Origin of the sequence: Microcystis ichthyoblabe FBCC-A1114, from assembly GCF_050500245.1 — a bacterium.
GTDB classification, from domain to species: domain Bacteria; phylum Cyanobacteriota; class Cyanobacteriia; order Cyanobacteriales; family Microcystaceae; genus Microcystis; species Microcystis ichthyoblabe_A.
Map to the genome: position 1 here is coordinate 1,559,776 of NZ_CP191408.1, position 115,343 is coordinate 1,675,118.

The 115,343-nt window shown below is 43.1% G+C and carries 96 protein-coding genes and 9 pseudogenes (2 of these 105 only partly in view); 37 read left to right on the forward strand and 68 right to left on the reverse strand.

What is annotated here, in order from left to right; translation table 11 throughout:
- A protein-coding gene (locus ACQY1Y_RS07620; protein ID WP_430014296.1) for a M10 family metallopeptidase C-terminal domain-containing protein crosses the window boundary here: on the reverse strand, nucleotides 1-782 show its beginning. It extends 6,808 nt beyond the left edge of the window; only the first 782 of its 7,590 coding nucleotides appear in the window; the start codon lies at nucleotides 780-782; its stop codon lies beyond the left edge, outside the window.
- A gap of 457 nt (nucleotides 783-1,239) precedes the next feature.
- On the opposite strand from ACQY1Y_RS07620, the gene ACQY1Y_RS07625 reads away from it, so the two are divergent.
- Together ACQY1Y_RS07625 and ACQY1Y_RS07630 are read left to right on the forward strand one after the other, a co-directional pair.
- The gene (locus ACQY1Y_RS07625) at nucleotides 1,240-1,410 is read left to right on the forward strand and encodes a hypothetical protein (RefSeq protein ID WP_256094050.1); all 171 of its coding nucleotides are present in this window, start codon (nucleotides 1,240-1,242) and stop codon (nucleotides 1,408-1,410) included.
- A 166-nt stretch (nucleotides 1,411-1,576) separates the two neighbouring features.
- Nucleotides 1,577-1,756, forward strand: a pseudogene (locus tag ACQY1Y_RS07630) (class I SAM-dependent methyltransferase); the annotation flags it as partial.
- Between the two features lie 125 nt (nucleotides 1,757-1,881).
- Here ACQY1Y_RS07630 and ACQY1Y_RS07635 read toward each other — a convergent pair.
- Complete coding sequence (locus tag ACQY1Y_RS07635) at nucleotides 1,882-2,880, reverse strand: IS630-like element ISMae24 family transposase (RefSeq protein WP_052275630.1); 999 nt, start codon at nucleotides 2,878-2,880, stop codon at nucleotides 1,882-1,884.
- Nucleotides 2,881-2,971: 91 nt separating this feature from the next.
- Between ACQY1Y_RS07635 and ACQY1Y_RS07640 the strand changes: the two genes are divergently transcribed.
- The gene (locus tag ACQY1Y_RS07640) at nucleotides 2,972-4,096 is read left to right on the forward strand and encodes an IS4 family transposase (protein WP_430014297.1); all 1,125 of its coding nucleotides are present in this window, start codon (nucleotides 2,972-2,974) and stop codon (nucleotides 4,094-4,096) included.
- A gap of 6 nt (nucleotides 4,097-4,102) precedes the next feature.
- Here ACQY1Y_RS07640 and ACQY1Y_RS07645 read toward each other — a convergent pair.
- Nucleotides 4,103-4,444 (reverse strand): annotated as a pseudogene (locus ACQY1Y_RS07645) (hypothetical protein); the annotation flags it as partial.
- Nucleotides 4,445-4,898: 454 nt separating this feature from the next.
- Between ACQY1Y_RS07645 and ACQY1Y_RS07650 the strand changes: the two are divergent.
- Nucleotides 4,899-5,822 (forward strand): AAA family ATPase, encoded by a 924-nt coding sequence (locus ACQY1Y_RS07650; protein ID WP_430014298.1) that lies wholly within the window; start codon nucleotides 4,899-4,901, stop codon nucleotides 5,820-5,822.
- Between the two features lie 150 nt (nucleotides 5,823-5,972).
- Here ACQY1Y_RS07650 and ACQY1Y_RS07655 read toward each other — a convergent pair.
- The 7 genes and pseudogenes from ACQY1Y_RS07655 to ACQY1Y_RS07685 form a co-directional block, all read right to left on the reverse strand.
- Nucleotides 5,973-7,663: pseudogene (locus tag ACQY1Y_RS07655) on the reverse strand (IS1634 family transposase).
- Nucleotides 7,664-7,812: 149 nt separating this feature from the next.
- A pseudogene (locus ACQY1Y_RS07660) lies at nucleotides 7,813-8,127 on the reverse strand (HNH endonuclease); the annotation flags it as partial.
- The gene (locus ACQY1Y_RS07665) at nucleotides 8,124-9,167 is read right to left on the reverse strand and encodes an IS630 family transposase (RefSeq protein ID WP_430014299.1); all 1,044 of its coding nucleotides are present in this window, start codon (nucleotides 9,165-9,167) and stop codon (nucleotides 8,124-8,126) included. The gene ACQY1Y_RS07665 and the pseudogene ACQY1Y_RS07660, both read right to left, overlap by 4 nt.
- 48 nt (nucleotides 9,168-9,215) lie before the next feature.
- A pseudogene (locus ACQY1Y_RS07670) lies at nucleotides 9,216-10,199 on the reverse strand (IS30-like element ISMae39 family transposase); the annotation flags it as partial.
- A gap of 33 nt (nucleotides 10,200-10,232) precedes the next feature.
- Nucleotides 10,233-10,565, reverse strand: a complete 333-nt coding sequence (locus ACQY1Y_RS07675; protein WP_430014300.1) for a hypothetical protein — start codon at nucleotides 10,563-10,565, stop codon at nucleotides 10,233-10,235.
- Between the two features lie 159 nt (nucleotides 10,566-10,724).
- Entirely contained in the window at nucleotides 10,725-11,639 is a 915-nt protein-coding gene (locus ACQY1Y_RS07680; RefSeq protein WP_069474853.1) for a C1 family peptidase, read from the reverse strand.
- 54 nt (nucleotides 11,640-11,693) lie between these two features.
- Nucleotides 11,694-12,089 (reverse strand): protease inhibitor I42 family protein, encoded by a 396-nt coding sequence (locus ACQY1Y_RS07685; RefSeq protein WP_223210755.1) that lies wholly within the window; start codon nucleotides 12,087-12,089, stop codon nucleotides 11,694-11,696.
- Nucleotides 12,090-12,102: 13 nt separating this feature from the next.
- On the opposite strand from ACQY1Y_RS07685, the gene ACQY1Y_RS07690 reads away from it, so the two are divergent.
- Nucleotides 12,103-12,240: a hypothetical protein gene (locus ACQY1Y_RS07690; RefSeq protein ID WP_216642671.1), complete on the forward strand. Its 138-nt coding sequence runs from the start codon at nucleotides 12,103-12,105 to the stop codon at nucleotides 12,238-12,240.
- A 164-nt stretch (nucleotides 12,241-12,404) separates the two neighbouring features.
- Here the strand turns inward: ACQY1Y_RS07690 and ACQY1Y_RS07695 are convergent, their stop codons facing one another.
- From ACQY1Y_RS07695 to ACQY1Y_RS07705, 3 genes are all read right to left on the reverse strand, one after another.
- Nucleotides 12,405-13,796 (reverse strand): IctB family putative bicarbonate transporter, encoded by a 1,392-nt coding sequence (locus ACQY1Y_RS07695; RefSeq protein WP_430014301.1) that lies wholly within the window; start codon nucleotides 13,794-13,796, stop codon nucleotides 12,405-12,407.
- A gap of 144 nt (nucleotides 13,797-13,940) precedes the next feature.
- Nucleotides 13,941-15,584 carry an alpha-keto acid decarboxylase family protein gene (locus ACQY1Y_RS07700; protein ID WP_430014302.1) on the reverse strand — a complete coding sequence of 548 codons (1,644 nt, stop codon included), beginning with the start codon at nucleotides 15,582-15,584 and terminating at the stop codon, nucleotides 13,941-13,943.
- Nucleotides 15,585-15,686: 102 nt separating this feature from the next.
- A complete protein-coding gene (locus ACQY1Y_RS07705; RefSeq protein ID WP_002739551.1) occupies nucleotides 15,687-16,838 on the reverse strand; it encodes an acyl-CoA dehydrogenase family protein in 1,152 nt (383 codons plus the stop codon).
- A 757-nt stretch (nucleotides 16,839-17,595) separates the two neighbouring features.
- Between ACQY1Y_RS07705 and ACQY1Y_RS07710 the strand changes: the two are divergent.
- A pseudogene (locus tag ACQY1Y_RS07710) lies at nucleotides 17,596-18,053 on the forward strand (ISL3 family transposase); the annotation flags it as partial.
- Between the two features lie 102 nt (nucleotides 18,054-18,155).
- On the opposite strand, the gene ACQY1Y_RS07715 reads toward ACQY1Y_RS07710, so the two are convergent.
- Both ACQY1Y_RS07715 and ACQY1Y_RS07720 read right to left on the reverse strand, forming a co-directional pair.
- A complete protein-coding gene (locus ACQY1Y_RS07715; protein ID WP_430014303.1) occupies nucleotides 18,156-19,031 on the reverse strand; it encodes a hypothetical protein in 876 nt (291 codons plus the stop codon).
- Between the two features lie 130 nt (nucleotides 19,032-19,161).
- The gene (locus ACQY1Y_RS07720; RefSeq protein WP_002740056.1) at nucleotides 19,162-19,437 is read right to left on the reverse strand and encodes a MoaD/ThiS family protein; all 276 of its coding nucleotides are present in this window, start codon (nucleotides 19,435-19,437) and stop codon (nucleotides 19,162-19,164) included.
- An 815-nt stretch (nucleotides 19,438-20,252) separates the two neighbouring features.
- Here ACQY1Y_RS07720 and ACQY1Y_RS07725 point away from each other — a divergent pair.
- The 4 genes from ACQY1Y_RS07725 to ACQY1Y_RS07740 all read left to right on the forward strand — a co-directional run bounded on the left by ACQY1Y_RS07725 (nucleotide 20,253) and on the right by ACQY1Y_RS07740 (nucleotide 25,448).
- Nucleotides 20,253-20,924: a hypothetical protein gene (locus ACQY1Y_RS07725; RefSeq protein WP_430014304.1), complete on the forward strand. Its 672-nt coding sequence runs from the start codon at nucleotides 20,253-20,255 to the stop codon at nucleotides 20,922-20,924.
- 89 nt (nucleotides 20,925-21,013) lie between these two features.
- Nucleotides 21,014-22,651 carry a vanadium-dependent haloperoxidase gene (locus tag ACQY1Y_RS07730; RefSeq protein WP_430014305.1) on the forward strand — a complete coding sequence of 546 codons (1,638 nt, stop codon included), beginning with the start codon at nucleotides 21,014-21,016 and terminating at the stop codon, nucleotides 22,649-22,651.
- 164 nt (nucleotides 22,652-22,815) lie between these two features.
- Nucleotides 22,816-24,801, forward strand: a complete 1,986-nt coding sequence (gene dndD, locus ACQY1Y_RS07735) for a DNA sulfur modification protein DndD (protein ID WP_430014306.1) — start codon at nucleotides 22,816-22,818, stop codon at nucleotides 24,799-24,801.
- Nucleotides 24,802-25,037: 236 nt separating this feature from the next.
- Entirely contained in the window at nucleotides 25,038-25,448 is a 411-nt protein-coding gene (locus ACQY1Y_RS07740) for a salt stress protein, Slr1339 family (protein ID WP_002739611.1), read from the forward strand.
- A gap of 6 nt (nucleotides 25,449-25,454) precedes the next feature.
- On the opposite strand, the gene ACQY1Y_RS07745 is transcribed toward ACQY1Y_RS07740, so the two are convergent.
- The 3 genes from ACQY1Y_RS07745 to ACQY1Y_RS07755 all read right to left on the reverse strand — a co-directional run bounded on the left by ACQY1Y_RS07745 (nucleotide 25,455) and on the right by ACQY1Y_RS07755 (nucleotide 30,263).
- A complete protein-coding gene (locus ACQY1Y_RS07745; protein WP_430014307.1) occupies nucleotides 25,455-26,684 on the reverse strand; it encodes a hypothetical protein in 1,230 nt (409 codons plus the stop codon).
- A gap of 163 nt (nucleotides 26,685-26,847) precedes the next feature.
- Entirely contained in the window at nucleotides 26,848-28,557 is a 1,710-nt protein-coding gene (gene menD / locus ACQY1Y_RS07750; protein ID WP_430014308.1) for a 2-succinyl-5-enolpyruvyl-6-hydroxy-3-cyclohexene-1-carboxylic-acid synthase, read from the reverse strand.
- A 365-nt stretch (nucleotides 28,558-28,922) separates the two neighbouring features.
- On the reverse strand, nucleotides 28,923-30,263 hold the full coding sequence (locus tag ACQY1Y_RS07755) for an ArnT family glycosyltransferase (RefSeq protein ID WP_016516257.1): 1,341 nt from the start codon (nucleotides 30,261-30,263) through the stop codon (nucleotides 28,923-28,925).
- 87 nt (nucleotides 30,264-30,350) lie between these two features.
- Here ACQY1Y_RS07755 and ACQY1Y_RS07760 point away from each other — a divergent pair, with 87 nt between their 5' ends.
- From ACQY1Y_RS07760 to ACQY1Y_RS07770, 3 genes are all read left to right on the forward strand, one after another.
- Nucleotides 30,351-31,346 (forward strand): formylglycine-generating enzyme family protein, encoded by a 996-nt coding sequence (locus ACQY1Y_RS07760; RefSeq protein ID WP_430014309.1) that lies wholly within the window; start codon nucleotides 30,351-30,353, stop codon nucleotides 31,344-31,346.
- A gap of 77 nt (nucleotides 31,347-31,423) precedes the next feature.
- On the forward strand, nucleotides 31,424-32,686 hold the full coding sequence (locus ACQY1Y_RS07765; RefSeq protein WP_130757706.1) for a glycosyltransferase: 1,263 nt from the start codon (nucleotides 31,424-31,426) through the stop codon (nucleotides 32,684-32,686).
- A gap of 87 nt (nucleotides 32,687-32,773) precedes the next feature.
- A complete protein-coding gene (locus tag ACQY1Y_RS07770; RefSeq protein ID WP_193977331.1) occupies nucleotides 32,774-33,196 on the forward strand; it encodes a Mov34/MPN/PAD-1 family protein in 423 nt (140 codons plus the stop codon).
- Here ACQY1Y_RS07770 and ACQY1Y_RS07775 read toward each other — a convergent pair.
- The 3 genes from ACQY1Y_RS07775 to ACQY1Y_RS07785 all read right to left on the reverse strand — a co-directional run bounded on the left by ACQY1Y_RS07775 (nucleotide 33,175) and on the right by ACQY1Y_RS07785 (nucleotide 35,219).
- A complete protein-coding gene (locus ACQY1Y_RS07775; protein WP_002740111.1) occupies nucleotides 33,175-33,738 on the reverse strand; it encodes a DUF4334 domain-containing protein in 564 nt (187 codons plus the stop codon). The genes ACQY1Y_RS07770 and ACQY1Y_RS07775 overlap by 22 nt on opposite strands.
- A gap of 120 nt (nucleotides 33,739-33,858) precedes the next feature.
- Complete coding sequence (locus ACQY1Y_RS07780; protein ID WP_002740193.1) at nucleotides 33,859-34,260, reverse strand: phage integrase SAM-like domain-containing protein; 402 nt, start codon at nucleotides 34,258-34,260, stop codon at nucleotides 33,859-33,861.
- A gap of 140 nt (nucleotides 34,261-34,400) precedes the next feature.
- A complete protein-coding gene (locus tag ACQY1Y_RS07785; RefSeq protein WP_004162327.1) occupies nucleotides 34,401-35,219 on the reverse strand; it encodes a hypothetical protein in 819 nt (272 codons plus the stop codon).
- A 245-nt stretch (nucleotides 35,220-35,464) separates the two neighbouring features.
- Between ACQY1Y_RS07785 and ACQY1Y_RS07790 the strand changes: the two genes are divergently transcribed.
- Complete coding sequence (locus tag ACQY1Y_RS07790) at nucleotides 35,465-36,628, forward strand: cysteine desulfurase family protein (RefSeq protein WP_430014310.1); 1,164 nt, start codon at nucleotides 35,465-35,467, stop codon at nucleotides 36,626-36,628.
- A gap of 62 nt (nucleotides 36,629-36,690) precedes the next feature.
- Here ACQY1Y_RS07790 and ACQY1Y_RS07795 read toward each other — a convergent pair whose 3' ends face one another.
- The 11 genes and pseudogenes from ACQY1Y_RS07795 to ACQY1Y_RS07845 form a co-directional block, all read right to left on the reverse strand.
- The gene (locus ACQY1Y_RS07795; protein ID WP_024970221.1) at nucleotides 36,691-38,163 is read right to left on the reverse strand and encodes an NADH-quinone oxidoreductase subunit M; all 1,473 of its coding nucleotides are present in this window, start codon (nucleotides 38,161-38,163) and stop codon (nucleotides 36,691-36,693) included.
- Nucleotides 38,164-38,407: 244 nt separating this feature from the next.
- A complete protein-coding gene (locus tag ACQY1Y_RS07800; RefSeq protein WP_430014311.1) occupies nucleotides 38,408-39,751 on the reverse strand; it encodes a 2-succinylbenzoate--CoA ligase in 1,344 nt (447 codons plus the stop codon).
- Nucleotides 39,727-40,692, reverse strand: a complete 966-nt coding sequence (locus ACQY1Y_RS07805) for an o-succinylbenzoate synthase (RefSeq protein ID WP_430014312.1) — start codon at nucleotides 40,690-40,692, stop codon at nucleotides 39,727-39,729. The genes ACQY1Y_RS07800 and ACQY1Y_RS07805 overlap by 25 nt, the downstream gene beginning before the upstream one ends.
- Before the next feature lie 190 nt (nucleotides 40,693-40,882).
- Nucleotides 40,883-44,626 (reverse strand): beta strand repeat-containing protein, encoded by a 3,744-nt coding sequence (locus ACQY1Y_RS07810; RefSeq protein ID WP_430014313.1) that lies wholly within the window; start codon nucleotides 44,624-44,626, stop codon nucleotides 40,883-40,885.
- A 154-nt stretch (nucleotides 44,627-44,780) separates the two neighbouring features.
- Nucleotides 44,781-45,278, reverse strand: coding sequence for a DUF3368 domain-containing protein (locus tag ACQY1Y_RS07815; RefSeq protein ID WP_002748339.1), 498 nt, complete (start codon nucleotides 45,276-45,278; stop codon nucleotides 44,781-44,783).
- Nucleotides 45,275-45,520 carry a UPF0175 family protein gene (locus tag ACQY1Y_RS07820; protein ID WP_002739258.1) on the reverse strand — a complete coding sequence of 82 codons (246 nt, stop codon included), beginning with the start codon at nucleotides 45,518-45,520 and terminating at the stop codon, nucleotides 45,275-45,277. The genes ACQY1Y_RS07815 and ACQY1Y_RS07820 overlap by 4 nt, the downstream gene beginning before the upstream one ends.
- A 168-nt stretch (nucleotides 45,521-45,688) precedes the next feature.
- Nucleotides 45,689-45,973 (reverse strand): annotated as a pseudogene (locus tag ACQY1Y_RS07825) (DUF4351 domain-containing protein); the annotation flags it as partial.
- 13 nt (nucleotides 45,974-45,986) lie between these two features.
- On the reverse strand, nucleotides 45,987-46,937 hold the full coding sequence (locus ACQY1Y_RS07830; RefSeq protein WP_430014314.1) for an Rpn family recombination-promoting nuclease/putative transposase: 951 nt from the start codon (nucleotides 46,935-46,937) through the stop codon (nucleotides 45,987-45,989).
- A gap of 603 nt (nucleotides 46,938-47,540) precedes the next feature.
- Complete coding sequence (locus tag ACQY1Y_RS07835) at nucleotides 47,541-47,798, reverse strand: hypothetical protein (protein ID WP_024970739.1); 258 nt, start codon at nucleotides 47,796-47,798, stop codon at nucleotides 47,541-47,543.
- A gap of 149 nt (nucleotides 47,799-47,947) precedes the next feature.
- On the reverse strand, nucleotides 47,948-49,489 hold the full coding sequence (locus ACQY1Y_RS07840; RefSeq protein WP_430014315.1) for an HMA2 domain-containing protein: 1,542 nt from the start codon (nucleotides 49,487-49,489) through the stop codon (nucleotides 47,948-47,950).
- 471 nt (nucleotides 49,490-49,960) lie between these two features.
- Nucleotides 49,961-52,183, reverse strand: coding sequence for a molybdopterin oxidoreductase family protein (locus ACQY1Y_RS07845; RefSeq protein ID WP_430014316.1), 2,223 nt, complete (start codon nucleotides 52,181-52,183; stop codon nucleotides 49,961-49,963).
- Between the two features lie 242 nt (nucleotides 52,184-52,425).
- On the opposite strand from ACQY1Y_RS07845, the gene ACQY1Y_RS07850 reads away from it, so the two are divergent.
- Together ACQY1Y_RS07850 and grxD are read left to right on the forward strand one after the other, a co-directional pair.
- Nucleotides 52,426-54,390 (forward strand): DNA polymerase III subunit gamma/tau, encoded by a 1,965-nt coding sequence (locus ACQY1Y_RS07850; RefSeq protein ID WP_430014317.1) that lies wholly within the window; start codon nucleotides 52,426-52,428, stop codon nucleotides 54,388-54,390.
- 87 nt (nucleotides 54,391-54,477) lie between these two features.
- A complete protein-coding gene (gene grxD / locus ACQY1Y_RS07855; RefSeq protein WP_002739803.1) occupies nucleotides 54,478-54,801 on the forward strand; it encodes a Grx4 family monothiol glutaredoxin in 324 nt (107 codons plus the stop codon).
- Nucleotides 54,802-55,264: 463 nt separating this feature from the next.
- Here the strand turns inward: grxD and ACQY1Y_RS07860 are convergent, their stop codons facing one another.
- A complete protein-coding gene (locus tag ACQY1Y_RS07860; RefSeq protein ID WP_430014655.1) occupies nucleotides 55,265-57,004 on the reverse strand; it encodes a mechanosensitive ion channel family protein in 1,740 nt (579 codons plus the stop codon).
- A gap of 182 nt (nucleotides 57,005-57,186) precedes the next feature.
- Here ACQY1Y_RS07860 and lipA point away from each other — a divergent pair, with 182 nt between their 5' ends.
- The 3 genes from lipA (at nucleotide 57,187) to ACQY1Y_RS07875 (ending at nucleotide 59,583) form a co-directional block, all read left to right on the forward strand.
- On the forward strand, nucleotides 57,187-58,086 hold the full coding sequence (gene lipA / locus ACQY1Y_RS07865; RefSeq protein WP_103111402.1) for a lipoyl synthase: 900 nt from the start codon (nucleotides 57,187-57,189) through the stop codon (nucleotides 58,084-58,086).
- Between the two features lie 55 nt (nucleotides 58,087-58,141).
- The gene (locus tag ACQY1Y_RS07870) at nucleotides 58,142-58,333 is read left to right on the forward strand and encodes a hypothetical protein (protein ID WP_159250034.1); all 192 of its coding nucleotides are present in this window, start codon (nucleotides 58,142-58,144) and stop codon (nucleotides 58,331-58,333) included.
- A 122-nt stretch (nucleotides 58,334-58,455) separates the two neighbouring features.
- Nucleotides 58,456-59,583 (forward strand): class I SAM-dependent methyltransferase, encoded by a 1,128-nt coding sequence (locus tag ACQY1Y_RS07875; RefSeq protein WP_069475370.1) that lies wholly within the window; start codon nucleotides 58,456-58,458, stop codon nucleotides 59,581-59,583.
- Nucleotides 59,584-59,630: 47 nt separating this feature from the next.
- Here ACQY1Y_RS07875 and bchB read toward each other — a convergent pair whose 3' ends face one another.
- Together bchB and ACQY1Y_RS07885 are read right to left on the reverse strand one after the other, a co-directional pair.
- Nucleotides 59,631-61,157, reverse strand: coding sequence for a ferredoxin:protochlorophyllide reductase (ATP-dependent) subunit B (bchB, locus tag ACQY1Y_RS07880; protein ID WP_430014318.1), 1,527 nt, complete (start codon nucleotides 61,155-61,157; stop codon nucleotides 59,631-59,633).
- Nucleotides 61,158-61,312: 155 nt separating this feature from the next.
- The gene (locus ACQY1Y_RS07885; RefSeq protein ID WP_002740297.1) at nucleotides 61,313-61,909 is read right to left on the reverse strand and encodes a ParA family protein; all 597 of its coding nucleotides are present in this window, start codon (nucleotides 61,907-61,909) and stop codon (nucleotides 61,313-61,315) included.
- Nucleotides 61,910-62,142: 233 nt separating this feature from the next.
- Between ACQY1Y_RS07885 and ACQY1Y_RS07890 the strand changes: the two genes are divergently transcribed.
- Nucleotides 62,143-62,499 carry a 4a-hydroxytetrahydrobiopterin dehydratase gene (locus ACQY1Y_RS07890; RefSeq protein ID WP_004162302.1) on the forward strand — a complete coding sequence of 119 codons (357 nt, stop codon included), beginning with the start codon at nucleotides 62,143-62,145 and terminating at the stop codon, nucleotides 62,497-62,499.
- A 13-nt stretch (nucleotides 62,500-62,512) separates the two neighbouring features.
- Here ACQY1Y_RS07890 and ACQY1Y_RS07895 read toward each other — a convergent pair whose 3' ends face one another.
- The 14 genes and pseudogenes from ACQY1Y_RS07895 to ACQY1Y_RS07960 all read right to left on the reverse strand — a co-directional run bounded on the left by ACQY1Y_RS07895 (nucleotide 62,513) and on the right by ACQY1Y_RS07960 (nucleotide 75,638).
- Nucleotides 62,513-63,100, reverse strand: coding sequence for a prepilin-type cleavage/methylation domain-containing protein (locus ACQY1Y_RS07895; protein ID WP_430014319.1), 588 nt, complete (start codon nucleotides 63,098-63,100; stop codon nucleotides 62,513-62,515).
- 225 nt (nucleotides 63,101-63,325) lie between these two features.
- On the reverse strand, nucleotides 63,326-63,799 hold the full coding sequence (locus tag ACQY1Y_RS07900) for a tRNA (cytidine(34)-2'-O)-methyltransferase (RefSeq protein ID WP_430014320.1): 474 nt from the start codon (nucleotides 63,797-63,799) through the stop codon (nucleotides 63,326-63,328).
- 167 nt (nucleotides 63,800-63,966) lie between these two features.
- Entirely contained in the window at nucleotides 63,967-64,308 is a 342-nt protein-coding gene (locus ACQY1Y_RS07905) for a hypothetical protein (RefSeq protein WP_103111406.1), read from the reverse strand.
- Nucleotides 64,309-64,680: 372 nt separating this feature from the next.
- Nucleotides 64,681-65,724, reverse strand: coding sequence for a DNA cytosine methyltransferase (locus ACQY1Y_RS07910; RefSeq protein WP_430014321.1), 1,044 nt, complete (start codon nucleotides 65,722-65,724; stop codon nucleotides 64,681-64,683).
- Nucleotides 65,725-65,879: 155 nt separating this feature from the next.
- Nucleotides 65,880-67,541: an NAD(P)H-quinone oxidoreductase subunit 4 gene (locus tag ACQY1Y_RS07915; protein ID WP_430014322.1), complete on the reverse strand. Its 1,662-nt coding sequence runs from the start codon at nucleotides 67,539-67,541 to the stop codon at nucleotides 65,880-65,882.
- 124 nt (nucleotides 67,542-67,665) lie between these two features.
- On the reverse strand, nucleotides 67,666-68,367 hold the full coding sequence (locus ACQY1Y_RS07920) for an ABC transporter ATP-binding protein (protein ID WP_130757844.1): 702 nt from the start codon (nucleotides 68,365-68,367) through the stop codon (nucleotides 67,666-67,668).
- Nucleotides 68,368-68,428: 61 nt separating this feature from the next.
- Nucleotides 68,429-69,166: a septal ring lytic transglycosylase RlpA family protein gene (locus tag ACQY1Y_RS07925; RefSeq protein WP_042791113.1), complete on the reverse strand. Its 738-nt coding sequence runs from the start codon at nucleotides 69,164-69,166 to the stop codon at nucleotides 68,429-68,431.
- A 756-nt stretch (nucleotides 69,167-69,922) separates the two neighbouring features.
- Nucleotides 69,923-70,132, reverse strand: a complete 210-nt coding sequence (locus ACQY1Y_RS07930) for a hypothetical protein (RefSeq protein WP_036397425.1) — start codon at nucleotides 70,130-70,132, stop codon at nucleotides 69,923-69,925.
- Nucleotides 70,133-70,303: 171 nt separating this feature from the next.
- Nucleotides 70,304-70,636, reverse strand: a complete 333-nt coding sequence (locus tag ACQY1Y_RS07935; protein WP_149978137.1) for a DUF5615 family PIN-like protein — start codon at nucleotides 70,634-70,636, stop codon at nucleotides 70,304-70,306.
- Entirely contained in the window at nucleotides 70,633-70,857 is a 225-nt protein-coding gene (locus ACQY1Y_RS07940; protein ID WP_002745983.1) for a DUF433 domain-containing protein, read from the reverse strand. The genes ACQY1Y_RS07935 and ACQY1Y_RS07940 overlap by 4 nt, the downstream gene beginning before the upstream one ends.
- 246 nt (nucleotides 70,858-71,103) lie before the next feature.
- Nucleotides 71,104-71,406: a DUF1257 domain-containing protein gene (locus tag ACQY1Y_RS07945; RefSeq protein ID WP_272103472.1), complete on the reverse strand. Its 303-nt coding sequence runs from the start codon at nucleotides 71,404-71,406 to the stop codon at nucleotides 71,104-71,106.
- 1,581 nt (nucleotides 71,407-72,987) lie between these two features.
- Nucleotides 72,988-74,271: pseudogene (locus tag ACQY1Y_RS07950) on the reverse strand (NACHT domain-containing protein); the annotation flags it as partial.
- A 61-nt stretch (nucleotides 74,272-74,332) separates the two neighbouring features.
- The gene (locus ACQY1Y_RS07955; protein WP_287234464.1) at nucleotides 74,333-74,764 is read right to left on the reverse strand and encodes a DUF29 domain-containing protein; all 432 of its coding nucleotides are present in this window, start codon (nucleotides 74,762-74,764) and stop codon (nucleotides 74,333-74,335) included.
- Nucleotides 74,765-74,930: 166 nt separating this feature from the next.
- The gene (locus ACQY1Y_RS07960; RefSeq protein ID WP_430014323.1) at nucleotides 74,931-75,638 is read right to left on the reverse strand and encodes a phosphate ABC transporter permease; all 708 of its coding nucleotides are present in this window, start codon (nucleotides 75,636-75,638) and stop codon (nucleotides 74,931-74,933) included.
- A gap of 371 nt (nucleotides 75,639-76,009) precedes the next feature.
- Between ACQY1Y_RS07960 and ACQY1Y_RS07965 the strand changes: the two genes are divergently transcribed.
- From ACQY1Y_RS07965 to corA, 5 genes are all read left to right on the forward strand, one after another.
- Nucleotides 76,010-76,738 (forward strand): Uma2 family endonuclease, encoded by a 729-nt coding sequence (locus ACQY1Y_RS07965; RefSeq protein ID WP_430014324.1) that lies wholly within the window; start codon nucleotides 76,010-76,012, stop codon nucleotides 76,736-76,738.
- Nucleotides 76,735-78,180, forward strand: coding sequence for a precorrin-3B C(17)-methyltransferase (cobJ, locus tag ACQY1Y_RS07970; protein WP_430014325.1), 1,446 nt, complete (start codon nucleotides 76,735-76,737; stop codon nucleotides 78,178-78,180). Before ACQY1Y_RS07965 ends, cobJ begins: the two co-directional genes overlap by 4 nt.
- 81 nt (nucleotides 78,181-78,261) lie before the next feature.
- The gene (locus ACQY1Y_RS07975) at nucleotides 78,262-79,377 is read left to right on the forward strand and encodes a universal stress protein (RefSeq protein ID WP_430014326.1); all 1,116 of its coding nucleotides are present in this window, start codon (nucleotides 78,262-78,264) and stop codon (nucleotides 79,375-79,377) included.
- Between the two features lie 415 nt (nucleotides 79,378-79,792).
- Complete coding sequence (locus ACQY1Y_RS07980; RefSeq protein WP_004162342.1) at nucleotides 79,793-81,070, forward strand: recombinase family protein; 1,278 nt, start codon at nucleotides 79,793-79,795, stop codon at nucleotides 81,068-81,070.
- A 91-nt stretch (nucleotides 81,071-81,161) separates the two neighbouring features.
- Nucleotides 81,162-82,322 (forward strand): magnesium/cobalt transporter CorA, encoded by a 1,161-nt coding sequence (gene corA, locus ACQY1Y_RS07985; RefSeq protein WP_002755845.1) that lies wholly within the window; start codon nucleotides 81,162-81,164, stop codon nucleotides 82,320-82,322.
- 59 nt (nucleotides 82,323-82,381) lie between these two features.
- On the opposite strand, the gene ACQY1Y_RS07990 is transcribed toward corA, so the two are convergent.
- Entirely contained in the window at nucleotides 82,382-82,558 is a 177-nt protein-coding gene (locus tag ACQY1Y_RS07990; protein WP_002739752.1) for a hypothetical protein, read from the reverse strand.
- A gap of 994 nt (nucleotides 82,559-83,552) precedes the next feature.
- Between ACQY1Y_RS07990 and ffh the strand changes: the two genes are divergently transcribed.
- A complete protein-coding gene (ffh, locus tag ACQY1Y_RS07995) occupies nucleotides 83,553-84,989 on the forward strand; it encodes a signal recognition particle protein (protein WP_271936380.1) in 1,437 nt (478 codons plus the stop codon).
- 3 nt (nucleotides 84,990-84,992) lie between these two features.
- Here ffh and thiL read toward each other — a convergent pair whose 3' ends face one another.
- A complete protein-coding gene (thiL, locus tag ACQY1Y_RS08000) occupies nucleotides 84,993-85,961 on the reverse strand; it encodes a thiamine-phosphate kinase (RefSeq protein ID WP_430014327.1) in 969 nt (322 codons plus the stop codon).
- Nucleotides 85,962-86,213: 252 nt separating this feature from the next.
- Entirely contained in the window at nucleotides 86,214-86,885 is a 672-nt protein-coding gene (locus ACQY1Y_RS08005) for an MBL fold metallo-hydrolase (protein WP_287234449.1), read from the reverse strand.
- A 104-nt stretch (nucleotides 86,886-86,989) separates the two neighbouring features.
- Between ACQY1Y_RS08005 and ACQY1Y_RS08010 the strand changes: the two genes are divergently transcribed.
- The 3 genes from ACQY1Y_RS08010 (at nucleotide 86,990) to cax (ending at nucleotide 90,380) form a co-directional block, all read left to right on the forward strand.
- Nucleotides 86,990-88,474 (forward strand): site-2 protease family protein, encoded by a 1,485-nt coding sequence (locus ACQY1Y_RS08010; RefSeq protein WP_430014328.1) that lies wholly within the window; start codon nucleotides 86,990-86,992, stop codon nucleotides 88,472-88,474.
- Between the two features lie 157 nt (nucleotides 88,475-88,631).
- Nucleotides 88,632-89,264, forward strand: coding sequence for a YdcF family protein (locus ACQY1Y_RS08015; protein WP_002740156.1), 633 nt, complete (start codon nucleotides 88,632-88,634; stop codon nucleotides 89,262-89,264).
- 27 nt (nucleotides 89,265-89,291) lie between these two features.
- Nucleotides 89,292-90,380, forward strand: coding sequence for a calcium/proton exchanger (gene cax / locus ACQY1Y_RS08020; RefSeq protein ID WP_430014329.1), 1,089 nt, complete (start codon nucleotides 89,292-89,294; stop codon nucleotides 90,378-90,380).
- A 2-nt stretch (nucleotides 90,381-90,382) separates the two neighbouring features.
- On the opposite strand, the gene rsmG is transcribed toward cax, so the two are convergent.
- The 8 genes and pseudogenes from rsmG to ACQY1Y_RS08060 form a co-directional block, all read right to left on the reverse strand.
- Nucleotides 90,383-91,060, reverse strand: coding sequence for a 16S rRNA (guanine(527)-N(7))-methyltransferase RsmG (gene rsmG, locus ACQY1Y_RS08025; RefSeq protein WP_430014330.1), 678 nt, complete (start codon nucleotides 91,058-91,060; stop codon nucleotides 90,383-90,385).
- Nucleotides 91,061-91,095: 35 nt separating this feature from the next.
- Nucleotides 91,096-92,064 (reverse strand): cysteine synthase A, encoded by a 969-nt coding sequence (locus ACQY1Y_RS08030; protein WP_002755861.1) that lies wholly within the window; start codon nucleotides 92,062-92,064, stop codon nucleotides 91,096-91,098.
- Between the two features lie 24 nt (nucleotides 92,065-92,088).
- A pseudogene (locus tag ACQY1Y_RS08035) lies at nucleotides 92,089-92,289 on the reverse strand (PhoH family protein); the annotation flags it as partial.
- Nucleotides 92,290-92,729: 440 nt separating this feature from the next.
- Nucleotides 92,730-93,527: a formylglycine-generating enzyme family protein gene (locus ACQY1Y_RS08040; protein WP_430014331.1), complete on the reverse strand. Its 798-nt coding sequence runs from the start codon at nucleotides 93,525-93,527 to the stop codon at nucleotides 92,730-92,732.
- Nucleotides 93,528-93,803: 276 nt separating this feature from the next.
- Nucleotides 93,804-94,055: a UPF0175 family protein gene (locus ACQY1Y_RS08045; RefSeq protein WP_002769612.1), complete on the reverse strand. Its 252-nt coding sequence runs from the start codon at nucleotides 94,053-94,055 to the stop codon at nucleotides 93,804-93,806.
- A 332-nt stretch (nucleotides 94,056-94,387) separates the two neighbouring features.
- Nucleotides 94,388-97,276, reverse strand: coding sequence for an SAV_2336 N-terminal domain-related protein (locus tag ACQY1Y_RS08050; RefSeq protein WP_430014332.1), 2,889 nt, complete (start codon nucleotides 97,274-97,276; stop codon nucleotides 94,388-94,390).
- Nucleotides 97,273-98,232 (reverse strand): AAA family ATPase, encoded by a 960-nt coding sequence (locus ACQY1Y_RS08055; protein ID WP_430014333.1) that lies wholly within the window; start codon nucleotides 98,230-98,232, stop codon nucleotides 97,273-97,275. Before ACQY1Y_RS08055 ends, ACQY1Y_RS08050 begins: the two co-directional genes overlap by 4 nt.
- 6 nt (nucleotides 98,233-98,238) lie before the next feature.
- Nucleotides 98,239-99,750, reverse strand: coding sequence for a hypothetical protein (locus ACQY1Y_RS08060; protein ID WP_430014334.1), 1,512 nt, complete (start codon nucleotides 99,748-99,750; stop codon nucleotides 98,239-98,241).
- Nucleotides 99,751-99,908: 158 nt separating this feature from the next.
- Between ACQY1Y_RS08060 and ACQY1Y_RS08065 the strand changes: the two genes are divergently transcribed.
- Complete coding sequence (locus ACQY1Y_RS08065) at nucleotides 99,909-100,091, forward strand: hypothetical protein (RefSeq protein ID WP_036400907.1); 183 nt, start codon at nucleotides 99,909-99,911, stop codon at nucleotides 100,089-100,091.
- A 63-nt stretch (nucleotides 100,092-100,154) separates the two neighbouring features.
- Nucleotides 100,155-101,270: a fatty acid desaturase gene (locus ACQY1Y_RS08070; protein WP_430014335.1), complete on the forward strand. Its 1,116-nt coding sequence runs from the start codon at nucleotides 100,155-100,157 to the stop codon at nucleotides 101,268-101,270.
- Nucleotides 101,271-101,450: 180 nt separating this feature from the next.
- On the opposite strand, the gene ACQY1Y_RS08075 is transcribed toward ACQY1Y_RS08070, so the two are convergent.
- The 3 genes from ACQY1Y_RS08075 to rpmI are packed head-to-tail and all read right to left on the reverse strand — an operon-like array spanning nucleotide 101,451 to nucleotide 103,003.
- Nucleotides 101,451-102,407: a PhoH family protein gene (locus tag ACQY1Y_RS08075; protein ID WP_430014336.1), complete on the reverse strand. Its 957-nt coding sequence runs from the start codon at nucleotides 102,405-102,407 to the stop codon at nucleotides 101,451-101,453.
- A gap of 13 nt (nucleotides 102,408-102,420) precedes the next feature.
- Nucleotides 102,421-102,768, reverse strand: coding sequence for a 50S ribosomal protein L20 (gene rplT, locus ACQY1Y_RS08080; RefSeq protein WP_002739593.1), 348 nt, complete (start codon nucleotides 102,766-102,768; stop codon nucleotides 102,421-102,423).
- Nucleotides 102,769-102,799: 31 nt separating this feature from the next.
- A complete protein-coding gene (gene rpmI / locus ACQY1Y_RS08085) occupies nucleotides 102,800-103,003 on the reverse strand; it encodes a 50S ribosomal protein L35 (RefSeq protein WP_002755041.1) in 204 nt (67 codons plus the stop codon).
- Nucleotides 103,004-103,213: 210 nt separating this feature from the next.
- Between rpmI and ACQY1Y_RS08090 the strand changes: the two genes are divergently transcribed.
- On the forward strand, nucleotides 103,214-104,389 hold the full coding sequence (locus tag ACQY1Y_RS08090) for a transaldolase (protein ID WP_430014337.1): 1,176 nt from the start codon (nucleotides 103,214-103,216) through the stop codon (nucleotides 104,387-104,389).
- Nucleotides 104,390-104,511: 122 nt separating this feature from the next.
- On the opposite strand, the gene prfA is transcribed toward ACQY1Y_RS08090, so the two are convergent.
- Complete coding sequence (gene prfA, locus ACQY1Y_RS08095; protein ID WP_287636724.1) at nucleotides 104,512-105,612, reverse strand: peptide chain release factor 1; 1,101 nt, start codon at nucleotides 105,610-105,612, stop codon at nucleotides 104,512-104,514.
- Nucleotides 105,573-105,770: a hypothetical protein gene (locus tag ACQY1Y_RS08100; protein ID WP_071590362.1), complete on the reverse strand. Its 198-nt coding sequence runs from the start codon at nucleotides 105,768-105,770 to the stop codon at nucleotides 105,573-105,575. The genes prfA and ACQY1Y_RS08100 overlap by 40 nt, the downstream gene beginning before the upstream one ends.
- 371 nt (nucleotides 105,771-106,141) lie before the next feature.
- Between ACQY1Y_RS08100 and ACQY1Y_RS08105 the strand changes: the two genes are divergently transcribed.
- On the forward strand, nucleotides 106,142-108,295 hold the full coding sequence (locus tag ACQY1Y_RS08105; protein WP_002755036.1) for a polyribonucleotide nucleotidyltransferase: 2,154 nt from the start codon (nucleotides 106,142-106,144) through the stop codon (nucleotides 108,293-108,295).
- Nucleotides 108,296-108,637: 342 nt separating this feature from the next.
- On the opposite strand, the gene rpsN is transcribed toward ACQY1Y_RS08105, so the two are convergent.
- Nucleotides 108,638-108,940, reverse strand: coding sequence for a 30S ribosomal protein S14 (rpsN, locus tag ACQY1Y_RS08110; protein ID WP_002740009.1), 303 nt, complete (start codon nucleotides 108,938-108,940; stop codon nucleotides 108,638-108,640).
- 120 nt (nucleotides 108,941-109,060) lie between these two features.
- Between rpsN and ACQY1Y_RS08115 the strand changes: the two genes are divergently transcribed.
- Nucleotides 109,061-109,600 carry an NUDIX hydrolase gene (locus ACQY1Y_RS08115; RefSeq protein WP_002743961.1) on the forward strand — a complete coding sequence of 180 codons (540 nt, stop codon included), beginning with the start codon at nucleotides 109,061-109,063 and terminating at the stop codon, nucleotides 109,598-109,600.
- Here ACQY1Y_RS08115 and ACQY1Y_RS08120 read toward each other — a convergent pair.
- A complete protein-coding gene (locus ACQY1Y_RS08120; RefSeq protein WP_002739991.1) occupies nucleotides 109,593-109,775 on the reverse strand; it encodes a hypothetical protein in 183 nt (60 codons plus the stop codon). The genes ACQY1Y_RS08115 and ACQY1Y_RS08120 overlap by 8 nt on opposite strands.
- A gap of 186 nt (nucleotides 109,776-109,961) precedes the next feature.
- Between ACQY1Y_RS08120 and ACQY1Y_RS08125 the strand changes: the two genes are divergently transcribed.
- Complete coding sequence (locus ACQY1Y_RS08125; RefSeq protein WP_430014338.1) at nucleotides 109,962-112,187, forward strand: glycosyltransferase; 2,226 nt, start codon at nucleotides 109,962-109,964, stop codon at nucleotides 112,185-112,187.
- Between the two features lie 288 nt (nucleotides 112,188-112,475).
- Nucleotides 112,476-113,966 carry a hypothetical protein gene (locus ACQY1Y_RS08130; protein WP_430014339.1) on the forward strand — a complete coding sequence of 497 codons (1,491 nt, stop codon included), beginning with the start codon at nucleotides 112,476-112,478 and terminating at the stop codon, nucleotides 113,964-113,966.
- A 6-nt stretch (nucleotides 113,967-113,972) separates the two neighbouring features.
- On the opposite strand, the gene ACQY1Y_RS08135 is transcribed toward ACQY1Y_RS08130, so the two are convergent.
- Complete coding sequence (locus tag ACQY1Y_RS08135; protein WP_149107991.1) at nucleotides 113,973-114,719, reverse strand: DUF4079 domain-containing protein; 747 nt, start codon at nucleotides 114,717-114,719, stop codon at nucleotides 113,973-113,975.
- Between the two features lie 185 nt (nucleotides 114,720-114,904).
- Here ACQY1Y_RS08135 and ACQY1Y_RS08140 point away from each other — a divergent pair, with 185 nt between their 5' ends.
- Nucleotides 114,905-115,343 carry the beginning of a UDP-N-acetylmuramoyl-L-alanyl-D-glutamate--2,6-diaminopimelate ligase gene (locus ACQY1Y_RS08140; protein ID WP_430014340.1) on the forward strand. Its footprint extends 1,052 nt past the window's final position, so only the first 439 of its 1,491 coding nucleotides appear in the window; it begins with the start codon at nucleotides 114,905-114,907; the stop codon falls past the right edge of the window.

Here is a 115,343-nt window from a genome sequence, read left to right on the forward strand (position 1 = left end):
TCTGTTGTGCCGTCATCATCCCCATGCAGAACAACAAAAGCGTTATAACGGGTGGCATCAGAGCGAATCCAATTGTTAATTTGTGCAATATCGCTTTCGGAAATTGAACCATCGGCGGCGAGATTGTAGGTGGTAATCGCTGTTTTTAATAAATCATTCAGTCCATTGGCAGCATCAGCACCGCCAGCAATTTCTTGCCAAGGTATATTTTGCGCTAAACCCTGATCTGCAATAATTAATTCCGTAATCCGATCAAATCCGGTATTAGTTGTTGCCCGATCCGTATAAAATTGGGTTAGCCAATCCGCCACCTGAGCAACCGTGGCATTTGCGTTCCCATCTTCATTGAGAAAAGTACCATTTTGAATGAGGAAACCAATGTGATAAATGCCATCAAAAACCGTATCAACTAAATTTTGGTTGCGATACTGTTGAGTCGCTCCGTCATTTTGGACTGAATGAAACCCTGTTTCTGTTGTACCGTCGTCATCACCGTGGAGAGCAGTAAATTCTGCTAAACGGTTAGCACGAATCCAGGCATTAATCGCGATTACGTCACTGACAGTAAAAATGCCGTTAATAGCAACTCCAGTCGCTTGTTTGGCTTCTAAGATTAACTGATTTAATCCATTAGCTGCCGTCATTCCACCCGTAATATTTGTGCCGAGATTAGCACCAGCAAGTCCTGGATCTCTGCCAATTCTTTCAACCGTTTGATCTAGTCCCGTTCCGGTTGTTCCGGTTGGGTAATTCTGCACCATCGAATAAGATTTGCTTGCCATAATTTTTAACTATAAAAAATAAGGTAGTTAGTGAAATAGCAACAATTTTTAGACAAGTAACGACAAAACCGCACTAAGACAGGTTTATCCTAAATCCAGTTAGCAAAACCCAGTTATCATCAGAGACCACTGAAGTGGTCACCAGGAACAAGAAGGCTTGTCCACTGCACTGGATCAGGGGGATTTGGTGTTAACCTGACAATTGCGGATCGATATCCTCACCTATACCAGAAGTCGATCCCAACGGTTGGACAGTCTCAGATAGTCAATAAGTTCTAACCGATTGTCTTGCCTCTGCTCAGACCATCGAACGAGGCTTTCCGATCTTGATAGTCCTGAGTCGGCGTTTGATAATCTAACCTTTGATGGAATCTTAGATTATCGTAGCACTTTATACAGATATTTGATCCCCGCTGCTTTTTCTCTCTTAGCGTTGCTTAAGTAAAAATACCTGATCTTGCGCGTAACTCAATTTAAACCTAGGCGATCGCTGCAAGCCTCCGATCAGATGGCTGACAACCGACTCGGTGCTATCTACTTTCACCAACTGGAGGTTGGGACGGTGGGTCAGGTGGGGAACAATTTGGGAAGTCGTCAGGACAATTTCCAGACTATCAAAGACAACTAATATAAAATAACTTTACATTTTTTTTTATCACTTTTGGAAAATGCTATGCTCGTAGATGGGAAAAAAGAGCTAAAAATCTGCATTGATGCCAAGTTGATAATTTAAGCGCATCTTATGATAGTCTAAATATTTTCTTAAAGATGGTAGTAGGAAAGAGCGATCAAGAATGATTAAGGATAAAAATCAGCAAACCTATAAAGACCCTAGTATTGTCGGTTATTATGCCCAATTAACCGCGCTACAGCCGGCAGAAAAGACAATTTTAACTCTGCTGCAACAGCGTTTATCAACCATGAAAATGCTTGATTTAGGGGTAGGTGCGGGACGGACTACGAAGTATTTTGCCTGACAGGGGGACAAGCAAGCTGAAAAGCTTATGTAGCATAAAATACAGACACAGACTCCAAAAAAAGATAAGTCATATTTACCATATATGACCTAAATAACGAAAATGATAAGTGAACTAAGTACCTAGGCAAAATTAATTACATACTCGCCTCCAAAATTGTCCAGCACTTTTTTAACGTAAGCGAGGAGGCTCTTTCGGTCTTTATAGGCGCTAAATTCAATCCATTCATATTTTAAAAATCTCCATAATATTTCAATTAAATTTAAATGAGGTGAATAAGTGGGCAACCAAAATATTTTCAAATTTTTCTTTTCCCATTCCTCAAGTTTCTCCATAAATGCCTCGCTGGTATGAATGGAAGCTTGGTCAATTATTATGACAGTTTTTTTCTGTATATTTTGGCAATATTTATCCAGAAAATTAATAACTATCTCGCTAGTAACCGTTCCGACCTGTGTCTCATAAAATAATTGATTATCTCGTTTCATTATTCCTAAAATATTTAGTCTTTTACCTTCAATTGGTGGTAACTTTATCGTGGTTTTTTCTTCTTGCCAAGCGTAAGGAATACAAGGCTTTGAATCCCATCCCATTTCATCCAAATATCCTATCTCAATCTCTCCTCTTTTTTCCTGTTTTTTTAGTTCTTCTAAAATAGGTAGTTTGACCTCAAGCTCCCACTCATCAGGGGTTTTGGCGACCCCTCTTCTCACCCTTTTCCACCTCATGTTGATTTTTTTTATGAGTCTTTTTATCGTGTCTTTGCTTACGGTTAATTTCCATTCTTCTACAATTTTTATCTGGATTTTTTTTAAGCTTTTCGGTTCTTCTTTTACCCAGTCAATAACTTGTTGACCTTGTGCTTCTGTCAATTTAGGTTTTCTCCCTCTTCCTCGACGATTATAAAAACCAATTAGTTTTCTATCTTCCCAGGCCGTCAACCAATTATAGATGGTCTTTCTCGTAACTCCAAATATTCCGCTCAATTCTTCTATCGTGGTTCCCTGAAAACTTAAGAGTATACATTTCGCTCGCTCTCTTACTTGATGATGTTTACTAGCTCGATAAATTCTCTCTAGCATTTTCTGGCTCTCGGGGTTTAGGTCTCTAATCAATCTCATTGTATTTTCCTGCTGCTTCGTTTTTTTATGTATTATACTTCTTAATTTTTTATTTGGGTAATTAATTTTGCATGACTACTTATACCAGAAAGTGTTAGAAAATGAACTGGGACGAGCCAGATATCTACTGTTGTTAATGATAGTTGGAACCTTGCAAATACTAAAGCAAGCTAAGTTAGAGATATTAGCAGAAGCACTGCCAATACCAATCCTGTTTGAGAGTCGGAGAAAAAAACTAAAAAGATTTTTAAAGCTGGAAATTCTGAATATTGAAAAAATCTGGTTTCTCTGCTTAAAAGAGATGTTAAAACAGCAGGAGAGATTCACAATAAAAGGATTAGTATATATTGCCATAGACCGAACGAGTTGGGGAGCAATAAATATCTTGATGGTGAGTCTAATTTATGACAAGAGAGCCATCCCAATCTATTGGGAGATATTGGATAAAAAAGGAAGTAGTAATCTCGAAGAACAGCAGCGAGTATTGGGGAAAATATTGACGGTGCTATCAGGTCATAAAATAGTGGTGCTAGGAGATAGAGAATTTTGCTCGGTCAGTCTTGGAAAGTGGCTTCAGAAGCAGAGTTTATACTTTTATTTAAGACAAAAACAAAGTACAAGTGTCAAGACAAAAGAAGGAATTTATCAAGAAATGAGAGAGTTAGGTTTAAGTCCAGGAACTCAACTATTTTTGAATGATGTCAATATTACAAAAGAGCAGGGATTTGTCCAGTTTAACTTAGCTGGTAAGTGGAAAAAAAACTATGGGGGTTTTCAAACAAAAGAACCCTGGTATATTCTGACAAATTTTGGAGATTTAGAGACGGCAATAATTGCCTATCAAAAAAGATTTGATATTGAGGAGATGTTCCGAGATTTTAAGTCGGGAGGCTATAGCTTAGAAGGTTCTCAATTAGCACCGCAATACTTATCAAAGCTGATAATTGTTATAGCTATCGCCTATACAAGTGCCACACTACAAGGTAAAAAAATTAAGGATATGGGAATCCAAAAATATGTCACAAGACCTGAAAAAAGATATAAAGGTCAACGCAGACACAGCAGTTTTTATGTGGGTCAACATCTCTATCATTGGCTCCAGCTACATCAAATGTTCCCAAAAAATATAGAAGAGCTAATGCAAATTAGCCGCTATCGGTTGAAGGATTACATCAAAGGACAAAGAGCGATATCGCTTGCCCTATCTACCTTCTAGCTCGCTTGTCCCCATCTCAGGAGGATTCCACTTTTGATCGAGGGCTAAATTTCTGATCACCTCCACATTGGTGGTATATTGATCCGTGGTCAGAAAACGACCTTTTTTGTAATTTTCGTCACTATAATAACGGAAAAAAGTCTGGGGTTTTTCTAGGGTAACTGCCTGACATTAACTATTGCGAAAAGTGACGGCAATATCTGGAGGGAGGGGACAGGAAGGTGCCTGATCTTGAGCCAGTATTTTCCGAGAATTGAAAGTCAAATTTTCGGGCAAACTATTGGTTAATGTACTGGCTGCGATGCCTAAAACAAGACTAAAAACGAGCGAACTGGCTTTTATCTTCATCGATTAGGAGAAATTCTTCTCGATTTTATCAGACTGAACCGACTTAAAATCTTGATTTCGCCCACTGGCAACAATTCTTAACTAGGGTTTGCGGCAAAAAGTTTTTCGTGGGGTGTGGGGTGTGGGGTGTGGGGTTTTACCGATTTTGAGGGGGTCAATTACCTAATTTTCAGGGAAAAAGTCCCGGGATTTTCCCCCGATCACTCCCATATCCGGTACTTTTTGATTGACAAAAGGTCTAAAAGTGTTACCCAACAAGGTTTTCAGATTTATTCAGCCAACCTTAACTAATTTTCTCCCTGCTTGCCACCCTAACCCTGATTAGCTCCCTAGGAGAAAATTTCCCGCCATTGTCTGTCAACTTTCCTCCCTAGTATGGGCAAATTGGGAAAAGAATCGTTAAGATCAAAAAAACTTAACATTAATCTTCTTGACAAAATACCCCATTTGTGCTATGAGAGACGCTATTGATATTTTGATGGAAAATTTGAGCCAGAGCATCGTCGGCAAAACCGAATCGATTCGCATGGTGCTGGTGGCTTTGCTCAGTGGTGGCCACGCTCTCCTCGAAGATGTCCCCGGAGTCGGCAAAACCCTGTTAGCTAAATCCTTAGCGCGTTCAATTAACGGTCGTTTCCAACGGGTACAATGCACCCCTGACCTCCTTCCTAGTGATATCACGGGAACGACGATTTGGAACCCCAACAGTCGCGAATTTGAATTTATCCCCGGCCCCGCTTTTGCTAACGTCCTGTTGGCCGATGAAATCAACCGGGCCACCCCGCGCACTCAATCGGCACTTCTAGAAGTCATGGAAGAAAAACAAGTTACCATCGATGGAGAAGCGCGGCCGATCCCCCAACCCTTCTTTGTGATCGCCACCCAAAATCCGATCGAATATCAAGGCACTTTTCCGCTTCCAGAAGCACAAATAGACCGTTTTGCCGTTTGCCTGAGTTTGGGTTATCCCAGCGCCACAGAAGAATTAAAAATGTTACAAAGACAGCATTCTCAAGAGACGGTTAAATCCCTAGAAGCTTGTATTTCCCTAGAACAGGTGGGAGAATTGCGAAGATTAGTCAGTCTGGTCAAGGTAGCTCCCACTTTACAGCAATATATCGTCGATTTAGTCCGCGCTACCCGTGATCACGAAGATATTAGTTTAGGAGTCAGTCCCCGGGGTTGTGTGGTTTTGCAAAAAGCAGTTCAAGCTTACGCTTTCCTCGAAGGTCGCGATTATGCCATTCCCGATGATGTTAAGTTTATTACTCCCTACGTCTTCTGCCATCGTCTGATTCCTAGTCACGGTCGTCAAGCTAAAGCGATCGTGGAAAGACTTCTACAATCGGTGGCGATCGAGGATCGCATCTGTGCTTAAATTTCAGTTATCGATGAATGGTAAGTTACAGGGTATTTCTAAATTCTGCCAAATTGGTAGAGCCGATCTATCAATATTACTGGACTTCCCCGTTGACAAAAGGCCATAACCTATGCTGTAGGAGGAATTAAGAGAATTTCCGCCGCCACGTTACTGGGTACAAATCAGGGAAACTCCCAATAAATCTAACGCTTTTTGTTGCAGTTGGGTCGGTCGAGTTATCTTAGAAAAACGATAACTTCCCTCCCTAATCGTACATTCCACTGTATTCAAGCAAATTGTCCCCAGGTCTTCCAACAAAGTCCGAAAGCTATGCACAGGGAGGTTCTCTTGATTCCGTTTTTTCTCTCTTTAGATTGAGCGGATTCTTCATCCTCAAATAATAAAGGAGCCAAGCACTGTTTTAAATGCCATTCCACATAATAAGCCAACATACATAAAAAGATATGAGCTTTGACTCTATCACCCTTATAATGATATATAGGACGTACCTTTAAATCAATTGACTTATAACAGCGAAATGCCTCCTCCACTTGAGACAAACTTTTATAAGCTTTAACCGTCGTCGCTGCATCCATCAAGGTTGACTCCAGAGAAGTTCTTAACACATACACACCATCCAAAGCCGTTTCTTGAGCGATTAATTCCCGCTGACGCTGATAAGAAAAGCCTTCCTCTGTTATCTCTAGGTTATAGTATTTATTGACCTTAAACTGATTAAGAACCTTGCCCACTCTCAAAGCTATCTTATCTTGACCCTTTAAAGCTCTTTTCTCCCTTTAAGTCGCCTGAACAATCAAATCTAGTTCCTTCTCTACCGCTTCTAATAATGCCTCTCTTTGTAGTTGATTTTTCTGGGCGATTAAGGGATTCCGACAAGCAATTAATCTTTCATCGGGATAATCTTCACTCTCAAATTCCACCAAGTTTACCTGATCAAATAATCCTAATTGAATCACTTCTACCTCAGCCAGTTTCCGAATTTGAGGCTTAGTTAAACCAGTAATATAGTCTAATCCTTCTATGGGTTTTACTAATTCGTTGATTTTCGAGTTGGTTAAAATTCCTCTATCGCTTACCCAGACAACATTCTCAATCCCCCAACCCTTTCTGACTTTCTCAATTTGTCCGCTTAAAGTAGCACCGTCTGAAGTGTTTCCTGCAAATACTTCTACCGCTATCGGACAACCCTTGGCTGAACAGAGCAGACCAAAAACTATCTGAGTTTTCCCTTTCTTTTTATCTCGGTTATAACCATATTTTCCCAGTTCACAACCATTTCCTTCTAGGTAGGTAGAAGTGACATCATACAAGACTAATGTTCCTGATTCTAAGTGTTTAATTGCTAGGTGCTTCTCAATTTTCTCTTGTTTTTCTAATAACCAATCTAAGGCGTTATATAATTCGTCTTCATCGGCTTTCTCTAAGTCTAACAATTGTCCTAAACTCTGACTACAAGTCTCGCTATTAAACCCTCTCGCTGTGGCTAGTTTCGATTTAGGATTGATGATTCTTGCCACAATCATCGCCACCACTAAGTTTCTGATTCGTGAGGATTTTTCACTGATTATTTTATCTAAACCTAATTTTTTAATCGTCTCTAAAATAGCCATTACATGACCATGAGGAAGACTTCTAATCACTTCAAAATGATTGGGAATGCCTTCAGTCATGGACAGTGTTGCGCCTTTAAGAGCCAGTTTCAGATTGTCGATAATATCATCGGGTAATTTTGAGAGATTGGCCAGGGTTCTTTTTTTGACTTGATCTCCTTCTCGGTAGGACTCCCGAAGAAGAACGGCGGGGGGGGAATTACGGTTAGGAACTTTTTCTATATACATGGCTATCATTCTAGCAAATAGAGAGAATTCTTGTCCATTAAGAAATGTTACAAATTACATGGGTACATCAAGAAAAGTTAAGGGGCGTATCCATTGATGGATAAGGGTTTTCGGCTATTATAGTATATATGTATGGGGGAAGTTCAGTTATATTCATCCTTTCCGCCTAAGCTTAGAGGGTGAATGTGGTCAACTTCAATTAAATCCGATGGTGTGAAATACTGCTCACATCGGCTACACTTGCCTTGTTGCTTCTTAAGTAGTTTGGCTACTCTTGTCGGTGTGTCGATTGCTTGTCCTCTTCTGGTCGCCCAGTAAGTCCAATTTCCGTCGAATGGTGATGCGTCGGAGCGTACTAGGGTATGTCTGACAATTGGTGTCCAATTATGTTTCCATAGATAGAGACTGTCTTTGGTTTGAAATAGCCAAGTTTCATGTCTTTCTTTCCCATTGCTATACTTTAGACGTTCATAATCTGAGATTTATTAAACTTCTGAAATCGTAGAGTCAGCAAGGAATCCAGTTCTTTTTTATGTTTCAGATGGGCATCATTCAGACATTCATAAATGGCTGAAGAAAAGTCAGAAAAGTTTTCATAATATTTACCATGTAAACATTTCTTTTTGACAAATTTCCACAGCCTTTCAATTAAATTTAGATTAGGCGAATAAGACGGCAGATAGAGTAGCTCTATTGACAAAGAAAGAGCCAATTCTTCAACAATTTTACATTTCTGATAGCGGGCATTATCTAAGACTAGAGTGATGGGAATCATTAGTCCTAAAGCAGCTATTTTTTCAAGAAGTTCACAGACTTGAGTTGCCGTAATATAAGTGTCATTAGTAACTAGAATAACTTCATGAGTTATTGCATTTAATGCTCCTAAAACATTGAAGCGTTTACGCCCGCTCGGTGACTTAACAAAAAGTCTCTCAAAACACCAAACAAAACCGAGAAATGCTCCCATGACGAAGTGAGCGGCATCAACAAAAAAAACAGCCCTTTTTCCTTCTTTAGCCTCATTTAGTCTGGGTTCTAGCTTTTTTTCTTTGTAGTCTTCTTGTTCATCTGGGTCAGCTTTAGAAGGAAGAGAACCTATTTTTAAACATTTCATTCCCAAGGATTTTAAGAATTTCCTCACTTGGGTAGGACTTCGTTTTATCCCTGTCAATTCTTCTATTCTATATACAGCTTCATTTATTGTGGCTGGTGGATTTTTCTCGAAATATTTTTTGAGTGTTTCTCTTTGAGACTCTAATTCACTTTTAGGGCGATAGAAGTTGATTTCTTTTGATTTTTCTATTCCGCCCTCTTGATAATCTCGAAGATAGGTTAATAAGGTATTTGGCGAGATTCCTGCTAACTGACAAATTTTTTTGTGCGGTATCTTTTGGCTTTTTAACCAGAGAACTTCCATCTTCAGTTGAACCCGGGGATGAGGATGATGAAATCTTTCATAATACAGTGAGTTCTTTTCTTCTTCCGTGAATTCTAGGTTAATCATGTTTTTAATGAGTGCTTTGCTTCTAATTATGACTCTTGAACGGCCAATTCAAGTCTGAATTGCATCACTGTCTGATCTACCTTTATAGAATACCTCATTCGGGGTACGATAGTCAAGACATTTTCGAGGACGATTGTTAATCAAGTTTACGGCTCTTTCCACCTCCTCTGGCTTAACGATTTTAAAATTCGTTCCCTTAGGGAAAAATTGTCTTAACAGTCCATTGGTATGCTCGTTTAATCCCCTCTCCCACGAATGATAAGGAGTAGCAAAATAAAAATCTGCTCCTAGTTTCTGACTCAACTCTTGATGTCCACAAAATTCTTTAACCTTGTCACAAGTAAAGGTTTTTCTTTTGTCAGGGTGAATCTCTTGAAAAAGTTTTTCTGTGACTCTATTGATTTCCGATGCGGTTTTGTTTTTGGCTAATCCTGCTACTAAAAATTTCGAGGCTTTATCTACATGAGTAACGAGAACTCCTAGATGATTGCCTCCAATCATTGTGTCACTTTCCCAATGACCGATTTCAGTTTTCTGGTCAGCAATTACTGGTCGCTCGCTGATATCTACACGCCCTGGAATCCCTCCACGCTTACTTTTTGCTCCGCCTCGACTCTTTCTTTGACAAAGCCCCCGGCGTAAATATTTCTGGTACTCTCCACATCCGTGATAGTTCTGATAGATCATTTGATAGATGGTTTCGTGACTGAGAGATTCTTGACTGGCTCTTTTCAGACGACCTGCTATTTGTTCGGGACTATGATAATCTTTCAATCCTTCTTTGACCAACTCTAAGGCTGACTCGCTGACATTTTTAAAGGGTTGTTTGGCATTTTTTCGCCTTGTCTCGCTTTCAGCTTGTGCTGTGTCAGGTAGATAGCAGCCAAGAGAACTTTGATTCCTTTTTAATTCCCGTGATATTGTGCTTTGATGACATCCGAGCCAGACGGCCATTTGCCGTTGAGATAAATTTCCCTCCTGACTAAGTTGGTAGAGCAAGTTTCTTTGTTCTATGTTAAGATGTTGAGGGCTTCGTTTTTGGGTCTGATTTGTTTTTGTTAATGATCAGACAGTACCTGATGAGCCTTTCTTTGTCAACTCTTGAGGTTGATGCGTTTCATTTTTGAATTGGCGTATAATGGTATTTTCTTTGGCTACCTGAGCATTAGGAATGGTTCGTCCATTGATTTCACCTACTAAATAAGGCATAAATTTTTCTACCGTTTCAACTCTCTTTATATCGAGTTCTTGTTGACGGAAATAATAATTGGTTAGACCTGTAAACGTTCCTCCTATAGCTCCTCCTATAGTTGTAAATAATAAAGTTACCACGATTTTACTAATATCCCAGAAATCCTTTTTATCTTTCTTATCGTTTTTATCTTTATTATTATTCATAATTCATACCCTCTAAGCTCTGGATAGCATCGATTTATGATCTAGTCTGCATACCCTAAAAAATTCAACAAACGGTGAGTTTTCCCAGCGTCCCCCCTATTCTGAAAAAACTCACCAGAAGCCTTTATTTTGCCCCTCACACCTTATCGAATCGGTCTCCTATCCGAACTGTCCCGTATCGATCCATTCACTCTTGATTAGCGACCACCAATCAGTTGCCAGACCATCGAGGACGTACTTGTAGGGCAGCCAGCCGTAGCCAGCGCTTCCCCAGCCAGTACCCCAGGAGTTGCGAATCAGCAAGGCACCGGTGGTTTCAATGCCACCGGGGTTAGTATTCTTAATCTTGAGGTTGTCGTCGTAACCGACTGCGTCAATGGCGTGACCGCCGAGAACTCTCTCGCCCGGAGTCGGATAAGGTATCTTACCGCCATTGGTGTTGGCCTGACTGATAGAACTGTAAACAGTAAAGCCAAACATTGAGGGCAGCCCATTTGCCAAGTAGGTTTTAATCTGAGTTAATAGGTTGCTCCGTGTCGTTCCTGGGGGGTCGAGGCGGTAGTAGGAAATCGCCTGATAGCTTTGGCCAAAAGCGTAGCAGAATGCCGACGGCTCTTTGTCAAAATCAGCGATATTGTAGGGATAGTACTCTTCTGGTGGTACGCCAAACAAGGTGAGGGCGTACATTGTTGAGCGCAAGAAGGCTCCCGTATCTCCCGTCCATTTGAGCAAGTTGCGCGTCACTTTGTAGAGGAAGAGTCTGGAAGCATCGAGGTGTTTGCCAAAAGCTCGCCGCTCAAAATACTCCACCAGTCCGACACCGGCGTGGGCCGTACAAGAACCGATAGTTTTTTGATCCTCGATGGGGGAACACCACGGCCTCAAGTCCACGCTGGTTGGCAGCGCTGCTGGGGCAGATGTCGTTGCTCCCACTTTGGCCAGCATTTGCTTGACAGATGGCTGTCCCAAAGCTTGCAGTTTGGACGGTACGCGTTCAGATTGAAAAGTGACATCACGAATATCGGGATAGTCGGGCAACCATCCCATTGCGGGAATTACAAATGTTTCACTCATTTTTCCTTTCCTCCTAAGTCGTTACTCACTAGCCCTTGACTATCTGAGAAGCCTTTACTCTCGGACTTGGAGCGTGACAGTAAATCGTTCGACAATTGACGGTTCTCCTTGCCACTCTCGCCAAAGCTTAAGCCTTAGTTGGCCTATCCCAGCCCGTTGCGCTTTAAAGGTCAGGACTCTCTGACCGCCCCCGCCGACTTTCGACTCCCTGGCAGGTAGATACTCAGAGGACTGCAGCTCCACTAAATCGCTCCCGCCACCATCGACCGCCCACTGAAAGCCAGTGGTGGGATTCTCGTCGAGGGACAGTAGCAGTAGGTCGTTGACCTGCATGGTGATGGATTTGCCGTTGTCAGTGCGAGTAAGGGTTAGCATTGTATCTTGACCGTTCCCTCCTTTCGGGTTCCACTTGGTTGCCCCACAGCCCTGGGAAAAGACCGGGGAAAGCACGAGGATTAGAGTTATGACAATCGCAACGGCCCACTTAAGAGAACGATCCATTATTTTCCTCCCTCGTCTCTATAACGGCCACAGGGATTTACTCTCGTTATTGCAGTTGGGAAATCGCGCCAAGCGCAGAAGAAACTGGGAAACGATCTAATTTAATTATCTCTTGCTTTGCCCACCGAGAGATGGTAGGATGGGGGGTTTGTGATTTTTCTTAATAATCCCCCTCGCCTGCGCCTACACGAGCTTAAAATACCCTTCAGAGCAGTCCTATCCGTAATTTGAAATAACTCCTCAATGCTCCCCCATTTCGCCCCCCTAGAGGAGGGAATTGCCACGCTCAAAATCCCTAGCGGGGGAATAACAACGACTAGCAATTAAACCCAAAACTAACCACCAGAGGGTACTAACTTGGGGACGATACCAAACCGTATCAAAAAAACCGTGGGCAAGAATTCCAGCCATAGCGGCAATTGCCCCGATTAACCAAAAGCCTTGACTATCCATTTTATCGCGTAAAAGTTTAATTTGATGGATGCCTTGGCCGATAGTTGTGACTAATAACCAGAGGAAACAGGTAAAACCAATGATTCCCGTTTCTACCATAATTTCTAATAGCACAGAATAGGCACTTAAAGCCGTGTATTTTGGCTTCATGAATAGGGGGTAAATTTTCTTAAAAGCATCATTACCCGGTCCGATGCCCAAAAGCGGATAAGTTTGAATCATGCGGATAACTGCATCCCAAACATTAATCCGAAAGTTATTACTACTATCTTCCCGGCCTGCGAAAATACTCATCACCCGAATTCGCAGCGGATCCACCAATAAAATCGCTCCTAAAACCACCACGGCTAAACCCCCTAAAATTAAGGGTAAAAGCCATATTTGCCAAAATAACGGTAGATAATTTTTGAACCAATAAAATAATAGCAATAAGAAGACAATTCCTAAGACCATCAAACCAATCCAACCGCCACGACTCTCGGTAAAAAATAAACAAGCGGCATTGGCTAAAGTTAATAAAGCCGCTAAAATTTTCGGTAGCCATCCCTGCCACACAAACAAGGCTGCACCGCTAAAAGCAATACCGGGTAATAAATAACTAGCTAATAAATTAGGATTACCTAGATAACTATAAACCCTAGTATCCCCCGCTAATTCTGAAGTGGGATCGTTCCAAGTTGCTAACTGTTCCGCACCAAAAATTTGCTGACGAATGCCGTAAACGCTCACTGCTAAGGCGGTTAAAACTAAAGTAGTCAGAATCCAATTTGTTAGGCGTGGTGAGCGCATAATTCGGGCAGTAAAGGCAAAAAAGATGAGATTGAGAGTTAATTTAATTAATCCTTCCAAAGCTGCGGTTTTAACGGGAGAAAAAGCCGTGGAAACCGTGGCAATTCCCCAGTATAAAAGCACTAAAATGTGAATCGGTGTCACCCCGATTTTGCCTTCATCCACAAGGGTTAAGAGTAGCCAATAACCCGCTATTGCTAACAATAAAAACCCGATTTGACTGGTGGAGAAAAACGGCGCAGTGGCGATAAGAAGAGAGATTAACAGCGCACCCATCAGTTCTGTCCACTCCACAAACCGGCTACCCTGTCGCCATTGACTAAAAAGGCCGACGAAACGATGCAGATAGCTATATTTTGACCAAGAAGCGGGGGAAAAGTTCAGTAGGGTGATTTGTTTCCAAAAAGCATTCATAGGGTTTTTAGTTGCGGTTGTCACCATCACACTTTGATTAAGATACCGATTGTATCTTAATTGTTGACTCTTGGGAGCGAAAAGAGTTTCAGTCTGGTGTCTTAGGGCAGCTTTACACAGTTAAAACCTAATAGTATAACCAGTCTAAACATGGGGTGAACGTACAGCTTGACCTAAACGAGTTAAGCCTGGGGAACAGTCAAAACGATCAAGATGTACTTCAATAAATGATAGGCGATCGATGTTACCCTGGGCAATCGATAAAGCCTTTTCTAATTCCCCTTCTGTCCTGACTTGACAACTCCAACTTTCCCCGTTAAATACTGCTGGTAATTGGTGATATTTCCACGGTTGTAGATCATTATAAATATTATCCTGAATTACCCGCTCGATCGTGTAACCGTCGTTATTAATTAAAAAGATAATTGGATTGAGATGGTGACGGATAATTGTCGAAAGTTCTTGGGCAGTCATTTGAAAAGCACCATCCCCCACAAAGACGATAGGACGAGTATTGGGTGCGGCAAAAGCTACTCCTAAACAGGCGGGTATTGAATAACCAATAGAGAGATAAAATGCTTGACCAATAAAGTCGGTTTTTTGGGGCATTAATAAATCAATCGTGGCAATAATTGCGTCCCCTGTATCGGAAATAACAAAAGATTCTTGAGCGATAAAATGATTCATTCGCTTATAAAAACGAGCATTAGTTAATTTTTGCTCCGGCACGGCGATGAATTCTAAATCCTTCAATTCGGCCGCGGGTTTAATCTCTAGTGTAGCCGCTTCTTTGTGACTTAGTTTATCAATTAAACCATCGATAAAATCCCCTAAGAATACTGGTTGGTAAAAGTGATGTTTAATTTTTACTTTCTCGGAATTGGCATTAATCAAATTATTGGGATTTAAATTAGCCGTAAATCCCCCTAAATTCATATCGGACATAATCGCTCCTAAACAGAGGACACAATCGGCATTTTCCACCCGTTGACTAACGTATTCGCGACTTAATGCTCCCACATAAGTGCCGATAAATTGCGGCTGCATTTCCGAAATTGACGACTTACCTAAGATAGTGGTAGCTAAGGGATAACCCGTTACTTCTAAAAGTTTCAGCAACTTATCTTGGAGTTTAAACCGATGGAATTCTACCCCCGCTAAAATAATTGGTTTTTCCGCTTTTTCTAATAAAAAAACCGCTTCTTCAATGGCTTCTTCTAAAGCGGCGGTATCCGTGAGATTATCGGTTAAATAAATTGGATTTTCTGAGGGGATACAGGGACGATAGACTAGATCCCGGGGAATTTCGATATACACGGGACGTTTGTGATGCAAACAAGCGGCTAAAGTTTGATCGATTTGACTAGCTGCTTGGGCGGAATTAGTGAGAATAACCGAGGCAACCGTGGCTTTTTCCATGATGGAAAATTGCAGATTATAATCGCCCGTGGTGTGGTGTAATAATAAATTATCCCGGCGAATCGAGCGATCGGAAGCTCCACTAATTACCACCAGGGGAACTCTTTCAGCGTAAGCACCGACCACAGCATTAACAAGGCTAAATCCCCCGACTCCGTAGGTGACACAGACAGCGCCCATACCTTTGACTCGCGCGTAGGCATCGGCGGCATAACCCGCGTTAAGCTCATTACAGGTGCAAACTAATTCGATCGGACTTTCCACCAAAACATCCATCAAATCGAGGACATAATCCCCCGGCACCCCAAAAATATGATTAACCCCTAAATTATGGAGACGCTGGAATAAATATTCGCCGATGGTGATCATAGCAATTTTCTCGCAAAGATGAGCAGGGTGTCGGTGCGGAATTTTCCTTACTCACTTTCAGCCAAAATGCCGACCGCTCTTGCTAGGAAAAGACCGACTAACTTACATATCATATTTACTAATGATAGCAACTCCCAGATCTACATCTAGAGTACCTTGAGCGCCACCTCCGGGGATTAAACCGCAGAAATCTCGCAAATAACGCTCGTAATGGTTAGTTTTCAGTTGTCCTGCCCCTCCTAACAAACGTTGGGCAATCAAAACTAATTCGATAGCACTGTCGGTAGCATAGGATTTAGCTAAGCTAGTAATCGGTTCCCAGAGAGGATCTACCTGACCAGAGGCCTCAGCTTCTAGGGATTGATAGACGATCGAGCGACTGGTTTCTAGCAGTTTATACATTTTACCGATCTCTGCCTGTACCGATTGCATAGCGGTTAAGGGTCGATTGTAACGGATGGAATGACTGAGACTTTTGACACAATCTTCCAAAATTGCCTCCATTCTGCCCAAAACGGGACTAACCAAGATAGAACGACGGGCGTTTAAAAATTCCTGCACATGACTTAACCCATCGGCCGCCACCATCACCGAGTCATGGGGAAGAAAAACATCATGAAAATGTACCGTTGAGATGCCAGCAGCGCGCCATCCTGCCATGGGTAAGGGAACAATTTCCACTCCGGGGAATTCTTTTTCCACCAAAAAAACCTTAAGATCGTCAAAACTATCCGTTTTATGACGGGCATAGGTCATAAACGTATCAGCATTGTAACCGCCAGTGGTGAAAAGTTTTTTGCCAGAAAGGATATATCCGCCTTGGGTTTCTCTGACGCAGGTGTTAAAGGAAAAAGGATCCGCACCGTCGGTATAGGCAAAAGCGGGTGCTCTTTTCCCCGCGATCATCGGTTTCAGGTAACGTTCGATCAAGTCCTGTCGTTTTGACTTGTAGATCATTCTCATCACCGAACCGCGCAGAGAAATCACGAAGGGAAAGGATAGATCTTGACAGAGATAACCGACTCGATCGAGCATCATTCCCCAGGATAGCTGATCAGCCCCTCCACCTCCTAATTCTTGAGTCACAGGATAGGGAGTCATCCCTAAACGACAAGCTTCGGCAAAAATCTCTTCTGGTATACAAGTACCATTGGCATCCCGTTCTAAAACTCCGGGGTTAATGCGTTTGCGAATAAAATTGCCAAAACGACTATCGACTTCTGCTGCTATTTTTTTGGCTAGGGTACGATTCATGATGTTTTTATCAACCTCTTGTCTCAATTTTTTCCGGATAAGGATTTTTTTGTCCCTATATACTTAGCAGGGCAATCGCACTTATTTTGTATAAATTGTACTTGACAAACAGACAGTTTAAGCGGTGGAGACCAGGGGCTAGACATGGCCGCTTGAATCGAGGACAGTATCTAGGGCTGGCTGAATAAATCTAAAAACCTTGTTGGGTAAGACTTTTAGACTTTTTGTCAATCAAAAAGTACGGCTTTTCGGTAATTTTTATGCAAATAATTAACTTAAAATAAAATTCGATGAGAGTGCCTACGCCTAAAAGTAGCTGAAATCTATACAGGGAGACACTTACGGCACAAATAAATTAATACCAAAAGATAGACAATCGAGTTAAAACTTGATATAATAGCCAAAAACCAGAGTATTTTACTTAGGGTTTGCTGAATAATGGTAAAACCTTTTTAAAATAAGGCTTTTGACCTGTTAAAATCCAATGTTCATGCTGCGAAAATCGGATTGGTATCCTCAAAAACCTTGCATTATCCTTGCTATAGTACATAAGCTAGTACGAAAGAGGGGCAACAAAGCCTGAAACTCCCGACTCCTGACTCCCGACTCCTGACTCCTAACCCCACCAACAAACTTTTTCAGCAAACCCTACTTATGATACTTGACAAATTTTTGAACCTAGAAGGAACCTCTATTCAAGGCTATCGACACCTAGAAAATATCGTTATAGTTTTCCGAATCGAAAAATAAAAAAGCAACGGCAGAAGCGCAGAAAAATAAAAAACAGAAAGCGGAAAAAGAAGCAAAGCTAGAAGTTTTAAAGCGAAGTAAATATAGCCTGTTAAAAAATGAAAAAGATTTAACGGAAACCCAAAAAATCAGGCTAGAAGCTATCAAAGGAAATTTTCCAAATTTGAAAAAGATGCAGGAATTAAAGGAAGAATTCAGAAAGATTTATGAAACCTCAGAGAATCCGACAGAAGGACTGCTATCTATCTCGGAATGGTTGGCAAAATCCTCCATTGTTTTTACCAAGAGTTGTCAAACAATCCGAAACTGGTTTGGAGAAATCATTAGTTATTTCGAGCGAAGGACAACGAATGGGGTGGTCGAGGGAATCAACAATAAACTGAAACTAATAAAACGGAGAGGCTATGGCTTTAGAAACGGAATTTTTGGGTTAGAAGTATGTTATCTAGGCATCTTGTCTGTTGATTTAGCATAAAGAGTAACGAAGAGCCATCTTTTTGCCGCAAACCCTACTCAGCGATCGGTACTCAATTGACCGATCGCTGTTTTTGGCGAGATTTTAGATGATTACTGGTCAAATTGTTCGATCGCCGTGGCGTAACTCTCTTCCACCCCCGTGCCGTAACCTAGTAAGCGATGGATAAAAACTACTCGGTGCTGCCAAAGATAGACTTTCGTGTCCACAACTCCTTCATCAAGGAGAAAATAGGGTTTGTGCAGTTCGATATCTATTTCTTGTAGGGGATGACTGAAACCCACTTTCAGAGCTGGTTGTTTGCTACCTTGGCCAAGAACCAGTTTTTCCCGACTAGCATTAATGTAGGCTGCCGCTTCCATAAAAGCCCATTGATCGGCAAAATCAAGAGCATAGCGGTGCAATTGGAAGGGATAACGACCTTCTGCGATTAATTCACCCTGTTTTTGTTCTTCAATTTGTTTAGTTAATTTTTGGACTGGACGTTCAAATTTTTTCGAGATTTCTTCTTCCGAGAATAAATTCATCACTTCCGCCGGCAATCGCCCCGGTTTTGCCCCTAAACTCACTTGATCGGTGATTGTTACTGGACGTAAACTGATTTTTACCTGTGCCACTTCTTGATTATCAGCCAAGATACTAGAGGGCATTTCTAATAATACTCCCCCCTTAATGCAACTGGCACGGGTGACGAGTTGAATCGTTTCGCAATCGTGAAAAGTGACATTTTTGATGTAGCGCAGATGGGCCATGGCAACTACCATACTGGTTTGGTAGTTTTCCACTAACTTTTGAATACTCATCAAGTGATCGCGCAACCATCCCGCCCAACCATTTAATCCTAAGCGCAAAAGTTCTCGCTGGTGCATCTGCAAGGGAGTGAATAAAGTCGGACAGGCGGCGAGAGTAAGTTCACTGGTTCTCGGTGGGGATGAAGTGGGAGTAGTTGCGGCAACTGTACTAACCATTTTGTCGTCCTCGGCTAAAGATTTTGTGGCAATAAAATAAGACTAGGGAAGTAAGTAGATAAACCTGCCCGACGAAACAGTTAATCTTCCCTGTTGATAGTTAAAGCTGGGAATTATTTAATATTTTTAATTAACCACCAGCAATTGCCGTTAAAATTTGCAAGCGATCATTTTCTTGAATACTGCGGTCTAATTCATTCGAGAAAAGCTGTTCCCCATTTAAAAAAAGTCGATGAACTTTGCGAACTTCGCCATTCGCATCGTAGAGAGAAGCCGTTAAAGAGGGATATTTTTCCGTGAGAGTCCGTAAAGCTTTGGAGATGGTTTCCGCTTCTAGGGAAACTTCTTTTTGGTAGTCCACAAATCGTAGGAGAGTTCCAGAAAATGCAATGTTTAAGGTGGTCATTGTGGTGTTCCTCTTGTCTTACTGATCAGGAATACAAGCTTTTTGAGATTTATTCCGTGAAAATTGATTTGCCAATTTGGACCTGAATTGGCAATTATCTTCATCTTGTGTCATGATACTGCCCTCTCCCTTATTACCTCCATTATGTGTACATTTCTTAACAAAAAGATAGAAAACTTAAAAGAGTCCGAAACGATTGATAGGTATAGTTTTGAAAAAAGTAATGGCTCTACCGAACCTGTCATGTAAAACTATCAATAACTCATGCTTGTAAAGTTTGTACACTAAGGCTTTGAGTTTTTGTTAGATTGATATTTATCAACTTTAGAGCCTTGCTGTGCAGAGAGGGAGCTTGAGGAATTTTCTACAGTGTAAGTTCGGAAGAACCAAAGTAATCTACTGAGGAGTCATCAAAAAAAGGGAAAATGGGCAGCCCAAGGATTATTTCTGTGGAAAACTTATCCAGCCAGTTTTGTCCATCGGAGCTTACTTGAGCCAGCAATTCTCATTTTAAGGTTTCATGACATTAAAACCCTTGCACCTAGAGGGGTTAATAATTCTTAACGAATCTCTAGATCGCTGAAACAACGCAAAATCCTTTCAAAATGAGAATCGCTGTACTTGAGCTTTTTTTAAGCTTTGCCTCCCCCTACAGTACGATGCAATCTTTTAAAAAAACTTAACTTGACGCTGGGCATAAATGCGCTTAGACTGAGCAGAAAAGTTAGTCATCTGTCTTTGGGAGTAGCCCCACTAATGCTTCCGCAAAAGTTCTGCTGCTAATCAACTGATATAGTACAAATTCAAAGCCCAAAATGATCAAAAAATTAACGGTTTCTACCATCGCTTTACTAGGGGCATTTGTCGCTACCTCCCCAGCGCAAGCGGCTTTAGTTCAAAACGTATCTCTTTTAGACTTGGTTAATAGCGGCACCGTTGCTGGTTCCACGGGAACCCTAACTAGAACGGCGACGGGAATTGCCAGTACCGTGTCCACTAGCAATTTATCCCCTGGGGCTGCCTATACCATGTGGTGGGTTATCTTCAATAACCCTGAGTTTTGCGTCGGGGGTTGTGGTGAAGACGACTTCTCCAATCCTACCGTCAATGCTTCGGCATTTTTTGCCGATGGAGAAGTAATTGGTTTAAATGGACTGGGTAATTTCTCTGCTCAAGTCGGTATCGGTCAACTGCCTAATCCTAATCAAGTGTTGTTTGGTAATGGGTTATTCAATCCCTTGACAGCAGAAGTGTGGAACGTAGTTCGCGACCATGGACCGGCTAGTAGCGACCCTGTACTGCTAAACGCACAGTTAACCACCTTTAATGGTGGCTGTACCCTTACCCCAGGGGATGGTCTTTTCCCCTGTCGTGATGAGCAGTTAGCGGTTTTTTCAACCCCTGTTCCTGAACCTTCCGTTTCTGTGGGGTTAGTTGTCTTGGGAACCCTGGGAATTTTATGGAGAGTCCAAAGACCCAAAAACTAAGCTGGCCTGAATTGAAATTATCTGAGGGATAATCCTTCTCTTGGTCTGTTTTTCCCCGCTTTCCGCCCATTTATTCCCATTTGCCGGTTATGTACAAAAAAATACTGTCTTTAACCCTTTTCCCTTTAGGGATTGCTTCCACTGCCTTGCTGCCAGTATCATCTGCTCAAGCGGTCACGGTGGCTAGTGGTTGGATTGGTGCAGCCACTCAAGGTGTTAGAAATCAACCCCAGGGACCAACGGTAGCTTCTCGGCTCTATGGCATCCTTAGCACTGCTATGTACGATGCTTGGTCAGCCTACGAAGCTACCCCCATTAGTACCGTTCTGGGAGATACTTTACAACGTCCTACGAGCGAAAATACTCAAGCCAATAAACAGGAAGCGATTAGTTTTGCCGCCTATCGGGTGTTAACGGAACTGCTACCCACACAAACGGCTAATTTGACTGCTCGGATGAATAGTCTTGGTTACAACCCCAACAATACCAGCACCGATACCACTACGGCAGCGGGAATCGGTAACACCATCGCCGCCACACTGATGAATGCCCGTCGTAATGACGGTTCCAATCAGTTAAACAACTACGTTGATACCATCGGTTACAGCACCCCCAACACTCCCACTCAAGTGGTCGATATCGAACTCTGGACTCCGGAGAGTGTTCCCATCGATTCTGGTTCAGCACTACAGAGATATCTCACCCCCCACTGGGGAACGGTGCAATCCTTCTCTTTAACCGATAATGCTCAATACCGTCCCCCCGAAATCATCCGTTTTCTGTTAGATTCCAACGCTTCGGCGGATTTACAGGCGGGAACGATCACCAGGGGTGATGGTACAGTGGTTCCTATTAGTGCAGCTTTGGTGGGAGTAGATATCAATCCCGCTTTCATCCAGCAGGCGGTTGATGTAGTGGAATTCAGCGCCAATCTCACAGACGAACAGAAACTAATCGCCGAATTTTGGGAAGATGGCCCTGGAACCCCTTTCCCTCCGGGTACATGGATGGAGTTCGGGCAAGATATCTCGCAGCGGGATAATAATACTCTTGACGAAGATGTGCAGTTATTCTTCGCCCTCGGTAATGCGGTTATGGACGCGGGGATTGCCACCTGGGAAGCGAAACTATCCTATAATTCTGCCCGTCCCGTGCGCGTGATTCGCGAGTTAGGTCGCTTGGGTTTAATCGGGACTGACAGTAACGGCGATGGAGTCTTTGAAATTAACGCTTGGGGCGGCCCCGGTTTAGGCACAATCACTATTCCCGCTACCCAATTTCTCACCTACCAGAATCCCTTTGGTCCTCCTTCGCCCCCCTTCGCCGAATATACCTCTGGCCATAGTGCCTTTAGTGCCGCTGGGGCGGAAATCCTGCGTCTTTTCACTGGTAGTGATGTTTTTGGTGGTTCTGTCACCTTTGCCCCCGGTACTTCAGCTTTTGAACCGGGCATCACTCCGGGTAGTTCGGTAACTCTCTTTTGGGATACTTTCTCAGAAGCGGCGGATGAAGCCGGTATTTCCCGTCGCTATGGCGGTATTCACTTCCTCGACGGCGATATTCAAGGCAGAATTTTAGGTCGCAGGGTGGGGGGCAGTGTTTGGAACCGCTCTCAATTCTTTATCAACGGTGGCGTTACTACTCCAGAAGCGGATAATGTTCTCGCCCTCTTGACCCTAGGCGGTATTTTCTCCCTAACACGCCTGATAAAAAGCAAAATTAAATAAAAATTAGACCTTTTGCTAAATTTCCTAGAGACGTTGCCCCCAACGTCTCTATTTTACTTTCTCCCTAACTGCCCATCCCACAAGCCGAAAATAGGGAGATTAGCTCCGATCGCTTGTTATACTTGTCTAGGATAGAAATTACCGCTCCTCACCCCTGACTGTTAATGATTTTTACTGAATTAGTTTTGCAAAATTTCGGACCCTACGCTGGTCGTCAAGTGATTAATTTACGTCCTGAAAAAGATAACAATCCCTGTCCGATTATCCTTTTGGGAGGCATGAATGGCGGCGGCAAAACTACTTTAATGGATGCGATTCGTTTGGCTTTGTATGGTGCGCGGGCAAAGTGTTCTACTCGCAATAATTTAAGTTATGCCGAGTTTCTCAGTCAAGCAGTTAATAATCAAGCTTCCCTCATCGATCAGGCTAGAATTGAACTGGCTTTTGAACATCTGGTTAATGAACAATGGCGACAATATCGTATCGTTAGATACTGGACAAAACAGCCTAAAGATGGTAAGGATACCCTCGGTATTTTAGATGAAGATTGGCCCGATCCTGCCTTAGCTAATACTTGGGATGAATATATTGAAACTTTATTACCTTTGGGTATTTCTAACCTGTTTTTATTTGATGGGGAACAGGTAAAAGAATTGGCAGAACAGGATGTACCTCCTGACAGTGTTAAAGATTCGATGCAGACTTTATTAGGGTTAGAATTAGCGGAAAGATTAGCCGTTGATCTCGATATTTTAGCTAGTCGCAAGCGCCGGTTATTAGCAGCAGAAAATGAACTAGCAACTATTGAAGCTATTGAGAAAAAATTAGCCCAGTACCAAGAAGATTTAGAATTGGCTAGGCAAGAGATGGAAACTCAACAAAAAAATTTAGATTTGGTTAGAAATGATTTTGATGCAGTCTCGGATAAATTTCGCATTGATGGCGGAAAAATTGCCGCCGAAAGAAGTCAATTAGAGAGCAGAAAAAAGGAGGTAGATAAAAAGTTAGATAAACAGAGAGAATATTTAGGTCAATTGGCGGGGGAATTATTACCATTAAAGTTAATTTTTCCTCTCCTAGAAGCTGCTAAAATTCAGGGAGAAAAAGAGCTAAAATTTCAATCTGCTCAAGTCGCTCAATCGGTTTTAGAATCTAGAGATAAAAAGTTACTTGCTTATTTAAAACAACTAAGTTTAACTTTAGAACAATTAGAGAATATTAGGGATTTTTTAGAGCAAGAAAATAAGTTTTTAGCTGAGGATAAGGATTCTTTGGTTACTTCTTACTTAGATTTAGACGAGGAGGCGATCGAGTTATTAAATCGAGTCTTAACCCATCAATTACCGGCACAAATTAACCTCGCTCATCAAGCAATAGAACAATTAAAAAATCTGGAAGCTGACTTAGATAATTTAGAGCGAGAATTAGCAGTAGCAGCCTCTCCCGAAGAATACGAAACCCTGAGTAATAACTTAAAAACCGCTCAGAAAAAGTATCTAAATGCTCAAGCAGAATACGAGCAAAGCCACAAAAATTATGAGGAAATCAAAAAGAAAATTGAGAAAACTAAAAAAGAATTATTTGCCTATAGTGAGAAAGCTTTAGAATCGCAAAGTAACGAACATATCGTTAATGCTATTGTCAAAGCACAGCAAACTTTAAAAGTATTTAAAGAACGCTTAACTTTAAAAAAATTAAATAGATTAGAGGGAGAAGTGGCGGAATGTTTTCGTTATTTATTGCATAAGTCCGATCTAGTTCAGAAAATAGCGATCGATGCTGATACTTTTGGTCTATCTCTCTTTGGTCCCGATGGACAAAATGTGCCTAAACACCGTCTTTCTGCCGGAGAAAAACAACTATTAGCGATCGCTTTTTTGTGGGGATTAGCGCGAGTTTCCGGACGAGATTTACCCATCGCTATCGATACACCCCTGGGACGTTTAGATTCTTCCCATCGCCATAATTTAGTTGAACGTTACTTTCCCGCTGCTTCCTCTCAAGTCATCCTCCTTTCTACCGATACAGAAATTGGACAAAATGAGCTACTCTTATTAGAAGAACAGGAAGTAATCGCCAGAAAATACCTGCTAGAATACAATTCCCAACAACGTCAAACCACTATTCACCCCGACCGCTACTTTTGGTAAAATTATGACTGAGATAAATTCCCCAAAAATCCTCCCCCGATTAACTTGAGACATCGGGTATTACTTTCGATTTTATCAGTCAATCCAAGCTTTTGGGGGGATCAGCACCCCCCTTATCAAGGGGAGATTAAGGGGGGTGCCATATTCAATTTAATTATAACTAGCTACTTAGTTATTAAGGCAGAGGCAATCAGAGCAATTATCTTTTTAACTTTTTACTTTCTAACTTGACCATTATGGGAGAAATAGAAGATTTACTGGCACAAATGAAGGCAGAATACCAGAAACGGGATCGGGAAAAACCGATGCCGTCCTCTTCTTCTCGCCAAGAAAAAGAGCGTTTCCCAGCCGAATTTAAGGTTAATTATGCCGGCGATTCTTCTACCGATGCGCTTTTAAAAGCTTTAGCCTTAGAAAACCAAGAAAGGGAACAACAGGAGGCAGCGGAAAAAGAAAAAGCGTCGGCATTAAAACAGCAGCGCAAGCGAGAAGCTTTAACTAGAAAGGCAAAGCAATGGTTAGATAAATTGGATGCCAAATCGGAGGAAGGACGCTGGTTTGAGGAGTTTTCCTATAGCTACGATTCTCCTTTAGAAGCGGCGATTACCTATCTAGAAGCTTTGGGAGAAGTGGATATTTCTAAATGATCAGGTCTAATTTAAAGTTGTGGGTAAATTGGCCGCATCAAAAACTCGATTATGCCACCAAATATTATCACCAGCTATAATATTTGTGCCGTAACGAGGGACGATACCATAAACAGTGCCGGGGTCATAATCCAAAGCTTCACTGATGAGATTGTAAAGACGTTGTAGATCAAAACCCCGGGGGTCACAATGGGGATATTTTCCTTGATTAATCAGAAAACTATCGACGGCAAAATGGCTGACAATTTGCGGTAGTTGTCCCGTTTGTAAGGCTGCGAGGAGATAATATTTCGCCGTTTGCTGGTATTGAAAATCGCTGTAACCGGGGAGGGTTTGCAAACGTCCTTTGGTCAAACAGTGGGATCCCGGCGCCTGTACCAGTTCAATGTTAACGCTGGAGATAACCCGACGATTTCTTTCGGCAAAAACCAGCTGCAAGCGATCGCAATTAGGGTGAGATAGCTGCTGACAAATCGCTTCTGTTGCCCATAATGCGGTAGTTTTTGCCCCATCAAAGTAATTTGTCGGATATTCTTTGACTAAACGCTTAAAGACGGCTTCTGAAGGCGTATTTAACCAAATTCTCGCCCTTTTTTCTAACTCAGGGGCCGATCGCGTACTCAAGGGAACACCCTCTAAAGCAATTGCAAAACCCTTGACGCGGATAGTTTCTGGGGTAAGTTGCCACAGTTGACGCACTAATTGATCTCTGGTGTCTGCGGGCAGCATTTCGGCTGCTTGTTCATAAAAAGTGGCTGTGGGACGGTGACGTTCAAAAAAAGGCCGGGCGATCGAGTCTAAAATATCTCTATCCTTGGAATTCTGTTTGCGGGGGATGTAAACATTGGGACCCAATTTCATCGGACCGCGAGCATATTTTTTCTGTTCTTCGATGTTACCCGCAGTCATACTCCAAGCTGTGTCGTGGAGAATAAACAAAGGGGTGCGATCGAGGGTTAAGAGGGTTTCTGGCGAGGTAATTTGCAAAAATTCGGCGATTTTCTGCTTTTCTAACTCATCTAGGCTCTTACCGGCCAAATTCTCCCCCACCGTGGAGGGATTTAAAATATCTATGGTGGCAGTGGAGAGACTAGAGGTATTCAGTTTTAAAATCAGTAGGGACAAGACTAAACTAATCACCAAAGAAGTCACTCCCCATCGCCATTGCTCCGGGGGAAAGATAGAATATCTGGGGGGAGAAAATTGTCTTGATTTTTGCCGTCTTTGTCGATTCATCGGACCTTTTTAACGCGCTTTCCACCCATTGTATTCACTTTCTCGAAAAAGGGAATTAATACTAAATCCGTTGAGTATATGCTACCTATCAGGATAGGCAATAGGCACTCTTGCAATAGGCAGCTTTATTCTCCCCACACCCCACACCCCACTTCCCCACACCCTACACATAATTACTGAGGAACCATTGGGTATTAAAAGCTCGATCGCAGGATATTTCTAGTAATCTTATGCCTGATTCCGGTAAAACTGCGATTTTTTGCTTAAAATCAGTCCAATCACTGATTAAATGGTAATCAATACCGTAGGTGTGACAGAGTTGGCAAAAGTCAATATTTTGGGGAGTGGCAAAAAATTCTTCAAAGGGAGGGTCAAATTTGGCGATCGGCAACATCTGGAAAATGCCTCCCCCCTTGTTATTGATTAAAATTATGGTCAAGGAGCCAACAAAATATTTTTTGATTAAAAAACCATTTGTGTCGTGTAATAGGGCTAAATCTCCCGTTAATAGCAGACTAGGGACATTTTTATAAGCTATTCCCATCGCAGTGGATAGGTTGCCGTCGATGCCATTGGCCCCGCGATTAAAATAGGGACGAATTTTGCGATCGCTAGGCGGGTTAAAAAATTCGGCATAGCGAACAGGCATACTATTAGAGATAAAGATCGGGGTGCGGGGGGGGAGGTATTGGGAGAGCAGCCAGGAGATTTTTCCTTCAATCAGTTTAGTTTCTGCTGCCAAAAGGCGATCAATTTTAAATCTAGCTTGCTGGTCGAATTTTTGCCATAATTCTCGATATTCTCGGTTATTATCGGGTTTTTCTGGGAATAGATGCCCTAATTGCTCGATATTTCCCCTGAGATGTCCGGTTTTTCCCTGTAGAGGATCGTAATTATCGGGATGGGGATCGATAATCCAGCGCGGACAGTCGATTTCTTCTAACCAGATCCGTAATTCTTTGCTGGTGGGTAATTCCCCAATTTGCAGGACAACATCGGGGGTTAATTGGGTTTTAATGGCAGCATTCCGCAATAATAAATCATAGGTAGTGATCAGATGGGGATTTAACCCTGCATAGTTTCGCAGAGGAGATAAAGCTTCTGCTAAGACGGGATATTGTTGCGATCGGGCTAAATTAGCGATCGCCTGACAGTAACTTTCGGGGTTTTGCGGGGAAGCTAATCCCGCGATGATAATTCCTTTGGAGGGTAAAGAAGGAATTTCGAGAATTGAGTGGTTAATGGGGATATTTTGCCGAGATATATGGCTAAAAAAAGCCTCTTGGTCAAAATTAGCCTCTAAATTGTTAATTTCTAGATCGGGAGTTGGTGCGAGGGGATCCCGAAATGGTAAGTTCAGATGCACCACTCCGGGGACAGGATCGAGACAGCGCAACCACCCATGGATGATAGTTTGACGGAGATAGCGTAAACGCTCGATATTGGCACTAGGACAGCTAATTTCCGCTTGCCAGTTGGGATAATTACCGTAGAGTTTGACTTGATCGATAGTCTGACCGGCATGAGCATGACGCAATTCTGGGGGGCGATCGGCGGTTAGAATTAATAAAGGGACATGACTTTCTTTTGCTTCAATGACTGCGGGATAAAAATTAGCCGTGGCAGTGCCGGAAGTGCAGACTAAAACCACCGGTTGATATAATTGTTTGGCTAATCCCAGGGCAAAAAAAGCGGCCGAGCGCTCGTCTAAGATGGGAATAGCTTCAATCTGAGGATGTCTTGCCAAGGCTACCGTTAAAGGAGTCGATCGCGATCCGGGAGAAACCACCCCTATCTTCAATCCCAAACGGGCCAATGTTTCGACTAAAATAGAACCCCAAAGTGTATTAAGATTGCGAAAATCGATCGACATTTATCAGTTCAGTGCAAAGGTTAGGGGACAATCGGTTAAAGAGTCTATACTGTTAACTATCTAAATTACTCGTTAAGACTGTCTATGAGCGGGGAAAAGGAGTTTGAGCATTTGTACTAAAATTCTCAATACGCAGTTTAAATGCAGTACAGTCTATTAATAAATTTAACATTGGCTGGAACTGGCCAAGAATAAGTTATTCCTGAGTCAGTCCCGATGAAAAAATTTTCACCCCCACAGATGAAAGAGGTTTCCTTTCCTACACCCCACACCCCACACCCTCTTTCAAGTCAGCGATCCGGGTTAAGTTTACTCTCGATTCCCGGGCCAATTTATCCCTTTTCGGGTTCCTTTCTTGCTAAGTTTTAACCAGAAAACTTATAGGTTAACACCACATTGATATTAGCTGCCAGCAGGGCCAAGAAGAGCAGAAAAGTAAAGCGATCAATCCAGAATTTTTTAAAGAGACCAAAGATATCCTTGAGATAGAATACTCCCAGAATTGCTGCCGTACCGATCATAAAATAATAGCGACCGTAGGGAGAAGCTAAGATCCAGGCTGTCAAATTGAGATGAATCGACCAAACTCCCAGAAAGATAAAAATAATTGAGGCAGTTAATCCGTCCGTTTCTTGGCGAAAATCATCGAGAAAGATGCCTAGAATAATAAACATAAACGGATAAAAAGGAATCATATACCAAGTAAAAAAGTGACTTTGCGCTCCCGTGGCAACTAAAATTAAGGTGTAGAGGATTACTGGTAAAGCGAGTAATCTAACTTGAGGACTAGCGGGATTCTTTCGGAGAAAGGGTAAGAGGGTTAACCAGCTAAAAATTAGCCAACCATCCTCGAAAAATACCGTGGGAGTGGTTAGATATTTGACAAAGTTAAAGTCCTCGAAGCGCAGGGATTGTTCTTGAAATATCTTCCGAAAGAAATCGTAGTCATAGATAGCACCGTAGAGAAAATAGAGAGAGAAAAAGAAAGCACCGATCGCAGTCACATAAATAGCCTCTCGTCCTTGCTTTTCGTAAATCAAGAGGACAATTAATAATACTACTAAATAAATAGCAGTTACTTTGACTAAACAGGCCAAACCAGCTAAACAAGCGGCGATATAGAGATATTTTTTCCGATGATTTTGATAGTATTGCCAATACAGTAAGACGATCAATAAGCACAAAACAATGATTAAATTTTCACTAATAGCTAACCGAGAGAGGAAAACTGTATTGGGATTGGTGGCATAAATTAAACTAGCGATTATAGCGATCGATAGATTACTCAACTTGAGAGCCAGTAAATAGACCAAAACTATCGCAGCAATACCTAAGAATAAAGAAGGGACTCTAATAATAGTTAAACTGCAATCAAAAAAAGTCTTTGCTCCTCCTAAAAGAGCAAATAAACCCACCAATAAACCAAATAAAGGAGGATGATCAAACCAGGGAGTCACCAAACGATAACGGATATTTTTCGCTTCCCAAACCACCGTAGGAAAATTATCCGTGGGACTCAACCAGGACCAACTGGTGGGGATACCCGTTTGTAATAAACTCATGCCACTCCAAGCAAAAGCATATTCGTCAGCAGTCCAATTATCTGGAGGCAAAGAATCATAATTATAGATTCGCAAAAAAGCACCTAAGCAGGTGATAATTGCTGCAATCAACCAATGTTTATGGACAGTCAAAAAGCTGGGCATCGATTATTAAGGATAGGTGGCAGTGACTAAATAAGAGTCAGAATTTCATGGTATAATGGATGGGGTGATAATGACAGAAAAATCGGGATGATTAAAGTAAACAGACGTAAATTTGGCCAGTGGATCAGTCTGATCGGTGCAGGAGTCGGACTGGCAGCGATTCTAGATAGAAAAAATATTTTTTCCCCCTCCACCGCTACAGCAATCATACCCCCGCAACCCCCCCAAAATTCCTCTTTTCCCCCCCGACAAAGCTTTTCCTTTGAAACCGTTACTCTCGATCCTAGCGGTTTCGTGATCGAGCGCAATTCCCGCAGTGCCGAATACTACAGCGAAACCCTTGCGGGATTAGAGATGATTGCTATCCCTGCTGGCACTTTTATCATGGGGACACCGGACGGAGAAAAAGGAGACTTTACCGGTAGTGATAAACCCCAGCGCTTAGTCAAGGTGAACAGTTTCTACCTGAGTAAATACCCAATAACCCAAAAACAATGGCAAATTGTCGCTAATCTGCCCAAAATTAACCGCGATTTAACCCCCAATCCCTCCCACTTCCAAGGGGATAACTTACCCGTCGATAGCATCTCTTGGTATGATGCGATCGAGTTTTGCGATCGACTTTCCAGGGCCACCGGCAGAAACTATCGACTCCCAAGCGAGGCACAATGGGAATATGCTTGTCGTGCCGGCACTACCACACCCTTCTACTTTGGTGCCACCCTTACCAGTGAATTCGCTAACTACTATGCCATTAAATTTCCCTATGCAGTGGAAAGAGAGAGCGAATTTCGAGCTAAAACCACCCCTGTAGGCAGTTTTCCCCCAAATGCCTTCGGATTATACGATTTACATGGCAGTTTATACGAATGGTGTGCCGATCCTTGGCATCGCAACTATAAAAATGCTCCCAGCGATGACCAAGTATGGCCGGCCGATCCTAATAGCACCGGCAATCGTTATCGCATCCTGCGTGGAGGTGGTTGGGGGACAGAATTGAGGGAATGTCGCTCCGCTAGTCGAGGCCAATTTGGTCCGGATAATCGCTATAGTGTATTAGGATTCCGCATCGCCAGTAGTTAGCTCAAAATTCTGGTTTCAACAACTTTGCCGGTAAATTGTGCGTCTCTAAACCTGTTTTAGTCTGTGAGTGTAAGCGAGTGACCAACTCTCCACCCTATCCCTTTTTAACCACCCCCGTCGGCTCTTTGCAAATTCCTTTTTTAGAGCAAATTGAAGAAATTACCAGCAATAATAGTTATATTCTCAGAGATTCGCCGCAATTACTCAAATTATCTCTAGTTATTCCCACCTATAACGAGCGAGATAACGTTATTCCCCTAGTCGAGAATCTCAGTCAATTACTCGATCGAAAAATTCCCGATCAGTATGAACTAATTATCGTCGATGATGACAGTCCCGATCGCACTTGGGAATTAGCCAGCAAATTAACCCAGGATTACCCGCAACTGCGGGTGATGCGTCGTCAGGGAGAAAAAGGATTAGCGTCGGCAGTGGTGCGGGGTTGGCAAGGGTCAAGGGGTGAGATACTAGGAGTAATCGATGGAGATCTGCAACATCCCCCCGAAATTCTCTATAATCTCCTCGAAACTATCGAAAAAGGAGCCGATTTAGCTCTTGCTAGTCGTCACGTCGAAGGAGGAGGAGTGAGCGAGTGGAGTCTGCTGCGACGATTTCTCTCTCGCGGCGCTCAAATCCTTGGTTTAATTCTACTGCCAGAGGTGGTCGGTCGCGTCTCCGATCCCATGAGCGGTTACTTTATGGTCCGCCGTCAAGCGATCGCCGGTCCGATTCTCAATCCCACCGGTTACAAAATTTTACTAGAAGTCATCGGCAAAGGTCGCATCAAAACCATCGGAGAAGTGGGTTATGTCTTCCAAGAGCGGCTAGAGGGGGAAAGTAAGGTAACTTGGAAACAATGGCTAGAATATATCTTCCATCTGCTGCGTTTGCGCTCTCAAAGGCCATTAAGGTTTTTAGATGCAATTGTCAATCTACCTTTAGATAGATTTATTCGCTTCGGTTTAGTGGGATTAACCGGGGTTTTTGTCGATATGGCCTTTCTCTATCTTCTCAGTGATCCCGCCGCTTTGGGTTGGGGATTAACCCGCAGTAAAATCATCGCCGCTGAATTAGCAATTATTAATAATTTTATCTGGAATGATCGCTGGACTTTTGGCGATTTATCCGCTCGTCAACGGGGTTGGAATAAACGCTGGAAAAGATTTTTCAAGTTCAATTTGATCTGTTTAGCCGGTTTAATTTTAAACGTCTTGCTGCTCAACCTTCTCTTTAATGGTTTAGGAATCAATCGCTATCTAGCTAACTTCATCGCCATCGCTATCGTCACGGTTTGGAACTTTTGGGTTAATCTTAAACTCAGTTGGCGGGTGACAAAATAGCCAGCTAGAAGCAAAAAAATGGTAGGCCAAAATTGAGATGCGCTTACCCTGTTGTCCATAGCATTTGCGACTTGTTTACTCCATCCTATGATCCTGATTACAGAAAAAATTTACCAGTCTATTTTCACCCACGCAGAATCCACCTATCCCGAAGAATGTTGTGGGTTACTCCTAGGAAAAATTACCGAGACAGCAGCCGAAGTTATCAGCATACAAGCAACAGAAAATAACTGGTCAGGCAATAGAAAAAACCGCTTTAGTATTGCCCCAGAAGTGCTTTTACAAGCTCAAAAATCGGCCCGGGAAAACCAGCTAGAAATTATCGGTGTCTATCATTCCCATCCCGATCATGCCGCCATTCCCTCGGAAATTGATCGCCAATTAGCCTGGTCAGGATATACTTATTTAATTGTCTCCGTAGTTTCAGGGCGAGCGATCGATTTACAAGCTTGGCAACTGGACGAGCGCGAACAATTTCAAATCCAACCTCAAGAATTAAAATGTTTTTGACATCGCTTGAGAACAAAAAAGAAAGGCTGGGGAAAGTTTTTAAAATCCATAATTCCCAGCACCGTATTATCATCTACTTTCCGAAAAGAGTCATTAATCGGCAAATAATCATAAATCATCGTGGCGCTAACTTTGTCCCGATATTCCATCATTCGCAGTCTAGCCTGACTTGTCTCTGTTTTTAGCAAGGAGTTGGTCAGCATCAGCAAAGGTTTCAGAGAATTATTTTTCAGTATCGGCAGCTTCAAAATCCAGTTCATGGCCGTGGGATTAGGTGCCACCTTAAAAATTTTTCCCTGACCATCTAAAAATAACAGGGGGTGGACATTCTCAGTATCGACAAATTCTTTACCATACCAATTAGATGCTTCTAATAAACCATCCATGGGGTGATTTGTCTGAAGTCCAGAACCTTGCCAAAGACCGAGCATAAAGTCTAAACTCACGGGTTCGAGAGCGTCAAACAATTCTAACGCTCTTTCGGTGGTCGTTTGACCAGCTTTAAGAATCGACTGGCAGCTTTCTAATTTTAATGTTTCCATTGTCTCGCTCTTATTGTGTCCTGACAATGATATTATAGCTGCCCAGCCAGAGGGTGGGGGATTGCCCCTCGGCTAAAATCACCAAACATCCCACATATCTTCACTCAATGGGTCATCGTATCACTCTAGGGTTTCCAGCCATTCACTCATTTCTTCCTTGATGGTTTCTTTAAGTTCTCGCAAATCATCTTTATCTATTAGGCCTTTTTCCAGTAAGAAAGTGTAGAACTTTTTCAGACTACCTGCGTTAGCCTTGAGGCTTGATTGACTGGCCCACAGGGCCTTTTTGATAAACCAATAACCCAAAAAGTCACCGACCATATCTACCCCGTCTTTAGCTTCTACTGCATCCTCATAGAGTAAATATTCGTTGATATAAAAATCTATATTTGAAATATGATTATTAATGGTTTTTTCCGACAAACCTGATGATTCTAGCCAACTCTCGAAATCCTTTAGTAATTCATGATTGACTTTTCTTATCTTTTGACAGTCAGCCTCATATTTCTGGGAATCATCCATCTCAAATTTCTCTCCTCTAAATCGCTGCTCGATGGTCAATAGGGTAATGAATCAAGTCTTTTTTTCCAAGCGTCTAAAGCCGCCATTTTCTCCTCAGGGTCAAGGTCGGCCAACCGCCGGAATCGCCTTTCCCTTTTCTGCTAAATAGCTTCAACGATGTTAGACTGAATTTGCTCAATGATGGCGGCCACATCTTCTTCTGTATCTCGAGGTTGGGTTAATTCCACATCCGTTGAGGAGAGGTACATTTGGGCCCAGTCTAGGTTTTCCAGTTCACACTGGTCAATCACCGAACTGGGGATGTTTTTCAGGGTGATGCTATCCCATTCAATGCCGATGAGATTGCTCTGCCGCTCAATTATCACAATTCTTCCTTGCCAACCACCGATGTCAGTCCCCAAATCTGGGTCGAGTACACCCTGTTTGACGATGACCGAGTCGCCGACTTTGAAGGCAAACTCTGACTCGGAAAATTCGGGCGACAAGCTGGAGGCAACCGAGAGATGATACTCGCTTCCTAGCTCTTTTAACTCAAAATCCACAATCATCCGCTTGTTTTCCGAGAAATAACGGTTTTTCCTAGCGATTAGCTCCTCGATTAGCCCTTGAATATCCGCCTTGAGCCTTTTATCTCCTTTAAGAAGGTCTTTATTAAAAACTCGGTCTATCATCTCTTGCCGCTTTGATTCGGGGGACAACGCCAGATTCCAAGCGATTATCCCTATGGTCAGCAGTGTTCGCATAGATCCCTTCGTTTCATTGGATTTGCGGTAAGGCTCGATAAAATCCTCCAGAACTTCCGACATTGTGACTTCCCCAGAAGGAGAGACGACAATTTCCTTGAAAGGCAAGGACTTTTCTCTTAATTTCTTCTCAAAGCTTTTCAAGGGTTTTTCGGATCCTTGGGACATTTTCTGCAGCCTGAGCAGTTCACTAAATGCCTTCGATTTTTTAGCCATGATTGAGCCAGAAAATATGTGTTATTAATCCTGTTGGGTTGCTGAACAACATTGGAATAGGGAAATTGTAACTGCTCTCAGGGAGCGATTGCGCTCTCATTATTAAATCTTAAAGTTCTGGTCTGAGTCGTCAGCTGTTGACTGCTATCCGATACTTTTTTGTTAACATAGATTAGCAATGCACTTTCAGAGATTCTCTTAAAACAGAGGATATCTCCTTCCCAAATCCCCCGCAAGGGAAAAATATGTCTCAAAAGCCGATTTATCTAGATTGCCACGCCACGACACCGATGGAGCCGCAAGTTCTGGCGGCGATGTTACCCTATTTTACCGAACACTTTGGTAATGCCAGTAGTATTAATCATGTCTATGGTTGGACAGCCGAGGCTGCGGTTAAACAGGCAAGAGAAACAATCGCCGCTGCTATTAATAGTAGTCCCGAAGAAATTATTTTTACCAGTGGAGCAACGGAGGCCAATAACCTGGCCATCAAAGGGGTTGCCGAAGCTTATTTCGCCAAGGGACGGCATATAGTTACGGTGATGACAGAACATCGCGCCGTTTTAGATCCCTGTCATTATCTGGAAAAATTGGGTTTTGAGGTGACAATTTTACCCGTCGGTGCTGATGGCTTAATTGACTTGGAATTACTAGAAAAATCTTTACGTCCTGACACGATTTTGCTGTCAATTATGGCGGCTAATAACGAGATTGGGGTGATTCAACCTTTAGCGGCAATTGGGGCGATTTGTCGCCAGTATCAGGTGCTTTTTCATACGGATGCGGCCCAAGCAATCGGCAAAATTCCCCTAGATGTGGAGGAAATGAATATAGATATGATGTCCTTAACTGCCCACAAAGTCCACGGACCAAAGGGAATCGGTGCGCTATACGTCCGGCGCCGAAACCCCAGAGTCCGTCTGGCCGCTCAAATTCAAGGGGGAGGCCAGGAAAAAGGACTGCGATCGGGTACAATATTTACACCGCAAATTGTCGGTTTTGCCAAGGCAGTAGAATTGGGCATCAAAGCGATTGAAGAAGATACCAGCTACTTAAATCAGTTAAAAGCCCGTTTATGGGAGATTATCAGTCAATTAGACAGAATTTATCTCAATGGTCATCCTAGCCAAAGATTAGCGGGAAATTTAAATATTAGTATTGAAGGGGTGGACGGTGCGGCGTTATTGTTAGGATTACAGCCAATAGTGGCGCTTTCCTCCGGTTCTGCCTGTTCTTCTAGCCATACCGCCCCCTCTCACGTTTTAACTGCCTTGGGTCGCCCCGAATCTCTCGCTTATGCCTCCCTGCGCTTCGGGTTGAGTCGTTTTAATACTTTAGAAGAAATTGAACTGGTGGGGGAACAGGTGGTTTTAACGGTTAATTCCCTCCGCAAAGCCAAAAATTTTTGACGTTTCGGCTCCTATCCACAAGTTAGTTTCGGTCTAGGTTTTAACAATTCCGAAAAAGCTTTCTATGATTGCCTTTGACTGATTGCCGTGCCAGTTAATAACATTGATGCTTGGTTTTCAGTCCAGTGAATCATCCAACTCGGTTGTAATCCCAAAACAATAATAAATAAAGCCAAAGCAATTTCGGGAAATCTTTCGGGCCAGGTACTGCGAGGAATGCGCGATAATTCAGGGGTTAAACGACCAAAGAAAACCCGATTAATCATCAGGAGAAAATATACTGCGGTTAAACCACTAGCGACCAAACATAAGAGCGTTTGTATCGGAAAAATCGGGAAACTGCCACGAAAGACCAAAAATTCGGCGATAAATCCCACCATTCCGGGGATGCCGGCGCTGGCCATAGCCGCTAAAATCATTAACATTCCCGTGATTGGTAAACCTCTTTCTGGATTTAATAAACCGCGTAGATAATCCACATCCCGACTGCCGGTTTTTTTATACACTACTCCCACCAACAAAAATAACAAAGCGGAAATTAAACCGTGACTAATCATCTGCAAAATCGCCGCGGTGATGCTTAATCTGGTGGTGGCCGCCGCCGCTAGTAAAATATAGGCCATGTGGGAAATGGAAGAATAGGCGACTACTTTTTTCATATCCTTTTGGGCAATAGCGCAACTGGCCCCGTAGAGGGCGCTGATAGCTGCTATTGTTGCTAACCAAGGGGCGAGAGTCACCCAAGCATCGAGGAATAAACCGACTCCAAAGCGCAGCAGTCCATAGGTTCCTAATTTGAGTAATATTCCCGCTAAAAGCACAGAAACGGGGGTAGATGCTTCGACGTGGGCATCCGGTAGCCAAGTATGAAAGGGAAAAATCGGGATTTTGATGGCTAATCCAATCAGAAGGGGGATGAGGAGCAGTAATTGGGTTTTAACGTCTAAATTATTCGATAAAAGGGGATTATAGGCGAAATTATCAGCACCGGTTAGCCAAACTAAGCCAAGGAAAGAGATTAGCACTAAAAAGCCGGAAATTGCCGTGTACAATAAAAATTTCATGCCCGCATAACCGCGTCTTTGACCCCCCCAAATGGCAATGAGAAAGTAAAGCGGGACGATTTCTAATTCGTAAAATAGGAAAAATAACAGTAAATCCTGCGCTAGAAAGGCCCCCGCTACTCCGGCATTGAGTAACAAGAGCAGAGAATAGTAAAATTTCGGTCGGTTAACCTCTGTGCCACTGGCATAAAGAGCAATTATTGTCAAGATGCTGTTAAGAAAAAGTAATGAGAATGACAATCCATCAACACCGAGGGCATAATTGAAACCGAGGAAATTAATCCAAGGCAGGTTAACCGTGAACTGCATTTGCGGGTTACTAGGGTCAAATTGCCAGCCAAGGAGAATATTAAGCAGTAAGAGAACGACAGCAAGAGTTAGAGCTAATCCTCGCACTTTTTTCGCCTCTAGAGGCGTGTAGGCAATCAGTATCGCCCCTATAATCGGTAGCCAAATAAAAGCGTTGAGCATTCTTTACTTTAATGGGGATGATAAACCTTCCCATTATTGCCTGAGCGGTCAATCTTTAGCAAGATAGCTATCAACTTTTAACATTCATTAATAAAATGAGCCAGAGATTGCCATTACCAGCAATTCCTCGGCAAAAAATGGCGATTTTGTCGCCATATACCTAGTAAATCCCTTGGCTTTTGGCTGGTAAAATGACGCTAATTTAGGAAACCCTCATAACTCACCATTAAGATAACTGCTATAATTATCGTCTGGGGTTTGACTCGGTGTCAAAACAAGTTTCAGCTAATTTAATTAAATTGGTTCGATTAATCTTGCCTTGGGGACTTTTTGGTATCTCTGGTAATTTTATCCAATGTTTCGGCAGTTTATAATTGACTAATTTATCCTTAATCTGGGATTGAATACTTGTCTGGTTTATCTGAGAGTTAACGGGTACATAAAAAGCGACAATTACCTGTCCCCATCGAGAATCTGGCAATCCTAAAACCACCACATCTTTAACTAAATTAGTTTGTCTAATGGCAGTTTCTACCTCAAAAGGATAAACATTTTCTCCTCCGGTAATTATTTTTTGACTATCCCGACCAATAATATATAAATAACTACTTTCATCCAAGTAACCTAAGTCATCGGTCTCGAAGTAGCTTGCTTGATTAAGATGGGGATAATAGCCTAAAAATAAAGATTTCGCTTCAATAATAATTTTCTGGTTATCGGGATTAATTTTTATCTGAGCATGGGGTAATAGCTGTCCACTACTATTATTTCCTTGTCGAAAATCTTCCGGTTTAAGGGTGACAATTTGTGAGGCAGTTTCCGTCATTCCATAGGTGGGAGACAGAGAAATATTATATTCTCTAGCTTTTTCTAGTAAAGATGGCCATGCAGGAGAACCTCCTAGTAAAACTGTTTTAAAATTGGCTAACCAGCGAGGATCATTTTCTAGAAAAAATTGTAATTGACTGGGGACTAAAGAGATAAAATAATCTTGAAGATTGAGATTATTTACACGCTTTTGTTTGATTTTATGGTAAGGAATAACAGCAAAATCTCCCCCCGTTAAAAAACTTCTCAGAAACTGCATTAAACCACTAACATGATATAAAGGCAGTAGGCAAAAACAGTTAACCTGCTTGACTTGAAAATATTCAGAGAAACCTTTAACAGAAGCAGTTAAAGTTAACCAGTTATGGATAGCAAAGCGAATTTTTCCCGAGGTTCCTCCCGTGGGTATCATCAGAGAATTAGTCAAAGGATTGACAGGAGAAGAATTATAGTTAAAAACCTTGATATTTTCGCCAAAAATATAATCGGGTTGCACCAGAGAGAAAACCTGTTCCCATTCGTTAGTTTTCCAGTCAGGATTAGCTAAAAATAGGCAACTTTTTGACCTGACGGCAGCCAAGAATATCGCTAAGAATTTAATGGGATTGCCTTCGGCCAGCAGCATAGTTAATCGAGGATTATCTGCGGCGATAAATTGCTGATAATAGGACTGATATAATTGATAAAATTTCTGGCTATTGTATCCATATAACCAATCTTTTTGACTGAGATATGCTAATTGTTTGCTGATGTCGTCCACAGTTTTTCTAACCAATCGGGGTCACTATCATTAAACCATTGTTGCACACCAAAACCTAAAGCTCGCTCCTTTCTGGGGTATTCTTGTGCTAGACGTAAAGCAGCTTTTCTGCCGATATTAGTTTCTAAAACGGAGGAAAATACTAAATCTAAGGGATATTTTTTCCAGAGATTTCTTAACCCTTGGATTGAACCATTAATAGCAGGTTTAATCACAAAAATTCCTCGCCATCCCCGTTGATAACATTCCTCTATTTGTTGCAGATTGGCCACCGATTCATCTAAAGCAATCCCTGTGGTAAAATCTTGACTTAATTGCCACATTTCCGCTAATTGAGACGGGGGTAAAGGTTGTTCAATAAATTCAATTATTTGACATTCATCGGCAATTTTTAACCAGATTTTACTCTCAGCAATACTTAATCCCCCATTGGCATCTAAACGCAATTTAATTCCCCTGGGTAATCGGTCAATTAATTTTTCAAATAAGGTTAACTCCTGCTTGAGAGAATTAACTGCAATTTTCCATTTATAAGTATTAGTTTGATTAGTGGCTAAAATATCATCCAGACAGGGAAATACTGCCGTACCAGTGGGCAATAAATAACTATAATTTCTCGGTTCTAATTCTCTTGATTGATTTTCTATACTTAAATCTTCTAAAGCTGATTCAAAGGCAAATTGACAAGCAGGAAATTGTTCAGGAATAGAAAAAATTGAATTTATTGATAGGGGATTTTCGAGACTTTGACAGAATAATATTGCGGCCGATAATGTTTCTGAACCAAATTCAGGTAAAGGAGCAATTTCTCCCCATCCTATACGTCCATCTTCCGCTTCTAAGCGAATAATAATTCCTTCCCTAATTTCCCAGAGTCCGTGATGGGTTTGTAGGGGACGCAGCAAAGGACGCTGATAAACACGAAATTGCCAGAAATACATGATTAACTATAAGTAGTCGTGAAAAGCTTAACATGAGCAGGCGTTGGGTTTCATGCTTCAAACCAACCTAAGTTCTTTATAGAGTTTGTCAGCGAAACGTTTTTTTGTTTTAAAGTCCAGAAAACGGGTTTCTAAATAGTTTCTTGAAGAAACCCGTTTTCTAGGTGACTTAGAAGGAGAGCTTAGAAACTTAGATAAAGAAATTACCCACTGGAATGTTCCCTAAAGCTGGTAAAGTGCCAGTAAATCCGGTGATATTTATTAATAAATCATTGCTGGATTGGAAGCCAGCCGCGCTATCATTAATAACGAGGTAAGTTCCAGCTATTGCACCGGTTGTTACCTGCACTAAGGCGGCACTATTAACCCCTAATCCTTGATTACCTGTAATCGCTCCATTAGCATCAGTAAATACCTGATTGATTAAATTGTCTAAAGTGGTGACAGTGCTATCAGCAGCACGACTGAAACTACTAGGCGCACTCATGGCGTTTCCAGTTTGAGTTAATAAGTCTATTTTATCACTATTGATGGCAAAATCTGTGATACGATCGCTTGTTGATATGGTAGATTGGCCAAATTGGAAGATGAAAGTATCTGCACCATTACCACCGGTTAAAGTATCAATTCCCGCACCTCCATTGATTTGATTATTGCCACTATTTCCGGTGATATTATTGTCACCAGCGTTACCTGTACCATTAATATTATTAGTGCCAATTAGTCTGAGGTTTTCGACATTGTTGGGTAGGGTGCGAGTGAGAGTGCTTTGCCAAGTATCAGTAATGATAACTTCTCCTATTCCTCCTTCGGGATTGATGGTAGCATTAACGGGATTTGACAGGGTTACTGTAAAAGCTTCATCAGGTTCATTGAGGTTATCATTGAGGATGGGAATGCTAATAGTAGCGGTGGCAGTATTAGGTGCAATGGTGATAGTTCCGGTTTTGCTAGTGTAATCTACATTGGCGGTAGCATTAATCGGTGCAGTGGTATAGTTGAAGGTAATTGGTTGTGAATTGGGGTTATCAACTGTGACGGTGAGGATGGCATTATTATCTTTACCTTCCACTACGGTGATGTCATTGATGGAGAGTTGCGAGGTGACAGTGGTATCGTCATTATTAATTGTCCCCGTAACTGGAGTAGTCGTACCTATCGTATAACCTGTCCCCGCAGCAAGGGTTAAAATAACAGTTTCGTTACTTTCTACTATTGTGTCAGCAGTGGGGTCAACTGTTACGGTAGCAGTGGATGAACCAGCAGCAAAGGTGACAGTATTGGTAGTCCCTGTACGAGTGTAGTCGGTATTTAAAGTCGCTGTCCCTCCGAGGGTGTAATTAACCGTTAAAGGATTAGTTGTTACTCCGCTACGAGTGAAGGTATAAACCAGATTTGTTGTCCCGTCTTCGGTAACACTTGCGGGAGAAACTGCTAGGGTGATGGTGGGAAGAGTCGGACTAGCAACATAGCTAAAATAACTAGCAGTTAGACTTAATGCTGTTTGATTGTTGATAACCGCAATAAGTTCATCTGGTTCGCTGCCTGGTTTGTTGATGTAGAGTTTAGTATTAGAACCAGAAACCGATAACAGATAGTCACCACTTGAACCCCGTAGTTGAATTATATCATCAGTGGTGTTAAAGTCGGCAATTGTCGCGTAGTCGTTATCACCCGGAAGGGTGCTATTACCGTCATCATAGAAGGTCTTTGTAGTATCTGCAAGGATAAAGCGATCGTTTCCTGTTCCTCCTTGTAGATAATCTTGTTCTCCTATACCGTTATTGGTTCCTTGTAGGGTGTCATTACCATTACCCCCATAAATTCCACCGTCGAATCCATACTGAGCTTGCTCATTTCCTGCTCCCCCCAACAACACATCATCACCGTCTCCACCAACAAGACGGTCTTGTCCATCGTTGCCATTTAAAGTATCATTGCCATCACTACCATCTAAAATATCACGCCAACCAATGCCGGAGATAATTGAGTCATTGCCACCACCGCCATTAATTATACTGGCATCACCACTGAGAGCGCTGAGGTTAAGAACATCATTACCACTACCACTGGTAAGATTAATAATTTCAATAGATTGAAAACTATCGCCAACTGAAGATGTGCCGTTTGTGCTATTAGTATAGGTGATGGTAATAGGAGCAGTTTGGCCACCATAGTTTAATAACATGGAATCGATACCTGAACCACCGTTAATAGTATCGTTACCTTCTCCGGGATCGAGATAATCATCTCCTGAACCCCCGTCTAAGCTATCATTCCCATTACCCCCATAAATTCCAGCATAATATAGAGATATGCCAACTATAAACGAATCTTGATCATTTCCTGCTCCCCCCAACAACACATCATCGCCATCTCCACCAACAAGACGATCTTGTCCATCGTTGCCATTTAAAGTATCATTGCCATCACTACCATCTAAAATATCACGGCCAACGCCGGAGATAATTGAGTCATTGCCACTACTGCCATTAATTATACTGCCATCACCACTGAGAGCGCTGAGGTTAAGAACATCATTGCCACTACCACTGGTAAGATTAATAATTTCAATAGATTGAAAACTATCGCCAGCTGAAGATGTGCCGTTTGTGCTATTAGTATAGGTGATGGTAATAGGAGCAGTTTGGCTACCATAGTTTAATAACATGGAATCGATACCTGAACCACCGTTAATAGTATCGTTACCTTCTCCGGGATCGAGATAATCATCTCCTGCGCCCCCGTCTAAGCTATCATTCCCATTACCCCCATAAATTCCGGTGTTGAAGTAATAATTCCAATATTGTTCATTTCCTGCTCCTCCCAACAACACATCATCGCCATCTCCACCATAAAGAGCATCCTCTCCATCGTTACCATTTAAAGTATCATTGCCATCGCTACCATCTAAAATATCATGGCCAACGCCAGAGATAATCGAGTCATTGCCACTACTGCCATTAATAGCACTGCCATTACCACCGAGAGCGCTGAGGTTAAGAACATCATTACCACTACCACTGGTAAGCTTAATGATTTCAATAGATTGAAAACTATCGCCAACTGAAGATGTGCCGTTTGTGCTATTAGTATAGGTGATGGTAATAGGAGCAGTTTGGCTACCATAGTTTAATAACATGGTATCGATACCTGAACCACCGTTAATAGTATCGTTACCTTCTCCGGGATCGAGATAATCATCTCCTGTACCCCCATCTAAGGTGTCATTGCCATCACCACCATAAAGACCATAACTATTCACCCAGTATGAATCACCGTCATTACCTGAACCTCCAGACAAAAGATCGTCTCCATTCCCTCCTTCTAGGAAATCTGCTCCATCACCAGCATTCAGGGTATCATTACCTCCCAACCCATAAATCCTATCATCCCCAGATGTTCCCGTAATATTATCATTCCCTGGCGTTCCTGTAAAATCCGCCTGTTCTACTTGAATAATTTCCCCATTTACTATAATTGTTGTCTGGTCATTCTCTCCTCGTAAAGCGTCTAAGGTTGCCACATCCAGACTATTTCCCTGCACCAACTCTGCAAAAATTGCTCCCTCATCTCCCGCGCTATCCACCGGATTAATTTGAGCATCCACATAATGCCCAATTTCTTCTAAAATTACATTAACTATCGCTGCTGACGAGGCCGTATTTAAAAAAGATGCTGATAGATAAATCTTATTGGTACTGCTGGAATATGCACCATTTGCCGTCCCCAAAACCTCATCACTAAGTACCTCAATTGGGGGAAGTTGACTAAAATTTCGGCTTTGCCACTGTTGTCGTAATTGCGTCGCCTTAACCACATCATAACTTGTGCCAAAAGCGGTGACCAAATTCGCCCAAAAACCATCAGATTGAGCGAAATCGAACAAAATATCGTCAACAGCAGGAAGGAGGGGCAACAGTGAAGAAGTCATGACATTAACAGCAGAGGTTTATTCCTAACAGTTTTAGCATAACAATGGCCAATTTTTCAAGACCCCTGTGACAGAGATTAACATTGATCGGGAAAACTGTATTTCTAAATCATTAGTTTTTCTGAATATTGTCTCTCAATTCCCCCCTCACAACTTAATCTAATTCATTTGCAGTTTGCAAAACCTCCTCATAAAGTTGATGACTGATGCGAAAATTTGCTTGGCTAATTAGAGACTCCATTATCGGTTTAACCTTAGCAATCAATCCTCTATTTTTAGCGATTAAAAGAACTCCTAGAACCCCCGTAATTGACAGGCCCAAACGCACAGCCTCCCTCCGTCCAAGACGCTCATCAATTAACAATTCATCTGCTTTTAATTCTAAGGCAAGAGCGATTGCTTCTGCTTCGCCAAGATCTAAATTATATTCATTCCTCAAACAAGCCACAAGTTCTAAATTAGCGGCTTGTTTAACCTGTATCCAGTTCAGAGAAATTATCGCTTTAATGCGGATATCTTCCTCAGTTAAATTGGCTAATTCATTGGCAACTGCTTGGGGAATAACAACATTAGTATAAATATCTTTTAAGATTGACAGATAACCAACAAGAGCAAGACTGCTGAGAGGAGAAGTATCGCTAATAATAATCATAGCCAACCTTTCTCTTTTAAATGCTTAATATCTTGCTGAAACTCAGCAACATCATAGTGAATACAAATTCCTCGTTCAGAAAGCATCCGTTGAAACTTGATTTGATTAATACCTAATAACTCACTTGCTTTTCCTAAGCTAATCTTATCTTGTTGGAATAACATAACAACAATTTCCTTCAACAGTTCATCCTCTGATAAACCACTTGCTTTAATCACTTCTTGGGAAATAACTAGAGTCATATTTTCTCCGTATTTTGATAAGAATTATACAAATGCTATCCTATGTTTTGCGGTCTGTCAATTCCCTTTGGCAGACCTCACTTCTAACTGTTAACTGTTAACTGAAATTCCCTCTCCGAAGCAATCTTACCCCTTGTCATGGCGAAGATGCGATCGCTAACGTCAAACCTAGGCAGTTAAAGTATTTAACCAATTGATTAAATCTTCAACCGTAGAGAAATCGAATAAAGCTTCTCCTAATACTTCAACATCATCAATACTTAACTGCATGATTTTAGTTTCCAATGAAGGATTAATCTCCCCTAACTTGCGTTTAAGTTGACGAAGAATCAATGTCTTTTCCCGTTCAATACCTTGTTCGATACCGCGTTCAATACCTTGTTCGATACCTTGTTCAATACCTTGTTCGATACCTTGACGCATCCAACTGGTGGTAATTTGCATAACTCCCTCGAAATTACAAGCATTATAAAGTATTTAACCAATTGATTAAATCTTCAACCGTAGAGAAATCGAATAAAGCTTCTCCTAATACTTCAACATCATCAATACTTAACTGCATGATTTTAGTTTCCAATGAAGGATTAATCTCCCCTAACTTGCGTTTAAGTTGACGAAGAATCAATGTCTTTTCCCGTTCAATACCTTGTTCGATACCGCGTTCAATACCTTGTTCGATACCTTGTTCAATACCTTGACGCATCCAACTGGTGGTAATTTGCATAACTCCCTCCTGTACGGGTTGACTAAATGTGCTAATCTCTTCTTGAAATTGTATCTCTTCCACCGAATTTAGATTGAGATATGTATCAATAAATCCGGAAATTAATTGCATTCTCGCTGAATCTAACCTTAAAGTAATTAACAAGCGCAGACATTCCGCTTTTACCTTGGCTCGCTCTTTCTCGGCAATGTTCATCTTCGCCATCAAAGCTGAAGCAACCGGATTCGGTTGATTAAGAAAATCTCGCCAATTTAATCGATTTAACTGCACTACTTGATAGTTAAATTCTAATACCTTAAAATCGGTAAAATCGACTACATATTGACTAATCGCTTCTCTTTTTGGCTTTGAATAAGAAAAAATTACAATCGGATAAATCGGTAAGACAAATTTCTCATGAAAGCGAGCAAAATAAGTAAACATTCGCCGATTAAACCACTTGCGGGAACTTTCCTGCGCCTCGACATGAATCAGAAAAAAAGATTCTTTTCCTCGAAACTTAACCTGTGCGACTAAATCGCTTTCATGTCTTTCTCCTTCCGTGACATCGGTAAATACTTCTTTGTCTAAAAAAGTAATCGAGTTTCTATCTAAATAATCCATCAATTGAGGAAAAAATAACTCAATAAATTCGACAAAAAAGGTGGAGATTAACTCCTTAAATAAGCGGTCATGGTCAATATTATTAGTCATGTAATGTCATCTTAACTAATCTGAGCGATGAATGACTACTCTTATCTATTGTATTCTGAAAAGTCGGTTTTGGCAACGGATTGTTATGACCTCACCCCCTTAACCTACAGCGATTGTCAAATTCGCCCAAAAACCATCAGATTGAGCAAAATCGAACAAACTATCGTAAACAGCAGGAAAAATCGGCAACAGGGGAGAAGTCATGACATTAACTGCAAAGGTTTATTGCTAACAGTTTTAGCCCAACAATCCCCAATTTTTCAAGGGTGCTATCACAAAAATTAACATTTATTACAAGAAAACGGGTTTCTCAAAGAAACCCGTTTTCTAGATATTGATTTTAGCCAAAGAATGTAAAAACGCTTCAAAATACTCGCTTAATGCTTCTTTCCAGGGTTCATCATAATTGGCGGTTTCTGATGTCATGTTTATTAAGATGATTTATTTAATATAATAGCCTTTTTCGTTTATGAGTAATTTCTGGAAGTCCCTAGCCAAAATAAATAAGACCCTAAACTATCTCCCTGTAACGCATTAAAAAAACGTTCATTTGCTGTGACCACTTGACAGCTTTTATTCACTGCCAAAGCTAGATAAACACAATTATAAACCACCTGTTGTATTCTCACAGCAATCTGTACTATCACTAAAAATCCACCCCGAATAGTGTTGATGTATCTCTTCAAAAATTCGCCTCGATTCAGCATGAGTGCGTGTCTGAGTTGTAGTTTTATCTAAGCTTGGTACTGGTTTAAACTTTACTGTCACCTCTAAATCAGTTTCTTTAACTTCCACGGGAATATCTAAATGCAATATTCGGTCTTCACCCAGATGAGAACGTAATTTAACTTGCTGTATCATAGTTATTTCCTTTCCTTTTTTAGTGAGTAATCGACAGTAAACCTCTTGCTACTATAATAGCTATTTATGTCATTTGAGCGCGAACCACTTGACACTGCGACTCTTTTGTGCAGACAATCGCCAATTTTTCAAGACCCCTGTAACAAAAATTAACATTTATTGCAAGAAAACGGGTTTCTTTGAGAAAGAAACCCGTTTTCTAAGAGGTTAGGCTTCGGGGAGCGCAGGCTGTTCAGTTCTGCGAGGATGGCTGAACTGCCGTTGATTGCGGCGGCTGCCACCGGGTTGAGTCCCCAAAATGCCCCGACTGCCACCACTAACAGGTTGGGCAGAGTAGCGATCGCCAAACTCTCATAGGCAGTGGCAAGGGTATGCCGGGCCAGGGCAAAGGTGTAGCCAAGGGGCTGGAGATCCTGGCTGTGCAAGATGACATCGGCGGCTGCTGCAAAATCCCCTCTCCCTAGAGAAATGACCACCTGATCCTCCTGGGCAGCCAAGCAATCACTACCACTGTCGGTTATCCAAGCCACCCGCTTACCTTGGCGGAGCAACTGTTCTTGGAGTCCCTCAACAGCAGCCCCATCGGTGGCGAAGTAGATGCACTGAGAAGGGATGCCCCAACTCACCAGCAGCTCCGGGGTAATCAAGTCCTGGAAACTTTCGCGAGTAAAGGCCAGAGTATCCACCTGAGCCAGCTTTTCCAGTACCCTGGCATTGCGGATATAAACGCCTTGTCGCGCTGCCGCCGTCAGGGACGAAACCACTGCCAAGGGAGTAACGCCCCGCAGAGAAACCCCGATGTCAAGGGGTAACAGCGCACTCGCACGCCCCAAGTCTCCCGTCAGGATTGCCCAAGTGCCACTCAGGAACAAAGTGGGTAGGATCGCTCCTTGGGCGACGGGTTTGAGGTTCTGGAGTAGTTCGGTTTTTTCGACGGAATCTAGCCACCCTTCTCGATCTGCCTCGGGAACGGGAGCGAACCGCTGCCGGTCAGAGAGCCAGTGGATTTCTGCATCTTCTTGCTCGAACAGCAGGTATAGCTCGTCTTCTAGCTGTTGGAGCTTGCTCCGGCGCAGGCTCTCTCCCACTGCTGCCAGATTGAGGGCGAGTGCGCCAGCGATGTTGTTACCTTGCAGCAGTTGGTAACTCAACCAGAGGGCATCGAGGCAGTCTATTGTCACTTGTCCCTGCTGGGTGAGGGCTTGGCTAACCCTCTGCCAGAGAGGAATTGAAGCCGCAAGGACAATTCCCCCCACAATCGAGAAGGGCAGTTCTAGGGGAGCAGCAGCGATCGCCACAGCCAGGGTTAAGGCCGGCATCCCTAAAGTTGGCCAAGTCCCCTGATTTCTAGCCCCGACTTTCTCGTTTAGGTCTGGCTCTCTTTCCCGGCCGGCCGCTAGGATGGCCGCTTGCAAGTAATTCAGGAGGGCCGTTGCTGACAGCATTTCCGCCTGGTAGGAGACAATCAGGGAGCAGGCTGCGGCATTGATGCGGCTCTCGCTGATAGCAGTGGTTCTCAGCAGCGATCGCTGCAAGCGTCTGGCAAATTCGTCATCCCAATTGAGGCGGGGAATGCGAATTCGCAGCCGTCCCGGAATTTGATGGGCGACTTGCCAATCTACCCACTCAGGGGGTGCTGGGGAATTTGCTGCCGCTTGAACTGGCGCGGGAGTCAGAGTTGTTGTCGTCATGGTGAGGTGATTCAAGAGGGGCTACCGACTGGCAGCGGGACGAACAAGACATTCAACAGCAGGCTGACAGCAGTGACGCAGATGATACCAGTTTTCGACTTCCATCTAAAAATCGAAAGAAAAGTATTAACCGATTACACCATAAAAAAGTTATGAAAGAAGTGCATTCAGCTAATCTAAGGATAGGCGGTTAAAATGCGTCTTGGCTTAATAGCAATAGACATCTTGTAAAAATCAAAAATTGTTGTTGGGGTTAGGAGTCAGTAGCCAGTAGTCAGTAGTCAGGAGAATTAAGAATGAATAATAATCAGTTAAATGGTCTATTTACAGACTTGATGCCATTTAATCCTTATTTTTGACGTTTTTGAACCCTGAAAAATTAATTATGCAAGAGGTTTTTAAACACAAACTACCTATCAGATTGTGGAGAATTGGTATTACAAAAGTAACCAAAGGGAAAGCCAAATTTGATTAAGGAGTTGCCAGAAATTGACTGGGAGATAATTCGGCATTAACTAAAGACTTTAACGGGATTAATTTGACAGCACAAGCTTTTAATTCTGGTTGCAGGGAAATCGGACAAGCGGCCGGATGGGTGAGACTATTGGCCTCAGAATTTTCTGCCCATAGGGCCCCCCAGTGCATCGGCACAAAGACACAATTAGGAGCAATTGCTTTGGTAATTAAAGCCGGAAAACGGGCAGAACCGCGACGAGAACGCACCTCCAACCATTCCCCAACTTCTATGCCCAATTTTGCCGCATCTTGGGGATGAATTTCCAGAAAAGGTGCGGGGTGCATTTTGACAATTTTCTCGATGCGGCCGGTGCGGGTTTGGGTGTGCCAGTGACCGTACAAACGCCCCACGGTCAACACTAGGGGATAATCATCGTCGGGGGGTTCCGCTAGACCTTTACTGTGGTAGGCGGCGAAAACAGCACGACCATCGGCAGTATTAAATTTACCATCGGTATAAAGGCGTTTTGCGGCTGTTTTTTCGCTTTTATCGTGATCTTTAACTAAATTCCCTAGTAATTCCCCGGAATTAGCGGTTTTAGGGGCGGAAATTTCATCGATGGAATCGGGCCACGGTCGGGGAGTCTCGGCCAGGCGCTCATAATTAATCCCTGTCATATCACAAGGACGTTTATAGGTCAAGCGGGCAAACTCGGAATATACCTCGGCCGAATCCTGAAAATTAAATTGTGCCTCAAAACCCAAACGGCGACCGACTTCGGCAAAAATTTGCCAGTCGGCCCTAGCTTGACCAACGGGAGGGCGAAAAGCCTTATTTAAAGTCACCATGCGCTCAGAATTGGTCATTGTTCCCGTTTTTTCGCCCCATTGGGCTGCTGGCAGTAATAAATGGGCATAGGCGCTGGTTTCCGTGGGATAGTAGGCATCCTGATGGATAGTAAAAGGTGATTTTAACAGGGCCGCCTTGGTGCGTTCTAGATCAGGCATACTAACGGCCGGATTAGTGGCGGCAATCCAGAGAAGTTTGACCTCTCCCGTCTCCAAACCAGTAATCATACTCCAAGCATCGCGACCGGGGACCGGAGAAATCCGACCAGCAGGTAAACCCCAAGCTTGTTCCACTTCGGCCCGGTGTTGGGGATTTTTGACGGAACGATAACCGGGGAGAAGATGGCAGAGGCCGCCGGCTTCCCGTCCTCCCATGGCGTTGGGTTGTCCCGTTAGGGAAAAAGGACCAGCCCCCGGCCTACCGATATTAGCCGTCATTAAGTGTAAATTGATTAAAGTGCGGGCTTTGGCCGTGCCTTCGCTGGATTGATTGATACCCATCGACCAAAGGGAAAGGACTCTTTTCGATTCGGCCCAGTAGCGGGCAGCCTTTTCTAAATCCTCGATGGGGATACCGCATTTAGGGGCGACGATTTCCGGGGGATAATGGCGGATAATTTCGGCGTATTTGGGGAAATCTCGGGTACATTTATCGATAAAATAGGTATCGATCGCACCCCAATTCAGTAACAGGTGAGCAATACCGTTAAATAGGTCAATATCGGTCCCCGGGTTAATGGCGAGGTGGAGATTAGCGGCCTCGGCGGTTTTTGTCCGGCGGGGATCAACGACGATTAATTTCGCTTCTTTGTTACCTTTGAGATACTTGTGCAGACGGTTAAAGATGATGGGGTGACATTCGGCCGTATTTGTCCCCACCAGAAAGGCACAATCGGTTAATTCTAGGTCATCGTAACAGCAGGGGGGACCGTCGGACCCGAAACTGTCCCGATAAGCGGCCACGGCCGAAGACATACAAAGACGGGAATTAGCATCAAAGTTATTGACTCCCAGACAGCCCTTGACCAGTTTTTGGGCGATGTAGTAATCTTCGGTGTGAAATTGTCCCGAACCGTATAGACAGATACTTTCCTTTTCCCCCTGAGCGATTAGAGTTTGGATACGGTTAACGATGCGATCGAGGGCTTCTTCCCAGGTACAAGGACGGAATTGCTCTTGGAGAGAATCGCGGATCATCGGGGTTTTGAGGCGATTTTTATCGATTGATTCCGCTACGGTGGCCCCTTTAACACAGACCATACCTTGACTGGAGGGGTGGGACTTGTCCCCGAAGACTTTCCATGCTTGTCCGGCCGACGCGGGGGGGGTGACTGTCAAACCACAACCTACTCCACAGTAAGGACATTGGGTTTTTGTAGATTCAGTCATAAGCAGTTGGTCTGATTAGTGGCGCTGTCTTTAGGCATACTAAGATAGTCGGCAGATTTTCTCGGCAAAATTGTAGTTATTAATACAATTTATTAGAAGCCTTAGCTAAATTGCCATTCTTGTGATGCAAATCGCGCATTACAACTGGCTAGATAAAAAGCATACACTTGTTCTCGTGTTGAAAAAGAATCGGCATAGGATAATAGTAGTCTCTAGGGTGCGGAAAAAGTTTTCAGCCAGTCATGACCTACGAACCTCTACATCATAAGTATCGTCCCCAAACCTTTGCCGATTTGGTGGGACAATCAGCGATCGCCACGACCCTGAGTAATGCCTTAATCAGTGAGCGAATCGCTCCTGCATACCTATTTACTGGACCCAGAGGCACGGGGAAAACCTCCTCGGCGCGAATTTTAGCCAAATCCCTTAACTGTCTGTCTAGTGACCATCCGACACCGATTCCCTGCGGTAAGTGTTCCGTCTGTCAAGCGATCGCCAATGGTTCCGCTTTAGACGTGATCGAAATTGATGCCGCTAGTAATACCGGTGTGGATAACATTCGGGAAATTATCGAGCGATCGCAATTTGCCCCCGTCCAATGTCGTTATAAAGTCTATGTCATTGATGAATGCCATATGCTCAGTACGGCGGCCTTTAATGCTTTGCTGAAAACTCTAGAAGAACCGCCAGATCGAGTGATTTTTGTGCTTGCTACCACCGATCCTCAGCGTGTCTTGCCTACTATCATCTCCCGTTGTCAACGCTTTGATTATCGCCGTATTGCTCTCGATGCGATGGTGGCACACCTGCAAAAAATCGCCCAAATAGAAGCGATCGATATTAACCTAGAAGCATTAACCCTAGTGGCTCAGATCGCTAACGGTGGTTTACGCGATGCCGAAAGTCTTCTTGATCAATTAAGTTTACTCGCAGGAACGATTACGGCCGAGCGAGTCTGGGATTTGGTCGGTGCAGTCCCCGAAAGAGACCTTTTAACCCTACTTAAAGTCATTCATAGCAATATTCCCGATCAAGTTATCGAACAATGTCGCCATCTGATGAATCGCGGGAAGGAACCTTTAATCGTCTTGCAAAATCTAGCGGGATTCTATTTAAACCTACTTTTAGCCAAAACCGCCCCTAATCGTCCAGAAATGGTGGCTGTCACTGCTCCCACTTGGCAGGATTTGTGTAAGGAAGCGCGTACTTGGTCTTTAGAGGAAATTCTCCGCGGTCAACAACTGCTTAAAGACAGCGAAACGCAACTAAAAAACACCACTCAACCCCGTCTCTGGTTAGAAGTTACTCTATTAGGACTGTTACCGCAAGCACAGGTGATTCCGCTAGTTGCCACGGTAGCGCCTTCCCGTCCCCAAACCAGCGCCGAGAGGCCCCCGGAAGTGATCACAGCACCGGCGCCGGTTAATGAACCGATAAAACCGCCAGTTATCACCCCGACAACTAGCGTCGCAGTGCCGAAAACTGAGGTTAAAACTGTTACCAGTGATGACAATCATGAACAAATTTGGCAGCAGGTTTTAGAAGTAATGGAACCCCCCACTACTCGCACTCTCCTACGTCAGCATGGCAGTCTTTTTAATATGGAAGAATCGAGTGCTTATTTAAGCATATCTTCGGAACAATTATTAAAAATGGCCCGGCTACGATTGACTAATATTGAGTCAGCTTTCGAGGCAGTTTTTCAGCGCCGGATTAAAGTCCATTTACAGGTAGGTTCCGCCACTGCTGCCATGGCTGCGGAAGTTTCCCCATCCCCAGCGGCCAGGATACAACCACCACCAGAAACCGCACCAACCCCACCAATAACTCTCGAAAATAAAGTTATGACCGCGGTGGATATTCCTCCAGTCAAAGAAGCAATTATCGATAAAAAAGAAGCAAAGATCACCGCGTCGGGAAACCCAAAAACTTCTAGCACAGAACTGCCCCAAAAAATCTTAAATTTTGATTCATCTTTAGAGACATTAGATCAAGATGTCGATGTTAGCGAAATTTTGGCAGCCGCTCAAAAGTTAGCGAAATCTTTTGATGGTGAACTGGTCAATATGGGTTATTCACTGCCAGAAAATTCGGCCGCAGAAACTAAAGTTAATAAGTCTCTGGAAAATATGACTATCGTGCGCGGGAGACCTGATGTTAACGAAATTTTAGATAGTTTGGAGGAGGACGAAGACCTTCCTTTTTAAGGCTATCCCAACGGCTTGTGCTAAACTGATAGGATATGCCACGTCTCAGGATTGGCTATTCTTGCTCAAATTCTAGCTACTAGACCTATGACACCCGAAACTAAGGCCAGAATCGATCAATTAATCCAGAATAACAAAGTTCTTGTGTTCATGAAGGGCAATAAATTAATGCCTCAGTGTGGTTTCTCGAATAACGTCATACAAATTCTCAATATTCTGGGGGTTTCCTACGAAACTGTCGATATTCTCCAAGATCAGGAGTTAAGACAAGGAGTTAAGGAGTATTCCAATTGGCCGACTATTCCCCAAGTCTATATCAACGGTCAGTTTATTGGCGGTTCCGACATTATGATCGAACTCTATCAAAATGGGGAACTACAACAAATAGTCGAGGTAGCCTTAGCTTCCTAAAAATTTTCTAGGTTAGGTTAGCTATCCTAACCTAGTTTAAATCTACCAAACAGTAATCAGTGATCAGTGATCAGTGAAAAGACGGCAATTTTCTACTTAGGGTTTGCGGCAAAAAGTACGGGCGAAGCATTCGGGCAATAAGGGACTTGCGTGGGAATAATATCCCAATCGATCGGAGGGCGCAAGCTTTGCGCCCCTACAGTAACGGATTTTGTCCACAATGTAGGGGCGAACTGCGTTCGCCCAAAAGGTACATTATCAAAGCGCAAGTCCCTAACCTATCGGTGAAACCGTAGATTTTCTATCCGAATGCTTCGCCCCTACAGGACGCGGAGTGATAACTGCACTGATAACAAATCCGTTTTTAATAGTGTGATTAACTCTCAAGTTATGAATTGTTTCTCCCTTATCCCCACACCCCACTCTCCTATACCTTTTAAACAGGATTTAGTATCACTCCCCTTTAAAACTGTCCCTTGAATTCCTCTCTATCTTGTGCTATCAGGAAACTTTGTTGGGGAATACCGATGTGAATTCCCTTCTCCTCAAAAGCAATTTTTAGACGACGACGATACTCTCTTTCTATGTCCCATTGTCGTAATCTTTTGACGACAATTCTGAGCATAATTTCCATCCCCGTGTGAGAAACCCGACTAACACCAGCAACCTGCACGGGATCGATGATATCTTCTTGCCATTGTGGATCTACAGCCATATTTTCAGCGATGGCTGCCATTAAAGAGATCGCCAGATCTGGCTCGGTCTGATAGGCGACTTCGATGGTAAAATCGACCCGCGCCCAATCTTTACTGAGGTTGTGTGCGGTGATAATTTGGTTATGGGCAATAGTGATTAAACGTCCGTCGGCAGCCCGCAATTGAGTCGCTCGCAAACTCATATTTTCCACCAAACCAATAAACTCCTGAAACTGGACCATATCACCGACGGTGTATTGATCTTCAAAGACAATCAGAAAACCGTTAATCCAATCTTTTAAAAGATCCTGAAAGGCAAAGGTGAGCAATGCTCCCACTAAACCGGCTCCCGTGAGTAAAAAGGCGAAAGAAAGACCCATCCAACTGAAAAAAATCAAAATTCCCAGAAAAATAGCGATAAATGTGATAATTTCTCGCCAAACTTCTAATAAAGTGGGAGCGCGGAGAATCCTCCTTTCCAAATTTTCCGAAAAAACCGCTCCTTCCTCTACCCACTCGCGTAGTCTGGAATTAACGTAGAGATTAACCATATTGCTCACTGATGTCATCAGCAACCAGATGATAAAAATCTGTAAAGGAATACGGATTATTCCGCGTCCTTCTAGCCTAGTTTCGGGAAATACATACAAAATCGCCGCTATTCCGGCAAACCAAAGCAGTATCAGTCCAATAAGAGCCAGTCTTTTCCAGAGAATATTTAGCGTTAGTTGTCGCTGAATATCAGCCTGTTGACGGAAATTAGAGGAATCTCCTAGAGCGGCTAAAATCGGCTCTTGGGAGCGATCTTTTCTGGGGGGGGAATTTATGGGTAAATTTTGATCGGATTGCCTTTTAGCTTGTTTTTTGAGGAGATTAAAGCGATTTCTTAGGTGTCTCTGCCACCAAATTGATACCCAGCTTAAGAAAGTTAGCCCCAAAATAATTATAGTGGCAGTAATTACCTGTTGCCGACGAGGGGCGGGCTGACGTTCTTGCCAAGCTTGGAGCAAAGCTGTTTGGATGATTTTAACCCATCTGTCCGCTAAATCGCCAACCGAAGAAGAATCGATCAGGGCATCAACTTCTGTTACTGTCAGAATTACCTGTTGCGGTAACTTCTGGTTATCCTTGGCCACAATCACGGTTAAATTATTGAGAGTCGCCGTACTTACTTGCAGGGTTGTCGGATCGAAACCCCGATTGATAATATTATTTAAGCCCCTCTCAATGCGCCTAGCCCGTCTTTCTACCGGGGAGAGTTCCCGGGACTCAGAAGCGGTAAAATCTTGGGAGGCAATCTGAAATAAGGCAAATCCATCTAGATGCACGGAAGCATATTCTATATCCCCGGCTACAAAAATCCTTGTCCCCGTGGGAGATACAAATGGAACTAGAAAATTTTGGCCTAGGGATGGCAGGGAATTAAGAACAAATATACTAACCAAGAGGCAACCTGCCAATCCTTGAAGGACCAGATTGAAAATTTTTCCCCGTTGCCGTCGTCCCATTGCCCAAGTTTCCTTTTTGATTAACAATGATCTTGACTCGCTTTCTCAGCTTATGACAGTTATCTTAAGGGTGAGATCAAAAGTTTTCGTTTTGGGGAGTCGGTCGTCTCTCTCCCTTGTCCCCTCTCCCCACTGATTACTGATAACTGGAATCCCCAACCCCCAACATTAGTTAACTTCTCATGTCCAATATACCCCCACAGTGGCGCGAGGAAATTACGTCTTTACCCGCTTGGTTACGGCGTTCACTCGGCAAATCTAGCGAAATTTCCACGGTTCAGCGCATTATCAAACAAAGGAACATTCATACTATCTGCGAGGAGGGTCGCTGTCCCAATCGCGGCGAATGTTATGCCCAAGGTACGGCGACTTTTTTGTTGATGGGTCCCACCTGTACCCGGTCCTGTGCTTTTTGTCAAGTGGATAAGGGTCATGCACCCATGCCTCTCGATGTGGAGGAACCGCAAAAAGTGGCGGAAGCGGTGCAATTGTTAAATTTAAGTTACGTTGTCTTGACTTCTGTAGCCAGAGATGATATGGAAGACGGCGGAGCCAGTTGGTTCGTGCGGACGATGACAGCCATTCGCGAACTCAATCCCCACACTTTAATTGAAGTGTTAACCCCGGATTTTGCTGGAGGTAAGGGAAGTCAACAGGAACGGGTGGCGACGGTGGTAGGGGCAAAACCTGCCTGTTACAATCACAATATCGAGACGGTGCGCCGTTTGCAAGGACCAGTTAGACGCGGGGCTAAATACGATCGCTCTTTGGCGGTTTTGCGTTATGTTAAGGAAATCGATCGCTCAATTCCGACTAAATCTGGCTTAATGGTCGGTCACGGTGAGACAAAAGAGGAAATTATCGAGACTTTGGCAGATTTACGCGCGATCGACTGCGATCGAGTTACTATTGGTCAATATATGCGTCCTTCTCTGGAACATTTGCTCGTACAGAAATATTGGACTCCCTCAGAATTTAGCGAGTTGGGAGAAATTGCCCAAAAAATGGGGTTTTCTCAGGTTAGATCTGGCCCCCTAGTCCGCAGTTCCTATCATGCGGGAGAGGAAATCAGTTATCAGTGATCAGTTATCAGTTATCAGATGTAAGTTTTAAGTTAATTTTTGTAAATCTACCAAGTTGGGATTTTTACGGGGAAACTCTCGGCTAAAATTGGGCGTTACTTTCGATTTTATCACTCAATCCAAGCCTTTGGGGGGTTCTACCCCCCAAACCCCCCGTTGGGGGCGTGGCGCCGCCCCCAAACCCCCGCGCATTAGTTTTTCGGTGGGATGCTTACACGCAGCTGCTGATACGTCTGTAATAATTTAAGAGTCACTGATAATTGCTGATTGTCGGTATTTTTGCAAATGTTAGATGCACCCTTCCTAATTCCCACTTCCTAATTCCCACTTCCCATTTCATAATTCATAATTCATAATTCCCCGATCAAGATGAATTTAGAAGCAATCATCCTAGAGGAAATTAAACAATCAGTAGCGGGTCGAATTAGCTTTGATCGCTGGATGGATTTAGCTCTCTATCACCCTGATTATGGCTATTACACCTCTGGAAAAGTAGAAATTGGCTCAAAAGGAGATTTTTTTACTTCCTCGTCTCTAGGGGCAGATTTTGGCCAATTGTTGGCAGAGCAATTTGTCGAGATGGCGGAATTTTTGGGCAATTCGCCTGGATTTACTTTAGTGGAAGTGGGAGCAGGTTCGGGGATTTTAGCGAAGGATATCCTTGATTATTTAAGTGATAGCTATGCTGATTTTTATCAAAATCTCAGTTATATAATTATCGAACAATCTCAGAAACTCAGGGAAAGACAACGGGCAACTTTAGCGGGATATTCCCCGGTATCTTGGCAAAGTTGGCCGAATTTAGCCGATAATTCCCTTGTGGGTTGTGTGTTTAGTAATGAATTAATCGATGCTTTTCCTGTCCATCGAGTTGTGATTGAGTCGGGAGAATTACGAGAAATTTATCTGGGATTGGGGGAACCTTTTCAGGAGATTATCGCAGATTTATCCACCGACAGAATCAAAGACTATTTTGATTTAGTGGGGATAAATATTCCCTCCCCACTTTATCCGGAGGGTTATCAAACCGAGGTAAATTTATTAGCTTTAGACTGGTTAGAAACGGTTAATCGGAAACTCGATCGAGGTTATATCTTAACCATAGATTACGGTTACACTGCCGAAAAATATTATCATCCCCAAAGAAGTCAAGGAACCCTACAATGTTATCGACAACACCAGCGTCATGATCATCCTTATTTGTGGGTGGGAGAACAAGATATTACCACTCATGTGGATTTTACTGCTTTACAACGTCAAGGGGAGAAATTAGGCTTAAAAAATCTCGGTTTTACTCAGCAAGGATTATTTTTAATGGCTTTGGGATTGGGGGATAGATTAAATCAACTTTCTCAAGGAAAAATCGATATATTAACTATATTTCAGCGTCGAGATGCCCTACATCAATTAATCAATCCCACCGGTTTAGGAGGATTTGGAGTGTTAATTCAGGGGAAAGGAGTAGAGGAAAAAATACTTCAGGGATTAAGTAAATAACTAAAAAAAAGGGCTGAATGCTGTTAACTTTCAGCCCTAAGAAATGATTAAGCTCCTACGGATTCTTTAGCGGCATACATTACCTCTAAAGTTATTTCACCAATACCTCGCTCCCGGGCAAATTTTTCGGTATTTCGTTTGACTTTCCCGCGCACAAAACCGGGTATTTTCTGCAATTCTACCGTAGCTTCCTTATTCCAATTTAGGTCAGAATCTGCCGAAATACCTTTAGTAATTACCTCTTTGGTATCATGACCACCGAATATCTCTAATAGGTGATCTTCCATACCCAAAGTAAAGGAATTATAGACCAAATCGGCGATCTGATTAGTGCCTTCGTAACCTAAGAAAGGTTTATAACCGAGGGGGAAATTTTGGATATGAATAGGTGCGGCAATTACTCCACAGGGAATATCTAAACGTTTGCCGACGTGACGTTCCATTTGAGTACCAAATATCGCCGCTGGTTCTAATCGAGCAATAGCATCCCCTATCGCCCCATTATCATCACTAATTAACACTTCATCGCAATATTCACTCACTTGTTCCCGGAACCAATCGGCATCATACTTGCAATAAGTCCCCGCTAAAACCACATGAATTCCCATCTCCCTGGCGAGAATTTTTGTCATAGCGGCTGCGTGGGTATTATCACCAAAAACCACCGCTTTTTTCCCGGTTAAATTCTGACAGTCGATGGAACGAGAAAACCAAGCAGCCTGGGAGATATGCAGAGTTTGTTCATTGATAAAATCTTCGTAATCTACTGCCGCACCTTGAGCATTAATTACCTCTTGAATTTGGCGAATACAGCGTGCTGTTTCCACCACTCCCATGGGGGTAATATCAACGTAGGGCATAGCAAATTCACTTTCGAGATATTTGGCTGTCATTAATCCCACTTCTCGATAGGGAACCAGATTAAACCAAGCGCGGGGCAGATTTTTTAAGTTGTCCACCGAAGCAGCTTCGGGGATAATTTCGTTAACTTCAATGTTCAAATCTGCCATTAACCGCTTTAATTCCGTGCGATCATGTTGGTTATGGAAACCGAGGGTGGTAATACCAATAATATTAACCGAAGGTTTAGGGGTTTTCTGGGAGATAATTTCCCCTTTTCTCTGGGCCTTATCGAGATAATACTTGATAATTTGATAGAGGGTTTTATCGGCCGCTTGTAGTTCATTATAGCGATAGTGGTTGACATCGGCCAGCAGCACATCTCCTTGGGCATCCTGTCGCGCTCTTTCGACAAAGTTTTGTAAATCCTCTTGGAGAATACTGGAGGTACAGGTGGGGGTTAAAACGATTAAATCGGGACTTTCTTCGCGATCTTTGCGAACAATATTATCGACGACTTTTTCTTGGGAACCCCGGGCTAAAACATTACGATCGACAATACTAGCAGTGACGGGGGTAAAATTACGCTCCCTTTCCAACATCGAGCGCATGACGTTAAAATAATCGTCTCCCAGAGGAGCGTGCATGATAGCATGAACATTTTTAAAGGAACTGGCGATCCTTAACGTGCCAATATGAGCGGGACCCGCATACATCCAATAGGCCAATTTCATAGAGGGTTCTCCTACAGTCAGACTTTTTTGATTGTCTCAGACTTTACGGATTTAGGAGTGAACACTTAACGGAAGATTACAAAAAGTCCCCATGCAGATTAAGTATCTTTTCGGGGGAAAATGACACAAATGTTAATATTAACTTTTTTAACAATTTATGTCATGAGGGCAAAAATTTCTTTACCGACCGCTTGGTAACAAAGCCAACCGAAATTGGACCGGGGGTCGGGATAATCTTTGACGATGACTCCCTTTTCGGCCGCTCGTTCAAAAGCGACTAAACGGGGAATTTCTCGCTTAAATAGCGGTAATTTTGCTTCTTCTAGAGCTTTCCGCGCTTCCCGTCCTGTTTTTGTCCGTGAATCCACTTGGGTTAAAAGAACTCGATAATTATCGGTCATCGTGGACAGCAATTCTGCCGCTTTAATGGTGACATCGATATCTAGATGATTGGGAGTGGTGGGTAGGATTAATAAATCGCTGCCCTGAGCTAAATCTTTTAACTCGTCTGGCTCCGGCCGGGCCTGGGTATCGACGATAATATGAGTGTATTGTTTCACCAGTCCCGTCGCTCCAGCTTGGGACGCTACCATAAAAGGAAGGGTGTCTTCCCGGGACCAATGGAGAGCCGAACGATTTTTATCCGCATCAATCAATAAGGTGGGCGCTTTTTCTTGAAAATAGGCGGCCAAATGAATCGATGTGGTGGTTTTCCCGACCCCTCCCTTCAGTGCTACGACGGAAATAATCATGAACGGCTCGATCGAATAAGTGAGTATTTTCTAGTGTAATCCCAGACGGACTGAAAACCGTTTAAGTTTCCCCCCAGAAAGGCTATCAGTCAGGATTCTAGATTTTTGAGCCTGGCTCTCTCGATATTTTGGTGTAATGTGTTTCTTAATGTTGGATTTTATGTTAGATTTTGGGCTTATGCTCTCCCGATCGATCACTTTTTCTGCTCACCACAACTACGGGAGCGTCTTCAATGTTGAAGCAATTCTTAGCAATAGCGATCGCTTTCATGATTGGGTTAACTGGGGAATTAGTCCTCTCTTTACCCGCTACTCGTTTATCTGATCGAGAAATCTCCCAACAATTACAGACTATCCCGGGCTGGCAGTTACGAGATCAACGGATTGAAAAAACTTTTAAATTTAACAATTTTATCGAAGCGATCGCTTTTGTTAATCGTTTAGTTACTCCGGCTGAATCCCTAGGCCATCATCCTGATATTACTATCAATTACAATCGCGTCACTCTTTCCCTCACTACCCATGACGTGGGAGGTTTGAGTAACTTAGATTTTGATTTAGCTCAACAAATTGATCGCCTGATTCCCTAGTTTTAAATCAGCTTTAACCCACACATCTATTATCTTTGCGAATATCCCAACTACCATCAACACGGAATAAAAATAAACAGCGTTTGTCGGGTGTACCGGAAGCAACTAAAGTAATTCTGCCCAACTGTCCCCAAGAACCTCCTAAACCCCCCCTTGTATCGGCCCAACTAGCGCGATAAATTTTACCTTGATTACCCACAGGTCCACTAACTCGGCGTAGGGTAGAATTATCAGTATCGATGCTAACACCGCGAGTGATGGGAGTCCAATCGGTGACATTTTCACATTTGTCCCCTTGCACTTTTGCCACTTTAATCTGTTGGGTTTCATTTTCTGCCATGCACAAAGATAGGGGATCAGAACCTTCTCCCGTGGCTTGATAACGGGTATGTTTCCAATGTTGTGATATTTCAAAGGTGGCGATATTTAAGCGAATCCAAGCCATTAAACGATGATAAACAGAAAGGGCAATGGTTAAGAGAATTCCTAATAAAATTAGGGTAACTAACATCTCGACTTGAGTTAAGCCAGAGGTGGATTTTTGCCGATTAAAAAGCTGTAGATTGCCAAAATGTTTTCGAGAAAGGTCGAAGATATTCATGAGCCTCATCTTGCCTTTTTATTTTCAATAAATTATGTAATTAACAAGGAGCAACAATTAATTTGCTCTAGGATAATCCACATAATTTCTTGCTGTTATTACGGACAAAATTGACTGCGATCTCTATTTTTCCTGATATGGTCAAAAATGAGCTAAATAAAAGCAATTTTCTGATTTTTTGCTCAATTTAGTTTATTTGCTCTGTTTATATAGCCAAATATCCCGCTAACGAATAAATCCCAATTGTCGTCTGGCCTCAAATAATCCGATCGCCACACTAACGGAAAGATTTAAACTTCTCACCCCCGGTTCTGCCATGGGAATATAAACCGTGTCATCGCACTTATTTAATAAATCTGCTGGAATACCGTCGGTTTCACTGCCAAAAAGTAGCCAATCTCCGCTTTGATAGCTGTATTCCACATAACTGCTGCTGCCGCGCACGGTAAACCCGATCGCCCTTCCGCCGCTCTTTTGTTGATATGCACAGAAATCATCTATTGTCAAGTGGTACATGAGTTTTACATGGGGCCAATAATCTAAGCCGGCCCGCTTCAGATAGCGATCGCTAATTTCAAAACCCAAGGGACCTACTAAATGCAATTCTGTCCGCGTTGCGGCGCAAGTACGGGCAATATTACCCGTATTTGGCGGAATTTGCGGATTGATTAAAACCACTCGTAAAATCGCTTCAGTCATCATTAATCAGTAATCAGTTATCGGTTATCGGTTATCAGTTCACTGTTCACGGCAAAAAACCCCCCACCTCTCAATTCATAATTCATAATTTAAATTTATAATTCCCACTTCCCATCTCCCTTGGGTGAGGACTAACTATACTGGATTTTGCCCCACCCTACTCAAACTTATTTTAAATTGGTATAACTATCCATACTCAACGGGACTAAATCGCCATGGATGGTCAAACCTAACAACATTGTTGCATTAGCGGGGATTAAATTGCCTGTAAGAGCGCAAATCTCATTTTTTCTAGCTGTAGCGTTAAATACTGCCCTTATATCACCAGCACAAAACTGAGGTCGATAATCTCCTGATTTCTGCTGAACGAAATTCCATAGGACATCACGAATGAGTGCTTGATAACCTTGATTGCCAGAAATCTCTTTCAGCTTGTCTTTGAGGACTCTTTCCAGACGAATGCTGGTGACTTCCATCTCGGTAGTGGTGGTGCGTGTGATTGTCCGCATAATTTTTTCTCCCGAATACTAAACCTATTAGTGTTACAAGTGTAGTATAAGCAAGATACCTTTAACAAGCACAACCGACGAAACCATCACCTCTGTTGCTCTTTTATTGTTACCTCATGGCTATTTTTCCCATTTTTGAACTCTGGAAAATTAATTATGCAACAAGTCCACTGTTATACTAAATCCGTTGAGTATGGGCTATGTATGAGAACAGGCAATAGGCAATAGGCAATAGGGAGAATAAATAATCAGTTTTTAATAACCAGATTTAGTATTAATCCAGTTAGAGTTGAGCCTAAACAGCCAACGCATCATTCCAATAATAACTATTCTTGATATACCCAAACCCCTAGAAAAAATTGTTATTGTTCCTCAGATTGACAATAGTTCTAATTGTTTTCCCTGTAGGTCTCTAACCCTGATATTTTCTTGAGAATTTCTGGATAAATCTAAAGCTTTAATCACCTCTTTTGCCACTGCTTTTACCACGGGAATAGCCACAGAATTGCCGAACTGTTTATAAGCTTGGACATCGCTAACAACAATCTGAAAACTATCGGGAAATCCCTGTAATCTTGCCCATTCCCTGGGGGTCATTCTGCGGACGAATAATTTATTTACCTCTCCCTTAATGCGAGTAACCGGAGTAAAATTAGTCAGTCTTTGATCGATAACTAAATTTCTTTCTTTTCCCATACCTCCCACCACAATAGCATTAGCGATCCCATCGGGAGAAATAATCTCATAACCGAACCCATTACCTTTATTTTGGTGTCTGGCCCTGTGTTTAAACAAGGTTTCTAAATACTGATTAGAGAGATAATATTTAACGCTGACTTCCTTTTCTTCTAGAATATCTTTGAGACAAGTTTCTTGATGGGTTGGTTGAGGATAGGAAAAATGGTAAATATTTAAATCTTCTCGAAAACCGACGATAAAAATTCGGGGACGGTTTTGAGGAACCCCAAAATATCTGGCATTTAAAATCTGGGGACTAGGGACAAAATAATGCAAATCCTTTTCTAATATATCTAAAATAGTTTTTAAAGTTTTACCTCGATCATGATGGACTAAACCCTGGACATTTTCTAAGATAAAAGCTTTCGGTTTCTTTTCGTGTAATATCCGGGCAACTTCAAAAAATAAGGTTCCGCGTGCATCTTCAAAACCGTGTTTTCTGCCGGCGATACTAAACGCTTGACAGGGAAAACCGCCGCACAGTATGTCATGATCGGGGACAGTTTTTGCCTCTAAGTTTCTGATGTCTTGATTATCGGGTAAATGACCATAGTTAGCCAAGTAAACCTTTTGGGAGTGAGGATCGATTTCCGAGGAAAAAACGCATTGACAACCGAGATTCTCTAGAGCGATTCTAAATCCTCCTATACCGGCAAATAAATCAATAAAAGTCCACATATTTTATCTATTCTAAGCTTTTGTTTTGATCCCAGAGACGATATTAAACTGGCTATCTTAGATTTTAGTATAAATGCTCGCATCTTTTTCCTCGCCAAAAAAATCAGGAGCAGAATTTCCACTCCTGATAACCTATTCACTTTAGACTTGCCAATTTATTGGAATATACTGGCAACTTTGGCGCTCACGTCCGGTTGAGTTTCAGCGTAGATATTTTGACGAGTAGCGGCGATTTCTGTGTAAGCTTGACGCACTTCCGAGTTAACTGCCACCGTTTTCACATCGTAGATACGGGTAGCCAGTTGGGGATAGAAACCGATAGCGACAATCAAAGCGAGGAAAGAGACAGCGATAAAGATTTCTCTGGGTTTAGCGTCAATATATTCTGATTCGTCAGGAAGGACACAGCTAGTACCAAAACAAACTGCTTGTTCGTTGCTTTTGTTGGGGGTAATGTTAGTAATATCGCAGGAAGAACCATCTCCGTAGAAAACTTGACGAAGCATGGAGAGTAGATAAATCGGGGTGAGGATTAAACCAACGGAAGCGAGGAAGACAGTCACAACCCGGAAGGTTTGGCTATAAACGTCACTGCTAGTGACACCGATAAACACAGTAATTTCACTGGCAAAACCGCTCATTCCGGGTAACGCTAGGGAAGCCATGGCGCCGGCAGTAAAGAGAGCGAAGACTTTCGGCATCGCTTGAGCAATCCCACCCATCTCGTTTAAAGCTAAGGTATGGGTGCGGTCGTAGGTGACACCAGCAAGGAAGAATAAGACGGCGGCAATTAAACCATGGGAGAGCATTTGTAACATAGCGCCGCTAATACCCACATCGGTAAAGGAAGCAATCCCTAAAAGGACGAATCCCATGTGTGAAACCGAGGAATAAGCGAGACGGCGTTTCATGTTTTGTTGACCGAAGGAAGCGAAAGCACCGTAGATAATATTAACGACACCGAGAATCGCTAGAATCGGAGCAAAGTAGATATGTGCATCGGGTAGAAGCCCCATATTAAGACGGATTAAACCATAACCACCCATTTTGAGGAGAACACCAGCGAGAATCATCGATACAGGTGCAGAAGCTTCACCGTGAGCATCGGGGAGCCAAGTATGCAGGGGGAAGATAGCGAGTTTGACCCCGAAAGCGATTAATAAACCAGCGTAAAGGACTAATTCTAAAGCGAGGGGATAATCTTTAAATCCTAATTCCGCCATGTCAAAGGTCATCGTACCACCACCGTAAAGGGCCATGGCTAGACCAGCAACGAGGATGAAGATAGAAGCGGCGGCGGTGTAGAGTAAGAATTTAGTGGCGGCATAACGACGTTTTTGGCCACCCCAGATGGAAACGAGTAGATAAACGGGAATTAACTCGATTTCCCACATTAAAAAGAATAATAATAAGTCTTGGGCGACGAAAACACCAATCTGAGCGGCGTAGAGCAACAGCATCAGGAAGTAGAACAAACGGGGTTTACGGTCCACTTGCCATGCGGCCAAGATAGAAAGGGTTGTCACCAATCCTGCTAATAAAACTAACGGTGCCGAGATACCATCCACCGACACCGCCCAACTTAAACCAATTTGGGGAACCCAATCGATTTTTTCTACTAATTGTAGGTTGGGGTTGCTTAAATCATATTTTTGTAAAAAGACGTAACACATTAATATAAAGTCTGCTAGTCCGACTCCAAGAGCAAACCAACGAACGGTTTTTCCTTCCTTGTCGGGGATTACAGGGATTAGGAAGGAGGAAAGCAAGGGGAGCAAAATGATGGCAGTGAGCCAGGGGAAGTTAGCCGTTAGCATGGCAGTAAGAAAAAATACCTATTTCGTTATGTGTTCATTTTATGCGACTTTGTAAAATTTTGTGAATATTTTTTCTCCTACCTTTACCATAGAATTTTATCTATAGTTGGCGTATCATCATCGATTAACCCAAATAGGCCTGTTTGACCCGCTCATCCCTGAGTAAATCCCCGGCTTTTCCCGCGATAGTCAAGCGTCCCGCTTCCAAAACATAGCCGCGATTGGCAGTTTCTAGGGCTAAATTGGCGTTTTGTTCCACTAACAGGATAGTTACTCCCGATTCATTTAATTTACGGATAATACTGAAGATTTCTCGCACTATCTGCGGCGCTAGTCCTAAACTGGGTTCGTCTAGTAACAATAACTTGGGACGACTCATTAAAGCTCTGGCGATCGCAAGCATCTGCTGTTCCCCACCGCTTAGGGTTCCCGCTAACTGCTCTCGGCGCTCCGATAGTCGGGGAAACAGTTGCCACTGCTCTTCGATATCGCTTTTTACTCCTAGGCGATCGCTCCTCGTATAGGCACCTAACTGCAAATTTGTCAAGACTGTTTGACGAGCTAAGATTCTTCTACCTTCCGGACTATGGGCAATTCCCCGTTTAACGATTTCATGGGGCGGTAAATGGGTAATATCTTGACCCTGATAAATTATTCGCCCGGTCTTTGCCGTTAAAAGCCGAGATATCGTCTTTAGAGTCGTCGTTTTTCCTGCTCCGTTCGCTCCAATGAGGGTGACAATTTCCCCCGTTTCTACCCTTAAGCTGACCTGCTGTAATGCCTTTATTCCGCCATAATTAACCGATAAATCGTTAATTTCTAACATAAACCCCGTCAAATCCCAATAGGATCACTATAGCAGTGATCACTGCCATAGTGATCACTGATTATCTGCCTAAAACTTCCAAGACCACTGGGGCAACTCCCGACTGGAAGACACCGATAATCGCTGCCGCACCTCTGGAGAGGTCGATGACGCGACCACCAGTAAACGGACCGCGATCGTTAATTCTGACCACCACCGAGCGCCCATTACGCAGATTAGTTACCCTAACCCTAGTGCCGAAAGGTAGATAGCGATGAGCGGCAGTTAAACCACCAGAGTTAAAAGTCTCACCACTAGCGGTGCGACGACCGTGGAAACCAGGACCATACCAAGAGGCCATTCCCCGTTTACGGGGGCGACTGCTGGTTTTTGTCCCCTGGGTTGTTTTTGGCTTCTCTGCTGGTGTCACTGAGGCAGGATTGCTGGCCGGGGCCGGTTTGACTTGATTGGGTTGTGATTGGGGTTGTATGGTCGAAGGAATGGCCTCTTGGGTGCGGGGTGTAACGCTTGCCGGGACGGTATTTTCTTTGTCCACTAGGGACTCCAAAGTTTTTAGAATTTCGTTAGCATTATCTTGAACCGAACGTGATACTTTAATATCTGAATCGAATGTTCGACTATTAGAAAAAGCGGACAGAACGGTTTGAGTAGTTGACTCGATAACAGTTTGACGACCTACGCTAATATTCGTCAAGCTGTTGCTGTGTCCTGCTGTCTGGGAACAAATTATCGAGGCTGTAGTCCCCACTACGGTAAGGGCGGTTACAGCTTGTAGTTTGTTGATCAGTTGTTTATTCATAGACCTTCTTATTGTGCGTTAGCAAGTTCCCAATGCAAAGCTGAAGGAATTTGCTAACATTCCTTTTTGCTTGCAAAGCTAACTTGGTTGCGTTCTGTTCAACCCTATCACGGAAAATTGGTTGGTCATTACGAGAATTTATATCGTTATCGGGCAAGAGAATCAAAAATTTAAATAAAGGGTTGACTTGCGCTAAGAACCAAGTTAAGATGGGAAGTTTTTAATTTTTTGTCTCCTAGAGGGGGTCAAGGTTAGGAAAACTTGGGGAATTAGTGAAATTTCGAAAGGTAATAACGCTAGTATTGACAAGGCTTTCAAGGATTATCAGCCCCCCCCGATTTCCCTCTATAGCTGCAGATAATGGTTAATAAAACTGTTTTCTTCGCTACAAAAAACCAGATTTTTAATATCAATGTTAAATCGGACTAAGGATCAAAGATTAAAAATTATAATAGGGGCTTGACAAGGAACTAAAAATAAGGTGTTATTAGCCAAACTTAACAACGTAATCAGAAATGCTGATACAGGCTAATAATAAATCCTGTTTAAAAGGGATAGGGAAGTGGGGAAGTGGGGAAGTGGGGAGTATTTTGCTGTGAACAGTGAACTGAAAACCCGCATCTGAATACTGAATACTCACTCCTAACCCCACGAAACGCTTTTTCGGCAAACCCTATATATATAGATGGCCGATGTCCGAACGGGTGTGGGGTGTAGGGAAAGAAACCTCTTTCATCTGTGGGGGTGAAAATTTTTTCATCGGGACTGACTGGAAAGAGGGTGTAGGGTGTAGGGAAAGAAACCTCTTTCATCTGTGGGGGTGAAAATTTTTTCGTTGGGACTGACTGGAAAGAGGGTGTAGGGTGTAGGGTGTGGGGTGTAGGGAAAGAAACCTCTTTCATCTGTGGTGGTGAAAATTTTTTCATCGGGACTGACTCCTAACCCCACGAAAAGCTTTTTCGGCAAACCCTATCTAATGTGTGTTGGGTTTCCTTGGGTCAATCCAGTGAGAAAATTAATCGTAGTAACGCACCAATTTAATGACAAAGTTGGTGCGTGGGGTGCAGATTATTGATTTTGGTTTTTTAACAGAATTAGTAACCGCAAACACGCACCCTACAAGATCAGCGATCACACTCAACTTAATATCAACAGACTTTCTGTTTCACTATCAAAAAATTCAACAATAATTAAAAAATAAACTCTTAAAATTTCGATAATCTTTGCAGTGGGACTATTGCCAATACGAAGATAGATAAATTTGGGTGGATGACCATATAATAGACTGCGCTGATGAAAATCGGCATCTTTAGAGACAATTACAAAATCGTTGAATTTGGCAAATTCCCAGATAAGTGCATCATCAGTATTGATCAGTCCTAAAGTCTTGACGTGCTGGGAATCAGAATATAAATCAATTATTTTATCAATAATCCGATCTGACAAATTTTCATCTAATAACAGTTTCATAAAGAGGTGATAAATAATTTTTTCTCTCGATCAGCAGCAAAAGCCAAACAAGCTTTGATATCCTCGGAAGTTAATTCTGAAAAATCCTCAAGAATTTCTGCTTCTGTCATTCCTGCTGCTAAATATTCTAGAATATCGTACACAGTTATACGCATTCCTCGAATGCAGGGTTTTCCGCTTCGTTTTCCAGGTTCAATGGTAATAATGTTTTGGTAACTCATAATGCTTTAACTATTTTTACCTTCCCAATTATATCTTATTCGATGACAGAGATCGCACTCCACCCCACCGACAAGAACGATCACCCTTCAACTTCGTACCACTCTTAGGGTGTGAAGTGCGAAAGCATAATGCACCAATTTAATAATAAATTTGCTGCGTCGGGTGCGGATTATTGATTTTGGTTTTTCATCAGAATTAGTAGCCGCAAACACGCACCCTACAAGATTAGTAGATTAGCGATTGCGCTAATTTAAACCTCTCTCTTTAATTTCTTTAAGGGTTTTATTAACAGCATATTTTGCATTGATACTATTAATCAATTCAGTTTGACTATGTTTTTTAGCAACTCCCCATAAATCAGCAATTAAGTCAAAACTTCCGTCGGTATTACGACTCCAACCTAGATCATAATCTCCCTCTAGCACAGCAACAATATCTGCTCTAACTCTTTGACCGTTAGAACCACGAACATCTGCTTCACGTTTAACTATTATTCCTAAATCCTGCAAAGATTTTACTAAAATTTCAGGATCAGTTATTTTAGTTATTAAAGTAGAAAAATAACCGCCAGCGCCTCTTTTGTTCTGACTATCCCACTCCCTTTTGTTCTGACTATATTGATCAGGGTTTCTCCAATCTCTGGAATTATTATACTCAAGAAGTTGCTTAAAATCTTCTTTGATTTTATCATCTACATCCTTTCTAGCTAATATCGTTTCAATAATTGCTCCTATTTCCGAGTCAATTGTTATTTTACCTAATGCTCTACGAAGTTCAATAATTTCCCTTTCACCCTTATTAATTAGTTGTTGAATAATGGGTAAAGTTTGCGGATTATCTCGCCAATGGGTTGCTAAAGCTTCAATTGCTTTTGATTGACCCTTGTTAGCTTGTTGTTGAATAATGGATAAAGTTTGAGGGTGATCTCGCCAATAGGTTACTAAAGCTTCAATTGCTTTTGATTTACCCCTATTAGCAAGTTCTTGAATTTTAGATAATGCCACTGGGTATAGTTGAGCAATTTGAACCAATGCGTCGATAATAGGTTGTTGTCGCCAACTGGTTGCTGCAGATTGAGCTATTTTTTGAAGCATATTCCATCCGTTGGGATCACCTTGCCAATTTTTTACAACACAAGAAATACTTTTGTCTCTGTTTTTCTCCCTTTGTCCCCACCGGTTTCCAGTATCATATTTTTTATAATAACTTATATCTTTATCATAAAGCCTTTCTAGTTGATTTAACAATCGCTGACTTAGTTCAACATAAATAGACTGGTTTCGCAATTCTCCATAACAATCTGCTGCCAAAAAAAGATGAGCAAATCCCTGATCTTTTTCCTCTATATCAATGAGATAACTAATTAATTCTTCAGCAATTTCTTTAGGAAATTCTGCACTTAGCATCCCCATCAATAAACATAAAACTTCTTTCCAAACAGGATCTGAATAATGTTCTCCAAATACTTTGGTTTTCAATTCCTCAAGAGTAATTCCGTCTGGGAATCCTCGGTTTTTAAATCTTTCATAAAACTCGCAAGCACAAAAGTATTCTAAAAAAGTTCGATGAACAAAAGCAAAAGCATTGCCACCTAAAGAACAAAGAATAAAATTACGATAGCGCAGTTGTTTGATAATTAAATCAGTCAGATCACTGGCATCTCGTTTGTTAATTCCTGTTTTTTCAAGATATTGAGTCAAAATATTTTCTAATTCTTCCTTATAGATTAAATTAGCATCTAACCCTTTTTCTCCTGCTTGCATGGCACTTGCGACTAAACGCAGAATGTCCCTTTTATCTCTTAGATCAATATTGTAAAGATATTTTTTCAGTTCAGGATCAATTAATCCTTCCTTGGTTTCAAAATCCCATTGATGTAATAACACCTCTGACGCTTTTTCATAAAGTTTTGAGCGATCTCTTGGTAATTCTTGAGTTCGGTTCAGAATAGCCATCATCGTTAATAATAAAGGATTTCCTGCTAATTGCCGAATCGCTTTTGACTCCTTAATTGCCTTTTGTAAACGTTCTTGTTTTTGGGTTTTATCATCTCGATTTTCAAAAGCTAAATCATGCCAACGTTGAATAAAATCTTCAATCTGATCTTTATCTAAATCTTGGATCATAAAATGTTCAAAACCAGCATGATTTAATTCTTCTGCTTTATATCCTAACCAGCGAGAAGTTACTATAATCTGCACTTGAAGATATTGAATACTAAAACGTTTGATATCCGTGACAATTTCTTCTCTTAATTGAGGATTAAAAACTTCATCTAAGCCATCAAAAAGCACAACAACTTGACCCTTTTTAAGCTTATCATCTAAAGCAAGTTGATTGAGATGACAAATCAGATTACCTTGATGGAAAAATTCTAGAATATTCTTACACTTTTTTTCATTCTTATCTCTGGCATAAATACGCAATTCTATCAAAAGAGGAAGGGGAAGCAAAACACGCTGACTGAGTTCTTTTTCAGCCCAATTTAAAGCTAAATACTGCAATAAACTCGATTTTCCCGCCCCCGGATCGCCTAAAATTACAGTTCGTCGGTATTCAGAAGAATTGACAATATCCAAAACAGGATCTAATTTTTCATTCAGATATTCTCGCCGTTTTCGTTCTAGTTCTGCTTGTATTTGTTCTAACTCCGCTTGAGTAATTTCTCCCCTATCTACAAGTTCCTGCAGCACTTCTTTAGGTAATTCATAAAGTTGAGGAATAAACTGTTTACATCGTCTCACATTTTGCGGCACAAACATTCTCCAGAGTTTGATTTGCTCATAAGTCGTTGTGTCTAAACACTCTAATTTAAGATGGCCATATTCCTTTTTTAAGCCTTCCGCATAGTTATCTAAATTGTAATCTGTTTTAACTCCTGCTATTTCTTGAATATTTTGGCTATCTTTATTCTGTAACTTAACTAAAAAAACGGCTCTTAGCTTTTCAGAATTTTCAATAATTTCCTGAGTTTTTCTCAAATAAAATTTACCGAGTTTTTCCCAGTTAAATTCAGCAGGTAACGGCGATCAATTAAGTCTTTGCCAAGATTGAGCTAACGTCAAAGTATCAAGAACTTGACAATCAATATCAAAAGCATCCCCTAAAATAGGTTCAACTTGTTCATCTTTAATAAAAGTATTGAGGGGTTTTTCAAAGTTTTTAATTTGATCATCCTCCAGATCGGCCATTTCTAACTGTTGCTGAAAGAGTGCTAAAAACTCCTTCATTGCTTTTCCATAAGCTTTTTTTTGAACATCTTTTTCAAGTAAGTGTGACACTTTACCTAGACTGTTTTTAAAAAATTCCTTTCCGTAATCTTTTGCACCCTCTTTTGCCAACTCTTGCATTACTGAAAGAACAAGCGAACCTGCGGCTTGAGTAACCTCCCAGACAATTAACCAGTCAACCATGGCGATAAACTTAAGATTCTGTGGATACTATCTAAGCTTACCAACTTTAATCGTTTTTCGTCTATCGTTCCGACAAATGAAGAGAACGATTTAAAATATCCTCAATACCGTAGGGACAAACTGGGGGAAACTCTAATCCCGTCTCTCTAAAGGCATCGCAACAAGCAACAGCATAGAGTTTAAATAGGCTTTCATCGGTTAAATATCGCTTTAAACTGGGGCTATCGTCCAAATAAAGCCTAATATTAGCTCTTTCTTGTTGAATAGTTCCCAACCAACCCCTGGATCGCCGTTGAGGTTGATAGTCCCACTTTAATAAATGATGCAAAATTAATCTGAGACTAGCGAGTAAGCGATCGCGCTCCCGTTTCGACAAATCCCGCACCTCTTCGACTAAATTCTCAATATCCAACTCGGAAAACCGACCGGAAGCTAATAAATCGGCCATTTGTTCGGCCCAAAGTCCAAAGTCTTGCTCATAGGATGCCGTCATCGATTTATCTCCTTCTAAGCTCAATTAACATTATATTAAACCTCTTGCATAATTAATTTTTGATGGTTCAAAAACAGCAAAAACAAGGATTAAATTACCCAAAATCTGTAAATTATGATTAATTGATGACCAGGAAACTGGTATCTTTTCAAAGATCGCCGAACCATTAACGGGTTTTGCGTCTTCGGATGACATTATTAGAATAACGAGAAGGTTTTGGCCGGGGTTCTTTTCCCCCTCCCAATTCGCGACTAACTTGCTGGAAAATATCCCGTCGCAGCACAGGATATTCCCCTATCCACTGGTCGAGTTGGGGAAGATGGACATCAGAAAGCTGATTGATATCCCCTAAATCGGGGTCTCGAGACATTAACAAAGCTTCGGCCACCATCCCGGGACGGATCGATTTATGGATGCGTTTGAGGGGAGCGCGAACGATCGCCGAAAAACCAGTTTGATCACCGATTTCTAGATTAATACAGCGTTGGCGATTTTCGATAATCTCTAATTCCCCGCGTTTATTGACCCTTTCTTCTTCCCCGATTAATTCCTCGGTTACAAAAGCATCGAAAACGCGACCGCGCCAAAATCCCCCGTAGGGAAGACGACGATAGGTACTATTGCGAACACTGGCCCAGTAAACCGGACCCCAGAGCCAATATAAACCGGCGATAATGTCGAAAATCAGTTTAATTGTTAAACCACCCGGGCCGAATAAATTACCGATTAACCAAGCTGCGGTGAGAGCGATGATAGAAATGAATAAACGGCGCAGAAAATCAGACCATTTACCCCAATAGTGAGCGTACTGGGGACCTGTGGCGATAATCGGGACAATTTGCTCGATCGATTGACGGGTAAGGGGAACCAACATTATCAGTTATCGATTATCAGTTATTAGTTATAGTGTGCCTAATTGACTCGTGAATGGGTAGGCTCTAGAAGAGGACGTTTACATTTCATTTAGGTGCGCTATATCAGTTATGACAGCATTTCTCATAACTAGATGAAGTGTAACCTAATTTGGTATCGACTACCGACTTCCCAAAAGGAAAATTTTGTACCTCATCACTAAGATAAATGGTATAGTTTTGAGTAATTGTCTATCTGTTGGTCGCCATTCATTCCATCGCTAAAAGCTCAGGACTTCCGGGAAAATTTCAGTTAAAAATTAAATCCTTTAAGAAGTCCGATGAAACAATCTATAATAAAATCAATGCTGTTTTGTTCCCAAAGACTGCCACCATGACTTCTTCTCCGGTTAAATCCTTAACTTCTCAGATTGTAACCACTCAACATTTACCCCCGTTAGAAAATGGGGATCGCTTAATTCGTCCTGAATTCGAGCGCCGTTATCAAGCTATGCCAGGATTAAAAAAAGCCGAACTGATCGAAGGAGTTGTATATATGGCATCCCCATTAAGGTTTAAATTTCATGCTGAACCCCACGGACGTTTAATCACTTGGTTGGGAGTTTATCAAGCTGCTACACCCCAAGTACAAATGGGTATTGAGCCAACAGTCCGCTTGGATATCGACAACGAACTACAGCCGGATGGGGTGTTATTAATCAGCCAAGAAAGCGGTGGAAAATCAACCCTAACTGTAGAGGGATACCTAGAAGGAGCGCCGGAATTAGTGGTAGAAATTGCCGCTAGTAGTGCCGCCATAGATTTAGGGGATAAAAAACGTGCTTATCGGCGCAGTGGCATTCAAGAATATCTTATTTGGCAGGTATTTGATCAAAAAATTGATTGGTTTAGTTTAGAAAATGGCGATTATATTTCTTTGTTACCCAACCAAGAAGGAGTGATTTGCTCTCTAGTATTTCCGGGTTTGTGGTTAGATATTTCAGCCATGCTCAACGGCAATATGTCACGGGTGTTAGACATCTTAAAAGCTGGAATTAACTCGGTAGAACATCAAGAATTTATCCAAAAGTTAACCGCAGCGCAGTCGGGGGAAGCCAAATGAAACCTCCAGCTATTCTGATTTTAGGAGAAACCAGTATCCCCGTGGCTCGTCAAGTGCAAATGGTCCTACCGGAAGCAGTGGTTTATGGGTTAATAGATCGTACCCATTCGGCTGATTTTACCTATACTAATTTTGGCGAAACGGTGCGAGAATTTTTCCAGACGGGAACGCCAATTATTGGCATTTGTGCGGTGGGTATTTTAATTCGCACTTTAGCACCTTTATTAACTAATAAATGGCAAGAACCGCCTGTATTAGCAATCGCAGAAGATGGCAGCGCCGTAGTGCCTTTGTTGGGGGGTTTACAAGGGGTTAATGATCTCGCTCGTCAAATTGCCTCGGTTTGGCAAATTTCCCCCGCAATTACCACCACTGGTGATATTAGATTTAAAACGACTTTATTATCGCCACCCCCGGGTTATCAGTTAGTTAATCCCGATGATGCTAAGAAGTTTTTGTCCGATTTATTGGCGGGTGAAAAAGTAAAATTAATCGGTGAAGCGGACTGGTTAAAAAATAGTAATTTACCAATTTCATCAGCAGCAAAATTGAGCATTGAGATTATAGATAAAAATAACTTAAACTTGGCAAAACCTAGCAGTAACTGTTTAGTTTATCTGTATGAGGAAAGCCAGCAAATTAAGGAAAAATCCAGTTTGTCCCCAGGGGATTTTGCCCAGGAAAGTCAAGGTAAATTAGCCATAGTCGGAACCGGCCCTGGTGCGCTAAATTGGATGTCGCCGGAAGTTCGAGAAGTGTTGGAAAAAGCCACGGATTGGGTGGGTTATAAAACCTATTTGGATTTGGTAGAATTCCTGAAAAAACCAGAAATTGTCCGCCATGAATCGGATAATCGGGTGGAACTCGATCGCGCAGAAATAGCCCTAGATTTAGCGGCTAAGGGGCGATCGGTTGTCTTAGTTTCCTCCGGAGATCCCGGAATTTATGCCATGGCCGCGGCCGTGTTTGAGGTATTAGAAAAAAAAGCAAAACCGGCATGGCAGCAGGTGGCCATTCAGGTCTGTCCGGGGATTTCGGCCATGCAAGCGGCGGCTGCTAGGGTTGGCGCACCTTTAGGCCATGATTTTTGTGCGATTTCCCTATCGGATATTCTCAAATCTTGGCAGGTGATTTCTCAGCGTATTGAGTTAGCGGCCCGGGCCGATTTAGCGATCGCATTTTATAATCCTGTGTCTCAAGAGCGCACTTGGCAATTGGAGAAGGCAAAAGAGATTTTATTACAATGGCGATCGCCGCAAACTCCCGTGGTACTAGCGCGTAATTTAGGGCGAAAAGGGGAAACAGTGACGGTGAAATTCCTAGAGGATATGACTATTAAAGATGCGGATATGCGGACTATAATTTTGGTCGGATCGAGTAAAACTCGCCTTATTGGGCAAGGTAAAACAAAACAATGGGTTTATACTCCACGTCACTATTAAAAGGATTAATGATACTCAATCCCCCCGGCTACGATCGAATTATCTTAATCTGTAAGGTAAGTTGCCAAAAAGGAGACAATTGTGCGACGGGGAAGACATAAAATTTTTATCGGGATGGCCCCTGGAGTCGGGAAAACCTACAAAATGCTGGAGGAGGGACATAGCCTCAGAAAGCAGGGAACCGACGTGGTGATTGGACTTCTCGAAACCCACGGCAGAAAAGAGACCGCCGAAAAAGCCGAGGGATTGGAAATCGTACCAAGAAAAATCCTAGAGAAAGAGGGATTCACTCTCTCGGAAATGGATACGGAAGCGATTATCGCCCGCTCGCCGCAGCTGTGTCTGATTGATGAATTGGCCCACACGAATGTACCCGGTTCGGAGCGAGAGAAACGCTTTCAGGACGTAGAGATAATTTTGTCCCGGGGAATCGATGTTTACTCGACCGTGAATATCCAGCATATCGAGAGTTTAAACGATCTGGTTGCTAGGATCACCGGGGTGGTGGTGCGGGAGAGAATACCCGATCGAATTTTGGAGGAAGCTGATGAAGTGATCGTGGTAGATGTCACCGCCGAAACCCTAGAGGAAAGATTATTAGCAGGAAAAATCTACGCTCCGGAAAAGATCCAACCATCTTTAAATAATTTCTTTCAACGGCGTAATTTAATCGCCCTACGGGAACTCGCCCTGCGCGAAGTGGCCGATACAGTAGAAGAAGAAGCGAGTAATTCGACATTTATCGGTCAATCCTGTCCCGTTCACGAACGGGTATTAGTTTGTGTTTCCACCTATCCCAACTCTTTACGATTATTACGTCGAGGAGCGCGGGTAGCAGGGTATATGAACGCGGAATTTTTCGTGATTTTCGTCGATAACCCCGATCGCTTTCTCACCAGAGAGGAGGCTTTACATATCGAAACCTGCCAACGTTTATGTGGGGAATTCGAGGGCAAATTCTTACGGGTTAAAAGCTATCAGGTGGCGGCAGCGATCGCAGAGGTAGCCGAGCGGGAACGAATCACCCAGATTGTAATTGGGGAGAGCCGTCAATCGCGCTGGAAGCATTTCATCAAAGGTTCTTTCACCCAAAAACTTATGCGCCTGATCTGGCAGAAAAATATCGATCTTCACATCATCGCCACCGATCCAAAAGTACCAGTTAAAGACGCGCGAGGCAAGGGGGTGAAAAGATAACCACCGCTCTGCTATTTACCAGCGAAGTGGTGAAAGAATTTTCCTTCTAAGTATCTAAGCAAAATTAATTACACATCTAAGCCACTACTCCGTGAGACTTCTGCTGATGTGAGCAAACAGAGAACTGAAAACTCAAATCCGATCCCTAATAGCTGTCTCCCGTCTCGGAGTCTCCTGTCTCGGAGTCTCCTGTCTCGACTAGGAAATTAATTTGGCACGACTACTTACTAACAACAGGTTTCAAGATTTTAAGTCCCACTACTTATAAGCTGTTGACTATCTAAATTATTGGTTAAGACTGTCTATGATCGGTGAGAAGGAGGCTGGGTCGAGGCAGTTCGATCATTTGTACTAAACTTTTCAGGACGCGGTTTAAATATAGTACAGTTTATCTATAGGAGGATTTCGGCAAAACATGAAAATTATCGCCTACACCTATACTAACCCCCTGATCGATAGTCCTCCCGATGCCTCGATTTGGGACTATTCTCCCGAACAAGTGTATCAAGATTTTGGCGATCGCTCACAGCGGCAGCAACTACTCTGCGATTGTCAAGGGACTCCCCCCCGACTGCTGATCCTGCATCGCCTAGCAGAATTAGGAGACAATGGCACGGAAGTTAGCAAAATTTTACAATCCTTAGAAGCCCTCGACATAGATATAATTGCCCTGGAAGACCCAGATTATAAGCTGAATTTTGCCAAGATTCTGCAAGAAATATCAAAAAACGAACTAAGTAATCGTTTAAAAGCAGGTCACGCTCGCAATCGTCTGCAAGCTTTACCTCCCCCCGGAAAAGCACCCTACGGTTATCGTCGTGGCAAGGAGCGTTATATACTCGATCGCAGTACCGCGCCAGTAGTCAAAGACTTTTTTGATCGCTTTTTGATTTCCGCTTCCCTGCGTTCCACGGTGCGCTATCTAGAAAAACGCTACGGTAAAAAGATATCGGTAGCTACTGCCCATAAATGGCTGACTAATCCCGTTTATCGCGGTGATTTGTGCTATCTCGGTCAAGATATTATCCCCGATACCCACACCCCGATTATCTCCCGGGAAGAAGCAGCCCAGATCGATCGCATCCTGAGAAATAATCGCAAATTACCCCCCCGCAGTGCCAGCGCCCCGCGTTCCTTAGCGGGTTTAGTCGTCTGTAGTCAATGTCAATCGGGGATGACGATTACCAAAGTGACGGCGCGAGGAAAGGGTCTAGAATACCTCTATTTGCGACCTTTGCAATGTCCCCGGACAAAAAAATGTTCGGCGATCGCTTATGAGAAAATTCTCGATAGCACAATCGAGCGCATTTGTCAAGACCTACCACCGACGATCGCTCAGATATCTTTACCGGATTTAGAGGGGATCAAACGGGGAATGAGCGAGGAAATAGGGCAAAAAAACGATATTTTGTCGCAATTGCCCTCCCTAGAAGCGGCGGGAATTTTAGATCAAGAAACGGCTAATCTACGGGCCTATAAACTGAAAAACGAGATCGCGCAGATTCAAGGACGTTTAGACCAATTACCCCCCGATAACCTGACTATTATCGCTCGTGCCGTTGCTTTTCCGCAATTTTGGCGAGATTTATCGGAAATAGAGCGCCGTTTTTATTTTCGTGAGTTTATCCGTCGCATCGAAATCGAGAGGGAAACGGCTAATAATTGGCATTTACGTTTAATCTTCGTTTTTTAAGAGTCTGGGACAATCTTAAAGTTAGCTAAAAATTGAGGAATGTTTGAGCGATCAATGCTAAGAAAAAGGCAAACAGCGATCGATCTCAACTATGAGCAATAACAAAAGATTAACTAGGTATAAAAAAGGGCGAAAATCCTCCCAGACAAAACCCCACCTTTACGATTATCACTATAATCAACCCGGGACGATGCCGGGGTTAATCACCATCGATGAAAATGCCGTTGCTACCGAGATATTTTTAGTTAATTATAACTCCCAACAAGCCACTAGAGTTAATAATCTTTTACCTCAAGACTGTCTTAAATATTTATCCAATGATTCCATCTCTTGGATTGATATCGTCGGTTTGGGTAATGAAGATAAACTGCAAGAGTTGGGGGAAATTTTTCATTTGCATCCCTTAACCCTTGAGGATATAGTCAGTATTCCCCAAAGACCAAAAGTGGAAGAATGCGATAATTATCTTTTAATTATAGTGCCAATGGCCATCCTGACCGATCATCAGAGTTTTTTGTTAGAACAAATCAGTTTAATAGTCGGGAAGAATTATGTTTTAACCGTGCAGGAAGAAGGACAATACGATTCTTTGGAAGGAGTTAGGGAAAGAATCCGTTTAAATAAAGGTTCCATCCGGCAGCAAAAATCGGGTTATTTAGCCTATGCGATTTGGGATGCAATTATTGACGGTTATTTTCCTGTTTTAGAGTCCTACGGAGAAAGAATCGAGGAGTTAGAAAACGAAATTTTAGCTAGTCCCACGGAACAAATTTTATCAAAAATCTACCAACTACGTCAGGAATTACTCTCCCTGCGACGAGCAATTTGGCCGCAAAGGGACACCCTCAATGCGCTTTTACGCGATGAGTATATTGTCATCGATACAACCATTAAACCCTATCTAAGAGACTGTTATGACCATGTAGTACAAATCCTCGATGTTATCGAAAATTACCGGGAATTTGCCAATGGTTTAATGGATTTTTACCTGTCTTCCGTGAGTAATAAAATGAACGAGATTATGAAAACTTTAACGGTAATCTCGACGATTTTTATCCCGCTCACCTTCATTGTCGGTATTTATGGCATGAACTTTGATACTGATAAATCCCCCTATAATATGCCCGAATTAGAATGGTATTGGGGCTATGTGTTCGTCTGGGTGTTGATGCTAACCGTTGCTTTCAGTTTAATCATTTTCTTTTGGCGACGCGGCTGGTTTAAGAACCTATCGACAGGGAAGAAAAGATAAACTGTTAAGCAGATTAGGCGGATTCTATGGCATTGCTGGCATCTAGCAAGAGAAAATGGCTATTGCAGAGAAATCAATAATTTAGTGTCTGCGGTATTTTTTAACACTTTCAGTTGATGGCTTCTAATTTTGTCCAACCAACTATAGTGCTGGTTACGACATTGATAGACGATATCGATGTCACCAATCTCTGACTTAATCTGAGCCAAGTAGTTTTCTAGTTCGCTAATTTTCATAACCTATCTCGCTTGCGCTGAAGGACATCAACCCTAAACCAAGAATTATCCCTAAAGGATAGGGGTGACTACAGTTACTATTATAGGCCGATCATAATTCTTAAAAAAGTTCTGATCTAACAAAATTGGCTAATGTCAGGGTTAGATGATAAGCTGCCTGCGAATTTAAATTGCTTGTTGAGATGAGGCACTCTCGCACTCTTGGAAAAGGCAACAGTAAAAGGATTGGGGAGAGAGATGGCTCTCTTGGATTTGGTGGGTAAAATGTATTCTAAGATACAGCCCTGCTGGCGCGGGAGTGGAAGAAACCACTCCAGACACAGAGGACACAAAGATCGATCCTATGTAAGTTAAACTTATCACACAGAACTTAGAAGAGCCCCCAGCTTCGATAATTAATTCGGATATTAGAACTCTTGCAAATTAATTATATGTTATGATTATAGGCTAACTAATTTTTTGGGAAAATTAGTTAATAGGTACATTTGTCATAAATAAAAACCTGAAGTTTTACTTTTAACTCAAAACTCTTGAGATATGCTTTAATTTGGTTATCAAAACCTCTTTATTTAAGCGGCACAAACTATCTCAATTTTTATAATTGAGAATAATTATGGCTCTTCTGAGTTTGGTATGCTTCTCGGCGGTTTATTAGGAGCTTAAAGGATTGAAACACCTTCCAGATAAGTCTTTTGTGTTTTTTCCAGAGCTAAATTGAATTAATCCTTTGCCGGATAGGGTTTCCAGCTAATCAGATGAACCTTTCAGCTTCTACAAACAGTTCACTGACGACCTGGAATTTAAGGCCCTGCTCCTCGGTTTTCTCTTGAATCGATTCCTGCAGCGATCGAATACTTCCGAAGCTAAGACAGACTCAGTTTAACATTCGATCGAACTTTGCCGCCGATCCCCGACCAATGACAGGATAAGAACGGGGGTCTTCCCCCGACATTTGAGATAAAATCGATCTAGTTAAAAATTTAATTCCGAAACTATGTTCGACGCACTGGCCGACCGCTTAGAAGACGCATGGAAAAAATTACGAGGTCAAGATAAAATCTCCTCGGCCAATATACAAGAAACCCTCAAAGAAGTCCGGCGGGCTTTATTAGAAGCAGATGTTAACCTACAGGTAGTCAAGGGATTTATTGCTGAGGTCGAGAAACAAGCCCTCGGTGCTGAAGTTATTTCCGGAGTCAATCCCGGCCAGCAATTTATCAAAATTGTCTATGATGAATTGGTCAAAATTATGGGGGAAAGTAACGTTCCCCTAGCTCAGGCCGATAAACCCCCCACCGTAATTTTAATGGCCGGGTTGCAAGGGACGGGAAAAACCACCGCCACCGCCAAATTAGCCCTATATCTCCGCAAACAGTCCAAAAGCTGCCTGATGGTGGCTACCGATGTTTACCGTCCGGCGGCCATTGACCAATTAATCACCCTCGGTAAACAGATAAATGTTCCCGTCTTCGAGATGGGTTCTCAGGCTAATCCCGTCGATATCGCCCGTCAAGGTGTGGAAAAAGCCAAAGAATTGGGCGTAGATACGGTTATCATCGACACCGCCGGTCGTTTGCAGATAGACACCCAGATGATGGGCGAACTAGCACAAATCAAGAAAATTGTCAACCCCGACGACACTTTATTAGTGGTGGATGCCATGACTGGTCAGGAAGCGGCCAATCTCACCCACACTTTTCACCAACAAATCGGCATCACGGGGGCAATTCTCACCAAACTTGATGGCGATACTCGCGGTGGGGCAGCCCTATCAGTGCGGCAAATATCGGGACAACCGATTAAATTTGTTGGGGTTGGCGAAAAAGTCGAAGCTTTAGAGCCATTTTATCCCGATCGCCTTGCCAGTCGCATCCTCAATATGGGTGATGTCCTGACGCTAGTGGAAAAAGCTCAGGAACAGTTAGACCTAGAAGACGCGGCCAAAATGCAGGCCAAGATTTTAGAGGCTAAGTTTGATTTTAATGACTTCCTCAAACAGATGCGGCTGTTAAAAAATATGGGTTCCCTGGGGGGAGTCCTCAAGTTAATCCCCGGTCTGGGCAAACTGAGCGGGACAGACATCGAAAAGGGCGAAAAAGAGTTAAAACGCACGGAAGCGATGATTAATTCCATGACCACGGAGGAACGCGCTAACCCCGATTTATTGGCTAAGTCTCCTAATCGTCGTCGTCGCATTGCCAAGGGTTCGGGACATCCAGAAACAGAAGTTAGCAAACTAATTGCTAATTTCACCAGAATGCGAACGATGATGCAACAGATGGGACGGGGACAAATGCCCGCTATGCCGGGGATGCCCGGGATGGGTGGCGGAATGTTTGGGGGTGGCAATCAACCGGGGTTCCGCGGTCAAGGTGGCAGCCAGAAAAAACCGAAGAAAATCAAGAAAAAGAAAGGTTTTGGCGATTTATAGAGGCTAAAAATGTTGAAATCCAGAGCTTAAACTGAGGTTTCTACCGTCGGCTAATTTTATCTCTCTCCCGGGGACGATTTGACCGATTATCGCCCCCCCGGACCCCACTTTCTCCAGCAATTCTCTGGCACTGTCCGGGGGTAAACACAAAACTAACTCAAAATCTTCACCGCCGTATAAAGCCCATTCTAGAGCTTTTTCGGCTCCTACATATTCTTTCAGGGTTGGATGCAGGGGAATCCGCTCGATTTCGGCACCAACCCCACTACAGCGACAAATTTGCATGATGGCATCTGCTAACCCGTCACTGCTATCCATGCCCGCGATGGGAAATTGCTTGACAATTTTTTGTAAATGTGGTATGCAATCGAGTCTCGGTCGCGGCCGTTGATGAGCTTGGATTAATCGCTTTTTTTGGGAGGAATTTAAATTCCTCCCGGTTTCAGGGTGCAAGAGTAACTCTAATCCGGCCCGCGATAAACCGTGATAACCAGTAATAACGATACTATCGCCAACTTTTGCGTTAAAACGTCTAATTTCTTCATTTTTTGCCACTTGTCCCAGGGCAGTGATGCTGATGTTAATCTCCGTGGCCCGACAGACATCGCCACCAACGATCGCCGTCTGATATACTTGCAGACAAGAGCTAAGACCCCGATAGAGTCCTTCTAGCCAATCGATGGCTAGATCGGGAGTTAAAGCCAATCCTACCGTAATTCCCAGGGGTTCTGCCCCCATAGCCGCTAAATCGGATAAATTAGCCGCCGCCGCTCGCCAGCCCACATCTTCCGGAGAGGTGGTAATATCGCTAAAGTGGACGTTATTAACTAAAACATCAGTGGTGACGACGAGAGAGTAACCCTCTTTGATCGATAAAATCGCCCCATCATCACCGATAATCTCCGCAGGACAATATTTTTGCAGAATCGGTAGCAATCCCTGTTCACCCAAATCTTTAACGGTTAAATTCATAATTTCTGGGAATTGAACGATGCAGCTTCTAAAAAGTCTTTAGTTAAGGTTTGCGGCAAAAAGTTTTTCGTGGGGGTAGGGTGTGGGGTGTGGGGTGTAGGGTTTTATCCATTTTCAGGTGGTCAATTACCTAATTTTCAGGGAAAAAGTCCCTAAAATTTCCCCCCAATCACTCCAATGGTCGGCACTTTTTGAGGGAAAAAAAGTCTAAAAGCGTTATCCAACAAGGTTTTTAGATTTATTCAGCAGACCCTAGTTAAGAGGATTGGCGCTGATTTTTTCGTAGGCGCGATCGATAATTCCCCGACCGCGCAGAAAGCCGGTATTAGCCCCCGGACAAAGATAAGAGAGGGTTTCTGGACTAAAACGGTCTAAAATGATCTTTTGCGATCGCAATTGCCGCGGCCAGTGGAAAGTTTTCGCGGTCTGTAGGGGTTGCGGTTGACCCTTGGTGTCGGGGAGAAGATGACGACCGGTAAATAAAACCCCCCCGTGACGCTGCCAGTAGAGACAGGAGGAGCCGGGAGAATGGCCAGGAGTCCAAAAACCGCTACAAGTGGGAGATAACTGGATTTGCTGCTGAAAAACGGTAATTTGACGGTGAGGAAGCAGATAGGCTTCCTGTTCCTGTAGAATAATCTCACAATCAAGCCAACTTTGCAGAGAATCGCTCTGTTTACCCTGACCCCCGCGATGGGTAAAAAATAAGTAACGGACTCCCTTTTCTCGGAGAAAATCCCGCTCGCTCTCGTCACAGCCAGGACAATCCACCAGAATATTGCCAGTATTTTCTACAATAAGATAAGAGGTTCCCCCTAGGGTTTCCCGATTAGGCGAGAAAGCGTATAAACCTTCTAGAATTAATCGAGGGGGTTTTGTGGTTTTGCTAACCTCTAAAGGAGACGATTCGGTTTCCGATCGCATGGTTTGCCTATCCAAATCACAATCAATGCGGTTTACAATTTAGCACGATCGATGACCAGGCCGGCTGAAATTAGCCGCTTTTTATTCAAGAGAAAAGAGCCGATATGGAAATGTGGTTGTTATTAGGGATTCTTGGCGGTTTCACTTATTTTATGGTCAAGCGTAGCGTGGCCAAAATCACGACAACACCAGTTTGGTTAATTTGGTTAGTCCTGATGACTCCGGCTCTAATTTGGACCGGCTGGACGTTAATCTATGGACAGGATACCCCCATGCCGGCATTTTTGCTGATCGGCCCCTTTGTGATCTGCCCTTTTTTGTACTGGTGGTTAGTACAGAGAGGCCGGGTTACTCCCCAAGAAAGCTCCCCATCACCGCTAGAAAAAGCGAATTTAGTCCTAGAAAATATTGATAATCCTGCACCTAAAAATGATTTAAAACCGATCACTGCTGAAGAGGAAAAATCCCTACGAGATTGTTTTCCTTGGGGTGTTTATTATCTGCAAAATATCGATTATCGTCCCCAAGCAATTCTCTGTCGGGGGAAATTGCGAGCAGTTCCCGAAGAAGCTTATCAAGTGATTAAAAACAATGTGGAAAAGGTTTTTGGTGATCGCTTTTTATTGCTTTTCCAAGAAAGTTTTCAGGGACAACCTTTTTTCGCTCTTGTGGCTAATCCCTGGCAGCAAAAAACAGAAACTATAGAAACTGAAAAAGTTACTCGCCCCTTTCTTGCCCTGGGTTTATTGTTATTAACTATCTTAACCACCACAGTGGTCGGTGCGGGATTAAGTGGCATTACCGCCCAACAATTAGAAAATAATCCTAGTTTATTATTGCAAGGGTTACCCTACAGTTTGGGCTTAATTGCTATTTTAGGACTGCACGAATTCAGTCATTATTTTACAGCAGTTAAATATAAAATTAAAACTACTTTGCCCTATTTTATCCCCATTCCTTTCTTCCTCGGCACCTTCGGGGCTTTTATTCAAATGCGATCCCCTGTACCCACCCGCAAAGCTTTATTTGATGTGGCGGTGGCCGGTCCTTTGGGGGGTATAATTATCGCTATTCCTCTAATGTTTTGGGGATTGTCCCTCTCGGAAATAGTTCCCCTAACTAATCAAAGCAGTTTATTAAATTTTCAGGCCTTAAATCCGCAGTTTTCTTTTTTCTTGTCTATCGTAGCTAAACTAGCTCTCGGCAGTAATTTAATCGCAGGAAAAGCCATCCATTTACATCCTTTAGCGGTAGCTGGTTATGTGGGAATTATCGTTACAGCCCTAAATTTAATGCCCGTTGGTCAATTGGATGGTGGTCATATTGTTCACGCCATGTATGGGCAGAAAACCGCCATAATTATCGGTCAATTAACTCGATTATTCATGTTTATTTTAGCCCTAGTGCAGCCAGATTTTTTACTCTGGGCGATTATTCTTTTATTAATGCCAGTCAGCGATCAACCTGCTTTAAATGATGTCACCGAATTGGATAATAAACGAGATTTATTAGGTTTATTTTCCCTGGCTTTGTTATTAAGTATTTTGCTACCCCTTCCCGAAGCGGTGGCCCGTTGGTGGGGTATGTAAGCGACCGCATCAATCAACCTGAGTTCTGGGAAAATTATCGGTCAGTTAGGGAATAAAATCCCCATCTCCTACGTCAATGTGAGTTCGATGATCCTCACCCTCGATCACTTTAATCCACAAAGCTGAAGGTTGACAACCGCTCACCGATCACTGTTATATGGTTCTCAAGGCTAATTCTCAGAGAAAAAAGCGAGTTTCTCCGCAAGGGAAGTTAGGCAAATTTAGGTTAAAATTGCTGGCTATTCCGCTAATTTTGGCGGGTTTAGGCTGGTTGTACCTCGATTTACGTCAGCAGTGGCTAAAACCGGAAGCGATTTTTGTTTTGGGAGGTCATGCCGATCGAGAACGTTTTGCGGCAAAATTAGCTAAGGAATATCCCGATCTACCGATTTGGGTATCTTCCGGTAGTCCGCGACGATATGTGCAAAAGATTTTTAAAAAAGCGGGAATTCCCCCAGAACGTCTCCATCTCGATTACAATGCGCGAGATACTGTAACTAACTTTACTAGCCTAGCCGATCAACTGAAAGCCCAAGGTATTGATAGCGTCTATCTAGTCACTTCTGATAATCACATGAGAAGGGCGCGATTAGTGGGAGAAATTATTTTTGGTAGTCGCGGAATCGTGATTAAACCGGTGACTGTTCCCTCCCAATCACCCCCCGAACCCCTAGAAAAGTCTCTCAGAGACGGTTTTAGGGCAATATTATGGATAATAACCGGTTCTACTGGGGAATTTTGGCTAGAATCCGATTCTAGTCCCCCTCAGTTCCCAACCCGATCAAAATAAAATTATCTTGACAAAATTAACCACTTTATGTTAAGCAAAAACACCATTTTCGCCATCTTATTAATTTTTGTGCCGCTATCGATCGCCGGTTCCCTGTTACACTGGGGCGGAACGGTAGTTTTTATCACCGCTTGTCTAGCCATTATCCCCTTAGCGGCCTATATGGGGGAAGCCACGGAAGCGATTGCGGTGGTGGTTGGGCCAAATATTGGCGGTTTGATGAATGCCACCTTTGGCAATGCCACAGAATTAATTCTCGCCTATGTCGCTTTGCGGGAAGGTTTTATCGATGTGGTAAAAGCGACGATTACTGGCTCAATTATCGGTAATTTACTCTTAGTTATGGGATTATCGATGTTTTTAGGCGGTTTACGCTTCAAAGAACAGGAATTTCAACCGATAACCGCTCGTTTAAATGCCTCAGCTATGAATTTAGCGGTGGTGGCGCTCCTTTTACCCACTGCCGTGCAATTTACCTCCACGGGAGTCGGGGAAGCAGTCCTGCAACGTCTATCCGTGGCCGTGGCAGCGGTGTTAATTTTCGTCTATGGTTTAAGTCTCTTATTTTCCATGAAAACCCACACCTATCTCTACGATGTCGGGGTTGCCGGTATCGAGGAGGAAAGCGCCAGAGAAAGCACCGCAAGGCCGAAAATCTGGTTTTGGTCTTTGATTTTATTGATCGTTACCATCGCCGTGGCCGTAGAATCGGAGTTATTGGTGGCATCCCTAGAGGAGGCTACAGAACAGCTAGGTTTAACGGCACTGTTTACCGGGGTGATTCTTTTGCCTATTATCGGTAATGCGGCCGAACACGCTACGGCTGTCACCGTCGCCCTTAAGAATAAAATGGATCTATCGGTATCTGTGGCTGTCGGTTCCAGTATGCAGATCGCCCTGTTTGTGGCTCCGGTTTTGGTTATCATGGGTTATATTATCGGTCAGCCCATGGATCTAAATTTTAATCCCTTTGAGTTGGTGGCAGTGGCTGTGGCGGTGTGGTTAGCTAATTCGATTAGTAGTGATGGGCGATCGAATTGGTTAGAAGGAATGTTACTCTTAGCTACCTATGCTATCCTGGCCTTGGCTTTCTTTTTCCATCCTCTCACCGCTTAAAGTTATTTCTTGGAGATATATAGACAATGACGGACGCTTTGGCTTAAGGGAGTGGTAAAACTGGCAATTTCGAGGATTTTACCGCCAGCTTTCCCTAGATTCTCCTCTAAACTCAAACTATCCTGCGCGGACCACTGACCACGATAGAGAATAGCGATTCCGGTCTTTTTCAGGAAAGGCAAAGCATAGTTAACACAGATATCCACATTACCTACCGCTCGCAAACAGACGATATCATAAGCACAGTTATGTTTAAGGTTTTTCCCGACGATTTCCGCCCGACCTAAACGAGTTTTCGTGTTATTTAACTCTAATTTGTCAATAACTTCTTCAAGAAAATTAATCTTTTTTTGGGTGGAATCTAAGAGAGTCACCGACCAATGGGAATATGCGATCGCAATTGGCAGCCCCGGAAACCCGGCCCCGGTCCCCAAATCAATGACTGACAGGGATTTTGTCAATAGATCCGGCTGGGATTTTTCTAACCAAGCTAAACCCGATAAAGAATCCCAAAGATGTTTTTCCCAAAACTCCTCCGGTTGGGTAATTCGGGTGAGATTAAAACGTTGATTACCCTCTAAAATCAACTCATAAAGTTGTTGAAATCGCGCTTGTTGGGCCCCATCGGGTTGCCATTCTAGGGTTTCTTGCCAAAGGTCAAATAATTCAGGAAGGATCATTAATTCAGTTATCAGTTATCAGTTATCAGTACAATTTAAGCCAATCCTTTCTCAGCTAACCATTGAGGATTATATAAACGAGATTGATAACGGGACCCACCATCACAAAGAACAGTAACGATGGTGTGGCCTGGTCCCATTTGTTTAGCTAAAGCTACCGCAGCACCGACATTAATACCCACAGAACCCCCCATAAATAAACCATCTTTTTGTAATAGTTGATAAACAACTTTAATAGCAGTGGGATCATCAATTTGAATGGCATCATCTATGGGTGCGCCTTCCATATTAGCCGTAATACGACTATTACCAATCCCTTCGGTAATTGAACTACCTTCCAGGGTAATTGTCCCGGTTTTCACATAACTATATAAACCGCTACCCATCGGATCCGCCACCACACAACGCACCTGGGGATTTTGGTCTTTTAAAAACATCGCCACCCCCGCGTAGGTTCCCCCGGTTCCCGTGGCAGCCACCCAAGCATCAATTTTACCGTCGGTTTGTTCCCAGATTTCCCGGCCGGTGGTTTCGTAGTGAGCGCGACGATTAGCCAGATTATCGAATTGATTGGCCCAGATAGCATTTTCCATCTCACTGGCCAATCTCCCCGATAATTTAACGTAATTATTGGCATCTCGGTAGGGAACGGCGGGAACAGTACGCACTTCCGCACCAAGGGTTCTTAAGAGGTCGATTTTCTCTTGGGATTGGGTATCGGGAATGATAATCAGGCATTTATAACCTTTAGCATTGCAGATATGGGCCAAACCGATGCCAGTATTGCCGGCGGTTCCTTCGACAACGGTTCCCCCCGGTTGGAGAGTACCGGCTTTTTCCGCTTCTTGAATAATATATAAAGCGGCCCGATCCTTGACCGAGCCACCGGGGTTAAGAAATTCGGCCTTACCGAGAATCTCGCAGCCGGTTTCCTCGCTAAAACTATTGAGACGAATTAGGGGAGTATTACCCACCGCATCGACGAAACCATTTTTAATATCCATAATCTGTTATTTTTCGTGCTGTTCCTAGGCTGAGACGATTTTTTGTACTAAGGGATGACGCACCACATCGGCCCGCGATAGGTAAGAAAAAGCGATCCCTTCTACTGATTTTAGGATTTTTTGAGCGGCAATTAACCCCGATTCTTGTTGTTGCGGTAAATCGGTTTGGGTGACATCTCCGGTTACTACCATGCGCGAACCGAATCCCAAGGGAGTTAAGACCATTAATGCGATCGCACTTTCTCCACTGGGGAATTGAATCGTTGGCCAAATTCTACCACTTTAGCTGATACAGTCCTGCTGGCGAGCGAGTGGAAGGAACCACAGAGACACAGAGGACACAAAGATCGATCAGTCCTATGTAAGTTAAGCTGATCACACAAAGAATAGGAGAGCCATGAGCAGCTGTTGATGTAAGCTAAGACGCATTTAAACCGCTTATTCTTAGATTAGTTGAACTTCCCCCAATCCCTTTACTATTGCCTCTTGTCTCGTCTCAACAAGCAATTTATCCTAAATCCGTTGAGTAACCCACAGAAAACGGGTTTCTCCGAGAAACCCTTTTTCTACTCATGATAATTCTCTCAATCCTTTTATAGTACACATATAGTACATTTGCTCAAAAAAATCGAAAAAGGGTAAAAAGGGTAAAAAGAGAAAAAGGGTTACAGGGTCCTCCCAGCACCGCACACCACCCGAAAACCGCCGTCGTAGTAGTCGTCGCGGCGGTCGGTGTAGGGGCGGCAAGCGGAACGGCAGTCATACGGATTGAAGAACCAAGAACCGCCCCGCAGAGCTTTATATGCTTGATTTTGCTGTTTTTTGCTCTTTTTTATCTCCTCATAATTTTCGCGCCAATCATCTTGACACCACTCCCAGACATTTCCGTGCATATCATATAAACCAAAGTCGTTGGCGTAGAATTGCCCAACAGGGGTGGTTTTTCCGAGATTGTTATCATAGTTGGCTAAATCTGGGGTAAGAATTTCCCCAAAGTGATAGGGGGGGTAGGTTTCTCCTTTGTCGAGATTTAAGGGTTTGGTTTGCGCTCGACAAGCGTACTCCCACTCAGCTTCCGTTGGTAGCCTATATTTTCTTTTACTTAATTTAGAGAGCCTTTGGCAAAATTCTACGGCATTTAACCAAGATACCCTTTCAACGGGGTTTGTGCTGCCTTTAAAATGCGATGGCTCTGGGATTAAATCTCGCTCTACTTTTAAATCTTCTCTTTGGGCAATATATAACCATTGAGCTTGGGTAATGGGATAAATACCCATCAAGAAGTTTTTCAGGGTAACGTTGTGTTGGGGCTTTTCACTTGTATTACCACTTTCTTGTCCTGAAGAACCCATTGTAAAGGTTCCCGATGGTATTTTGACTAATTCTATTTCTAGGTCATCGGTGAGTTTTTCTCTATAGATTAAAAGACGTTTTTGGGTCTTTTGGATGATTATTGTAGGCATAAGTAAGTGATTATAATTAAATTGAAGATAGATTTTAGGTTTGATCCCCCCTGCCCCCCTTGATAAGGGGGGTGACGATAGGTGGGGGTATCTGAAAGTTTTTAATACCTACCGGCTCTCTTGGATTTGGTGAGTAAAATGTATTCTAAGATACAGTCCTGCTGGCGAGCGAGTGAAAGGAACCACAAAGACACAAAGGACACAAAGGAAAGATCGATCCGATGTAAGTTAAACTTATCACACAGAACCTAGAAGAGCCATGTATCGGCAATGACGTTAGGCATTAGCCAGATCCTCGATTAATTCTGCTTCCTTGAGTCGGAAGGTATCAACTCCATAGTCTGCAAGTTTAGAGAGAAAAACAACTCGCGGAATACCTGCTAAGTTGGCAGCAGTGCCAGAGGAAAGTTTTCCCAATTCATAAAGTTTAATGGCAGCAAGAAGAGAGATTTCCTGTCCTAGTTGTTCTGGGGTGAGATGTAAAGCGAGAGCGGTTTCATCGGGTAAGGAAAGAGTGATTTGGTACATGATGAATCCTAGGATTTTTCTTAATTAAAGGGCAGATCCCCCCGCCTATCGGCACCCCCCTTAATAAGGGGGGCAGGGGCAGGGGGGATCAAAACCCCCTTATCAAGGGGGGATCAAGGGGGGATCAAACCCCCCTTATCAAGGGGGGATCAAGGGGGGATCAAACCCCCCTTATCAAGGGGGGCAGGGGGGATCAAGGGGGGCAGGGGGGATCAAAACCCGTCTTCAATTTAATTATAACCAGCTACTGATCAGCCAACCTCATATAGTACATTTGTTCAAAAAAATCGAAAAAGAGAAAAAGGGAAAAAAGGAAAAAAAGAGAAAAAGGGCTACAAAGTCCTCCCAGCACCGCACACCACCCGAAAACCGTTGAAGGAGTTGTAGCTGTCGCGGCGGAAGAAGTAGAAGCAGTAAGCAGAACGGCAGTTATATGGATAGTAGTACCAAGAACCGCCCCGCAGAGCTTTATTTGCCTGATTTTGCTGTTTTTTGCTCTTTTCTCGCCAAGGACTACTATCCCTAGGTGCGCCTTGATAATTTTCCCGGAAGTAATCCTGACACCACTCCCAGACATTGCCGTGCATATCATACAAACCAAAACCATTGGGGGGAAATTGCCCCACGGGGGTGGTTTCGCTGCGATATTCTCCTGCCGGTTCCCTAGCAAAGCGTTCCCTAGCATCGTAGTTAGCTAAATTTGAGGTGAGGGTTGCTCCGAAGTGGAAGGGGGTGGTGGTTCCAGCACGACAAGCATACTCCCATTCCGCCTCACTGGGTAGCCGATACTGTTTCTTGGTCATTTTAGAGAGCCTTTGGCAAAATTCTACAGCATCTAACCAAGATACCCTTTCAACGGGGTTTGTGCTGCCTTTAAACCGCGATGGCTCTGGTTTTAAATCTCGCTTTACTTTTAAATCTTCCCTTTCGGCAATATATAACCATTGAGCTTGGGTAATCGGAGTTTGACTTAGGTAAAACGGAGCGATTTTTACTAAATGTCTGGGGGATTCTCGTTGGAACCAATCCCCCACGTATTTTTCCCCTAGCCGCGCTATTTCCTCCGCTTCGGTTCCCATCCAAAACTCCCCCGAAGGAATATAGAGCATTTTTAAGCTGGGGGGATTTTCTTCAAAGTAGAAGGCTCTCACGGGTTCTTTAGCGGTAATTTGTCCCGTCTCATCCACAAAAACGGTTTCAGACTTAAACAGGGTTAGGTTAAATTTCTGGGTGATGATTTCTTCTTCTGTGTTATCCAAGACTTCCCTAAACTGGACTGGCATTGTCTCGGCGGTTATTTCTTCGCTTGCCAAAATTTTAAGCTGCTCAGGGGTTAAACGAAGACGCTGATACAGTTCCCCATCTTCTACGCTGAAATCCTTAAGTCTATCCTTGAGCAGTTGAAACAATATTTCCTCTCCTCGCGTAAGCTCTTTTACCTTAGCTATGGTTACGGTTTTATATTTCCTCAGCCACTTTTCCTCAACCGGTGGGGGTGGAGGTGAGTCAACCATAGATTGCAGCTTTTGGCTAATTTCTTGGTACTTTGCTTCCCCTAGCTTTTGGAAAACCTTAGCAGATACCTTGGCAAAGGCGCGAACTAGATTAGCTGCTTCTTTGCCGAGGAGAACTTGGGGATTGGTAAGAATAAGACCAAAAAAGGTGGTGGTACTCAGGTTAAGTTTTTGGGCGATGTATTCCGAGAGGACAAAAATTACCTCTAAGGCGCGGCTATTCCCTAGTTCAGTGAGCAGAAGCTCTCTCACCTCATCATCAAATTCAAAATCTAGGCTGTTGGGGGGAGTATGAAAGTTAAATTTACCTCCTTTGTCCCACTTCACTGGTTCCCCTCCTAGATAGACTTTAAGAAAACCGCTAAGAATGACTTCTGCTATGTTTAGGGGGTTAGAGGCGCTTAAAAGTTGGCTTTGGATAAGACGGATGATGGGAAGATTTACCGGGGCTGCGGCTAATTTTTTCAGTAATTCCCAAGCTAGAGGTGAGGCGGTACTGGCGAATAGTTCTAGAGCTTGCTTCCCAGACATCTCCGGAGAAATAGTTGCGGGTATTTCTCTGTTTTGGGGGGATTTTTCTAGTAGTACCCCCGCACAGGTGGCGTTGCTGTCACCACTGACAACGAGCGCCCAAGCTTTTAAGGATGAAGGGGTTAGGGAGATGGTGGGTAGGGGAAAGTAGGTTTTTTGGATTGTTTCTCTGAGAATATGTTGATTTTCCTCTTCCTTCTCAATTTGTAGCAGCAGGGGGATAGAGGTAAATCTCCAGTTTTGTGAAGGTTTTCGGGGGGTTTGGTTGACTAGGGAGACGAACCAACCTCGACTAAGGGCGGTTCTTTCCCACATTGCTTCCGGGAAGGGAGAAAGCAGGGTGACGATTTGGTGTTTTCCCCAGTCCTGAAGAGCTTGGTTATAGCGTCCTTGATACCAGTCTGGGGAAGTACAATCACTGTAGAAGAGGATAAGTCTTTCGCCGCGAGGATGGATGAGATCTTTTGGGTGAATTGAGCAAGTATCGTTAGAGTAGGTACGGATGGCTAAATTTTGCCTGTCTTCGTCCCATCCGATGCGGTAGAGTTTGACATCCCGAAAGGCCCCGATTTGTTCTAGCCAATCGCGGATTTCCCCGGCCATTTCTTTCCAAAAGACCATGGAGGCCCATTCTTCAATCAGTAAAACTACCTCTAGGGAACGGACTTTTTTGGCTTGGTAAACGGGTATTAGGGCTAAACTGCCATCTTTCTTGCCGATGCTATATTCGGCCGATTTCTGTACGGTGCTGTTTAGGTTTATTTGTCTTTGGGTGGCTGAGTCTATCTTTTGGATGAGGGGACGCACTGCCCGCCCTAATTTTAGGGTTTCTCGCCAGAATTTGGCATCGGGGATGCTAATGGGTAGGGTATCTGCGCCTATCTTCTCAGGCTGTTTTTGTGCTTCTGTCTCGCGTATTAAGGGAACTTCATCGGATGGGGCTGCTGGCTCTTGGGTTTCGTTTTTACTCTCCTGGGAGGGGTTTTTAGCGGGAGGGGTTTCTTTCTTTTCTTCCCTAGGCTCTGTAGGGGTTTGGGGTTTTCCTTCTTCTTCTTGGGTGAGAACATACCACCATAAACTATCAGCTATCTGGTAACTGTCTAGGTCCCATCCCCTGCCCTTGACAAAGGTGATAAATTTATCAATCAGTTCTGGTGTGGGAAGGGTTTGGGTCATGTATTGCCTGTGTCGGTGAGATAGGTAAATAGTAGGTCGGTAAGGGACTTTAATTCTGCACCTGTGGGTTTATTTTCGCCCATGCTCATAAAGACGGCGTTTAAAAGCTGGTCTGTTGCTAGTTGCCCTTTTTCTCGTTTTTTAACATATTCTGCGATCGCTGCTTCTATTTTTTTACTTTCGGGACTGGCTTCTTTATAATCAAAATGGCTTTTTACTATCTTTTTTAGTTCCTCTGGGGTAGGGTCGGGAATTTCTAAGAGCAGACATCTACGTTTAAAGGGTAGGGGAAAATCCCTCTCGCCGTTGCTCGTCATAATCACTATGGGGAACTGTTGGCAGCTTACCTTACCTTGGGGGATGGATTCCCATTCACCGTCATGGGTTTGTACTGGTATTGGTTCGTTTTCGGTATCTTTAGCGAGTCGGGAAAGTTCGGTGATTTCAAATTTTCCCTCTTCAAAAAGGTTTAAGAGGTCGTTGGGTAAGTCGATGTCACTTTTATCTATCTCATCGATAAGCAGTACCCGGGGATAATTTCTCGGACAGAGGGCTGTCCCCAAGGGACCCAAGCGGATATACTGCCCTATGTCTTTTTTTTCTTCTAATTGGTAATCTTGCAAACGTGCGATCGCGTCGTAGTAGTATAATCCCTCTTGTAGGGTGGTGCGGGTATTAATTGGCCAGACTAATACTTCTCCTAAGTCTAATTCGTAGGCGATTGCGTAGGCTAGGGAGGTTTTCCCTGTACCCGGTTTCCCTGTGACTAAAATAGGCCGGCGTAGGTGAATGGCTGCGTTTACGGTTTCGATGGTTTTATCGTTAACTATGAGTTGTTTTCCCCGCTCCTCGGATTTGTTGGTGGCGAAGCTTCGCCAAGGTGGGATTTCTGGCCAGGGAATGTCATCCCTTGAGCGTTTTTCATGATTGCCTTGAAAGATTTTCCATGAATTCATAGTTAGTTAACCTAGGTGCTGAGATGTTAAGTAGTGGAAGGGGGGCATCCGATTAGGGTCTTCTAAAAAGCATAATAGATGATGTCCTAGATGTTCTGGTTCATCTTCTAAATTATCTGATGATTGTCGCCTCACCTCTTGAACTCTTGTGGACAATTGATTAATTTGAATACCCTGTAAGAGTGTATTAATTTCTGTTCTGTGACTTGCTTCCTGAGCATGACAGCGCGACCCAACGACTAAAGGTATGCCATATTTTAAGCTTCTTTTAAATAATTGCTCTAAATCCTCTTGAGTTGAAGCGCAAAGATTGCTCCATAGAGTTGTTTCTTGGCACAAATAGGACTCGCTGTTATTAACTGTTTGTGTATCTATAGAATTTGTTGTTAATCTCTCCCATCTACTTTTCCAATTTTGATAAGCTGGCATTTTACTATACATTTTTTCCAATCTCATAAGAGAGCGAACATTAACAAAATATACTCTCTTAAGTTGAGTTAGGCTATCAAAGCAATTGTATTCCCAAGATTCAAAGTTAGTATATAGTAGCTTACCATCGGTGAAAAATTCAATATTTAAGTTTGCACCTCCTCGCTCATGACAATCTTCAATAATTTTTGTTAAAATGTTCGTTATATCTTTTTGAGTATAAACATCTTTGCTAACGCTACTATCTACAGGAAGAGGTATATAATTATTTCCTTGAATTTGAGATGTATTTAACTGTAGAAAACACGCAGCAAATTTATATTCAGGGAAAGTATTTGCTTGACTTTTACTCTCCTCTATTTTGATAATTAGATAGTTGTTAATATTTTCTCGATTGTCAGGTTCTGCATTAATTGCTGGTATCTCTGCTATCCAAGCATTGTAATCTGTGTCAGTAATATTTAATAGTTTCTTTAACTCCTGTATTGTTTGTTCAATGTATGAGCGAGTGTCGCTATTAATTCTGCTATCTTGAGTAAGTCTAAAAAGTATTCTTAATAAATCTTTATCATCTTGAATATTTATGATTTTATCGATGATTTCTTCAAAATTAGCATTGTCATTATCTGGCAAGTACGACTTTATGATCAGATTCAGTTCTGCTTGTTGTTGTCCAGACAATTTATTTTTAAGCTTTGTAAATATATTAATTTTTGTCTTATTTTCTTTAAGTTTATCCTGTAAAAAAGTCCCATTGTCACTTATTTTTCTATTATACTCTTCAACCAATGAGATGACATTGGCCTTGTTAACTTTTTCTATATCTCTTTCTAATCCCTTGTTAAATGCCTGGGCAAGTAATGGAAAAAAAATTTTATATGCGTGCGTTTTTAGCGACTGCGCGTCGTAGCCAGACTCTCTGTCTATGTGTTCATAAGTCCAACCCTGTGCGAACCCTTCGATTAAACATTTTTGAATAGATGTAATACCATTAGGCTCTATCAATTGAATCACTTTTTCCACACAGCTTAAAAACAGTTCTTTGCCTAAAGAACTTGGAATTTCTGGCTTAGGTTTTCTATCTCCCATTTGTACTTGTGGTTCTCCTTTTAAGAATACAATTCACAAAATGCTACTTTTAGCTACTTAATGATACTTTGGCAAATTGACTACTAAATGCTACAAAAACTACCTCGACAATTAAAAGGGCTAGAAATAAGCTAAAAGTGTAGTCTAATTCAGAGCTTATGTACATCTCAAACTACCAGATTAAATCACTAACCCAGAGGCTAAAAAATCGCTTGGGGTATGTACCCAAAGAAGCTTGGGTAATTAATCTCGCCATCGAGATAGAAATCTCTCCAAAGCCGTTTTTTAGTGATGGGCAATTAGTCCAGCACTATCGAGAAATCGAACAACTGCACAGCTAATAAAACCGCCTGAATTTGGTTATTTAACCATTTTCAGGACAGTACAACTTATTTTCTACTGTCATGATACTGAAAAAACCCACCCCAACACAAGCATCGGCTTTAAGGGATAATCCACGCCTAGGGATGCTCCAACTCAGCGATAATCGTCTCGTACAAGCTTTCTTTGACTGGCTAACAGGCTACTACCTTGCTCCCCCTCTCTGGAAAAGCACACCCTCCTTAGAATTACTCTATGGCATACTCCAGTATATAGGAGGATTAGCGATCGCTCTTAGCCACTGGCAATTAATACCCCTAGGATGGGTGCTATCCGTAGCTGGAGCGGCTCAATTGCAAGAAATAGCCCACTTTTGCGCCCATAATGCTTTTTTCCCTCAATATCCCACTTATAACCATCTTTTAGGTTGTTTACTTACCTTAATTACCGGGAAAAAGCCCTTTCCATTGTTCAAAAAAGATCACCTATTAATTCATCACCCGCCGAAAAACCTAGCTACCATGAATGACAAGGGGAATACCCCCTACCTAGTAGAAGAGTTAGGTTTTGAATTTGGCCAAGAAGAGGCCTTCTATTGGCAAAATTTGGGCAAGTTATTACTCTCTCCCAAGTTTTACGGAGAAACCTTCCTTGCTCGTCTGACTAATCTCCTTAAAGCCCCCATTAACTATCAAATAGCCACCCTGATTGTGCTTTTCTTGGCCTCTGTTTGTGCGGGTTTAACCCATTCTTGTTTAATCTGCTTACTCTGGGCAGTATTTACCCAACTCGGCACCTATGCAGCCGCACTCTTGCAACAGCTACCGGAGCATAATTGGGCCTATGAAGCCGATGATAATGAGGGAGCTAAATCTCAGGTAATTGGTAAATCTTTTGCCCTATATTTGGGTGCTTACCCCCCGCACTCGGACCACTGGTTAGAGTGGTTAAAATGGTACATAGAATTAGTAGGAGCAGTCTTTATTCGGCTGACCATCCTTCCAGTTAGCCTAGGGGCGCACTGTGTTCACCATGCTACAACAAACGATCACAACTGGGCTAACCAACTATATACCCTAAGAGCTTTTCAGACTGGCTCGGTGAAAGGATGGCAGCGTTATCAATTCCTTGAGGTTTGGGGATACCGAAACGCTTTAAACTACGTCTTTGTCGGTTTTAGTTTAAGGGGAAAAAGCTAAATTAAACTCGGTGTGCAACTATATTTTTAGTCTTGATTTACAACAAGGCTTTCAGAAATCAGCAGAGATAAAGTATCCCCTGGAACCCTGATTCTGTCGTTTTTAGTTGCACATCGCGTTAAATTAACCTAATTCTATACTCTCTCGCAAGAGTACAAGAGCGACTATCTCAACAATCTGTTATTTTTCGTGCTGTTCGTAAGCTGAGACAATTTTTTGTACTAAGGGATGACGCACCACATCGGCCCGGGATAGGTAACAAAAAGCGATCCCTTCTACTGATTTGAGGATTTTTTGAGCGGCAATTAACCCCGATTCCTGTGGTTGCGGTAAATCGGTTTGGGTGACATCTCCAGTTACTACCATGCGCGAACCGAATCCCAAGCGAGTTAAGACCATTTTTAACTGTGCTGGGGTGGTATTTTGGGCTTCATCAACGATAACAAAAGCATTAGCTAGGGTTCGTCCCCGCATATAAGCTAAGGGAGCGATTTCGATTTTACCCCGTTCCATCAGGTCGGGAATTTTGGCCGCTTCGATAAATTCGTATAAAGCATCGTAGAGGGGACGCAAAAAAGGATCGACTTTTTGCTGTAAATCCCCTGGGAGAAAACCTAATTTTTCCCCCGCTTCCACGGCCGGCCGGGTGAGGATAATCCGTTCTACTTTATCTTCTAATAGAGCTTGTACGGCTAAAACGGCGGCTAAAAAGGTTTTCCCCGTGCCAGCAGGTCCAATACAAAAGGTGATATCGTGACTTTGAATCGCTTGGATATATTGACGCTGACGGAAGGTTTTTGCCCGAATTAGCTCCCCGCGACGGGTACGAGCGAGAATATCCTGCTGTAGTTCTTTATACTCGCTAGAACGCCCCGTATCGAGGGCATGGATAGCGGTCATAATATCGGCTTCGGCGATTAACTTGGCCTCTTGCCATAAAATACTTAAGGAGCGCACAATCGCTGTGGCACGCTCCACCGGGGTCGGTTGCCCCGCAATCCGCAATTCCAGGCCTCTGAGGACTAAATTCGCCCCAGTTTGCTTGGCTATCAATTTGAGGTTAGCTTCTTGATGACCCGCTAAAGCGATCGCACTTTCTGAACTGGGGAATTGAATCGTTTGCCAAGTTTCCGTCATGCTTGGGGCTAAATTATCCTTTGGCTGTTTCTACCACTTTAGCAAAAGCGACGGGATCGAGGACGGCTAATTGGGCCAACATTTTCCGATTGAGGAGGATATTAGCTTTCTTTAATTGTCCAGTCAATTGGCTGTAACTGATGCCCTGTTGACGAGCAGCCGCGTTAATGCGGGTAATCCAAAGACGACGAAAATCGCGTTTCCGTTTGCGACGGTCTCTATAGGCATTCCGCAAGGCCTTCATTACCTGTTGGTTAGCGGTACGGAATAAGCGCGAGTGGGAACCGCGAAAACCTTTGGCTAATTTGAGAACTTTTTTGCGTCGCTTGCGGGCGACATTCCCCCGTTTTACTCTAGACATGATAATCCTTTAGACAATTTTTCTGGAAAACTTACAAATAGGGCAACATTAAGCGCACTTCCTTCTCGTCGCGCTCGTTTACCAGGGTAATCTGGGACAAACGACGGCGCTTGCGTTCGGCACTTTTATGATCGAGTAGGTGATTTTTGAAGGCTTTGCGACGTTTGATTTTTTTGCCGCTTCCCGTGGCCTCGAATCGTTTGGCCGCCGCCTTTCGCGTTTTTAGCTTGGGCATAAACTCCCTTTTATTAAATCGACACAATCACTAATACTATCACAAATAGAGGACTTTAGGCAAGGAGTGGCCAAAAGATTCCCCGGCTCATCCTTACTTTGGCCAGGTCTGTACTTGGGAATTAAATCAATCGGGAATTTTTCCCCTTCCTCTTGATCGAATCGCTAAGATCCAGATAATGTCTCGCGTTAACACGCATCTGGAGAAGTTATGGCTAAAACCCTACTAGAACAATTACGCCAATTTACAGTGGTTGTTGCCGATACCGGCGATATCCAAGCGATCGAAGCTTTTACCCCCCAAGATACCACCACTAACCCCTCCCTGATCACGGCCGCGGCCCAAATGCCCCCATATCGGCCGATTGTCGATCAAACCCTACAAGCGGCCAGAAAAGAATTAGGGGAGCAGGCCACCCCGGAAGATGTGGCCAAATTAGCTTTTGATCGCCTAGCGATCGGTTTTGGTCTGCAAATCCTGCAAATCGTCCCCGGCCGCGTCTCCACCGAAGTAGATGCTCGTCTTTCCTACGATACCCAAGCTACCATCCACAAGGCCCGTTATCTAATTTCCCAGTATGAACAAGCGGGTATCTCTAGAGAAAGAGTCTTAATTAAAATTGCTTCGACTTGGGAAGGGATTAAAGCCGCAGAAGTCCTCGAAAAAGAGGGAATTCACTGTAATTTAACCCTATTATTCGGTTTTCACCAGGCGATCGCCTGTGCGGAAGCGGGAGTAACCTTAATTTCTCCCTTTGTCGGTCGGATTCTCGATTGGTATAAAAAAGAAACTGGTAAAGACTACGTTGGCGCTGAAGATCCCGGAGTCCAATCCGTTACCCAGATCTATAACTACTATAAAAAGTTTGGTTATAAAACCGAAGTTATGGGGGCAAGTTTCCGCAATATCGGCGAAATTCGCGAGTTAGCCGGTTGTGATCTTTTAACCATTTCCCCGAAACTTCTCGAGCAATTGCAAGAGACAGAAGCCGATTTACCCCGTAAGCTCGATCCAGATCAGGCCGCAACCCTTGATATTGTCAAAATTGCCATGGATCAAGCGACTTTTGAGAAAATGCACGCCGAAGATGCCATGGCTTCTGAAAAACTAGCGGAAGGTATTCAAGGTTTTACCAAAGCTTTAGAATTATTGGAACAATTGCTGATTCAACGTTTAACCCAGTTGGAAGGTCAGTCAACCCTAGAACACGCCGCCGAAGATATTTTCCGAGTCTATGATCATGATGGTGATGGTTTCATCACCCGGGAAGAATGGGCGGGAACCGATGCGGTATTCGATGCGATCGATATTAACCATGATGGGAAAATTTCTCCCGATGAGATCGCTGTCGGTTTGGGTGCGGCTTTTCGTTTAGTGGAAGCTTAGAATTAGTCGTGAGTTGAAGGAACCGGCATCATTCCCCACCCGCACTCACCCCCACCAGTGGGGAAAGTGCCGGAAGTGGGGAGCTTTTTACTGTTCACTGGTAACTGATCACTGATCACTGATTAAGCTGTCTCTTGGGCAGCGGCTAATTCCTCCAGTTTTCCCTGTTGATCCTTGGCGATACAGGATTGAATCACCTCTTCGATATCGCCATCTAAAATGCGATCGAGGGAAAAATTCTCATTTAAGCGATGATCGGTGAGACGATTATCCTTATAGTTATAGGTGCGAATTTTTTCCGAACGGGAACCGGTTCCCACCTGAGAGCGCCGCATGGAACTGACTGCTTCCTGTTGTTCCTGTAACTTTATATCGTACAATTTCGCCCGGAGAATCTGCATAGCTCGTTCCCGGTTTTGCAATTGCGATCGCTCTTCGGTGCAGAAAACCCGGATTCCCGTGGGTTTATGGATTAAATCGACGGCAGTTTCCACTTTATTGACATTTTGACCGCCTGCTCCCCCAGATCTAGCCGTGGTTAACTCAATATCCTTGGGATCGATATGCACTTCCACATCGTCCACTTCTGGCATAATCGCCACGGTAGCGGTGGAAGTGTGGACGCGACCACTTGCTTCCGTCAGAGGAACCCGCTGTACCCGATGGACTCCCGCCTCAAATTTCAGCTTACTATAGACGTTATCGCCTTTAATCTCTAAAATTGCCTCTTTAAATCCCCCCATATCCGCCGGAGATTCACTCAAAAGGCTAACTTTCCATTTTTGAGTTTCGGCATATTTTGAGTACAAGCGAACTAAATCCCCCGCCCAAATACTGGCCTCATCACCTCCGGTCCCGGCGCGAATTTCCAGCATGATATTCTTTTCATCGAGGGGATCCCGGGGCAGCAGCAGAATTGTTAATTGGTCTTCCAAAGTGGCGATTTTTGCCTCTAATGCTGCCACTTCTAGGGCGGCCATTTCGCGTAATTCGGGATCGCTGGCGGATTCTTTGAAGATTTGTTTCGCACCGATTAAATCCTCTTGACTTTTTTGCCAAATTTCGTAGGTGTTGACCGTTTCCTCTAGGGAAGCGCGGGATTTGGCCAGACGATGCAATTCACCCGGATTACTGGTGACATCGGGATCCGCTAGACGACGGGTTAATTCTGTGTAGGTCTGTTCTACAGATTGCAGTTTGTTGAGTAAATAACTTTCAGCCATAATCGATAGCCACAAATAGGGTTAAACGGGGTTAATTTGAAGATAACCCGCAAATTCTTTGGATTAGAAGCGTCTGAGAGATAATAGAGACACAATCCTTTTAATTTTCTTAATTTTCTTTGTCTGGAGTTCTGCGAGCTAGGAAAAATCCCGCTCAACTGCTGACAGTCAGTCAGTTTTGCTAATACTTAGAAATATTTTTAGGCCAGCAAGCGGCAAGGGAAGACATTTTTTTCTTAACCAGATTATTCCTATATCTGAAGCTATCATTTTTTGGCAGGTTTGAGCAAGTAGTGTTAAATCCTGTTTAAAAGTGGGGTGTGGGGTGTGGGGAGTGGGGAGTGGGGTGTGGGGAGTAGGGTGTGGGGTGTGGGGAGATGGGAGCAGGGAGCAGGGAGAAAAAAGCTGATAACTGATAACTGATCACTGATAACTGATCACTGAATACTAAACCTGTCGGAAAGGGGGACAAAAAATGCTAGGATTGCCACAGCACAGAGAAAAGTGAAAGAAAGGAATATAACTTTACATGGAAGAGTTTGACAAGTCAATATCCTTTGATGGCAGGGATATTCGACTAAAAATAGGGCTTTTAGCCCCCCAAGCTGGCGGTAGTGTTCTGATCCAATCGGGAGAAACGGCAGTTTTAGTGACAGCAACCACAGCCAAAGCCAGAGAAGGAGTAGATTTCCTGCCCTTAACCGTTGATTACGAAGAAAGATTATACGCCGCCGGGCGCATCCCGGGAGGATTTTTGCGTCGTGAAGGTCGTCCCCCGGAAAAAGCAATTCTGACCGGTCGTTTGATTGATCGCCCCCTGCGGCCCCTCTTCCCCAATTGGATGCGGGATGATATTCAGGTGGTCGCTACGACCCTCTCGATGGACGAGGAAGTCCCCCCGGATGTTTTGGCTGTTACCGGAGCTTCCGTGGCGGTTTTGTTGGCGGGGATTCCCTTCCAAGGACCGATGGCAGCGGTGCGCGTCGGTTTACTGGGGGATGAATTTATCATCAATCCCACCTACAAGGAAATCCATAACGGAGAATTGGATCTAGTGGTGGCCGGTAGTCCCGAAGGGGTGGTGATGATCGAAGCGGGAGCCAATCAGTTACCGGAACGGGATATTATTGAGGCGATCGATTTTGGTTATGAAGCAGTGCGCGACCTGATCACCGCTCAACGGGAATTGATCGATCAGTTGGGTATTCCCCTCGTCACCCGAGAAGCACCAGTAGTAAACGAAACCGTGCAGAATTTCCTGAGAGAACAAGCTAAAGAGGAAATTAAACAGATTCTCTGTCAGTTTACCCTCAGCAAAACCGAACGGGATGAGAAATTAGAGGCGATCGAAAATCGGATCAAGGAAACTATAACCGCTCTCCCCGACGAAGATACCTTAAAAGCTCCAACTCTGGAAGAGCCGAAGTTAATCGGTAATCTCTTTAAGGATCTGACCAAAAAACTGATGCGTGCCCAAATTATCGAGGATGGGGTGCGGGTTGATGGTCGCAAACTGGACGAAGTACGGCCGATTTCTTGCCGGGTGGGAGTTTTACCCCGTCGGGTTCACGGTAGCGGTTTGTTTAATCGCGGTTTAACCCAGGTGCTTTCGATCGCCACCCTTGGCACCCCCGGTGATGCTCAGGATTTGGGGGACGATCTCCATCCCGAAGATGAAAAACGCTATCTTCATCACTACAATTTCCCACCCTTTTCCGTCGGTGAAACCCGTCCCATGCGTTCTCCCGGCCGTCGAGAAATCGGTCACGGTGCTTTAGCGGAAAGGGCGATCGTGCCTGTCCTTCCCCCCCAGGAGGAATTTCCCTATGTGCTGCGGGTGGTGTCGGAAGTCCTCTCTTCTAATGGTTCCACCTCCATGGGTTCCGTGTGCGGTTCTACCCTGGCGCTGATGGATGCCGGTGTTCCCCTGAAAAAACCCGTTAGCGGTGCGGCCATGGGTTTAATTAAAGAAGGGGAAGAAGTGCGGATTTTGACCGATATTCAGGGTATTGAGGATTTTCTGGGAGATATGGACTTTAAGGTAGCTGGTACTGATTCTGGCATCACCGCTCTCCAGATGGATATGAAAATCCCCGGTTTAACCATGGAAGTGGTGGCCAAGGCGATCGAACAAGCTTTACCGGCCCGCAAACATATCCTCGAGAAGATGTTAGCGACCCTAGAAAAACCCCGCACGGAATTATCTCCCCACGCACCCCGGTTATTGACGATCAAGATCGATCCGGATCTGATCGGGTTAGTCATCGGGCCAGGTGGTAAGACGGTTAAAGGGATTACTGAACAGACCGGCACGAAAATCGATATCGATGACGATGGGACTGTGACTATTTCCTCCACCGATGGGGAACAGGCCGAAAAAGCTAAACGACTGATCTACAATATGACCCGCAAACTCAATGAGGGTGAGGTCTATCTCGGTCGCGTGACTCGCATTATCCAAATCGGCGCTTTTGTGGAAGTTTTGCCGGGGAAAGAGGGAATGATCCATATTTCCCAATTGGCCGAGGGACGCGTCGGTAAGGTCGAAGATGAAGTGGCCGTGGGGGATGAGGTGTTAGTCAAGGTACGCGAGATCGATAGTAAAGGTCGTCTCAATCTCACTCGTCTCGGTATTCATCCCGATGAGGCCGCTGCTGCCCGTAAGGCTGCTACTGTAGTCTAGGTGAATTTTTTGTTCATGGTTAACTCTCGATCGCTCGATCGAGAGTTTTTGTTTAGGGCTTGCTGAATAAATGTGAAATGTAGGCAAGGTAAGGGTTTTGTGGCTTTTCTGGCGAAACAGGTGCAAGATTTTGAGAGAATCGTGCTTCAAAACCTGGCATCTTGAGCGGCGATCGCGTCCTGTAGGGGCGAAGCATTCGGGCAATAACCTATCGGTGAAACCGTAGATTTTCTATCCGAATGCTTCGCCCGTACTTTTTGCCGCAAACCCTATCTAAAAACGGCAATAGAGACGCAAAAACCACGCCTCTATCCCGGTATTTTCCCTAGATATTGTTTCTGACTACCAGCTAGACTTGACCACACCGGGTAAAAGACCTTGGTGGGCCCATTCGCGTAAAACGTTGCGGGATAAACCAAAATCGCGATAGTATCCTCTAGGTCTGCCGGTCGTTAAACAACGGTTGCGGTGACGACTAGGAGCGCTATTGCGGGGTAATTCCTGTAATTTTTGGTGAATTGCCAGTTTTTCTTCAAAATCTTCGGCGGTGCGGAATTGTTCTTTTAGTTCCGCTCTTTTAGCTTCGTATTTTTGTCTGAGACGAGCGCGTTTTTTCTCGCGTTCTACCATCGATTTTTTTGCCATGGGGTTTCTCGAAAAAGATTTAACCTGTAAAGACAGCATTTCCTATTATAACCTGAAACACCGGTGACAAAGGTGACATTTGTTGATATTAATTCTGAAAGTCCTAGTTGAAAATTTTCTATGTCTGAATCGCCTCAATTGCTCCAACAACGTCTTTTTTATCAAGGTCGGGTCTTTCAATTTGAAGTCTCGAAACTGCGTTTACCTAACGGTGTCGAGGGAGAATGGGAATGTGTGCGTCATCCAGGGGGTGCTTTAGCAGTTCCAATCACCAAGGAAGGTCAATTAGTTTTAGTACGTCAGTATCGATTTAGTTTGCAAGCTCGAATTCTGGAATTTCCCGCCGGAACGATTGATGAAGGAGAAGACCCTGCTACGACGGTAAAACGAGAATTAGAGGAAGAAGCAGGCTATCGGGCCCATAATTGGCAATCTTTGGGTAAATTTGCCCTGGCACCGGGTTATTCCGATGAATATATCTATGCTTTTCTGGCGCAAGATCTGGAAAAATTAAGCTTGCCCCCCGCTCAAGATGCCGATGAGGATATAGAAGTGGTTTTTATGAGTTTTGAGGAAATGGAATCAGCGATCGCCAGGGGAGAATCGATCGATGCTAAAACTATTACTAGCTTCTATCTGGCCCGTTTAGCTCTTAATTAATCTTTTCAATCACCGTTTGTCCTAGTTGAATCAACTCAAAACCGATAAAAAGGCTTAAAATCACAGTGACAGCCTGATTAAGTAGGGGTATATTGCCTTTGCCTAGAACAGAAGCGACGAATTTGACCACAACCAAAACGAGAGCGCTAACAACGGCGATTTTGACGGCTATCATAGACTAATTTTTCCTCACGGTTAACCGAATTATACTATTTCCAGACTTTTTCTGGCTAGTTTCATCTTGGGTTTGATACAAAATTTAGCATTTTGGTGGAGAGCGCTCCTGTCATTGCCAAAAATGCCTGGTTTTTTGTTAAGAATTGTAAAATGTAGTTAGATTTATTTGATCAGAAGAGGATTCATGTCTAACCAAGAATCGATTTTTCCATTCCCTCAAAAACCAGTGTATTCCTCCCCATTTAAGTCGATGTTAGCGATAATATCAGTTATCTTAATTATGTTAGCAGTGATCGGCGGGTTAATGATGGTCAGTTTATCATTATCTTGGCCAGAACACAATATTTATCGATTACTCCTTGGTTTAGTAGAAGATTTTTTTAACCCCTTTGCTTGGATCAAAGTTCCCTCGGTTGCTCATAGCTATCAATTATTATTACCCACGGTTATTCTGCTAATTTTTACGCAGTTAATCATGTTCTTGTCTCCGCATCCGCAAGTTTGGTCAAGATTAGTCATTATTTCTATCACTCTCGCTATCACCCTGCGCTATCTAATCTGGAGGATTCTGGAAACCTTAAATCTTTCTACTCCTCTCAATGGCTTTTTTAGTTTACTGCTTTTAGGCATTGAGATGATAGTTTTAAGTAGTAGCATAATTCAGTTATTTTTAGTCTTAACCACGAAAGATAGACGCAAAGAAGCTGATTTTTATAGCCAAGCAGTGATCAATAAACAGTATTTGCCCACGGTAGATATTCTGATTCCCACCTATAATGAGCCAGCCTTTATCTTAAAAAGAACTATTATCGGTTGTCAAGCCCTTAATTATCCTCATAAAAATATTTATATTCTCGATGATACCCAGAGATCAGAAATTTATGAATTAGCAGAAAAATTAAATTGTCATTATCTGACTCGTGAGGATAGAAAAAATGCTAAAGCAGGTAATTTAAACCATGCTCTCAAACAAACCCAAGGGGAATTAGTGGTGGTTTTTGATGCAGATTTTATTCCTTGTCAGAACTTTCTAGAAAGAACTGTTGGCTGGTTTCAAAACCCCAAAATTGCCTTAGTGCAAACTCCTCAAAGCTTTTATAATACTGATCCTATCGCCCATAACTTAGGTTTAGAAAATATCGTTACTCCCGACGAAGAATTATTTTATCGTCATATCCAACCAGCTAAAGATGGTGTGGGTAGTCCTGTTTGTGCTGGCACTTCTTTTATTGTCAGAAGAAAAGCCTTAGAGGAAGTGGGATATTTTAATATAGAATCTATTAGTGAAGACTATTTCACTGGGATTGCTATCTCTGCCAAAGGTTATGAAGTTATTTACTTAAATGAAAAACTCAGTGCTGGTTTATCTGCTGAAAGTTTATCAGCTTATTTACTGCAAAGATTGCGCTGGGCAAGGGGAACTTTACAGGCATTTTTTATCAAAGCTAATCCCCTAAAAATTGCGGGATTAACTCTACCTCAAAGATTGGCACACTTAGAAGGAATATTATTTTGGTTTTCTCCCTTAGCTCGTTTATTTTCTTTGCTTATTCCTCTCCTTTATACCTTTGGATATATCGTACCTTTGAACATTACCATCAATGAGACAATATATATCTTTTTACCCTACATGATGCTGCAGTTAGCCACTTATCACTGGTTAAATTCTCGCTCGCGCTCAATTGTTTTTTCTGAGGTACTATCGATGATTATTTGTGTACCTACATCCCTAACAGTTCTCCATGTTCTTTGGAAACCCTTTGACAAAGGATTTCAGGTGACACCCAAGGGAATTGCTCGCCAAAATTATCAATATAATTGGCACTTATCCTACCCATTGCTGTTTTTTCTCACCATTACCTTAATTAGTATTTTCTTTAATTTACACCATCATAATTATCAAGAAAGTCCCCTAAATTTTGGTTTAATTTTGGCTATATATAACGTGGTTATTATCATGACTGCTCTGGTGGCTTTATTGGAAGCTCCCCTCACCCTAGAAACTGAATACCAAGTGCTGGAATCTCCTGTTAAATTGATAACAGAATCGGATATAATTATACAGGGCAATCTGAAAAAACTTTCGGAAATAGGAGCAGAAATTAACCTAAGGGAACCCATCTACTCAGAAAAGTTACTCCTAGATATTTTAGGCGAAGATTTGCGCCTATATGCTCATCTAGTCAATCTAGAAAAACGAGGCAAAATCTGGCAAGCAGCCCTTAAATTCCAGCCACTTACCCTATCAGAGCAGAGAAAGCTAATTACTTTTTTATTCTGTCGTCCCCAGCGCTGGCAACCGAAAAATACGGCAGGAGAATTACAATCCCTTTGGTTGTTAATTATCAGCTTTTGTCGGGGTATAAGCTTGATTTGGCGGGCATTTTTGAATGGAAAAACAGCCCTTTAGTTAAGTCAAAAGTCGAAAATAATTATCAAAAAACTATTGGCTGACCATCCTATCAACTGATCTTTGTCTGTGATTTTAATCACAGTGCTATCCCTGTATTATCACAGTTGTCACTTGACCAAAAATTGATTAGTAGTTAGGTGTTAAAAAATGTCAGATACACCCCTTAATAAGGGAGAATCTGCCCCCCCCCTTATCAAGGGGGGCAGGGGGGATCCATCTTCAATTTAATTATAACCAGCTAATTGTTATTATAATAAAAGTAACCATTCTTAGATGGACTGGCTTATGAAAAATCGTTTATACCTTCACCTGATGGCTAATAGGGAAAAAGGGTTTGCCTTGCCTCTTGCCGTGTTGATTGGACTTATCCTCATGGTGACAGGAATAACTATGATGATGCGCGCCCAAGGAGACCAATCGAAAGTAATTGCCCAAAAAGCCCGGGCTGATGCTTTAAGAAGTTCCGAAGCTGGGGTAACGCGGGTGCAGGATTTACTTAATAGCGTTCGAGTTATGGCAACGGTTGATAGTAATAGTAATTGTACTCCTAAAGGCTGTTGGCAGACCGCCCAAGTAGTTCCTAATCCCAGTACCGATTTACAAAAAGATTTAAAAAAATTATACACTGCTGCCTACTGTAGTAATCCTGACGATGCTGATACCCTGAGCGCAAAAATCGATCAATTAAGAGGTTTGAGCGGGGGTCAATGGTTTGATCTCGGTAATAATCGTTATTATCGCGTGGATCGCGTGGTTGGATACAATTTTACCCCAAGCTCTGACCCCAATATTTTGGGTTGGGGAGTTCTCACCCTAGAAGGACGTTCTCGCACCAGTGCCGAAACAGACCTAACTAATACTGATATCGATAGAGATAGTGGCGATAATGCCGCCTCGCGTAACCGCGTGGTGGTAACTATCCCGATTCTGCCTTCCCGTCCCCTCGCATTCACTCGTACCACGGTTCCCGCTTTGTGGGTGAGCGAGGGAGCCATGGTAAGTGGCGAAGATAGTGCTGACTTTCAAGGGGATGTGGTGAACCTAGAATGTGATGTTAACGGGAATGACATTAAACAGCCCCCATCTGCACCCAATCCCCCCTACAAAGCGCAATTTATTGATAACACTATTGTGCCTTTCCCCAATTTACCGGAGCCTCCCACCAGCCCTCCCCATCCCCCTGGTCAGCAAAACCTGGCACTTACCAGTTCTGAAACTTTTCCCCGACTGGGAGACACACCATCTCCTAGCGGAGTGTACGAGTATATCGTTGATAATATCAACTTGGATGATGGCGAGAAGATTACCATTACTGCGGGGGAACGGGTAGTTTTTTATGTTAAAGGTAATATTAACGGTGCCATCGAACACGACTGCAGCGGTGTTACCGAACCCACGGTTTGTAAACCGGGCAATCTACAAATTTATGCCGATGGCTCAGGTTCCACCGCGCCGCAAATTTGTCTGAAAGGAGACCAAAGACTAGAAGCGTTTATCTTTGCTCGTGACTATTCCCTCGATAAAACTGGTACTGGTACTTTTATCGGTGCTGCCTGGGGTAAAAATTGGGGCAAAATTTCAACCTGTGCCTCACCTGACGATGCTGACAATGCTGTTGCTGTAACCCAAGGGGTAGAATGGACTGAATTAATCACAAACCTGAAACCCGATGACAGTGACTTAGATGAAGCGGCGAGGTATTTGCCCCAACTTGGTAAGATTGCCAATTGGTTTGAGGAACCCATACCCTCTCCCTCTCCCTCTCCCAGTCCCTAAAAAAGTTTAACTTATCGGGTTGATGAGGGGGGTTTGGGATTTCGGTTCGGGACAGGTTTTATTGGTGAAATCACAGCGATAAATTGCCGGTTTTTGCCAACTGAGGGGAATTTCCAGCAAATCCCTCGAACCGGTCATGGCTTGTCCCAGAAAGAGAGCCAGAGCGATACAATTGAGGATTGTATGGGCGATGCGCCAACGATGGGAACGGTCTTTATAGATATCTTCAACAATGGCCAGAGAGAAAATCATCAGTAATGATGCGGCCATACCGATATAGTAGTGGGACCAGTACCATTGGGCCGAGAGTCGCCAGACCCCATCCTGAGAACCGATAATAATTAAACCGATGCTGGTCAAGGTGGCAAAAATTCCGCGCCAGAGAGCTTGTCTAGCGCGGTAGAGACAGACCAAAGAGGCAATGGTGACAAAAAACATCAAAATCACAAAAAAGGCCTGAAAGGAGTCTAATTTTCCGTCTTTTTGTTTATCGACAAAACCATTAAAACCGTAAACGACCGAGTAAGCTAGTGCTAACAGGTTAACCCCTACCACTGTACCCGTTAACCAGCGGCCTAAGCGTAGATGTTCTGGCCCGACCACTGGCGGAATTTTACTTTTATTTCCTGCAGCGGTTTCTAAGCGACGTTGACGGGTTTGCCAAGCAAAGTTAACTACGAGGCCGATAATGGGGAAAACGACCACTATCGCTAGGACAGGATGAATGAGAGCCAGAAAATCGACGAATTGCATATAAATATCCCGAAAATAGTCAGCAGAAAATCTTCAATAGTTGACAAGCTATAGCCTTGTTTTTTTTAGCTTATCGCGCTTGATATCCTTACTGCTGAGTTTTTTTATCGTTAAATTAATAGCCTAGGAACCTCTTTGATAATCGGCTAATCTAAAAGCAGCAATCCCTAGATTCAATCCTGACTATGAAACTACAAGAGCTTTTAACAACTATCCCTCTGGTTTCCCCGATTTCTTCTCCTATCGCTTCTATTACCGAGATTACAGGAATTTCTACTAATTCCCATGCTTGTCAACCGGGAGATTTATTTATCGGTTTACCCGGTACTCGCGTCGATGGGGGCGAATTTTGGCGTTCCGCTCTGGAAACCGGGGCCCTAGCGGCGCTTATCTCCCCAGCAGCCGCAGCTAAATTTCCCCCCCCGGAGGATGCTTGCGTAATCGTTGTGGCAGATTTAGTTACTGCCACTGCTGCGATCGCTGCTAAATTCTATCATTATCCGGCCCTTACCCTAAAATTAATCGGTGTGACGGGAACCAACGGCAAAACCACCACCACCCATCTAATTGAATATTTTCTCAGCCAAGCAGGGATTCCCACCGCGTTATTCGGGACTCTTTATA

Coding starts and splice junctions, on each gene's coding strand:
- ACQY1Y_RS07635 (WP_052275630.1), bottom strand. CDS start 2,880: ATGAGATTGATTAGAGACCTAAACCCCGAGAGCCAGAAAATGCTAGAG.
- ACQY1Y_RS07650 (WP_430014298.1), top strand. CDS start 4,899: ATGAGAGACGCTATTGATATTTTGATGGAAAATTTGAGCCAGAGCATC.
- ACQY1Y_RS07665 (WP_430014299.1), bottom strand. CDS start 9,167: ATGATTAACCTAGAATTCACGGAAGAAGAAAAGAACTCACTGTATTAT.
- ACQY1Y_RS07675 (WP_430014300.1), bottom strand. CDS start 10,565: ATGAATAATAATAAAGATAAAAACGATAAGAAAGATAAAAAGGATTTC.
- ACQY1Y_RS07680 (WP_069474853.1), bottom strand. CDS start 11,639: ATGAGTGAAACATTTGTAATTCCCGCAATGGGATGGTTGCCCGACTAT.
- ACQY1Y_RS07690 (WP_216642671.1), top strand. CDS start 12,103: ATGACAATCGCAACGGCCCACTTAAGAGAACGATCCATTATTTTCCTC.
- ACQY1Y_RS07695 (WP_430014301.1), bottom strand. CDS start 13,796: ATGAATGCTTTTTGGAAACAAATCACCCTACTGAACTTTTCCCCCGCT.
- ACQY1Y_RS07700 (WP_430014302.1), bottom strand. CDS start 15,584: ATGATCACCATCGGCGAATATTTATTCCAGCGTCTCCATAATTTAGGG.
- ACQY1Y_RS07705 (WP_002739551.1), bottom strand. CDS start 16,838: ATGAATCGTACCCTAGCCAAAAAAATAGCAGCAGAAGTCGATAGTCGT.
- ACQY1Y_RS07715 (WP_430014303.1), bottom strand. CDS start 19,031: ATGGTTAGTACAGTTGCCGCAACTACTCCCACTTCATCCCCACCGAGA.
- ACQY1Y_RS07720 (WP_002740056.1), bottom strand. CDS start 19,437: ATGACCACCTTAAACATTGCATTTTCTGGAACTCTCCTACGATTTGTG.
- ACQY1Y_RS07725 (WP_430014304.1), top strand. CDS start 20,253: ATGATCAAAAAATTAACGGTTTCTACCATCGCTTTACTAGGGGCATTT.
- ACQY1Y_RS07730 (WP_430014305.1), top strand. CDS start 21,014: ATGTACAAAAAAATACTGTCTTTAACCCTTTTCCCTTTAGGGATTGCT.
- dndD (WP_430014306.1), top strand. CDS start 22,816: ATGATTTTTACTGAATTAGTTTTGCAAAATTTCGGACCCTACGCTGGT.
- ACQY1Y_RS07740 (WP_002739611.1), top strand. CDS start 25,038: ATGGGAGAAATAGAAGATTTACTGGCACAAATGAAGGCAGAATACCAG.
- ACQY1Y_RS07745 (WP_430014307.1), bottom strand. CDS start 26,684: ATGAATCGACAAAGACGGCAAAAATCAAGACAATTTTCTCCCCCCAGA.
- menD (WP_430014308.1), bottom strand. CDS start 28,557: ATGTCGATCGATTTTCGCAATCTTAATACACTTTGGGGTTCTATTTTA.
- ACQY1Y_RS07755 (WP_016516257.1), bottom strand. CDS start 30,263: ATGCCCAGCTTTTTGACTGTCCATAAACATTGGTTGATTGCAGCAATT.
- ACQY1Y_RS07760 (WP_430014309.1), top strand. CDS start 30,351: ATGATTAAAGTAAACAGACGTAAATTTGGCCAGTGGATCAGTCTGATC.
- ACQY1Y_RS07770 (WP_193977331.1), top strand. CDS start 32,774: ATGATCCTGATTACAGAAAAAATTTACCAGTCTATTTTCACCCACGCA.
- ACQY1Y_RS07775 (WP_002740111.1), bottom strand. CDS start 33,738: ATGGAAACATTAAAATTAGAAAGCTGCCAGTCGATTCTTAAAGCTGGT.
- ACQY1Y_RS07780 (WP_002740193.1), bottom strand. CDS start 34,260: ATGGATGATTCCCAGAAATATGAGGCTGACTGTCAAAAGATAAGAAAA.
- ACQY1Y_RS07785 (WP_004162327.1), bottom strand. CDS start 35,219: ATGGCTAAAAAATCGAAGGCATTTAGTGAACTGCTCAGGCTGCAGAAA.
- ACQY1Y_RS07790 (WP_430014310.1), top strand. CDS start 35,465: ATGTCTCAAAAGCCGATTTATCTAGATTGCCACGCCACGACACCGATG.
- ACQY1Y_RS07795 (WP_024970221.1), bottom strand. CDS start 38,163: ATGCTCAACGCTTTTATTTGGCTACCGATTATAGGGGCGATACTGATT.
- ACQY1Y_RS07805 (WP_430014312.1), bottom strand. CDS start 40,692: ATGTATTTCTGGCAATTTCGTGTTTATCAGCGTCCTTTGCTGCGTCCC.
- ACQY1Y_RS07810 (WP_430014313.1), bottom strand. CDS start 44,626: ATGACTTCTTCACTGTTGCCCCTCCTTCCTGCTGTTGACGATATTTTG.
- ACQY1Y_RS07815 (WP_002748339.1), bottom strand. CDS start 45,278: ATGATTATTATTAGCGATACTTCTCCTCTCAGCAGTCTTGCTCTTGTT.
- ACQY1Y_RS07820 (WP_002739258.1), bottom strand. CDS start 45,520: ATGACTCTAGTTATTTCCCAAGAAGTGATTAAAGCAAGTGGTTTATCA.
- ACQY1Y_RS07830 (WP_430014314.1), bottom strand. CDS start 46,937: ATGACTAATAATATTGACCATGACCGCTTATTTAAGGAGTTAATCTCC.
- ACQY1Y_RS07835 (WP_024970739.1), bottom strand. CDS start 47,798: ATGATACAGCAAGTTAAATTACGTTCTCATCTGGGTGAAGACCGAATA.
- ACQY1Y_RS07840 (WP_430014315.1), bottom strand. CDS start 49,489: ATGACGACAACAACTCTGACTCCCGCGCCAGTTCAAGCGGCAGCAAAT.
- ACQY1Y_RS07845 (WP_430014316.1), bottom strand. CDS start 52,183: ATGACTGAATCTACAAAAACCCAATGTCCTTACTGTGGAGTAGGTTGT.
- ACQY1Y_RS07850 (WP_430014317.1), top strand. CDS start 52,426: ATGACCTACGAACCTCTACATCATAAGTATCGTCCCCAAACCTTTGCC.
- grxD (WP_002739803.1), top strand. CDS start 54,478: ATGACACCCGAAACTAAGGCCAGAATCGATCAATTAATCCAGAATAAC.
- ACQY1Y_RS07860 (WP_430014655.1), bottom strand. CDS start 57,004: ATGGGACGACGGCAACGGGGAAAAATTTTCAATCTGGTCCTTCAAGGA.
- lipA (WP_103111402.1), top strand. CDS start 57,187: ATGTCCAATATACCCCCACAGTGGCGCGAGGAAATTACGTCTTTACCC.
- ACQY1Y_RS07875 (WP_069475370.1), top strand. CDS start 58,456: ATGAATTTAGAAGCAATCATCCTAGAGGAAATTAAACAATCAGTAGCG.
- bchB (WP_430014318.1), bottom strand. CDS start 61,157: ATGAAATTGGCCTATTGGATGTATGCGGGTCCCGCTCATATTGGCACG.
- ACQY1Y_RS07885 (WP_002740297.1), bottom strand. CDS start 61,909: ATGATTATTTCCGTCGTAGCACTGAAGGGAGGGGTCGGGAAAACCACC.
- ACQY1Y_RS07890 (WP_004162302.1), top strand. CDS start 62,143: ATGTTGAAGCAATTCTTAGCAATAGCGATCGCTTTCATGATTGGGTTA.
- ACQY1Y_RS07895 (WP_430014319.1), bottom strand. CDS start 63,100: ATGAATATCTTCGACCTTTCTCGAAAACATTTTGGCAATCTACAGCTT.
- ACQY1Y_RS07900 (WP_430014320.1), bottom strand. CDS start 63,799: ATGACTGAAGCGATTTTACGAGTGGTTTTAATCAATCCGCAAATTCCG.
- ACQY1Y_RS07905 (WP_103111406.1), bottom strand. CDS start 64,308: ATGCGGACAATCACACGCACCACCACTACCGAGATGGAAGTCACCAGC.
- ACQY1Y_RS07910 (WP_430014321.1), bottom strand. CDS start 65,724: ATGTGGACTTTTATTGATTTATTTGCCGGTATAGGAGGATTTAGAATC.
- ACQY1Y_RS07915 (WP_430014322.1), bottom strand. CDS start 67,541: ATGCTAACGGCTAACTTCCCCTGGCTCACTGCCATCATTTTGCTCCCC.
- ACQY1Y_RS07920 (WP_130757844.1), bottom strand. CDS start 68,367: ATGTTAGAAATTAACGATTTATCGGTTAATTATGGCGGAATAAAGGCA.
- ACQY1Y_RS07925 (WP_042791113.1), bottom strand. CDS start 69,166: ATGAATAAACAACTGATCAACAAACTACAAGCTGTAACCGCCCTTACC.
- ACQY1Y_RS07935 (WP_149978137.1), bottom strand. CDS start 70,636: ATGAAACTGTTATTAGATGAAAATTTGTCAGATCGGATTATTGATAAA.
- ACQY1Y_RS07940 (WP_002745983.1), bottom strand. CDS start 70,857: ATGAGTTACCAAAACATTATTACCATTGAACCTGGAAAACGAAGCGGA.
- ACQY1Y_RS07955 (WP_287234464.1), bottom strand. CDS start 74,764: ATGACGGCATCCTATGAGCAAGACTTTGGACTTTGGGCCGAACAAATG.
- ACQY1Y_RS07960 (WP_430014323.1), bottom strand. CDS start 75,638: ATGTTGGTTCCCCTTACCCGTCAATCGATCGAGCAAATTGTCCCGATT.
- ACQY1Y_RS07965 (WP_430014324.1), top strand. CDS start 76,010: ATGACTTCTTCTCCGGTTAAATCCTTAACTTCTCAGATTGTAACCACT.
- cobJ (WP_430014325.1), top strand. CDS start 76,735: ATGAAACCTCCAGCTATTCTGATTTTAGGAGAAACCAGTATCCCCGTG.
- ACQY1Y_RS07980 (WP_004162342.1), top strand. CDS start 79,793: ATGAAAATTATCGCCTACACCTATACTAACCCCCTGATCGATAGTCCT.
- corA (WP_002755845.1), top strand. CDS start 81,162: ATGAGCAATAACAAAAGATTAACTAGGTATAAAAAAGGGCGAAAATCC.
- ACQY1Y_RS07990 (WP_002739752.1), bottom strand. CDS start 82,558: ATGAAAATTAGCGAACTAGAAAACTACTTGGCTCAGATTAAGTCAGAG.
- ffh (WP_271936380.1), top strand. CDS start 83,553: ATGTTCGACGCACTGGCCGACCGCTTAGAAGACGCATGGAAAAAATTA.
- thiL (WP_430014327.1), bottom strand. CDS start 85,961: ATGAATTTAACCGTTAAAGATTTGGGTGAACAGGGATTGCTACCGATT.
- ACQY1Y_RS08005 (WP_287234449.1), bottom strand. CDS start 86,885: ATGCGATCGGAAACCGAATCGTCTCCTTTAGAGGTTAGCAAAACCACA.
- ACQY1Y_RS08010 (WP_430014328.1), top strand. CDS start 86,990: ATGGAAATGTGGTTGTTATTAGGGATTCTTGGCGGTTTCACTTATTTT.
- ACQY1Y_RS08015 (WP_002740156.1), top strand. CDS start 88,632: ATGGTTCTCAAGGCTAATTCTCAGAGAAAAAAGCGAGTTTCTCCGCAA.
- cax (WP_430014329.1), top strand. CDS start 89,292: ATGTTAAGCAAAAACACCATTTTCGCCATCTTATTAATTTTTGTGCCG.
- rsmG (WP_430014330.1), bottom strand. CDS start 91,060: ATGATCCTTCCTGAATTATTTGACCTTTGGCAAGAAACCCTAGAATGG.
- ACQY1Y_RS08030 (WP_002755861.1), bottom strand. CDS start 92,064: ATGGATATTAAAAATGGTTTCGTCGATGCGGTGGGTAATACTCCCCTA.
- ACQY1Y_RS08040 (WP_430014331.1), bottom strand. CDS start 93,527: ATGCCTACAATAATCATCCAAAAGACCCAAAAACGTCTTTTAATCTAT.
- ACQY1Y_RS08045 (WP_002769612.1), bottom strand. CDS start 94,055: ATGTACCAAATCACTCTTTCCTTACCCGATGAAACCGCTCTCGCTTTA.
- ACQY1Y_RS08050 (WP_430014332.1), bottom strand. CDS start 97,276: ATGACCCAAACCCTTCCCACACCAGAACTGATTGATAAATTTATCACC.
- ACQY1Y_RS08055 (WP_430014333.1), bottom strand. CDS start 98,232: ATGAATTCATGGAAAATCTTTCAAGGCAATCATGAAAAACGCTCAAGG.
- ACQY1Y_RS08060 (WP_430014334.1), bottom strand. CDS start 99,750: ATGGGAGATAGAAAACCTAAGCCAGAAATTCCAAGTTCTTTAGGCAAA.
- ACQY1Y_RS08065 (WP_036400907.1), top strand. CDS start 99,909: ATGTACATCTCAAACTACCAGATTAAATCACTAACCCAGAGGCTAAAA.
- ACQY1Y_RS08070 (WP_430014335.1), top strand. CDS start 100,155: ATGATACTGAAAAAACCCACCCCAACACAAGCATCGGCTTTAAGGGAT.
- ACQY1Y_RS08075 (WP_430014336.1), bottom strand. CDS start 102,407: ATGACGGAAACTTGGCAAACGATTCAATTCCCCAGTTCAGAAAGTGCG.
- rplT (WP_002739593.1), bottom strand. CDS start 102,768: ATGTCTAGAGTAAAACGGGGGAATGTCGCCCGCAAGCGACGCAAAAAA.
- rpmI (WP_002755041.1), bottom strand. CDS start 103,003: ATGCCCAAGCTAAAAACGCGAAAGGCGGCGGCCAAACGATTCGAGGCC.
- ACQY1Y_RS08090 (WP_430014337.1), top strand. CDS start 103,214: ATGGCTAAAACCCTACTAGAACAATTACGCCAATTTACAGTGGTTGTT.
- prfA (WP_287636724.1), bottom strand. CDS start 105,612: ATGGCTGAAAGTTATTTACTCAACAAACTGCAATCTGTAGAACAGACC.
- ACQY1Y_RS08105 (WP_002755036.1), top strand. CDS start 106,142: ATGGAAGAGTTTGACAAGTCAATATCCTTTGATGGCAGGGATATTCGA.
- rpsN (WP_002740009.1), bottom strand. CDS start 108,940: ATGGCAAAAAAATCGATGGTAGAACGCGAGAAAAAACGCGCTCGTCTC.
- ACQY1Y_RS08115 (WP_002743961.1), top strand. CDS start 109,061: ATGTCTGAATCGCCTCAATTGCTCCAACAACGTCTTTTTTATCAAGGT.
- ACQY1Y_RS08120 (WP_002739991.1), bottom strand. CDS start 109,775: ATGATAGCCGTCAAAATCGCCGTTGTTAGCGCTCTCGTTTTGGTTGTG.
- ACQY1Y_RS08125 (WP_430014338.1), top strand. CDS start 109,962: ATGTCTAACCAAGAATCGATTTTTCCATTCCCTCAAAAACCAGTGTAT.
- ACQY1Y_RS08130 (WP_430014339.1), top strand. CDS start 112,476: ATGAAAAATCGTTTATACCTTCACCTGATGGCTAATAGGGAAAAAGGG.
- ACQY1Y_RS08135 (WP_149107991.1), bottom strand. CDS start 114,719: ATGCAATTCGTCGATTTTCTGGCTCTCATTCATCCTGTCCTAGCGATA.